Origin of the sequence: Xanthomonas sp. 10-10 (assembly GCF_040182365.1) — a bacterium.
Lineage (GTDB): Bacteria > Pseudomonadota > Gammaproteobacteria > Xanthomonadales > Xanthomonadaceae > Xanthomonas > Xanthomonas arboricola_F.
In genome coordinates this window covers 2,472,790-2,588,132 of the sequence record NZ_CP144460.1, presented here as the reverse complement: position 1 = coordinate 2,588,132, position 115,343 = coordinate 2,472,790, and the positions used below count along the sequence as shown (strand labels likewise).

The 115,343-nt window shown below is 64.1% G+C and carries 93 protein-coding genes, 3 pseudogenes and 1 riboswitch (2 of these 97 only partly in view); of the genes and pseudogenes, 57 read left to right on the top strand and 39 right to left on the bottom strand.

Annotation, left to right across the window (positions count from 1 at the left end; genetic code table 11):
• Nucleotides 1–2,809, bottom strand: the start of a protein-coding gene (locus VZ068_RS10895; RefSeq protein WP_349655332.1) for an autotransporter-associated beta strand repeat-containing protein. Its footprint begins 7,391 nt before the window's first position; the window shows 2,809 of its 10,200 coding nt (coding positions 1–2,809); its start codon is at nt 2,807–2,809; the stop codon falls past the left edge of the window.
• 710 nt (nt 2,810–3,519) lie between these two features.
• Between VZ068_RS10895 and VZ068_RS10890 the strand changes: the two genes are divergently transcribed.
• Nucleotides 3,520–5,331: an EAL domain-containing protein gene (locus VZ068_RS10890; protein WP_349657688.1), complete on the top strand. Its 1,812-nt coding sequence runs from the start codon at nt 3,520–3,522 to the stop codon at nt 5,329–5,331.
• A gap of 115 nt (nt 5,332–5,446) precedes the next feature.
• Here the strand turns inward: VZ068_RS10890 and VZ068_RS10885 are convergent, their stop codons facing one another.
• The 10 genes and pseudogenes from VZ068_RS10885 to VZ068_RS10840 form a co-directional block, all read right to left on the bottom strand.
• Complete coding sequence (locus tag VZ068_RS10885) at nt 5,447–6,367, bottom strand: M14 family metallocarboxypeptidase (protein ID WP_259167967.1); 921 nt, start codon at nt 6,365–6,367, stop codon at nt 5,447–5,449.
• A gap of 276 nt (nt 6,368–6,643) precedes the next feature.
• The gene (locus VZ068_RS10880) at nt 6,644–6,946 is read right to left on the bottom strand and encodes a hypothetical protein (protein WP_349657616.1); all 303 of its coding nucleotides are present in this window, start codon (nt 6,944–6,946) and stop codon (nt 6,644–6,646) included.
• 198 nt (nt 6,947–7,144) lie between these two features.
• Nucleotides 7,145–7,402: a KGG domain-containing protein gene (locus VZ068_RS10875; RefSeq protein ID WP_005990975.1), complete on the bottom strand. Its 258-nt coding sequence runs from the start codon at nt 7,400–7,402 to the stop codon at nt 7,145–7,147.
• Between the two features lie 619 nt (nt 7,403–8,021).
• Complete coding sequence (gene cobA, locus VZ068_RS10870) at nt 8,022–8,768, bottom strand: uroporphyrinogen-III C-methyltransferase (RefSeq protein WP_349657687.1); 747 nt, start codon at nt 8,766–8,768, stop codon at nt 8,022–8,024.
• A 68-nt stretch (nt 8,769–8,836) separates the two neighbouring features.
• A pseudogene (locus VZ068_RS10865) lies at nt 8,837–11,632 on the bottom strand (molybdopterin-dependent oxidoreductase); the annotation flags it as partial.
• Nucleotides 11,629–11,994, bottom strand: coding sequence for a nitrite reductase small subunit NirD (gene nirD, locus VZ068_RS10860; protein ID WP_349657615.1), 366 nt, complete (start codon nt 11,992–11,994; stop codon nt 11,629–11,631). The pseudogene VZ068_RS10865 and the gene nirD, both read right to left, overlap by 4 nt.
• Nucleotides 11,991–14,408, bottom strand: coding sequence for a nitrite reductase large subunit NirB (gene nirB / locus VZ068_RS10855; RefSeq protein WP_349657686.1), 2,418 nt, complete (start codon nt 14,406–14,408; stop codon nt 11,991–11,993). The genes nirD and nirB overlap by 4 nt, the downstream gene beginning before the upstream one ends.
• A 58-nt stretch (nt 14,409–14,466) precedes the next feature.
• The gene (locus VZ068_RS10850) at nt 14,467–15,636 is read right to left on the bottom strand and encodes a nitrate/nitrite transporter (protein ID WP_259152447.1); all 1,170 of its coding nucleotides are present in this window, start codon (nt 15,634–15,636) and stop codon (nt 14,467–14,469) included.
• Between the two features lie 894 nt (nt 15,637–16,530).
• A complete protein-coding gene (locus VZ068_RS10845; protein WP_349657614.1) occupies nt 16,531–17,601 on the bottom strand; it encodes a CmpA/NrtA family ABC transporter substrate-binding protein in 1,071 nt (356 codons plus the stop codon).
• Nucleotides 17,602–17,605: 4 nt separating this feature from the next.
• Nucleotides 17,606–18,178 (bottom strand): ANTAR domain-containing protein, encoded by a 573-nt coding sequence (locus tag VZ068_RS10840; RefSeq protein WP_046964062.1) that lies wholly within the window; start codon nt 18,176–18,178, stop codon nt 17,606–17,608.
• A gap of 83 nt (nt 18,179–18,261) precedes the next feature.
• Between VZ068_RS10840 and VZ068_RS10835 the strand changes: the two genes are divergently transcribed.
• A complete protein-coding gene (locus VZ068_RS10835; protein ID WP_349657613.1) occupies nt 18,262–19,266 on the top strand; it encodes an NAD(P)-dependent oxidoreductase in 1,005 nt (334 codons plus the stop codon).
• A gap of 263 nt (nt 19,267–19,529) precedes the next feature.
• On the opposite strand, the gene VZ068_RS10830 is transcribed toward VZ068_RS10835, so the two are convergent.
• The 3 genes from VZ068_RS10830 to VZ068_RS10820 are packed head-to-tail and all read right to left on the bottom strand — an operon-like array spanning nt 19,530 to nt 21,733.
• Nucleotides 19,530–19,892, bottom strand: a complete 363-nt coding sequence (locus VZ068_RS10830; RefSeq protein WP_349657612.1) for a hypothetical protein — start codon at nt 19,890–19,892, stop codon at nt 19,530–19,532.
• On the bottom strand, nt 19,876–20,445 hold the full coding sequence (locus tag VZ068_RS10825; RefSeq protein WP_349657611.1) for a molybdenum cofactor guanylyltransferase: 570 nt from the start codon (nt 20,443–20,445) through the stop codon (nt 19,876–19,878). Before VZ068_RS10825 ends, VZ068_RS10830 begins: the two co-directional genes overlap by 17 nt.
• A 34-nt stretch (nt 20,446–20,479) precedes the next feature.
• A complete protein-coding gene (locus VZ068_RS10820; RefSeq protein ID WP_349657610.1) occupies nt 20,480–21,733 on the bottom strand; it encodes a molybdopterin molybdotransferase MoeA in 1,254 nt (417 codons plus the stop codon).
• Nucleotides 21,734–21,753: 20 nt separating this feature from the next.
• Here VZ068_RS10820 and VZ068_RS10815 point away from each other — a divergent pair, with 20 nt between their 5' ends.
• The gene (locus VZ068_RS10815) at nt 21,754–22,281 is read left to right on the top strand and encodes a hypothetical protein (protein ID WP_349657609.1); all 528 of its coding nucleotides are present in this window, start codon (nt 21,754–21,756) and stop codon (nt 22,279–22,281) included.
• A gap of 179 nt (nt 22,282–22,460) precedes the next feature.
• Here VZ068_RS10815 and xth read toward each other — a convergent pair whose 3' ends face one another.
• From xth to VZ068_RS10800, 3 genes and pseudogenes are all read right to left on the bottom strand, one after another.
• On the bottom strand, nt 22,461–23,477 hold the full coding sequence (xth, locus tag VZ068_RS10810; protein ID WP_349657685.1) for an exodeoxyribonuclease III: 1,017 nt from the start codon (nt 23,475–23,477) through the stop codon (nt 22,461–22,463).
• 349 nt (nt 23,478–23,826) lie between these two features.
• The gene (locus VZ068_RS10805) at nt 23,827–24,042 is read right to left on the bottom strand and encodes a hypothetical protein (protein ID WP_259167984.1); all 216 of its coding nucleotides are present in this window, start codon (nt 24,040–24,042) and stop codon (nt 23,827–23,829) included.
• Between the two features lie 634 nt (nt 24,043–24,676).
• Nucleotides 24,677–25,623 (bottom strand): annotated as a pseudogene (locus tag VZ068_RS10800) (IS5 family transposase).
• Between the two features lie 444 nt (nt 25,624–26,067).
• Here VZ068_RS10800 and VZ068_RS10795 point away from each other — a divergent pair.
• Nucleotides 26,068–26,445 carry a hypothetical protein gene (locus tag VZ068_RS10795; protein WP_349657608.1) on the top strand — a complete coding sequence of 126 codons (378 nt, stop codon included), beginning with the start codon at nt 26,068–26,070 and terminating at the stop codon, nt 26,443–26,445.
• 189 nt (nt 26,446–26,634) lie between these two features.
• Here VZ068_RS10795 and VZ068_RS10790 read toward each other — a convergent pair.
• Nucleotides 26,635–27,540 (bottom strand): annotated as a pseudogene (locus tag VZ068_RS10790) (IS5 family transposase).
• A gap of 190 nt (nt 27,541–27,730) precedes the next feature.
• Here VZ068_RS10790 and moeB point away from each other — a divergent pair.
• Nucleotides 27,731–28,873, top strand: a complete 1,143-nt coding sequence (gene moeB, locus VZ068_RS10785) for a molybdopterin-synthase adenylyltransferase MoeB (protein WP_349657607.1) — start codon at nt 27,731–27,733, stop codon at nt 28,871–28,873.
• 276 nt (nt 28,874–29,149) lie between these two features.
• Here moeB and glp read toward each other — a convergent pair whose 3' ends face one another.
• The 8 genes from glp to ndk all read right to left on the bottom strand — a co-directional run bounded on the left by glp (nt 29,150) and on the right by ndk (nt 37,181).
• Nucleotides 29,150–30,370 (bottom strand): gephyrin-like molybdotransferase Glp, encoded by a 1,221-nt coding sequence (gene glp, locus VZ068_RS10780; RefSeq protein ID WP_259167988.1) that lies wholly within the window; start codon nt 30,368–30,370, stop codon nt 29,150–29,152.
• Between the two features lie 180 nt (nt 30,371–30,550).
• Nucleotides 30,551–31,948: a ribosome biogenesis GTPase Der gene (der, locus tag VZ068_RS10775; RefSeq protein ID WP_349657606.1), complete on the bottom strand. Its 1,398-nt coding sequence runs from the start codon at nt 31,946–31,948 to the stop codon at nt 30,551–30,553.
• Nucleotides 31,949–31,958: 10 nt separating this feature from the next.
• Entirely contained in the window at nt 31,959–33,176 is a 1,218-nt protein-coding gene (bamB, locus tag VZ068_RS10770) for an outer membrane protein assembly factor BamB (RefSeq protein ID WP_259149450.1), read from the bottom strand.
• Nucleotides 33,176–33,814 carry a tetratricopeptide repeat protein gene (locus tag VZ068_RS10765; RefSeq protein WP_259167989.1) on the bottom strand — a complete coding sequence of 213 codons (639 nt, stop codon included), beginning with the start codon at nt 33,812–33,814 and terminating at the stop codon, nt 33,176–33,178. Before VZ068_RS10765 ends, bamB begins: the two co-directional genes overlap by 1 nt.
• Before the next feature lie 70 nt (nt 33,815–33,884).
• A complete protein-coding gene (locus tag VZ068_RS10760; RefSeq protein ID WP_259149452.1) occupies nt 33,885–34,742 on the bottom strand; it encodes a helix-turn-helix domain-containing protein in 858 nt (285 codons plus the stop codon).
• Nucleotides 34,739–35,521, bottom strand: a complete 783-nt coding sequence (locus tag VZ068_RS10755; protein ID WP_259168154.1) for a tetratricopeptide repeat protein — start codon at nt 35,519–35,521, stop codon at nt 34,739–34,741. The genes VZ068_RS10760 and VZ068_RS10755 overlap by 4 nt, the downstream gene beginning before the upstream one ends.
• Before the next feature lie 10 nt (nt 35,522–35,531).
• Nucleotides 35,532–36,725: a 23S rRNA (adenine(2503)-C(2))-methyltransferase RlmN gene (rlmN, locus tag VZ068_RS10750; protein ID WP_349657684.1), complete on the bottom strand. Its 1,194-nt coding sequence runs from the start codon at nt 36,723–36,725 to the stop codon at nt 35,532–35,534.
• A gap of 30 nt (nt 36,726–36,755) precedes the next feature.
• Nucleotides 36,756–37,181, bottom strand: a complete 426-nt coding sequence (gene ndk, locus VZ068_RS10745) for a nucleoside-diphosphate kinase (protein ID WP_002812972.1) — start codon at nt 37,179–37,181, stop codon at nt 36,756–36,758.
• Between the two features lie 218 nt (nt 37,182–37,399).
• Here ndk and VZ068_RS10740 point away from each other — a divergent pair, with 218 nt between their 5' ends.
• The 3 genes from VZ068_RS10740 (at nt 37,400) to VZ068_RS10730 (ending at nt 41,792) form a co-directional block, all read left to right on the top strand.
• Entirely contained in the window at nt 37,400–38,032 is a 633-nt protein-coding gene (locus VZ068_RS10740) for a TetR family transcriptional regulator (protein WP_349657605.1), read from the top strand.
• A gap of 25 nt (nt 38,033–38,057) precedes the next feature.
• The gene (locus VZ068_RS10735) at nt 38,058–40,430 is read left to right on the top strand and encodes a 3-hydroxyacyl-CoA dehydrogenase/enoyl-CoA hydratase family protein (protein ID WP_349657604.1); all 2,373 of its coding nucleotides are present in this window, start codon (nt 38,058–38,060) and stop codon (nt 40,428–40,430) included.
• A gap of 156 nt (nt 40,431–40,586) precedes the next feature.
• On the top strand, nt 40,587–41,792 hold the full coding sequence (locus VZ068_RS10730; RefSeq protein WP_011037142.1) for an acetyl-CoA C-acyltransferase: 1,206 nt from the start codon (nt 40,587–40,589) through the stop codon (nt 41,790–41,792).
• Nucleotides 41,793–42,120: 328 nt separating this feature from the next.
• Here the strand turns inward: VZ068_RS10730 and crcB are convergent, their stop codons facing one another.
• The 5 genes from crcB to VZ068_RS10705 all read right to left on the bottom strand — a co-directional run bounded on the left by crcB (nt 42,121) and on the right by VZ068_RS10705 (nt 49,614).
• Nucleotides 42,121–42,522, bottom strand: a complete 402-nt coding sequence (gene crcB / locus VZ068_RS10725) for a fluoride efflux transporter CrcB (protein ID WP_259167997.1) — start codon at nt 42,520–42,522, stop codon at nt 42,121–42,123.
• A gap of 109 nt (nt 42,523–42,631) precedes the next feature.
• Nucleotides 42,632–42,700, bottom strand: a riboswitch (Fluoride riboswitch).
• Between the two features lie 2 nt (nt 42,701–42,702).
• Nucleotides 42,703–43,992 carry a replication-associated recombination protein A gene (locus VZ068_RS10720; RefSeq protein ID WP_349657683.1) on the bottom strand — a complete coding sequence of 430 codons (1,290 nt, stop codon included), beginning with the start codon at nt 43,990–43,992 and terminating at the stop codon, nt 42,703–42,705.
• A 326-nt stretch (nt 43,993–44,318) separates the two neighbouring features.
• On the bottom strand, nt 44,319–44,990 hold the full coding sequence (lolA, locus tag VZ068_RS10715; protein WP_349657603.1) for an outer membrane lipoprotein chaperone LolA: 672 nt from the start codon (nt 44,988–44,990) through the stop codon (nt 44,319–44,321).
• Nucleotides 44,991–45,047: 57 nt separating this feature from the next.
• Nucleotides 45,048–46,970, bottom strand: coding sequence for a DUF3857 and transglutaminase domain-containing protein (locus VZ068_RS10710; RefSeq protein ID WP_259168004.1), 1,923 nt, complete (start codon nt 46,968–46,970; stop codon nt 45,048–45,050).
• Between the two features lie 289 nt (nt 46,971–47,259).
• Nucleotides 47,260–49,614 carry a DNA translocase FtsK gene (locus tag VZ068_RS10705; protein ID WP_046964042.1) on the bottom strand — a complete coding sequence of 785 codons (2,355 nt, stop codon included), beginning with the start codon at nt 49,612–49,614 and terminating at the stop codon, nt 47,260–47,262.
• Between the two features lie 283 nt (nt 49,615–49,897).
• On the opposite strand from VZ068_RS10705, the gene trxB reads away from it, so the two are divergent.
• The 4 genes from trxB (at nt 49,898) to infA (ending at nt 53,131) form a co-directional block, all read left to right on the top strand.
• The gene (gene trxB / locus VZ068_RS10700) at nt 49,898–50,866 is read left to right on the top strand and encodes a thioredoxin-disulfide reductase (RefSeq protein ID WP_349657602.1); all 969 of its coding nucleotides are present in this window, start codon (nt 49,898–49,900) and stop codon (nt 50,864–50,866) included.
• A gap of 57 nt (nt 50,867–50,923) precedes the next feature.
• Nucleotides 50,924–52,042 (top strand): GNAT family N-acetyltransferase, encoded by a 1,119-nt coding sequence (locus VZ068_RS10695; protein ID WP_349657601.1) that lies wholly within the window; start codon nt 50,924–50,926, stop codon nt 52,040–52,042.
• A gap of 40 nt (nt 52,043–52,082) precedes the next feature.
• Nucleotides 52,083–52,832, top strand: a complete 750-nt coding sequence (gene aat, locus VZ068_RS10690) for a leucyl/phenylalanyl-tRNA--protein transferase (RefSeq protein ID WP_349657600.1) — start codon at nt 52,083–52,085, stop codon at nt 52,830–52,832.
• An 80-nt stretch (nt 52,833–52,912) separates the two neighbouring features.
• Nucleotides 52,913–53,131: a translation initiation factor IF-1 gene (gene infA / locus VZ068_RS10685; protein ID WP_002813418.1), complete on the top strand. Its 219-nt coding sequence runs from the start codon at nt 52,913–52,915 to the stop codon at nt 53,129–53,131.
• A gap of 406 nt (nt 53,132–53,537) precedes the next feature.
• Here the strand turns inward: infA and clpA are convergent, their stop codons facing one another.
• Together clpA and clpS are read right to left on the bottom strand one after the other, a co-directional pair.
• A complete protein-coding gene (gene clpA / locus VZ068_RS10680; protein ID WP_349657599.1) occupies nt 53,538–55,820 on the bottom strand; it encodes an ATP-dependent Clp protease ATP-binding subunit ClpA in 2,283 nt (760 codons plus the stop codon).
• 142 nt (nt 55,821–55,962) lie between these two features.
• Entirely contained in the window at nt 55,963–56,283 is a 321-nt protein-coding gene (clpS, locus tag VZ068_RS10675; RefSeq protein WP_104582664.1) for an ATP-dependent Clp protease adapter ClpS, read from the bottom strand.
• Between the two features lie 251 nt (nt 56,284–56,534).
• Between clpS and VZ068_RS10670 the strand changes: the two genes are divergently transcribed.
• From VZ068_RS10670 to VZ068_RS10645, 6 genes are all read left to right on the top strand, one after another.
• Nucleotides 56,535–56,993 carry an NUDIX hydrolase gene (locus VZ068_RS10670; protein WP_349657598.1) on the top strand — a complete coding sequence of 153 codons (459 nt, stop codon included), beginning with the start codon at nt 56,535–56,537 and terminating at the stop codon, nt 56,991–56,993.
• Nucleotides 56,990–58,126: a tRNA 2-thiouridine(34) synthase MnmA gene (mnmA, locus tag VZ068_RS10665; protein ID WP_349657597.1), complete on the top strand. Its 1,137-nt coding sequence runs from the start codon at nt 56,990–56,992 to the stop codon at nt 58,124–58,126. The genes VZ068_RS10670 and mnmA overlap by 4 nt, the downstream gene beginning before the upstream one ends.
• A complete protein-coding gene (gene hflD / locus VZ068_RS10660) occupies nt 58,126–58,740 on the top strand; it encodes a high frequency lysogenization protein HflD (protein ID WP_259149907.1) in 615 nt (204 codons plus the stop codon). Before mnmA ends, hflD begins: the two co-directional genes overlap by 1 nt.
• Before the next feature lie 145 nt (nt 58,741–58,885).
• Entirely contained in the window at nt 58,886–60,076 is a 1,191-nt protein-coding gene (locus tag VZ068_RS10655) for a methyl-accepting chemotaxis protein (RefSeq protein ID WP_046964050.1), read from the top strand.
• A gap of 86 nt (nt 60,077–60,162) precedes the next feature.
• Entirely contained in the window at nt 60,163–60,450 is a 288-nt protein-coding gene (locus VZ068_RS10650; RefSeq protein WP_259168017.1) for a hypothetical protein, read from the top strand.
• A 276-nt stretch (nt 60,451–60,726) separates the two neighbouring features.
• On the top strand, nt 60,727–61,410 hold the full coding sequence (locus tag VZ068_RS10645; protein WP_349657596.1) for a hypothetical protein: 684 nt from the start codon (nt 60,727–60,729) through the stop codon (nt 61,408–61,410).
• A gap of 473 nt (nt 61,411–61,883) precedes the next feature.
• Here VZ068_RS10645 and VZ068_RS10640 read toward each other — a convergent pair whose 3' ends face one another.
• Nucleotides 61,884–64,670: an EAL domain-containing protein gene (locus tag VZ068_RS10640; protein ID WP_349657595.1), complete on the bottom strand. Its 2,787-nt coding sequence runs from the start codon at nt 64,668–64,670 to the stop codon at nt 61,884–61,886.
• Between the two features lie 119 nt (nt 64,671–64,789).
• On the opposite strand from VZ068_RS10640, the gene VZ068_RS10635 reads away from it, so the two are divergent.
• Together VZ068_RS10635 and VZ068_RS10630 are read left to right on the top strand one after the other, a co-directional pair.
• A complete protein-coding gene (locus tag VZ068_RS10635) occupies nt 64,790–66,922 on the top strand; it encodes a PAS domain S-box protein (RefSeq protein WP_259168025.1) in 2,133 nt (710 codons plus the stop codon).
• A gap of 3 nt (nt 66,923–66,925) precedes the next feature.
• A complete protein-coding gene (locus VZ068_RS10630; RefSeq protein ID WP_046964054.1) occupies nt 66,926–68,647 on the top strand; it encodes an EAL domain-containing protein in 1,722 nt (573 codons plus the stop codon).
• Between the two features lie 229 nt (nt 68,648–68,876).
• Here the strand turns inward: VZ068_RS10630 and VZ068_RS10625 are convergent, their stop codons facing one another.
• From VZ068_RS10625 to flgA, 4 genes are all read right to left on the bottom strand, one after another.
• A complete protein-coding gene (locus VZ068_RS10625) occupies nt 68,877–70,103 on the bottom strand; it encodes an ATP-binding protein (protein ID WP_349657594.1) in 1,227 nt (408 codons plus the stop codon).
• A gap of 300 nt (nt 70,104–70,403) precedes the next feature.
• Nucleotides 70,404–70,736, bottom strand: a complete 333-nt coding sequence (locus VZ068_RS10620) for a flagellar protein FlgN (RefSeq protein ID WP_259168027.1) — start codon at nt 70,734–70,736, stop codon at nt 70,404–70,406.
• 15 nt (nt 70,737–70,751) lie between these two features.
• Nucleotides 70,752–71,063: a flagellar biosynthesis anti-sigma factor FlgM gene (gene flgM / locus VZ068_RS10615; protein ID WP_349657593.1), complete on the bottom strand. Its 312-nt coding sequence runs from the start codon at nt 71,061–71,063 to the stop codon at nt 70,752–70,754.
• A 66-nt stretch (nt 71,064–71,129) separates the two neighbouring features.
• Nucleotides 71,130–71,774 carry a flagellar basal body P-ring formation chaperone FlgA gene (gene flgA, locus VZ068_RS10610; protein WP_039403905.1) on the bottom strand — a complete coding sequence of 215 codons (645 nt, stop codon included), beginning with the start codon at nt 71,772–71,774 and terminating at the stop codon, nt 71,130–71,132.
• Between the two features lie 304 nt (nt 71,775–72,078).
• Here flgA and VZ068_RS10605 point away from each other — a divergent pair, with 304 nt between their 5' ends.
• From VZ068_RS10605 to VZ068_RS10455, 31 genes are all read left to right on the top strand, one after another.
• A complete protein-coding gene (locus VZ068_RS10605) occupies nt 72,079–73,023 on the top strand; it encodes a chemotaxis protein CheV (protein ID WP_003482947.1) in 945 nt (314 codons plus the stop codon).
• A 331-nt stretch (nt 73,024–73,354) separates the two neighbouring features.
• Entirely contained in the window at nt 73,355–73,756 is a 402-nt protein-coding gene (flgB, locus tag VZ068_RS10600; protein ID WP_259149919.1) for a flagellar basal body rod protein FlgB, read from the top strand.
• A 3-nt stretch (nt 73,757–73,759) separates the two neighbouring features.
• The gene (gene flgC, locus VZ068_RS10595) at nt 73,760–74,167 is read left to right on the top strand and encodes a flagellar basal body rod protein FlgC (protein WP_005914451.1); all 408 of its coding nucleotides are present in this window, start codon (nt 73,760–73,762) and stop codon (nt 74,165–74,167) included.
• A 37-nt stretch (nt 74,168–74,204) separates the two neighbouring features.
• Nucleotides 74,205–74,876 carry a flagellar hook capping FlgD N-terminal domain-containing protein gene (locus tag VZ068_RS10590; RefSeq protein WP_259149937.1) on the top strand — a complete coding sequence of 224 codons (672 nt, stop codon included), beginning with the start codon at nt 74,205–74,207 and terminating at the stop codon, nt 74,874–74,876.
• Between the two features lie 31 nt (nt 74,877–74,907).
• Nucleotides 74,908–76,131: a flagellar hook protein FlgE gene (gene flgE / locus VZ068_RS10585; RefSeq protein WP_259149938.1), complete on the top strand. Its 1,224-nt coding sequence runs from the start codon at nt 74,908–74,910 to the stop codon at nt 76,129–76,131.
• 178 nt (nt 76,132–76,309) lie between these two features.
• Nucleotides 76,310–77,065 (top strand): flagellar basal-body rod protein FlgF, encoded by a 756-nt coding sequence (flgF, locus tag VZ068_RS10580; protein WP_005914448.1) that lies wholly within the window; start codon nt 76,310–76,312, stop codon nt 77,063–77,065.
• Between the two features lie 918 nt (nt 77,066–77,983).
• On the top strand, nt 77,984–78,769 hold the full coding sequence (gene flgG / locus VZ068_RS10575; RefSeq protein WP_006452262.1) for a flagellar basal-body rod protein FlgG: 786 nt from the start codon (nt 77,984–77,986) through the stop codon (nt 78,767–78,769).
• Nucleotides 78,770–78,807: 38 nt separating this feature from the next.
• Nucleotides 78,808–79,500, top strand: a complete 693-nt coding sequence (gene flgH / locus VZ068_RS10570; protein WP_259149944.1) for a flagellar basal body L-ring protein FlgH — start codon at nt 78,808–78,810, stop codon at nt 79,498–79,500.
• A 10-nt stretch (nt 79,501–79,510) separates the two neighbouring features.
• The gene (locus tag VZ068_RS10565; protein ID WP_349657592.1) at nt 79,511–80,629 is read left to right on the top strand and encodes a flagellar basal body P-ring protein FlgI; all 1,119 of its coding nucleotides are present in this window, start codon (nt 79,511–79,513) and stop codon (nt 80,627–80,629) included.
• A 1-nt stretch (nt 80,630) separates the two neighbouring features.
• Nucleotides 80,631–81,809 carry a flagellar assembly peptidoglycan hydrolase FlgJ gene (locus tag VZ068_RS10560; protein ID WP_349657591.1) on the top strand — a complete coding sequence of 393 codons (1,179 nt, stop codon included), beginning with the start codon at nt 80,631–80,633 and terminating at the stop codon, nt 81,807–81,809.
• An 11-nt stretch (nt 81,810–81,820) separates the two neighbouring features.
• Nucleotides 81,821–83,695 (top strand): flagellar hook-associated protein FlgK, encoded by a 1,875-nt coding sequence (gene flgK / locus VZ068_RS10555; protein ID WP_349657590.1) that lies wholly within the window; start codon nt 81,821–81,823, stop codon nt 83,693–83,695.
• Nucleotides 83,695–84,900 (top strand): flagellar hook-associated protein FlgL, encoded by a 1,206-nt coding sequence (gene flgL / locus VZ068_RS10550; protein WP_349657589.1) that lies wholly within the window; start codon nt 83,695–83,697, stop codon nt 84,898–84,900. Before flgK ends, flgL begins: the two co-directional genes overlap by 1 nt.
• A gap of 318 nt (nt 84,901–85,218) precedes the next feature.
• Nucleotides 85,219–86,418 carry a flagellin gene (locus VZ068_RS10545; protein WP_349657588.1) on the top strand — a complete coding sequence of 400 codons (1,200 nt, stop codon included), beginning with the start codon at nt 85,219–85,221 and terminating at the stop codon, nt 86,416–86,418.
• Nucleotides 86,419–86,653: 235 nt separating this feature from the next.
• Nucleotides 86,654–87,979: a flagellar filament capping protein FliD gene (gene fliD, locus VZ068_RS10540; protein ID WP_259149953.1), complete on the top strand. Its 1,326-nt coding sequence runs from the start codon at nt 86,654–86,656 to the stop codon at nt 87,977–87,979.
• A 151-nt stretch (nt 87,980–88,130) separates the two neighbouring features.
• Nucleotides 88,131–88,544 (top strand): flagellar export chaperone FliS, encoded by a 414-nt coding sequence (fliS, locus tag VZ068_RS10535; RefSeq protein ID WP_046964184.1) that lies wholly within the window; start codon nt 88,131–88,133, stop codon nt 88,542–88,544.
• 8 nt (nt 88,545–88,552) lie between these two features.
• Entirely contained in the window at nt 88,553–88,846 is a 294-nt protein-coding gene (locus tag VZ068_RS10530) for a hypothetical protein (RefSeq protein WP_259168038.1), read from the top strand.
• Nucleotides 88,846–89,418 carry a PilZ domain-containing protein gene (locus VZ068_RS10525; RefSeq protein ID WP_259168040.1) on the top strand — a complete coding sequence of 191 codons (573 nt, stop codon included), beginning with the start codon at nt 88,846–88,848 and terminating at the stop codon, nt 89,416–89,418. The genes VZ068_RS10530 and VZ068_RS10525 overlap by 1 nt, the downstream gene beginning before the upstream one ends.
• A 70-nt stretch (nt 89,419–89,488) precedes the next feature.
• On the top strand, nt 89,489–90,121 hold the full coding sequence (locus VZ068_RS10520; RefSeq protein WP_003482986.1) for a response regulator transcription factor: 633 nt from the start codon (nt 89,489–89,491) through the stop codon (nt 90,119–90,121).
• 253 nt (nt 90,122–90,374) lie between these two features.
• Nucleotides 90,375–91,778, top strand: coding sequence for an RNA polymerase factor sigma-54 (gene rpoN / locus VZ068_RS10515; RefSeq protein ID WP_349657587.1), 1,404 nt, complete (start codon nt 90,375–90,377; stop codon nt 91,776–91,778).
• A gap of 8 nt (nt 91,779–91,786) precedes the next feature.
• Complete coding sequence (locus VZ068_RS10510; protein ID WP_005997154.1) at nt 91,787–92,170, top strand: response regulator transcription factor; 384 nt, start codon at nt 91,787–91,789, stop codon at nt 92,168–92,170.
• Complete coding sequence (locus VZ068_RS10505) at nt 92,163–93,647, top strand: sigma-54 dependent transcriptional regulator (RefSeq protein ID WP_259150119.1); 1,485 nt, start codon at nt 92,163–92,165, stop codon at nt 93,645–93,647. Before VZ068_RS10510 ends, VZ068_RS10505 begins: the two co-directional genes overlap by 8 nt.
• A gap of 116 nt (nt 93,648–93,763) precedes the next feature.
• Nucleotides 93,764–94,873 (top strand): DegT/DnrJ/EryC1/StrS family aminotransferase, encoded by a 1,110-nt coding sequence (locus VZ068_RS10500; protein ID WP_259168044.1) that lies wholly within the window; start codon nt 93,764–93,766, stop codon nt 94,871–94,873.
• A gap of 64 nt (nt 94,874–94,937) precedes the next feature.
• Nucleotides 94,938–95,162 (top strand): acyl carrier protein, encoded by a 225-nt coding sequence (locus tag VZ068_RS10495; RefSeq protein ID WP_054319002.1) that lies wholly within the window; start codon nt 94,938–94,940, stop codon nt 95,160–95,162.
• Between the two features lie 5 nt (nt 95,163–95,167).
• A complete protein-coding gene (locus VZ068_RS10490; protein ID WP_349657586.1) occupies nt 95,168–96,208 on the top strand; it encodes a ketoacyl-ACP synthase III in 1,041 nt (346 codons plus the stop codon).
• A 46-nt stretch (nt 96,209–96,254) separates the two neighbouring features.
• Entirely contained in the window at nt 96,255–97,022 is a 768-nt protein-coding gene (locus VZ068_RS10485; RefSeq protein ID WP_349657585.1) for an SDR family oxidoreductase, read from the top strand.
• A gap of 14 nt (nt 97,023–97,036) precedes the next feature.
• Complete coding sequence (locus VZ068_RS10480; RefSeq protein WP_349657584.1) at nt 97,037–97,684, top strand: acetyltransferase; 648 nt, start codon at nt 97,037–97,039, stop codon at nt 97,682–97,684.
• Between the two features lie 40 nt (nt 97,685–97,724).
• The gene (locus VZ068_RS10475) at nt 97,725–98,855 is read left to right on the top strand and encodes an aromatic ring-hydroxylating dioxygenase subunit alpha (protein ID WP_349657583.1); all 1,131 of its coding nucleotides are present in this window, start codon (nt 97,725–97,727) and stop codon (nt 98,853–98,855) included.
• Nucleotides 98,852–99,469 (top strand): acetyltransferase, encoded by a 618-nt coding sequence (locus tag VZ068_RS10470; protein ID WP_349657582.1) that lies wholly within the window; start codon nt 98,852–98,854, stop codon nt 99,467–99,469. The genes VZ068_RS10475 and VZ068_RS10470 overlap by 4 nt, the downstream gene beginning before the upstream one ends.
• Before the next feature lie 503 nt (nt 99,470–99,972).
• Nucleotides 99,973–101,853 carry a class I SAM-dependent methyltransferase gene (locus VZ068_RS10465; protein WP_349657581.1) on the top strand — a complete coding sequence of 627 codons (1,881 nt, stop codon included), beginning with the start codon at nt 99,973–99,975 and terminating at the stop codon, nt 101,851–101,853.
• Nucleotides 101,850–103,670: an FkbM family methyltransferase gene (locus VZ068_RS10460; RefSeq protein WP_349657580.1), complete on the top strand. Its 1,821-nt coding sequence runs from the start codon at nt 101,850–101,852 to the stop codon at nt 103,668–103,670. Before VZ068_RS10465 ends, VZ068_RS10460 begins: the two co-directional genes overlap by 4 nt.
• 310 nt (nt 103,671–103,980) lie before the next feature.
• Nucleotides 103,981–105,095 (top strand): IS3 family transposase gene (locus VZ068_RS10455; RefSeq protein ID WP_184409677.1). Its coding sequence is split into 2 segments (ribosomal slippage): nt 103,981–104,233 and nt 104,233–105,095, totalling 1,116 coding nucleotides; the frame shifts between segments, so codons are not numbered across the junction.
• Nucleotides 105,096–105,309: 214 nt separating this feature from the next.
• On the opposite strand, the gene VZ068_RS10450 is transcribed toward VZ068_RS10455, so the two are convergent.
• Nucleotides 105,310–106,620 (bottom strand): FkbM family methyltransferase, encoded by a 1,311-nt coding sequence (locus tag VZ068_RS10450; protein WP_349657579.1) that lies wholly within the window; start codon nt 106,618–106,620, stop codon nt 105,310–105,312.
• Nucleotides 106,621–107,073: 453 nt separating this feature from the next.
• Between VZ068_RS10450 and VZ068_RS10445 the strand changes: the two genes are divergently transcribed.
• The 6 genes from VZ068_RS10445 to fliI form a co-directional block, all read left to right on the top strand.
• On the top strand, nt 107,074–110,571 hold the full coding sequence (locus VZ068_RS10445) for a glycosyltransferase (RefSeq protein ID WP_349657682.1): 3,498 nt from the start codon (nt 107,074–107,076) through the stop codon (nt 110,569–110,571).
• A 717-nt stretch (nt 110,572–111,288) separates the two neighbouring features.
• Nucleotides 111,289–111,660, top strand: coding sequence for a flagellar hook-basal body complex protein FliE (gene fliE / locus VZ068_RS10440; protein WP_010373676.1), 372 nt, complete (start codon nt 111,289–111,291; stop codon nt 111,658–111,660).
• Nucleotides 111,661–111,673: 13 nt separating this feature from the next.
• Nucleotides 111,674–113,398 carry a flagellar basal-body MS-ring/collar protein FliF gene (gene fliF / locus VZ068_RS10435; protein ID WP_259150162.1) on the top strand — a complete coding sequence of 575 codons (1,725 nt, stop codon included), beginning with the start codon at nt 111,674–111,676 and terminating at the stop codon, nt 113,396–113,398.
• 10 nt (nt 113,399–113,408) lie between these two features.
• Complete coding sequence (gene fliG / locus VZ068_RS10430) at nt 113,409–114,398, top strand: flagellar motor switch protein FliG (RefSeq protein WP_046965535.1); 990 nt, start codon at nt 113,409–113,411, stop codon at nt 114,396–114,398.
• Nucleotides 114,395–115,015: a FliH/SctL family protein gene (locus VZ068_RS10425; RefSeq protein WP_349657578.1), complete on the top strand. Its 621-nt coding sequence runs from the start codon at nt 114,395–114,397 to the stop codon at nt 115,013–115,015. Before fliG ends, VZ068_RS10425 begins: the two co-directional genes overlap by 4 nt.
• Nucleotides 115,012–115,343, top strand: partial view of a flagellar protein export ATPase FliI gene (gene fliI, locus VZ068_RS10420; RefSeq protein ID WP_005997126.1) — the beginning only. It continues 1,045 nt past the right edge of the window; only the first 332 of its 1,377 coding nucleotides appear in the window; it begins with the start codon at nt 115,012–115,014; its stop codon lies beyond the right edge, outside the window. The genes VZ068_RS10425 and fliI overlap by 4 nt, the downstream gene beginning before the upstream one ends.

Sequence of the window (115,343 nt, the reverse complement as noted above, 5' to 3'; positions counted from 1 at the left end):
GGCTTCCGGCACCGCTGATGCCGCCAGTGAGTGTCAGCGCATTGCTGCCGCCGATGCTGACCAAACCTGTCAGCGCGATGGCATTGGAGAGCGTGTTCACCGCGAGATTGTCCAGCGTGGTGCCGGCCGCTGCGGTCAATGCGCCCACACCCAGCGCCGTGTCGCTGCCGACCACAAGCTTGCCCGCATTCAGCGAGGTGCCGCCGGTGTACAGATTGTTGCCGCTGAGGGTCAGATCGCCGCTACCGGTCTTGACCAGGCTGCCGGCACCGCTGATACCGCCGCCCAGCGTCAGCGCCTGCGCGCCGTTGAGCGTCAACGCACTGCTATTCAATGCGATGGCGTTGGTCAGCGAGGTAGGCGTCGTGCCCTGCAGGTTGGCGTTGCCGGCGAGGCTGAGTGCGCCGCTGCCGAGCGCCCCGTTGTTGGTCACCTGCAAGGTACCGCCGGCAAGCGTGGTGCCACCGCTGTAAGTGTTCAACCCGCCCAGCGTGAGCGTGCCGGTGCCGAGCTTGCTCAACGCACCGGTGCCGCTGATCGAACCACTCAAGTTCAGGGCAGTGCCATTGCTGGCCACGCCCAGATTGCCGGTGAGCGCAATCGCATTGCCCAATGTCGCCGCAGTGCCTGCATCGAGCACGCCGCCGCTGGCGGTCAAGGTGCCGGTGCCCAGTGCGGCGTTGGAGCCGACCACCAGGCGCCCGTTGTTCAACGTGGTGCCACCGGTATAGCCGTTGGTACCGGTCAAGGTGAGATCGCCGGCACCGCTCTTGATCAGGCTGCCGCTGCCAGTGATGGCGCCACCCAGGGTCAGTGCCTGCGCGCCCGTCCACGTCAACGGTCCGACAAGATCGACCGCGTTGTTCACCGCCAGCGATGCGCTGGTGCTGAGACTGGCGTTGTCGGTAACACGCAACACCCCGGTGCCCAGCGCCGAGCTATTGCCCAGTTGCAGCGTGCCTGCTGTCAGCGTCGTTGTGCCTGAATAGGTGTTTGTTCCGCCAAGCGCAAGCGTGCCGAAGCCCGTCTTGGTGATGCCGCCGGTTCCTGCAAGTGCACCGGTCAAGCTGAGTGCACCGCCACTTGTACCCAGGCTCAGCGTGGTATTGAGTGCAAACGCATTGTTCAAGGTCAACGGTGCGGTGGTGTCCAGCGACCCGCCTGCCGCAGTGACGGTACCGGTTCCGAGCGCGCCGGAGGTTTCCAGCACCGTGGTGCCCGCGCTCAGCGTGGTGCCGCCGGAGTAGGTATTGGCGCCGCCAAGCGTGAGCGTGCCCGTGCCGGTCTTGTTGAGCGCACCGGCTCCGCTGACAACACCGCCCAGCCGCACGGTATTGGTCCCGCCAATGCCAAGGTTGTTGTTCAACACAAAAGCGTTGGTCAAGTCGAGTGCGGCACCGGCCAGCAGGCTCCCGCCGGAGGCGGTGACGGTCCCGGTTCCCAATGCAGCGTTATTGCCTGCGGTCAGCGTGCCTGCGCCCAGATTGACGCCGCCGCTGAAGGTATTGCTGCCGGTGAGGTTCAATCCGCCGGTACCGGCCTTGGTGAGTGCGCCCGTCCCTGTCAGCGTGCTGCCGATCGTCAGCGCATTGGTGCCCTGCACGGTCAAACCGCCCGCCGCAAGCGCAATGCCACCGGCCGGAGCCAGCGTCAGCCCGGCAGCTGTGGCTTCGAGCGTGCCGCCGTTGGACGCGATCGTCGTGCCCAATTGTGCGGGCGTCGCAAATTGCAGCACACCTCCATTGAGCGCGCTGCTGCCAAAGTTGCTCGCGCCGCTCAAGGCCCAGGTGCCGCTATTGACACGCAGGCTGCCGAAATTGATGTACTGATCGGTGCTTGCCGTGCCGACGCCGGTCACGCCGCTGCCGGTTCCGGTGGCTGAATTTTGCAGGATCAGCGTGTTGGTTCCTCCCGCACCGCCATCCACCACGCCGGTGCGGGCAAAGCTCAGCAAGCCGCCTGGGCCAAGCAATTCCAGTCCGAGTCCGCCAGCGCTGTTGATGCTCCCGCCCGTGACTGCGGTGAAGGTATTGCTACTGTTGGAACCCATCGACACGCTGCCGTTGATGGTGCCGGAGTTGACGAAACTGTTGCCGGTGGCCGAACTCTGAAAACCGACCCGTCCCTCGATGGTGCCGGTGTTGACCGCATTGACGGTGCCACCGCCACTGACGGCGATCACTGGCGTGTCGGCACCCAGTAGCGAGAGGTTGAGCAGCGAGCGGCTGGTGATCGTGCCGGCATTATTGATCTGCACGACGCCATTGCTGGCAGAGGTCATTCCCAATGCCATTCCATCGAGATTGAGCAGGTTGGCGCCCAGCAACCCGCCAGTACCGTAGATGGTGCCGCCGACAAGATTATTGGCAACCACCGAGGTCGAGCTTGCATTGCCCATGCTGACGCCGGTACTCAATACCGACAGCAGGCCAAGCACAGATGGATCGATGGTGCCGCTGTTGTTGAGCGTGGCATTGGTGCCGCTGAGCGCGATGGCGGTACCACCCAGCAAGCCTGCGGTCATCTGTGTGCCGGAAGCCACGTTGACGGTCAGATTATTTGCGCCACTGGAAAACGCATTACTGGTGACCGGCAGACCGCTGCAGGTGACGGTCGCGCCGGCGGCAGGCAGTGCGGGCGTGCATGCACCCCAGGCCAATGCGGGAGCGGCGGCCCCCACCGCCAGAACCACCAGACTCGGCAACGCCCGACGCGTCGCGCCGGGCTTACGTCGACGCCGCACCAGCTCATGCGTCACGACCCAGTTGCCGATGGCTGCGTTCCAGACCAGCGCAAATGCACGATTCATTCCGATTCCCCTGATTGACCGCAATAGATCAGCGCACACGGATATGCACGCCTTCGAAAGACGGAGGTGGATATGGCAATCCGATGGATTTAGAGCGTGACCCGCTTCAGATGGGCCACTTAAGGATGAGGGTGATTAATACCAATCCCTGGTAAATGCGTTGCCAAATTAATAGGCGAATCAACTTGATCAAACTGTGCTGAGTATCACTAACCATAAACACATCCATTACACGGCCATAAACTGTCGACCTGTTTACTAGCGCCCGCTTCAGACGAAAATGCGAGCGTCACGGGACGCAACCCGCAAGACCTTCTAGCGGGCACTACGGGTAAATCCTCTATCTGTCGCCGCATGCAGGCGCTGATTGATTTGTCGAGCCCGCAGCATCACGCGAACCGATACGTGCCGAATTGCGTGACAGCTAATCGAACCCTATAAGCGGGCACGACAAGTTTATTCCGTGCTGCAAAAAAATGTGATGAGCGCAACCGGATTGCCTGAGCCCGCTTGGATCGATAAAACCAATTAACGGTCGACGCCGGGCGGTGCAATGCGATATTTGTATAAGCCAAGGCTTGAGGCGAGACGCGCGGCGCTTAACAATTAGTGTGGTGTGCTGCTCGCAGACGCGACCGCTTGCGATGGCAGCATGCTCCCGCTCGTCACTCGTCGATGACTTCGATTTGTTTCTAGTAGCCATGCAGTGTGTGATCTTCAACACGGAACCTGACGACATGACGCTTGCTTCGGGAGACAAATCACCGGAACGCCAGTTCGACTGGTCCGGCGTGCCGATCGATCTCGGCGGGATGGAGCCGCTCGAACAGATCGCTCGCCTGCTCTGCCATGCGCTGGTCGCACCGGCAGCGGCACTGACCATTACCGAAGCCGGCCGCATGCGTGTGCTCGCATCGCGCGGCATCAGCACCCATCAGGTCGAGCAAGCCATCGCGCTGTGTCAGCGTGCCCCCGCCGCCTCCAACGGGGTGACGGAGTTGATCGAACATCCCGCGCTTGAGCCGATTCAACTCGGCGACTCCGCTTTCCCCGGACTGCCTGCACGCTTTATCGCCTGCGTCCCGGTCGGTGCGCCGCAAGCGGGCATCACAGGCACACTGTGCGTGATCGACACGCGCGAGCGCCGCCTTGCCAGCCAGGAACACCAGCAGCTGCTGATGTTTGCCAATGTGGCCGCTGCGCAGCTGGAGTTGCAGTTCGGCGCGGGCCGGCGTGAACCACATAGCGGCCTGCTCAATGCGCGTCAGCTGCAATCGGACCTGGATGCCCTGGCCTTCGGCAGCCACAGCGTGCCGACCATCGCGGCCTTCATCGAGGTCTACGACACCCAGGCGGCCAACGAGGCACGCCAGGCGCTGGGCATGCAGCCGCTGGAAGAGCTGATCCGTCATGCCAGCTACGTGCTGACACGCGCCCTGCGTGGCAAGGCCACCGTCTATCACGTCGCCCCGATGCGCTTTGCTTTTTTTCTGCTGAACTCAGCGCCCGACGAGATGGAAGACCTGTTGCTGGATTTGCGCGACATGCTGCACAAGCCGGTGGATGCCGCCGGTGTGCCGATGTCGCTGACGTTCCATGCCGGTGTGGTGCGCTTCGCACCGCAACAACCGGACACCAACGATGTGATGCGCAAGGGGCTGGTCTCGCTGGGCGATGCCATCAGCAACAATGCGGTGATGTGCTGGTACAGCGCATCGCAGGACGACGCGATCCAGCGCTCGTATCGGCTGGCGCTGGACGCGGAAAAGGCGCTGGACGCTGGCGATTTCCGGCTGGTGTTCCAGCCACGCATCGACCTGCAGGATCTGTCGGTGATCGGATTCGAAGCGCTGCTGCGCTGGCGGCATGCCAGCCTGGGCCCGATCGGCCCGGACGAGTTCATTCCATTGTTCGAAAAGACCGCGCTGATGTGCACGGTCACCAACTGGGTGATCGAAAGCGCATTGCTGCAACTGGCGCAATGGCGATCGCAAGGCCTGGATTTTTCCATCTCGATCAATCTGTCCTCGCGCGATTTCGGCAACATCAACCTGGCCGCCGATGTGATCAATCGTTGCAAGGACCTGGCCATCCCCACCAGCCGAATCGAGCTGGAAATCACCGAAGGCCGCTGGTTGCGCAGCAATGTCGAGGCCATTCCGCGGCTGCGCGCATTACGCGACGCTGGCGTCAGCGTGGCCATCGACGATTTCGGTACCGGCTACAGCAATTTCGGCTACCTCACCGAACTGCCTGTCAATGTGCTCAAGCTGGATCGCTCGCTGGTCACCGGCATCGCCAGCAAGGCAGGCATGCAGATGCGCGCAGAAGCGGTGGTGCGCCTGGCCAGCGCGCTGGGCTATCGCACCGTTGCCGAGGGCATCGAGCATGCCGACGAGATTGCGTTGCTGCGAAGCTGGGGCTGCGATGAGGCCCAGGGGTATCTGTTGTCCAAGCCGATTGAGGCGCAACTGGTTGCGACCTATGTGCAGGACGCCACCGCGCAGCGACGCCTGCCCTGAAGCAATGCCGCGTGGTTGCGCCAGTCCTTTGCCTGCAGGGACCGCCTGCCCGCATGCGGCACCAGGCGGCTCGAGCGCGTCGCGAGCACGCGATCGAGCAGCAGCCTGCGTCGTTTCACGCTTGTGAGAGCGCGTAATCCAGTGCCGCACAAATCGCCGCGACCTGCGCGGCATTGCACTGCTGCGGCGTTGCGCGTGGGCTGTCCGGATACACCTCGGTGGTGGTGCGATAGCGCGCATCGGTGATGCCGGCGCACAGGCCCAGGCGTCGTACCGGGTAATTGATCACGCCATGGCCGGTCACCGGCGCACCGATGATCTGCCCCTGCGCATCGGCCGGTGCGATATGGGTGACCCGCTCCACTGCCGCGATCACCGCCTGTTGAAACGCCGCTTGCGGGTCTTGACTATCGCCCACCAGATAGAACCCGTCCGGAATGCTGCCAGGCACGAACGGCACGCCATCGCGCGCCGCCAACGCAGGACGGAACTCGCTTTCATCGCTGTCCGTGGTTTCGTGCAGGTCGATATGCACCAGCATGTTGCCCGCCGTTGCGGCGACCAGTTGCATCAGGGCCGCCGACTCTGCGGCTGGGCTGTTGGCACGAAATGAGCGGTTCGGATCGACCGCCTCGGCATTCCAGCGCTGGATACGCTCATAGCCCCACGGATTGACGCACGGTGCAACCAGCAGGTTGATCCTGCCCGCATAATCGGCAGCACGTTGCTGCAAAAACAGCAGCGCGCCCTGCACGCCACTGGTTTCGTACCCATGCACGCCGCCGGTCACCAATGCGCACGGCAGCGTGCTGTCCCATACGGCACTGCGCAATGCCAGCAGCGGGTACTGCGCGGGGCCTGCTTCGATGGTGCCGTAGTGCACGCATTGGTAGCGCTCATCCACGGCCTCGATGAGCCGTACCACCTCCGATGCGTAACTGCGCTGCACTGACTGACGCGCGCGCCATGCACTGCGTTCGCCATCGCCCCACGGCTGGCCAGGCGTACCGATCGGGTAATCGAGATGCGTCGTCATGATCCACTTGCGTTGCCAAAGAACGTTCAAGGGTAAGCGCTTGCCGCGCAGAAGCAAAAAACCTTGCAGCGCGGTCATTCATGGGGCTGACCGTACCGCACCCGCGGTTTGCTGCTTGGCAAGGTGACAGGGTGGCGTCGCGAATCGGGCAGCCTTCGATCCCCTGGGGCAGATGCGCCGCCCGCCAGCGCACCACGGCGGCTCCCGCTGAAGAATCTGCTTGCAGACATGAATTATCTCGACATCCGCCCTCCTGGCCGCGCCCGACAATGCGGTCTACGTGCCGATCTCCAGGTGATCGAACAGGCGGCTCGCCATCGCGCGTTCGACGATGGCCTTGGAGGTGGTCGCCTCACCCTTGGCCTGGCCGCACGCGGCCATCCTGCCCCCGATGTCCTGGCTGTCGTCGATAGCAGGATATTTCAGCGCCAGCGTCACCGCATGGCAGGGTTTGCGAGGTCTGCAAATTCTGCCGACGCTGCAACGCTCAACAGCGGAAGCCGGAAAATTCGCCCTGCAATCGATAGTGAGAGCAGCAAAAGCTGCAAAAATTTCCGAAGCGTTAGCAATGCGTTGCACATCAATCGGTTAGGGCCGCACTGATGAACAGGACGCCGTAATGGCCGTCACCGAGGTCATCCGGTTGCAATCGATTGTTTGTGCGGGCGCGCATCTGAGCGGCTTGCGCCTTAAAAAACAGCAGGCCCTGCGCTCTGCAGCGCAGGGCCTGCGCCCCCTGAATCACCGACGGCACGCGGTTGCGCGCCGTGCCGTTGATTACGCGGATTCTTCCTGCGGCTTGGCCTGCTTGGATCGCCCGCCCTTGCTGCCGATACGCGACATATGATCACGGTCGCGGCTCACTGCCTGGCCGCCTTTCCGACCTGCTTCCCGTGCCTCGTCGCTAGTGAATTCGTGCGCGTTACCACTGGCGTGCGCAGCCTTGCCACCGCTGCTGGCCAGCACGCGACGCTTCTCCGGGTCCAATGCGGCGAAGCCGCGCCGGCTACGAGTACTGTTCTGTCCGTCTTCCACTGTGCCTCCTCTCGATGCATCGGGTACGTCATTCGGTGAGGAGCTCAACGCAACATTCGTGCCAACCCGCAAATACAGCAAAAATGGTGGCAAACGAGCACATGCAGGAAAAAACCGCTGCGCTCGCTGCGCAAATCTTGCACACCTTGCCTGGCAAAGAAGGGCTCAACGCATCGCGAAACGGTTAGCGCTACCAATGACGGCGCAGTTGCTGCCGACGGCTATCCTGGCGCTCAGATGGCATGCACGCCTGCGTGTTGGGGAACGGCATCATCTACGGGACGCACGTTGCGAAGCGACGCGCCCCGTACTGTGCCCTGCCCTATCGGATGGTGGACGCAGGCGCGAGATGGGCTGGCAGCCTGCAGCGCTCCTGCTGCAGGCGGAGCGTGCGCAGGATCGTCCTTAGAGCATCGTAGGTGCCGGCGTCATGCGCCCGCACGCGGCTGTGGCACGGATGCGATACGTCTGCACACTGTGCGACTGATCGACCAGCGATCAAGCCCGCACACGTCCCGCATCGGGTCAAGCCTGTTGCAACACACTCGCTCGCGCCGTCACGCGCGTCTGATCAGCTCATGCCACGCCGCACGATCCCGGGCGGCATGGCGAGGTACGCTTACCCTGCCGCCTGCTGCTGCACCGCACCGAAGCGGTCGTCGCAGGCCAGCGATGCTTCGGACAATGCATCGCCCACCAACAGCAAGGTGGGCAGACCTGGTAGCAGCGCTGCCGCAGTAGTTCCCAGCTCGCCCAGCGTGGTCAGCCTGCGCTGCTGCTCCGGTCGCGTGGCCGCCTGCACGATGGCGGCCGGCGTGCTGGCCGGAAGATGCAGTAGCAGCGCCGTGGCCAACGCGTCTGCGCGGCGCAACCCCATGTAGATGCCCAGCGTTGTACCGCTGGCCGCCAGCGCCCCCCAGTTCGGCTCACCATGGTCGTGCGTGTGCGCGGTGACGAAGGTGATGCCGTGGCAGTGGCTGCGGTGGGTCAGTGACACTTCCAGCGATGCTGCGGCAGCGAACGCAGCGCTCACGCCATTGATCACCTGCACGCCCACGCCGGCGCGGCGCAGGAAGTCGATCTCTTCGCCCGCGCGGCCGAACAACAACGCATCGCCGCCCTTGACCCGCACCACGCGCAACCCCTGCAACGCGTAACGCCGCATCAACCGGCAGATGAACTCCTGCGGCGTGGAACGACAACCACCGCGTTTGCCGACGCGGATCACGCGCGCCTGCGGTGCCAGCTCGACGATGTCGGGGTTGGCCAGGTCGTCCAGCAGCAGCACCTGCGCCACTGATAGCGCCTTCACCGCCTTGATGGTGAGCAGTTCCAGATCGCCAGGGCCGGCAGACAACAACACCACATCACGCGCGCAGGACGGTCCGACTGACATGAGAGATCTCGCAATGTAGGGATGGGTGGGGTGCACCAGGCCAGCCGCGGTTGGCGACACAGCCGGGTCAGTTGCGGAACGCAGGAGCCGCAGACGGTGCCGCAGCCCAGGCGTTGCTTGAGCTGTGCGACGTCGGCACCGTCGTCGATGGCTGCGTGGATCGCGGCGGCCGAGACCTGCATGCAGGTGCACACGATCGGGTCGCTGGGCGCGGCGCGCGTCTGGGCGAACACCGCCAGCCGCGCCCCCGGCCAGGGCTTGCCGGCCAATGCCACCGTCAGCAGCGATTGATTGGCATCGCTGGGTTGTGCGGCGGTCAGGAGCAGGCCATCGATATGGCTGTGGCCGTCCTGCATGCGCCAACCGACGCGCCGCATCAATCCACGGCGCAGGTCGCGGTACTCCAATACGTCGGCACCAGCGGGCAATTGCAGCGCGGCAACCAGGCGATCGATCCACGCGGCATCGGGCGCGCGCGCGCAGGCGGCGTGCAGTACCGCCCACTGCCCGGCGTTATCGGTCAATGGCTCGGCATGCAGGCGCAGGCTCGCATAGCCGCACTCGCGCAGCAGCGGTTGCAGTGACTGCTGCAAGGCCAGCGCATCGCCGCGCCGTGCCGCCAGCAGGTGCCAGCCAAACACCGCCTTGTCCACACGCACGGCCGCGTGCTTGAGCTCGGGCTGGTGCGAGCGCGCATCCACCGCCGGCGTGCTGACTTCGTTGATGCCGCCGCTGGACAGCGTCTGTCCGCTCCAGTGCATCGCGGCAAAAACGGTGCCCGAGCGCAGTTCCTCCGACAGTTCCAACGGCAGCACCAGTCCACCGCGCTTGCTGGCGACCTGCACCAACTCGCCGGCCACCAGCCCGCGGCGCGCGGCATCGTCCGGGTGCATGCGCAACGAGGGTTCCGGGCTGTGCGAATAGGCCGCAGCCACGCGCCCGGTGCGCGACATGCCATGCCACTGGTCGCGCAGGCGACCGGTGAGCAGGCGCATCGGAAAGCGCGCCGAGGTGGCCTCGGCCACTTTGCGATACGGCGTTGCATGAAACCGCGCACGGCCATCGGCCGTGGCGAACACCCCATCGGTGTAGCGACGCGCCTGCCCTTGCGTGGCGCCTGCAGGGAACGGCCATTGCTGCGGGCCATTGTCCAACACCGCGTAATCCAGCCCTCCGATGTCCAGATCGCGCCCTATCGTCAACCCACGATGCTCGTCGAAGACCTGTGCTGTGCTGTCGAACGCGAACAGGCCGGCGCCGGTAGCCGGTGCCAGCCGCGCCTCCAGTCGACGGGCGACTTCATTGGCAATCCACCAATCGGCACGCGCCTGCCCGGGCGCTTCCACCGCCTTGCGCACACGGGTGACGCGGCGTTCGGAATTGGTCACCGTGCCGTCCTTCTCGCCCCAGCTGGCCGCCGGCAGCAAGACGTCGGCATAGGGCACGGTGTCGGTGCCGGAGAAGGCATCCTGCACGATCACCAGTTCGGCCTGTTCCAGTGCGGCGCGAATACCCGCCACGTCCGGCATCGAGTGCACGGGGTTGGTGCAGACGATCCACACCGCCTTCAGGCTGCCGGCGCGCAGCCGCTCGAACAACTCCACCGCCGGCGCGCCGGGGTTGGGCGAGATGCGCCCCGCCGGCACGCCCCACAGCCGTTCCAGCTCGGCACGATGGTCCGCATTGCCGATCTCGCGGTGCGCCGCCAGCATCGTCGCCATGCCGCCCACCTCCCTCCCGCCCATCGCATTGGGTTGGCCGGTCAGCGAAAACGGCCCTGCGCCGGGCTTGCCGATCTGTCCGGTGGCCAGATGCAGATTGATCAACGCAAGATTCTTGTCGGTGCCGTGCGCCGACTGATTCAGGCCCATGCAATACAGCGACAGCGCTGCCGGGCTGCGCCCGAACCACTCGGCCGCCTGCACCAGGTCCTCGTGCGAGATTCCGCAGATCTCGGCGCTCATGCGCGGGGTGTACTCGCGCAGCATTCGCTTGAGGGCATCGAACTCCTGCGTGTTTGCCGCAACGAAGCGCGCATCCACCAGACCCTCCCAGATCAGGTGATGCAGCATGCCGTTGAACAGGGCGACGTCGGTGCCGGGTTCGATTGCAAGGTGCAGGTCGGCCATGGCCGCGGTATCGGTGCGCCGCGGGTCAATCACGATCCAGCGAATGTCCGGGTTGCGTGCACGCGCGTCTTCCAGCCGGCGAAACAGCACCGGATGCGCGTATGCCATGTTGCTGCCGGCAAACAGCACGGTGTGCGCCAGCTCCAGATCTTCATAGCAGGTCGGCGGGCCATCGGCGCCGAGCGCCAGCTTGTAACCGGTGACCGCGCTGGACATGCACAGGCGCGAATTGGTGTCGATGTTGTTGGTACCGATCAGCCCCTTGGCCAGCTTGTTGAAGACGTAATAGTCCTCGGTGAGCAGCTGCCCGGACAGATAGAACGCCACCGCATCGGGGCCATGTTCCTGGATGATGGCGGCCAGCTTGCTGCTGACATGCTGCAGCGCCTGATCCCAGCTCACCGGCGCACGCGACGCCTGCCGATGCCGGCGCAACTCCGGCGCAAGAACGCGCCCCTGCGTGCTTGCGACGGTCTGCGGCAACGCCAGACCCTTGCTGCACAGACGGCCGTAATTTGCAGGATGCAGCGGGTCGCCTTCGATGCCGACGATGCGTTCGCCATCGACATCGTGCGTGCTGTGAATCAGCACGCCGCAACCCACACCGCAATAACAGCAGGTCGAGCGCGTGATGCGATGCATCGGCCCTGCCGTCGGTGGCTGCGCCGCGTTGGCTGGCGACGGTGGCTGCAGGCCTTCGCTCATGTTGCCGGCTCGGTCACGGCATCGTCCTGCTCTACCGGCTGCAGGACGATCCACACCGCCTCGGCCTCCACCTTGATCGGATAGCGCGGCGCGCAGCCCACGTCGGGCGCGCAGGCCTGCCCGCTCTGCAAGCCGATCGCCCAGCCATGCAGGGGGCAGGTCACGGTGTCGCCAGCCACGATGCCCTGGGACAACGGCCCACCCTTGTGCGGGCAACGGTCGCGTAGTGCAAACACCTGATCGCTGGCAGTGCGAAAGATGGCGATCGCCGGCAGTCCATCGACCTTCAGCACGCGTGCGCCCAGCACCGGCAGGTCCTGCAGCGCGCACACGCGCACCCATGCGTGATTGGGCATGCTCATTCCTCCACCGTTGCCGCAGGCGCCGCGATACGCAGCGGTTGGTATTCCTGACGCCGCTCGCCGGCGATGCGTGCCTTCCACGGGTCGACCAGGCCTTCCAGCGAATACAGCAGGCGCTCGTACAACGCACGTCGGTTGGCCGCGTCATCCACCACCTGTGCGCGGATGTAATCCAGCCCCACCCGTGCGATGTAGTGCACGGTGCGATCCAGGTAATACGCCTGCTCGCGATACAGCTGCAGGAACGCACCGGTGTATTCGCGCACTTCCTCGGCGGTGCTCACCTTGACCAGGAAGCGGGCCACCTCGGTCTTGATGCCGCCATTGCCACCGACATGCAGCTCCCACCCCGAGTCCACAGCGATGATGCCGACATCCTTGATGCCGGATTCGGCGCAGTTGCGCGGGCAGCCGGATACCGCCAGCTTCACCTTGTGCGGGCTCCACATATTGGCCAGCATGGTTTCCAGGTCGATGCCCATCTGCGTGCTGTTCTGGGTGCCGAAACGGCAGAACTCGCTGCCCACGCAGGTCTTCACCGTGCGGATCGACTTGCCGTAGGCGTGGCCGGAGGGCATGCCCAGATCGCGCCACACATCCACCAGGTCTTCCTTCCGGACCCCGAGCAGATCGATGCGCTGGCCACCGGTCACCTTGACCATCGGCACGGCGTACTTGTCGGCGACATCGGCAATGCGGCGCAGCTCGCCGGCATTGGTCACCCCGCCCTTCATCTGCGGAATCACCGAGAAGGTGCCGTCCTTCTGGATGTTGGCGTGCGCACGCTCGTTGATGAAGCGCGACTGCGGATCGTCGATGGCCTCGTGCGGCCAGCTCGACAACATGTAGTAGTTGATCGCCGGCCGGCAGGTCGCGCAACCATTGGGCGTGCGCCATTCCATGAAGGCGTAGGCCTGTGCATGGGTCAGCAACCTGTGCTCGCGAATGGCGCGTCGCACCTCGCCATGGCTCAGATCGGTGCAGGCGCAGACGGCCTTGGTTTTCGGCGTTTCCTGGAAGTTGGAGCCCAGGCAGTTCATCAGGATCTGCTCGACCAGCCCCGTGCACGAGCCGCAGGAACTGGCCGCCTTGGTGTGCTTCTTCACCTCATCGACGGTGAACAGCCCCTGCTCGCTGATGGCTTTGACAATCGTGCCCTTGCACACGCCGTTGCAGCCGCAGACCTCGTCGCTGTCGGCCATCGCACTGGCGCGGTCCTGCCCGCCGGTACCGGCATCGCCGAGTGCGCTCTCGCCGAAGATCAACTGGTCGCGCTGCGCCTGGATCGGCGTGCCGTCCTTGAGCAGCTTGAAGTACCAGCCGCCATCGCTGGTGTCGCCGTACAGGCAGGCGCCGACCAGCACATCGTCGCGGATCACCAGCTTCTTGTAGACCCCGCCGGCCGGATCGGACAGCACGATCTCCTCGCAGCCATCGCCGCCCATGAAATCGCCGGCCGAAAACAGGTCGATCCCGGTGACCTTGAGCTTGGTCGAGGCCACCGAACCGCGGTAGATGCCGATGCCGAACTGCGCCAGGTGATTCGCGCACACCTTGGCCTGCTCGAACAACGGTGCCACCAGGCCGTACGCAATGCCACGGTGGTTTGCGCACTCGCCCACTGCGTACACGCGCGGATCGAAGCTCTGCAGACTGTCGTTGACCACGATGCCGCGCGAGCAATGGATGCCGGCGTCTTCGGCCAGGCGGGTGTTCGGGCGGATGCCCGCTGCCATCACCACCAGATCGGCCGGGATCTCGCTGCCATCGGCGAACTTCACGCCAATCACCTCGCCCTGCGCATTGCCCAGCAAGGCACTGGTCGCGGTACTCAGCCTGAACTCCAGCCCGCGCGCGCGCAGTGCCTGCTGCAGCAGATTGCCGGCCACCGGGTCGAGCTGGCGCTCCAGCAACCACCCGGCCAGATGCACCACGGTCACGTCCATGCCGCGTACCTTCAGGCCGTTGGCTGCTTCCAGGCCAAGCAGGCCGCCACCGATCACCACCGCGTGCTGCCTGGTGCGCGCGGTATCGATCATGGTGCGGGTATCCTGGATATCGCGGTACCCGATCACGCCTTTCAATTCATTGCCGGGAATTGGCAACACGAACGGTACCGAGCCGGTGGCGATCAACAGCCGGTCGTACTCGGCTTCGGTACCATCGGCGGCAATCACGCGGCGACGCACGCGGTCGATGCGCGTGACTTCCTTGTTCAAGTGCAGATGGATGCCGTTGTCGCGGTACCACTGCAACGGGTTGAGCACGATGTCGTCGAACTCCTGCTCGCCGGCCAGCACCGGCGACAGCAGGATGCGGTTGTAGTTGGGATGCGGCTCGGCGCCGAACACGGTGATGTGGTACATGCCCGGCATCAGCTTGAGCAGTTCCTCCACGGTGCGGATGCCGGCCATGCCATTGCCAATGACGACGAGTCTGGGTTGCTTCATTGCCTGGATTCCTGTCGACATGTCAGACGCGCGCCGCGCCGGCGGCGGACCATTCGCTGCGCCACTGGGTCTTGACGCCCGCCAGCAGGCCCCAGCCGCCAAGCGCGAATGCAGCGAACAACCACATGCCCAACGCATAGCTGCCGGTGTGCTGCTTGAGTACGCCCAACCCGGCCGCAAGCGCGAAGCCACCGATGCCGCCGGCCATGCCGATCAAGCCGGTCATCACCCCGATATCCTGGCCGAAGCGCTGCGGCACCAGCTGGAACACCGCACCATTGCCGGCGCCCAGGCACAACAACGTCAACACGAACAACGCCAGCGTGATGGTGGCGCCGCCGGCACCGAACCCGGCAATGCCTACCAGCGTGGCCACCAGCAGATACACTGCCAGCAAGGCACGCGTGCCGCCTACACGGTCGGCAATCACGCCACCCAACGGGCGCATCACCGAGCCAGCCAGCACGCAGGCCGCCGTGGCCCAGCCCGCGGTACGCGCGTCGAAATCGAACTGGTCGTGGAAGTAACCCGGCAACGCGCTGGCAAAGCCAGAAAAGCCGCCGAAGGTAATCGCGTAAAAGAACATGAAGCGCCACGCGTCGCGGTTACCCACCAGCACGCGGCCGTAGTCGGACCACTGCTTGCGTGCGACCGGTGTCGGTGCCTCCTTGGCGATCGACGCAAACACGATCAGCGTCAGCACCAACGGAATGCACGCCAGCCCGAACACGTTTTGATAGCCGAAAGCGGCGGCCAGCATCGGAGCGAACAACGCCGCCAGCACCGTGCCGGAATTGCCTGCACCGGCGATGCCCATCGCGGTGCCCTGATGCTCGGGTGGATACCAGCGCGACGCCAGCGGCAATGCCACCGCAAATGAAGCGCCGGCGATACCGAGCAGCACGCCCAGCAGCAGCGCCTGCCCCATGCTGTGCACGCCCAGTTGCCAGGCACCGAACAGCGCAGCGATCACTGCGAGCTGCGCGACCACGCCGGCGCGCTTGGCGCCGATGCGATCGGCAAACATGCCCAGCACCAGACGCAACACCGCCCCGCACAGGATCGGCACGGCCACCATCAAGGCGCGCTGCTGCGTGTCCAATCCCAGCGCTTGCGCAATCGGTACCTGCAACGGCCCGAGCAGATACCACACCATGAAGCTCAGATCGAAATACAGGAAGGAAGCGAACAAGGTGGGCGTGTGCCCGGATCGCCAGAACGAGCGCTGCATAGAGACCTCTTCGAATGCGATGGTCAAAAAAAAACGGCGCCCCTCCGGTAAACCGGAAGGACGCCGTTGTCCTGGATGCGTGCGGATCGCCGTTGATCCGCTGCATCGTGTTCGTGTTGTTGCAGGTACGCCGTTGTGCCCGCACGGAATCACTACGCAATCAGCGTGCCAACTTACTCACCTGAGCATCACGACCATACAAGTCATTGAAAAATAGCGTTTTGGATGCAGTGCGTCCGACTTCACGACAGCCTATCGACACGCCGGTGCGACCCACAATTCCCGTCTTTCGTGCAGCCTTGCACCAACAGCGTGCACCCCGTATCGCAGGCTCTGTCACTTGGCATGACTAACAGCGCCCAACAAAGCTACCGCACGGCTGTGCTCGGAAGCCTCATCTAGGACGCGTGCATACCGATCAAATATCTAGGTCAAAAGCCGTGTTAGTCGAGCGCGCGGTGCCCTCGCCGCTTGCGGGACACGCCGTGAATCCGTCCGTGGAGGCTCGGTGGCGGCATCCAAGCCGCCACACGGTCCCGCAAGCGGCGAGGACACCGCACCAGGAAGTTTGCAGGCTGTTTTATTGAAAACTCTGCACACCGAGCATTTCGACACGTCCTTGCCCGCCCACCGTCGCGGGCCTTACGCGGCATGGATGCCGCGTAAGCGCCTACAGGGACGTACTTGCGGCGTGTCCTGCGATGGTGGGCGGGCAAGGACCCTGCGGCCGAGCCGCAGACCACATGCCTCGCGCCGTTGCCGTTGCCTTGGCTTCTGTCCGCAAGATCCAATGCATCCAATCTCATCCAACGCACCCCAGCCTGACTTGCCGCCTGATGCGCTCGGCACCCGGGCTCAGGGCGTATCGAACAACCGATTGCTGCGGTGGTCGCCCTCGGGGGAAACCAGGCCCACGCGCGCGGCAGCGCGCCGATAGTTGTCCAGTCGATGGATGTCGCGCAGCCGCGCGATGTCGTCTTCCTGGATGTCATGCCAACCCCAGCGCTGGAACTGGGTCAGGAACCACTCGCCGTCCGACAGCCACGGCATGTTGACCGCGCCATCGCCATGGAAGGCCAGCGCTGTCACATCCTTCGCATGTGCCTCGACTTCGACATCGGCATCCAGGCAAGCGGCCAGATACGCGGCCGATACCCCGATATGCTGTGGCTCGGCCAGCCACTGCGCACATTGCGCGCGATTGGCCGGGTCCGCATCCAGCCAGCGGCAGGCATCCAGTACGCAGGCGGTCAGGCGTTCGGTCAACTCGGGTTGCAGCGCGGCGAATTCGCGCCGGCAGGCCAGCACCTTTTCCGGATGGCCAGCCCACAGCTCGCCACTGCGGATTACCCGGCGACCGCTGCCCTGCGCCTGCGCAACCGCAGCCCACGGCTCGCCGGAGCAATAGCCGTCGACCAGGCCGCTGGCCAGGGCGTCCGGCATCTGCGGCGGCGGGATGCTGAGCACCTCCACGTCGCGCATCGGATCCACGCCGCGCGCGGACAGCCAGTAATAGAGCCACAGCGCATGCGTGCCGGTCGGGAAGGTCTGCGCAAACACGGCGCGGCGGCCCAGGCTGGCCAGCGCCTGCGGCAAGCTCTGCCCCTCTTCCAGGGCCTGCGCAAGCGCAGGCGCCAGCGTGATCGCCTGGCCGTTGTGATTGAGCGTCATCAGCAACGCCATCGGGCATTGCGGCCCGGCAATGCCCAGATCGATGGCATATACCAGGCTCGCGAGCGCATGCGCCGCCTCCACCTCGCCCGCCAGCAGACGGTCACGCACGCCGGCCCAGGAGGCCTGCCGTTGCAGGTCCAGTTGCAGGCCGTGCTTACGATCCAGGCCCAGCCGCTGTGCGGCAATCAGCGGCGCGCAATCGATCAGCGGCATGTAGGCCACGCGCAATACGGGAAGTTCGGCTTGGCTCATCTGTTCATCCCAACAACTCGGCCATGGCCACGATGCGTCGCGCCACTTCGGCCAGCTTGACACCCTGCTTCATCGCCTGCTGACGCAGCGCGGCGTACGCCTCAGCCTCGCTGAGGCCACGTTTTTGCATCAGCAGACCCTTGGCGCGGTCGATCTGCTTGCGGTCCTGCAATGCCTGCTGCACATCGTCCAGGCGCTTGCGCATGCTGCTCTCGTGCGCAAACCGGGCCAGCGCCACCTGCACGATCGGCGCCAGCCGCGCCGGTGCCAGGCCGTCCACCACGTACGCGGTAACGCCAGCCCCCACCGCAGCATGGATCAAGGCATCGTCGCCATCGCCGGAAAACATCACCACCGGGCGCGGTGCATGGGTATGCAGCATCGATAACTGCTCCAGCGTATCGCGCGAAGGCGAATCCACGTCGATCACCACCACGTCCGGCTGCTGGCTCTGCACCGCATGCAGCAACGCACTCACCGATGCCACATCGTCGAGCACCGTGTAACCGGCACGCGTCAATGCCTGGCGCAGTTCGCCAATGGGCTTTTCGGTATCGTTGACCAGCAAGACACGCATTGGCGGCGGCGGGGCGTGTGGACGTGGGCCGATGGTGCCATGCAACATGCCGTCGGTGCGAGTCATCTTTCGGAGTGAGCCTGATGCCGTTGTTCCCGTTGTTCGCAAACCTGCAGGGGCGCGCCGTGTTGGTGATCGGCGGTGGCGAGGTTGCCACGCGCAAGGTGCTCGCGCTGCTCAAGGCGGGCGCGCAGATTCGCCTGTATGCGCGCGCGCTCTCGCCCGAGCTTGCGGAACTGATGCACGCCGGGCGCTTCGAGCAGCTGGGCGGGGAGTTCGATCCGGCCTGGATCGACACGGTCTGGCTGGTGGTGGCGGCCACCGACGACACCGATCTGAACCAGCGCGTTGCTGCAGCGGCGGGCGCGCGCCAGCGGCTGGTCAACGTGGTGGACGATGCCGAGCTGTCGACGTATCAGGTGCCGGCGATCGTGGATCGCGACCCGCTGGTCATCGCCATTTCGTCGGCCGGTGCGGCGCCGATGCTGGCGCGCCGCCTGCGCGAGCGGCTCGAGCGCGAGCTGGATGCGTCGGTCGGCCGCTTCGCCGGTCTGTTCGCGAGCCACCGCGAACGGATCCGCAGCCAGTTCCCCGATATGAACCGGCGCAGGCGCTGGTTCGATCGCGTGATCGATGGGCAGGTGCCATTGCTGCTGCAAGCCGGCGACGATGCCGCAGCCGAAGCGGCCTTCAATGCGGCACTGGACGATGCCGGCACCGTGCCGGCGCGTGGCAGCGTGCAACTGGTCGGTACCGGGCCCGGCGATCCGGGCCTGCTGACCTTGAAGGCGTTGCGTGCGATGAACCTGGCCGATGTGCTGCTCGTTGACGCCGAGGTCCCGGAGGCGATCCTGGAACTGGCACGCCGCGACGCCTCACGGCGCGCATTGCCGCCCGAGCCCCAGGCACAACAAGCGCTGCTGCTGGAACTGGCGCGCGAAGGCTTGCACGTGGTCGCGCTGCGCAGCGGCACCGGCTACTGCGCTGGGGCAACGGCACCGATCGAAGCCGCACTGCAGGCACACGGATTGGCCTGCGAGCGCGTGCCGGGGATTTGCACCGAACGCTGCAACCAGGTCACTCCGTGATTAAAAACGGCTGACAGAAACGAGCACGCAGCCACCAGCGGTCACGGTGGGTGCTAGGAGTGCGCATGCGTGACACATGCACTCCGCTGCCTGAGGGTCATCCACCCTCGCCCGACGATTGCGCACTACGTCTCTTGACGCCCTGACGCGCAAACGCACTGCGGCCGTATTGGGACTGCGCAGATCGCATGAAGGGCCTCATGCCTTCCATCGCTGTGCAGCCAGTCACGCGCATTCGGCGGGTGCGCGTCCAACAGCTCGGCTCACTCCTTCGGGAACCGCTTGCGCGCACTGTCGCGCACATCGATATCGAAGGTCACGTGCAACGCCATCTGTTCTGCATGCCCGGCGCCCACATCGAAGCTGAAGCGCAACCCATCGCGGCTCGGGAGCTGGCGGGCGTGTTCTTCCAGCGCGTCGCGCGGCACCAGCAATTGCCAATGGTCGGTGGCGCAATTGCACGCAGCGTGACCGCCGGTCAGGCTCACGCTATGCCGCACCAGTCGCGCGCCCTGCCCGCTTGGCAGGCGGCTGAGATTGTCGACGCTGTGCCCGGCCAGCAAAGCGGCCAGTTCGGCCTCGTCGATACGGAACCGCACCTGCTGGCCTTCAATCTGGATTTTCATGGATGAGCTGGCTCCACTGCTCGGGCGTATTGCAATTGACGAACGCGGCGCGTTCGCTATCGATGACAGCGATGCGATGGCACTGCAGTGAACGCTGCAAGGCGCGCAGCGAGCGTGACGATGCCTCGCCTACCATCAACGTCGATAAGGCCTCACGCACGGTCGCGTCGATGCACAGACGCATCGGCAACATCTGTTCGTCGAAGGCGACACAGCGCTGCTGTGCGGGCGCCAGCAACCGCGCTATCAACTGGGTAGACAGCAGCGGCATATCCACCGGCACCACCACCAGCGTGGTCAGGTCGGCAACCTGGCCGACCACGCTGACCAGCCCGCCGAGCGGGCCCAGATCCGGCTGCGTGTCGGCGATGCCGTCATAGCCCGGGCGCTGGCCACTGAGCAAGACGTCCTGCGCGCCCGCATCGCGCAGCACCGCCTGCATGTGCGCAATCAATGGCCGCCCGCGCCAAAGCAGCATGGCCTTGTCCTGCCCCATCCGCGACGAGCGCCCGCCGGCCAGCACCACGCCGGTCCACGGAGATGCCGCGCTCATGCAGCGCACACGCCGGTGTGGTGCGCGTACCGGCTCATGCGATCAACACCGGAGCTGCCGGTTGCAGATGGCCCAACCCGAACACCTCTGCCGTCATGCATGGCGCAGCTGCGTCCTGCTGCGGCTCCAGCACCGCCCACACATTGGCCTGCAGTAACGGCGCTACCCGGAACGATTCCTGCTGCGGCAGGATCTGCACGCATAGCGCGCCCAGCGCGTTGCAATACAGGCGCGCACGCAGATGTTGGCGCCAGATCGGCCGTGCCTGCATCGGCGTCTCCAGGGCCACGCGCAGGCCGCGCTCGGCCGGCATCCCCAATAATGCGCGCAAGGCAGGTTCGACAAAAAACCGCAGCCCAGCCGCGCTTGCCATGGGATTGCCCGGCAGGCCCACATACAACACGCCGTCGGCAAACCGCGCCAGCAGCACCGGCTTGCCCGGTCGTACGGCGACCTTGTGAAACAGCAGGCGCGCTGCATGCCGCACCAGTGCATCGGGCACAAAGTCATAGCGCCCGCGCGACACCGCACCCGTACTCAAGATCACATCGGCGCCAGCCTCGCGCGCCTGTGCGAGTGCGGCATCGAACCCTGCATCGTCGTCGCCCACCTGGCCTTGCCACACCAACACCGCGCCTGCCGCCTGCACCTGGCTGCGCAGATAGCTGCTGGTGCCATCACGGATCTGGCCGGGCTGCAGCGGCTGCGCAGGGTCGCTGATCAACTCGCGGCCCGTCGCGATCAGCGCAACCCGCGGCCGCCGCACTACCTGGACCTGCGCGCAGCCCAAGCCGGCCAGCACCATCGAATGCGCACCACGCAAGACCGTCCCCGCCTCGATCACCACATCCTGCAGGCGCACATCTTCCCCGCGGCGGCGGATGTGCTGCCCCGCACGTACATCGGCACGCATGCGGATACGGCTGGGTCGTGCGTTGTGATGCGCAAGCACATCCACCTGCTCGATCGGCACCACCGCATCGGCGCCCGCAGGTACCCCGGCGCCAGTCATGATCTCCCATGCCGCGCCCAGCTCGGCTGCTGCCGCATCCGTCCCTGCTGCGATGGTGCCAACCACCGCATGCTCGCTGCCTGCTGCCACACCCAAGCCATGTGTGGCGATGGCAAACCCATCCATGGCGCTGTTATCGAACGGCGGCAGCTCGGCCGGGCTCGACAACGCCTGCGCAAGCACACGGCCTTCGGCTTGAGCGCTATCGACCCATTCGCTGGCCAGCGTGGCGACCTGCTGGTGCACGATGGCAAGTGCTTCGGCGTAGCTGATCATGAGCAATGCACTGCCGACCGATGAATGACCTGGCTAGGATACCGGCCTGCAGCGCAGCCGGTACAGCGCCGCGCGTCGCGTCATCGCAACGCCGTGTGGCCTGGGCGCACAACCACGGTCTCCCCGTCTACGCGACCTGGCTTGCCCCTGCTCGAAGACGCTGCCCACAGCGCACGCCGCAACTGCAATTGCAGTCCTCAACCATTGTGATGCATGGGCTTATTCGACCGCTTGAGCCGCCAGCCAACGCCATCCTGATCGGCCAGATCCACCAGATCCACAAGCAACGAAGATGCGATGAAACCCACGGCGTGTCGCGCCGGCTGTTCATCCACAAAAGCAGCGCAGCGCTGCCGTGCTGTGGCTATCGGGTTGGCAATGCCATGTCTATCGTCAGCAATCACTGGCTGTGTGCTGCAGCAGATCACATCCAGTGGGCGAGACGCCATGGGCCAAGAAGCGCCTGGCGGCGCATTCAAGCATCGAGCGCAAATGCGCATGTCGATTCAAGGATCACCATCCTCGTAGGTCGCAGTCTTGGAGTGTGACCGTCGCTCTGCGAAACGGCACCATGCCCAATGGTTGACGTGCGGGACACGACACCTCGCCAGCCATGTCTGCTGACGTGCTTGCGCGGTGCTGCCATTTGCTTATCTCGCAGCTTTTTTCTTGATCGTGACTACATTGCACCATTCCCGAAGTCACCCCGCAAATCAGTTCGTCGCTGCTATGTTTTCCCACCCTTCCTTGGGCTTTGCGTGGCCACTTGCTTGCCAGCCTTCTCAGGCTTGGCGACTGGCGCAACTGCCGCATCTTTTTTCTTCCCAGCATGCCTCGAAGTGACTGTCGCCGCCTTCTTGGCGACTGCCTTGCGGGCAGGCGCTTTCTTCGTCGCCCCCCGTTTGCGCACCGGCGATGCAGCGCCACGATCTTCGATCGCCTCCACCGCGGTGTCCGGTACACGCACGTTGATCCAGGTGGGCGCGTGATCGCTGGCCTTTTCCAAAGCTCGCACCCACTTGTCCACGCCCGCGTCCTGCAAGCCGGGCGCCAGTGCGCGATTGAGCAGTAAATGGTCGATCCGCAAGCCGCGGTCGCGTGCGAAATGCTGGCGAAAATAATCCCAGAACGTATAGATTGGCGCATCGCCATGCAGGGTCAGCAGGCTATCGGTCCACCCCTGCTCCATCAATGTCTGAAACGCCTGTCGGCTTTCCGGTTGCAGCAAGGCATCCTTGCGCCAACCCTTGGGGTCGTAGATGTCCGCATCGGTCGGCACCACATTGAAATCGCCGATCAAGGCCACCGGATGCGGCAAGTCTACCAGTGTCTTGGCATGTCGGATCAGACGCTGAAACCAGGCGAGCTTGTAATCGAATTTCGGACCCGGCTGCGGATTGCCATTGGGTAGATACAGACACCCGACCACCACCCCGTGGATCGCTGCCTCAAGATAGCGGCTCTGTGTGTCGCTCGGGTCCCACGGCAGGCCACGACGAATCTCGACAGGGTCGGCGCCGCGTGCCAGCAAGGCCACGCCATTCCATGCGCGCTGCCCCTGCCAGATCACCCCATAGCCGGCATCACGAATCGCCTGCTCCGGAAACGCCTCTTGCGTGGCCTTCAGCTCCTGCAAACCCACAATATCCGGCTGCTCGCGCCCGAGCCACTCCAACAAATGCGGCAATCGGCTGCCGATTCCGTTGATGTTGAACGTGGCGATCTTGCGTGTGACGCTTGCCATGGGATAACAGCTCGCTACGCACTTGGTGAAGCCGCAGCATGGCGGCCGCTGCATGAAGCCGATGCTCAAGACATGTGAAGCCGCAGCATAGACAGGTGCGCGCCTGTGCGTTGATGACGGCGTTCGATCACGGCAGGTACGCTGGCGAATCGCGGGATTGCACTGCTCCGCCAGCTAACCCAGGTGGCAGGCCGCCGTTCGGCGCTGCAGGCGCACCCGCAACACGGCCAGCGCCCGACATCGCGCCATCATGCCGAACCGGAAGACGCACATCGCGCACAGAAAGCCGGATGAAGATGGAGCCATGGACGCTGCTGCTGTTGGTTGATCGACAACAACACCTGCGACATCATGCCCCGGGATCTGCCGGCCCCAGCTGATTGGCGACCAGGATTTCATCGATCCGCTTGACGATTTGCGCCGCCTCTTCCGGCGACTGCGCAGCGGCACTGATTTTTTCGGTACGGGCATGGAACACGTCCCAGAAATCATCCGGATGCTGGCTGCGGATCTCAGGTAATTGTTCTGCCAATTGTTTCAGTTGCGCATCGATGTCGTGGGTCATCAAGATCTCCTTCTTTGATCGAAAGCGGTTGTCACGTATCGAGAGCATGATCAGACAAGCCCGGACGGCGTCAACGTCGATGCGATGACGCATCTCTCAGCTAGCGGTTGCACCGCCTGACGCATCCCAACCGCATTGCCACGCCTCCACGCTACCGCTGCCTCGGTGAGCCTGATGACAAATGCTCCATGCCAGGTCGCACGCAAACGGAACCAAGGGTGCAAGGACGTTGCGGCAAGGCAATGCCGCCTGACATCGCCCCAGCCAGGAAGGCGCTTAGTTGTTGATCGAAACTCACCGCTGTTTGGTCGCCTCGGAAGGAGCGCTGCTTTCTTGTTGGGCTCGCCATTGAGTGCGGCATCCAGCCACTGCGTGAGTCTGGATGACCTGCTCGACACCAGCACCGGAGCGTCGAAGCTCCCCTTCCCTTTGTCTGCGCATCAATTGCGAGCCACACGTGCGTGGGCCATGCGGCGGTCACTCGCCAAGGAATGGTCTGATCAATGAGACCTGAGGACGCGGGACGTGCATTTCACCAAGGAGCTGCGTTTGGATCGTCAAAATTTGCAGCATTTTCGGCGCGATCCGGACCTCATCTCCCGACTACAGGCGCACGCTCCCCCGGGGACAGTAACTACTTTCGCTTCATCCACAGGTTTGACAGCGCAAACAATGTCAGCAACTGCGCCGTGTTCTTGGCCAAGCCGCAATAGCGCACCTTTGGTGTAGCCGAACTGGCGCTTGGTCACGCGAAACGGATGTTCCACCTTTGCACGCACACTGGCTTTGAAGTGTTCCCAACGTTCTTCCCGAGCACGCTCGCGTTTGTTGCCAATGGCTTGCATAGTCGAGCGTTTAGCGGCAATGAAAGATGCAGCCTCGCAGGTCTGCAGTTCTTCCCGTTTGTCTGCACCAGTGTAGCCGCTGTCGTCAAACACACTGTCTTCCTTACCGTGCAGGAGCGCATGCGTCACCGTGACATCGGCGACATTGGTCACTGTGCAATGGACGTGGTGCACCAACCCGGAGAACTCATCCACGCCGATGTGCGCCTTCATCGCGAAATACCACTGATTGCCCTTCCTGGTTTGATGCATTTCAGGGTCGCACGCATGATCGGCGTTCTTGGTCGAGCTGGGGCGCAGCGATCAGCATTGCATCGACGATCGTGCCCGACCATAGGCTCTGCCCCTTGCGCGCCAGATGCGCGTTGACGGCCTCCAGCATCTGCGCGGCAAGGCCATGGGTTTCCAGTAGACGGCGAAAGTTGAGAATCGTGGTCGCGTCAGGAATATTGTCCAAGCCACCGAGCTGGGCAAAACGCCGCAAGGTCGGGATCTCGTGCAACGCTTCTTCCATCGCCGGATCGCTCAACGCATACCAGTGCTGCAGCAGATGCATCCGCAACATCGTCGCCAGGTAGGGCTGCCGACCCAGCCGCGCCGACATCGGATAGTGCGGCGCGACCAGACCGAGCAATTGCTGCCACGGAACCACCTACTCCATCTCGGCTAGGAAGATCTCGCGGCGGGTCTGCTTACGCTTGCCCAAGCCCTCAGCGTCACCGAACGTCAGTTGCATGCATCACTCCTCAACGTGAATGGATAGTGTCGCGTATCTGCGATGCGTTGTTCAGAGGTTCCCTAGGTCTCGTTGATCAGAGCATCCCTAAACATAATTAGCAATTATTCATGCGGCTGTATCCCGATTGAAATCAAGACTTCTACTGATGGGAGATTGGTAAATTTTCAAGACATAGGGGATAAGCGCGTCATGCAAGCATCATGTGTTTGATGGAGCTGTCACGCTGATCGTTCAGGCTCTGAAACCTTTGATGCCTGCCATCTAGCTGCGTTGACTTGGGCTGGCCACGAAAACTAGACTCCGCTTCACGGGGAAGGCCCATCGGGGCCAAGCGCAAGGAAGCCATGAATCTGAGTCACAGGGGCACCAACACCGGATACCGTCTCGGCCTACGCGCGTGCGCGAAGCGGTCGTCTTTGTCTCTGAGCTGAGCCCATCATCATGGACGGCGTCACTATCGGTTTGGCCGTGGGCGGCATCTCTGCACTGCTAGGCCTATATCAGCACGGGTATATTGCACGCCACAGGTTATCAACCGAATCGTTCGACAGTCCGGTGCGCTGGCAGCGCTGGACCAACCGATACCTGATCTTCAGTCTGCATTTCTTTCTGGCGTTCTTCCTAACACCAGTACTGATTAATTTTATGGACATGGATGCAACAGCGATTCCTGTTCGATTCCGCATACCTGCATATTTGATCGCTTGCATGCCATTGGCACTGCTGTTCTTTCATTTCGACCTGTGGTTTATGCGCCGGTGCGATCAAACCAAACGCGATGCACGAGAACGTGCACAACAGTATTTGAGCAGGCTGTAGTACTCCATTCCAGCACCACCACCGCTGAGGCCATGATTCGATGGCTTCTGATCAAACACAGCCCATAACGCCTAGGGATGCTCTGATCAACGAGACCTAAGAACGCGGGATATGGCATTTTTCCGAAGAGTCGCGTGCGGATCCTCGGATTTTGCGCCATTTCCTGCGTGTTCCGAGGAAATCCCCGGATTACAGGCGCACGCTCCCCACAGCAGGCAGTAGCTGCTTTTGCTTTAGCCACAGGTTCGTCAGCGCAAACAGGGTCAGCACCTGCGCCGTATTCTTAGCCAGGCCGCGATAGCGCACCTTGACGTAGCCAAACTGGCGCTTGATCACCCGGAACGGATGCTCCACCTTCGCCCGCAGGCTGGCCTTGGCGTGCTCCCAACGCTTGGTCCACTTCATTTCGCGCGTGTTCTTGATCTGCTTCAGCTTCGAGGGCGTCTCCGCAATCAGGTAGCACAGATTGCGCTTGCTGGCCATCTCCTCGCGTTTTTCCAGTCAAGTGTAGCCGCTGTCACCGCACACCGTGTCTTCCTTCCCGTGCAGCAGCTTGTGCGCCTGCGTGATGTCCGCCGCGTTGGCCGCCGTGCATTCCACGTGGTGCACCAGGCCGGAGTGATCATCCACCCCGATGTGCGCCTTCATCCCGAAATAGTATTGATTACCTTTCTTGGTCTGGTGCATCTGAGAATCACGTGCGCCGTCCTGATTATTGGTCGAACTGGGTGCGGCAATGATCGTGGCGTCCACGATCGTCCCGCCGCACAGGCTCTGGCCTTTGCGCGACAGATGCGCATTGACCCGGTTCAACAGCTTGCGCGCCAGATCGTGCGTCTCCAGCAGCCGGCGGAAATTGAGGATCGTGGTCTCGTCCGGCACATCATCCAGCCCGCCGATCTTGGCGAAACGGCGCATCGACACCGTGTCGTACAAGGCTTCTTCCGCCCCCCCCCCCGACGTCGGATAGTGCGGCTCGATCAGCGCCAACACGTCCCTCCAAGGCACCACCTGATCCATCTCGGCCAGGAACACCTCGCGCCGCGTCTGCTTGCGCTTGCCGTTGTGCTCGGCGTCGCCGAAAGACAGTTGCATCGTCGGCATCCCTTTGGGCTCAGTGAGATTGTCGCAGGATCAGAGGGAGTCGTTCAGAGCTTCCCAAGGTAGCGTCGCAGGATGCGCTTGGTGGCAGCACGTCAAGGGCCGGAGGATCGGCCTGCGCGCGTCCAATTCCGCAGCAGGCCATTACGCATCAAAACAGCGCTGTTTGCGCGACAATAGCGTCATGAGCAGCCATGACATCTCTCCCGCCGATGCGCGTGCACGCGCCGTGCAAGGCGCACTGCTGATCGATATCCGGCAACTGCATGAGCGCGCCGGTGGCCAGGCCGAGGGCGCGTTGGCGATTGCCCAACACGATCTGGAAACCGCGCCCACGCAGCATCTGCCCGACCACGCACGCGAAATCCTGTTGATCTGCCAGAGCGGCAAACGCTCCGCGCATACAGCCGAAACATTGCGTGCGCAGGGATACACCCAGGTTGCATCGGTGGTGGGCGGCACCACCGCATGGATGAGCGACGGCCTGCCGCTGGTGCGCCCCAGCCTGCCGGCGGACGAGCAGGATTTCCTTGAGCGCTATTCGCGGCATTTGCGCTTGCCCCAGGTCGGTGTGCAAGGCCAGCAGCGGCTGGCAGCTGCGCGCGTGCTGCTGGTCGGCGCCGGCGGGCTTGGCTCGCCGGCCGCATTCTATCTGGCTGCCGCAGGCGTCGGCCACCTGCGTCTGGCCGACGACGATGTCGTCGACCGCAGCAACCTGCAGCGTCAGATCCTGCATACCGAAGACAGCCTAGGTACCGCCAAGGTCGACTCGGCGGCGCAGCGCATCGGCGCGCTCAATCCGCGCGTGCACGTCGAGGCGGTACAGACACGCGTCAGCGCCGACAACGTGGAAGCGTTGCTGCAAGATGTGGATGTCGTGGTCGATGGTGCCGATAACTTTGCCGCGCGCTACCTGCTCAACGATGCCTGCGTCAAACTCGGCAAGCCGCTGGTGTACGGGGCGGTGCAACAGTTCGAAGGTCAGGTGAGCGTATTCGATGCCGGTCGCAACCGCGGGCATGCGCCCTGCTACCGCTGCCTGTTCCCCGAACCGCCGCCGCCGGAATTTGCACCCAGCTGCGCGGACGCCGGCGTGCTCGGCGTGCTGCCCGGGGTGATCGGGCTATTGCAGGCCACCGAAGCGCTCAAGTTGCTGCTTGGCATCGGCGACAGCCTGAGCGGCCGCCTGCTCAGCTTCGATGCGCTATCGATGCGATTCCGCGAGATCCGCCTGCCGCCCGATCCGCATTGCCCGTTGTGCGCGCCGGGTATCGCATTCCCCGGGTATGCGGACTACGCGTCCTTTTGCGGCAGCGCAGTCGGTTGAGCGCATCTGCCGAGGTGGCGTTGCAGATGCGCAACGCGTGATCGGCGCACACATCGTGTCGGTGACGCATGTGCGAGCACGGCTCACCCTGCCCGAGCAAGCCGGAAAGCTGGCCGATGGAGCGGATCCGTCAGCCGCGTTGTCGCACCACACCAGGCTCGTTAGCGCCTGAAGCCGAGTCGCTAGGCATTAGCAGCGCCGCTCGCAGCACCACTCGCAGCACCGCAACGCGCGGCCTGGCACCCCGGGCTAGACCCGTTTCGCCTCGCTGCAGGGCTACAACGCGTACGGAATCACTTGCACGATCTCGCCTGCCTCGAAGCGACGCGCCTGTTCCGGCAGGACGATCAGCGCATTGCTGTCGGCCGCCCCACGCAGCAGATGCGACGCGTCGCCTCGATGCGGCTGCGCGCTCAAGCGCCCGTCAACGCCGCACTCAAGCCGGCCGCGCAAAAATTCCAGACGCTCGTGGCGCTTTTCCCAGGCACTTGCCAGCGCCGCGTGCCACACCGGACGCGGCTCGCTGCGCCCCTGTAGCCCGTCCAGCAACGGCACACCGTAGGCGATCAACGTCGCCAGGACAGACACCGGGTTGCCCGGCAGGCCCAATACCAGGCAGCGCCCGATCTGCCCCAACACCGCCGGCATGCCCGGGCGCATGCGCACACGCCAGAAATGGATCCGCCCCAGTTCCTGGATCAGGCGCGGCAGGTAATCCTTTTCCCCAGCCGATACGCCGCCGCAGGTGATCACCACATCGAAGGCCGCCGCCGCATCTTCCAGCATGGTGCGGATGCGCTGCGGATCGTCCGGCAAGGTCGGCCATGCGGTCGGCGCATAGCCCAGCGCCCGCAGCTGCGCCATCAGCATGTCGCGGTTGCTGTTGTAGATCTGGCCGGGGCCGAGCGGCATGCCAGGCTCCACCAATTCATCGCCGGTCGCCAGCACCGCGATGGTCGGTCGCGGCGCGACCGCCAGCCGCGAGACGCCCAGCGCCGCCGCCAGCCCGATGCGGGCCGGGGTCAGCACCTGCCCGGTCTGGATCACCAGATCGCCGGCACGCACGTCGCTACCGGCCAGCCGCACCGCCGTGCCCGGTGCAGGCGTCGTGCGGAAGCGCACCACGCCATCGCGCTCGTCGGCATCTTCCTTCGGAATGACAGTATCGGCGCCATCCGGCAGCGGCGCGCCGGTGGTGATGCGCAGGCATTGCCCCGCGCTCAGCGTGCCGGTCCAACGTTCGCCGGCGAATTGTTCGCCGACCAGTTGCAACGACGCATCGCCGCCAGCGATATCGACATGCCGCAACGCAAAGCCGTCCATTGCGCTGTTGGTGAATGGCGGCAGGGCGAGCGGCGCGATCAGGTCGGCAGCGCAAATCCGCCCATCGGCACGCGCGGTGGCGATGTTCTCATCGGGCGGGCGGCTGTTGGCTGCAACGGCCTGCAGAATCTGCAGCGCCTGCGCATACGCAATACGGGAGGGATAGTCGGTCATGTCGCGCAGGATACCAGTGCGACACGACGACTTAGAGCGGCTGGCAAAACGACCATGCAGTCGTCCGAAGCACGTGACTTTCGCGTGCGCAGCTGTTGAAACATTCGATCAGGGCCGGCCGAACGCGTACCAACCCTGTGTCCACCTGGCGAAAGCTCGCCAGGCGTGATCAGACCCCGCCTACTTGCCCTTGACGTGCTTCATCAACCGCCGTTTGCGCGCCACCTGCCGTTCGGTGAGCGTGTTCTTCTTGCCCTCGTACGGATTGGCGCCTTCGCGGAAGATGAAGCGTACCGGCGTGCCGACCAGCTTGAAGCGCTTGCGGAAGAAGTTCTCCAGATAGCGCTTGTACGACTCCGGCAGCACCTTCAGGCGCGTGCCGTGCACGATGAAGGTCGGCGGGTTTGCGCCACCCGGATGCACGTAGCGCAGCTTGGAAACGTGGCCGCGGATGCTCGGCGGCGGATTGGTCTCGTAGGCGATTTCCAGCGCCTGGTTGACTTCGCTGGTGCTGAACTCGTGCGTGGCCGACGCGTGTGCGCGATGGATCGCCTGGAACAGCTCGCGCATGCCCGAGCCGTGCAGCGCAGAAATCCGCACCGCCTCGGCCCAGCTGACGAAGCCCAGCTTGCGCGACAGCAGGTCTTCGGCCTGCGCACGCTGGTAGTCGCTCTGCCCATCCCACTTGTTGATCGCCACCACCAGGGCGCGGCCGGCATCCAGAATCGCGCCGAGAATCGTCGCGTCCTGATCGGTCACACCTTCGGTCGCGTCCAGCATCAGCACCGCGACCTGGCATTGCTCGATCGCCTGCAGCGTCTTGAACGCACTGAATTTCTCGACGGCCTCTTCCACCTTGCCGCGGCGGCGCAGGCCGGCGGTGTCGATCAGGCGGTACTGACGATTATCGCGCTCCAGGTCCACCGCGATCGAATCGCGGGTGGTGCCCGGCACTTCGGAAGCGATCATACGCTCCTCGCCGAGCAGGCGATTGACCAGCGTCGACTTGCCCACGTTCGGGCGGCCCACGAAGGCGATCCGCACACGCGCCGGGTCGTTGTCCAGCAACTCGCCGGACCCTTCCTCCGGGAGCCGTGCACCGACTTCCTCAAGCAGTTCATCGATACCCTGCCGATGCGCAGCAGACAGCGCCACCACATCGGAGAAGCCGTAGCGCGCAAATTCCGAGCGCACGGTCTCTTCGTCGGTGCCGTCGATCTTGTTGATGACCAGCACGGTCGGCCGCGCCAGCTTGCGCAACCAGGCCAGGATCTCGTCATCCAGCGAAGACGCGCCTTCGCGGCCATCGACCACGAACAACACCAGATCCGCTTCGCCAGCGGCTGAACGCGCCTGACGCGCGGTGGCGCCGGCCAGGCCTTCCTCGTCGCCGGCGATACCACCGGTATCGACAACGATGAAGGGTTGCTGCTCGTCCAGACGGCAGACGCCGTAGTTACGGTCGCGGGTGACGCCGGGCTGGTCGTGGACCAGCGCGTCACGGGTGCGCGTCAGCGCATTGAAGATGGTGGACTTGCCGACATTGGGCCGTCCAACCAGGGCGACCAGGGGCAGCATCGCAAGGTCCTTATTGTGCCAACCGGAAGGCGGTGAGATCGCCGTCGGTGTTTTGTACCAGCAGAATGCCATCGACGACCACCGGCTGCGCCAGCAGCGTGTCGCGTCCAGCGCGAGCGCGCGCGGCCAGTGCACCGTCGCTGAGTTTCAGCCAGTGCAGGTAGCCTTTGTAATCGCCAACCACGGCGTAATCGCCCTGGATGGCCACACCGGTCAGCGAGCGACGCGCCAAGGCAGCCTGCGACCACATCGCCGCGCCGCTGCTCTTGTCCAGGCCCCACACCGAACCGGCGTTGTCGGACACCACCACCACGGCCGACGACACACCAACGCCACCGGCGCCGCCGTGATCGCGCGTCCACAACGGACGTCCGCTCGGGCCTTCCAGCGCGAGGGTTTCGTTCTTGAAGCTGGTGGCGTACAGGGTGGTGCCATCCAGTACCGGCGCGCCGTCCACGTCGGACATGCGCTCCAGCTCGGTGCGACCTTCCGGCACGCCGATCGCCTGTTCCCACAACGGGCGGCCATCCTGCAGCGCCAGCGCACTCAAGGTGCCGCTGTCGTTACCGACAAACACCACGCCCGGGCCGGTCACGATCGGCGCATTGCCGCGCACCGACAGGGTCGGGCCTTCTTCGGCATGGAACCAGCGACGCTCGCCGGTCGCCGCATCGAAGGCACTGACGCGGCCGTCGTTGCTACGCACCAGCACCAGGTTCTGTGCAATGGCGGGCGCGGCGATCACTTCGTTGGGCACCTTGGCGCGCCACTTCTCGGTGCCGTCGGCCTGGTTCAACGCAATCACGTCGCCAGACAGCGTCCCGATCACCACCAGGCCTTCGCCGACGCCGGGACCACCGGACAGGCGCTGCTTGAACTTGCGGTCGTTACGCTCTTCTTTCTTGGGCTTGTATTCCCACACGCGCTTGCCGGTCTGCAGATCCAGCGCCTGCACGCCGCCGGTGATCGCTGCGGCATAGACCTTGCCATCGGCGACGGCCGGACGCTGACGCACGCCGATGTGTCCTTCACCCTTGCCGATGCCGGTGGACCAGATCTTGTCGACCTTGACCGATGGCTCGAACTTGACCAGCTCGGCAGGTTCCTGCGCCTTCTTGGCAGCAGCATCCTTACCAGCAAACCAGCCCTTGACCGTGCTGCAACCGGCCAACGACATGCCCATCAGGGCGATCAACGCAATGCGCTTGTACATGGTGTCCTGCTTCATCAAATCTGCTCCGCCGGATCGGGCACTTTGCCGCCCACATCCATCAGCTTGGTTTCCAGCAACCGGCGCTGCGGCGAGGCCACATCGACCGTGGTCAATGCCTTGGCGTACAACGCACGCGCTTCATCGGTCTTGCCCTGAACGACCAGCGCATCGGCGCGGATCTCCAGGCTGGCGTGATCCTGCGCGTCGGCCAGCAGCTTGATCGCCTCATCCGGCTTGCCGCTCTCGGTCAGCACGCGCGCCAGACGCTGTTGCACGATGTGCTTGAGCTCGCCTTCTGCAGGCACGTCGCGCAGCGTCTTGATCGCTTCGGCGTGCTTGCCCGCATCGACCTGCGCCTTGGCAAGACGTAACGCAGCCAGCTCGGCATAGATGCCGCCTTTGCCGTCGTCGAGCGCCACGATGTCCTTGGCCGCCTTGTCTAGGTCCTTGGCCTGGATCGACTTCACCACCGCTTCGTACCGCGCGTTGGCTTCCACCAATTCGGTGTTGGTGCGCTTCTGCCACCACTGCCAGCCCAGGATCAGGGCCAGTCCGAGCAGGACGCCGCCCACCAGTCCCGCGCCATTCTTTCTCAACCAGGAACGAACGCGTTCGCCTTGTTCGTGTTCGTCCAGCAGATCGTCGATCGCCATGCGTACTCTCGCTCCGTCATCCCGGAGGCGCGGAACATCAAAAGGGGAAAATGAAAAACCGCAGTCCGCTTCACTCGGAAGCAGGTACCACGGAGCCGTCGGAGGATACCGCAAAACGGGCCACGTTAGCGCGCTGGAACGGTTTCACATCGACGATACTGCCGCCTTGCTGAACCTCTACCGCCGACGCATTGCCCAGTACGATGCGGCCCACCTGCCCCGGCGAATAGCTGCGATGCTCGCCGGCGCGGATCAGTGCTTTTTCCACTGCACTGCCATCCGGTGCCAGGATCTGCACCCAGCTGTCGCCGCTGAAACTCAGCGACAGGTGTTTGCCGGCGTCCGCCACTGCCGGTGCCGCCTCGGCCTCAGGCGTCGCACGCGGCACAGGCGTCATCGATGCGATGTACGGTGCCGGCTGCTCGCGCGGCGCGGCCGGCGGCGCTGCAGGGTTGGCGGGAGCACTGGTCTTCGCTGCGACCGGCATGCTGTCCAGCGACACCGTACTCGGCCCCTTGCCATCCAGATGCGAGCGTGTCGCATACCAGACCGGCACAGCGAACACGCCGGTGATGACGACATACATCGCCTTGCGTGCGGTGCTTTCGAGAATGCGGCGCGCACGCGGGGTATGGGTGTGGCTGACCAGCTTCACCGGTTCGATCGGCGCGATGCTGGCCTGTTGCAGCGACGGCTCCAGATCCACCTGCAACAGCCGCGCATAACTGCGCAACTGACCGCGAACGAAGACCGGCGCGCCCAGGCGCTGCCAGTCTTCCTGCTCAAGCGATCGCACCACGTGCGCCGGCATGCGTAGCTTGCCAGCGACATCGTCCACACTCAGACCTGCTGCTTCGCGCGCCTCGCGCAACTGCGGCCCGCAGCCCTTTTCCTGCTCGAAAGGGTTCGGATTGGAATCACTGATCACAATGCATTGGCCCCGGGGTTAGCGGTCGCTGCGTCAGGAAATTCCTTGACCAACCGCTGTTGGTAACGGCTGGCAGCTACCTTGTCGCCTAGCCCTTGCTCAATCTGAATGGCGAGTTGTAACACGGAAGCCGTTACCGGTGCAGCCGCAAGCCGGCGTTCGATAAAGGCACGTGCTTCGAAATACGTTTTCTGGCCAACCTCGTAACGCGCCATCGATTCCAGTGCATAGGCGTTGGAGGGCTCGAGCTCCAGCGCCTTGCGCAGATCACGTAAGGCACGCTCGCGCTGACCAGCCTGCAGTGCGCATCCACCGGCATTGGCGAGTGCCGGTGCCGGCGCATAACTTGAATCCTGCAGAGCGCGATCAAACCAGCCAAGCGATTCTCCCGCCTGGCCATTTGCGCACAGCCACGCCCCATAGTTATTGAGCACATCACCGCGCTGCGGCGCCAATTCGGCAGTACGGCGGTAGGTTTCTCCAGCAGCGGGGCTACCCTGGCCCTGCTGGATCACGCCAAGAAACATCAAGGCATCGATCGAGTTGGGCGTCTTTTTCAACACATCGCGCACCAACTGCTCAGCGGCAGCGTAATCGCCGCTTTGCAGACGGTTGTTGGCGAGGCCCAGCTTCTGCTCCAACGCAAGCCGGTCGCGCGTGGCCGAACTGTCGCGAAAATCGTAGGTGGGCGCAACCTGCTCCACGCTTCTGATCTTGCCCGGCTTGGCATTGCGACCACCGCAGCCGGCCGCGCACAGCGCGATCGCCACGGCGGCCATTAACGCGAGTTCACGCTGCCGCATCTCGATCGGCCTGCCCTTCCAATGTGCGGCGGAATTCCGCCTGGCGACGGGTACGGTCCATGACCTGCCCCTTGAGCTGCCCGCATGCCGCATCGATGTCGTCGCCCCGCGTACGGCGAACCATCGTCAGCACCTGCGCGTCGAGCAGAATCTTCTGGAATGCGCGGATCTCCGTCTCTCCGGAACGCTCGTAGCGCGTGCCGGGGAAGGGATTGAACGGAATCAGGTTGACCTTGCCGGCATCCTTGGACTGCACCGCATTGTCGAACTGACGCATCAATCTGGCCAGCTGGCGTGCGTGCTCCGGCTGGTCGTTGATGCCCTTCATCAAGGTGTATTCGAAGGTCACCGAGTCGCGCTTTTTGCTGCCACGCAGGTAGCGCGCGCAGGATTTCATCAACTCGGCGATCGGGTACTTCTTGTTCAGCGGCACCAGGCTCTCGCGCAGCGTGTCATTGGCGGCGTGCAACGAGACCGCCAGCGAGACATCGCTTTCGGTGGAAAGCCGGTCGATCATCGGCACCAGGCCGGAGGTCGACAGCGTCACCCGCTTGCTGGCCAGGCCGTAGCCCAGATCGTCGCGCATCACGCTCATCGCGCGCACGACGTTGTCGAAATTCATCAACGGCTCGCCCATGCCCATCATCACCACATTGGTGAGGCGGCGTTGCTGGTGCGGCACGTTGCCCAGATGGCGCGCAGCAACCCATACCTGCCCGATGATTTCGGCGGTGGTGAGGTTGCGATTGAAGCCCTGGGTGGCGGTCGAACAGAACGTGCAGTTCAACCCGCAACCGACCTGGGACGACACGCACAGCGTGCCGCGGCCCTTGTCGGGGATGTAGACCGTTTCGATGGCGTTCTTGCCGTCGGTGCCCATGGCCAGCAGCCATTTGTGGGTACCGTCGGTGGACGGCTTGTCGAACACGACATTGGGAACCAGCACCTCGGCATGCTGGTGCAACTTCGCACGCAACGCCTTGCCGAGGTCGGTCATCTGGTCGAAATCGGTGACGTAGCGGTGGTGAATCCACTTCATCACCTGATGGGCACGGTAGCGTGCTTCGCCGAGCGTGTCGGCGAAGAAGCGCTCCAGTCCCTCGCGATCGAGGTCGAGCAGGTTCTGCTTGCGCAGTTCCGGGGTACGGACAGGAACGTCCTGCAACACGGAGGGGATCACGACCTCATTCACGATTCGACTCTCTCGGCCTCAGCGCGAGACCACTTCTGTTGCGGCGAAGAAATAGGCGACTTCATTGGCAGCGTTCTCAACCGAATCCGAGCCGTGGGCGGCATTGGCATCGATCGAGTCGGCGAAGTCGGCACGGATGGTGCCCGGCGCAGCGTCCTTGGGATTGGTCGCGCCCAGCAGGTCGCGATGCGCGGCAACGGCGTTCTCGCCTTCCAGCGCCTGGATCATCACTGGGCCGGAGATCATGAATTCGACCAGCGCATTGAAGAACGGACGCTCGCGGTGGACGGCATAGAAGCCTTCGGCTTCCCGGCGCGACAGCTGCTTGTATTTGGCGGCCACCACTTTCAGGCCAGCCTTCTCGAAGCGGCTGTAGATTTCGCCGATGACGTTCTTAGCGACGGCATCAGGCTTGATGATGGACAGGGTGCGCTCCAGCGCCATTGGGAATTCTCCGTTGGGCGGGCCACTGAAGGCCCGAGGTTATCATGAAAAAAACCCGCGTCAAAACGCGGGCTTAGGCTTCTTTGCGATGGTCAATTCTATCTCGTCGCCCGCATGTTTGCACACCGCCCCCTGAATCGTGCTGCATTGCCGCATGACCTGCCCGCAACCGAGCCCGTAGACTCAAACAATCGTTTGATTGAGTTCGACCCCAGCGCATGCCCAAGCCCGCCCACTTCTCCACCAAGGACCGCATTCTCGGCGCGGCCGAGGAGCTGTTCGCCCAGCATGGGTTTGCCGGCACTTCGCTGCGGCAGCTGACCACCCAGGCCGACGTCAACATCGCCGCGGTCAACTACCACTTCGGCTCCAAGGAAAACCTGGTCAACGAGGTGTTCCGCCGTCGCATGGACGAAATGACCGCCGCGCGACTGCAACAGCTGGAGGCGGCGAAAAAATCCCAGCCCGGCGAGCTCACCGCGGTGCTGGCCGCATTCGTCGAGCCGGCCCTGGCGATGGCGCAGGACCGCCAGAACGGCGGCGCCTTCGTGCGTGTGATCGCCCGGGCCTATGCGGAAAAGAACGACAACCTGCGCAAGTTCCTGTCCGACCATTACGGCCATGTCCTGCGCGAATTCGGCAAGGCCATTGCCGGTTGCGTGCCGGGCCTGAGCAAGGAAGAGCTGTACTGGCGGCTGGACTTTCTGGCCGGTGCGCTCACCTACGCGATGGCCGATTTCGGGCTGATCAAGCGCCCGGCAGGGGTCAGCGAGGCCGACCACCGTGCGCGGGCCGCGCGCGAACTCATTCGTTTCGCGGAACCCGGTTTCCGCACTCATTCCACACCGTAAACGTTCCACCAAGAGGCTAATTGCTATGTCCAATCCGTTGCTAGTTCGTCGCGCCGCCGTGCTCGGTGCCGGCGTCATGGGCGCGCAGATCGCCGCGCACCTCACCAATGCCGGCGTCGACACCGTGCTGTTCGACCTACCTGCCAAGGAAGGTCCCGCCGACGGCATCGTGCTCAAGGCCATCGCCAATCTCGGCAAACTCAGCCCCGCCCCGCTCGCCAGCAAGGCGCTGGCCGAGGCGATCACCCCGGCCAACTACGAGAGCGGCCTGGAACAGCTGCGCGACTGCGACCTGATCATCGAGGCGATCGCCGAGCGCATGGACTGGAAGCAGGACCTGTACAAGAAGATCGCCCCGTTCGTGTCCGAGCATGCGGTGCTGGCGTCCAACACCTCGGGCCTGGGCATCAACAAGCTCTCCGACGTGCTGCCGGAGCAGTTGCGCCATCGCTTCTGCGGCGTGCATTTCTTCAACCCGCCGCGCTACATGCACCTGGCCGAGCTGATCCCGGCCAAGGGCACCGACAAGGCCGTGCTCGAAGGACTGGAGAGTTTCCTGGTCACCACGCTGGGCAAGGGCGTGGTGTATGCGAAGGACACCCCGAACTTCATCGGCAACCGCATCGGCGTGTTCTCGATCCTGTCCACCATCCATCACACCCAGCAATTCGGCCTGGGTTTTGATGAAGTGGATGGCCTGACCGGCCCGCTGGTCGGCCGCCCGAAGTCGGCGACCTACCGCACCTCCGACGTGGTCGGCCTGGACACCATGGCGCACGTGATCAAGACCATGGGCGACACCCTGCCCGACGATCCTTGGCACCAGTATTTCAAGTCGCCGAAGTGGCTGGACGCGCTGATCGCCAAGGGGGCGCTGGGCCAGAAGGTCGGCGCCGGCATCTTCCGCAAGGTGGGCAAGGACATCGTGGTGCTGGACCTGGAAAAGCAGGATTACCGCGCCGCCGATCGCACTGCCGCACCCGAGGTGGTGGAGATCCTCAAGATCAAGAACCCGGCCGAAAAGTTCGCCAAGCTGCGCGAAAGCCAGCACCCGCAGGCGCAGTTCCTGTGGGCCACGTTCCGCGACCTGTTCCACTACAGCGCTTATCACCTGGCCGATATCGCCGAGACCGCGCGCGATGTGGACCTGGCGATCCGCTGGGGCTACGGCTGGTCGCTCGGCCCGTTCGAGACCTGGCAGGCCGCCGGCTGGAAGCAGGTGGCGCAGTGGATTGCCGAAGACATCTCCAACGGCAAGAGCATGAGCAGCGCACCGTTGCCGAACTGGGTCTTCGACGGTCGCGACGGCGTGCATGGTGCCGAAGGCTCCTACAGCCCTGCGCGCGACGCCAAGCTGCCGCGTTCGGCGCTGCCGGTGTACAAGCGCCAGCGCTTCCCCGATCCGCTGCTGGGCGAGCAGTTCTCGCCGGGCGAGACGGTGTTCGAAAACGACGGCGTGCGCATGTGGCATGACGGCGACGACATCGCCGTGGTCAGCTTCAAGACCAAGATGAACACCGTGTCCGACCATGTTCTCAATGGTCTGCAGGAAGTGGTGGGTCGTGCGGAGAAGGACTTCGCCGGCCTGGTGATCTGGCAGCAGAAGGAGCCCTTCTCCGCCGGTGCCGATCTGGCCGGTGCGCTGGGTCTGCTGCAGGCCGGCAAGGTCGATGCGTTCGAAGCGCTGGTCGCCAACTTCCAGGCCACCAGCCAGCGCATCAAGTATGCGCAGGTGCCGGTGATTTCGGCCGTGCGCGGGCTGGCGCTGGGTGGCGGTTGCGAGTTCCAGATGCATAGCGCCAAGACCGTGGCCTCGCTGGAAAGCTATATCGGCCTGGTCGAAGCCGGCGTCGGCCTGCTGCCGGCCGGTGGTGGCCTGAAGGAGATCGCGGCGCGTGCCTCGGTGGCGGCAGGTCCGGGCGGCGATGTGTTCGCCGAGCTGAAGAAGACCTTCGAAACCGTCGCGATGGCCAAGGTCTCCAACTCGGCGGTCAACGCCCAGGAGCTGGGCCTGCTGCGCACCACCGACAAGATCGTCTTCAACAGCTACGAGGCACTGCACATCGCCAAGGCCGAAGCGCGCGCACTGGCCGAAGGCGGCTACCGCGCGCCGTTGCCGGCACGCCGCATCCAGGTCGCCGGCGACGTCGGCATCGCCACCTTCAAGATGCTGCTGGTCAACATGCTGGAAGGCCGTTTCATCAGCGAATACGACTACGAAATCGCCACCCGCATCGCCACGGTGATGTGCGGCGGCGAGGTCGATCGCGGCGCGCTGGTGGACGAAGAATGGCTGCTCAAGCTGGAGCGCAAGCACTTTGTCGAACTGGCCCAGCAGGAAAAGACCCAGGCGCGGATTGGGCACATGCTCAAGACGGGTAAGCCGTTGCGGAACTGAGAATCGGGAGTGGGGAATCGGGAATAGGTAAAAGCCCAACCGACTCCCCGCTTCTCCCCATTAATTCTGCCGGGTGATGAAGATGGTGAACTCAGGCGAATCCGCACTTGCGATTCCCGATTCCCCATTCTCGATTCCCGGCTATCGGAGATAGCCATGAGCAAGCAGATTCAAGAAGCCTACATCGTTGCCGCCACCCGTACCCCGGTCGGCAAGGCGCCGAAGGGCGTGTTCCGCAACACCCGTCCCGACGACATGCTGGCGCACGTGCTGCGCGCGGTGGTCGCGCAGGCGCCGGGCATCGATCTGTCGCGCATCGACGACGCCATCATCGGCTGCGCGATGCCGGAGGGCGAGCAAGGCATGAACGTGGCGCGCATCGGCGTGCTGCTCGCCGGCCTGCCCAACACCGTCGCCGGCCAGACCATCAATCGCTTCTGTTCGTCCGGCATCCAGGCCGTGGCGATGGCCGCCGACCAGATCCGCCTGGGCAATGCCGACCTCATGCTGGCCGGCGGTACCGAGTCGATGTCGATGGTGCCGATGATGGGCAACAAGGTCGCCATGTCGCCGAGCGTATTCGCCGACGACCATGTGGCCATTGCCTATGGCATGGGCATCACCGCCGAGAAAGTGGCCGAGGAGTGGAAGGTCTCGCGCGAGGATCAGGATGCGTTTGCGCTGGCCTCGCACCAGAAGGCCATCGCGGCGATCGCGGCGGGCGAGTTCCGCGACGAGATCACCCCGTACGAGATCCATTCGCACCAGCCCGACCTCGCCGGCAATGTCATTGCACTGCGCAAGCGGCTGGTCGACACCGATGAAGGCCCGCGTCCGGACAGTTCCCTGGAAGGCCTGGCCAAGCTGCGCCCGGTGTTCCGTAACGGGCAGTTCGGCGGCAGCGTCACCGCAGGCAATTCCTCGCAGATGAGCGATGGCGCCGGAGCGGTACTGCTGGCCTCCGAGCAGGCGATCAAGGATTACGGCTTGACCCCGCTGGCGCGTTTTGTCAGCTTCTCGGTCGCCGGCGTGCGCCCGGAAGTGATGGGTATCGGCCCGATCGCCGCAATTCCCAAGGCGCTCAAGCAGGCCGGCCTGACCAAGGACCAACTCGACTGGATCGAGCTCAACGAAGCCTTCGCCGCGCAGGCCTTGGCGGTGATCCGCGACAGCGAACTGGACCCGTCCAAGGTCAATCCGCTGGGCGGCGCGATTGCACTGGGCCATCCGCTGGGCGCGACCGGCGCGATCCGTGCCGCCACCCTGGTGCACGGCCTGCGTCGCCGTCAGCAGAAGTACGGCATGGTCACCATGTGCATCGGCACCGGCATGGGCGCGGCAGGCATCATCGAAGCGTTGTAAGCACGGGTTCGACGAGATCGGCCAAGGTGCCGATCTCGCGAACGCGATCAGCAGTGACCGAAGGCGTGCGCAAGCACGCCTTCTTTATGGCCGCAACCCGTCATCGGCCGGAGCTGCGCTGCGAGCGGAATCACTTGCACCAGTCGACATCTCCGGTGGGTGCGCCGATCGCGCCTTGTTGCGCTCTGTTTTAGCGACCGCAACGCTCGGCTGCATCATGGGAACCGCCGCGCCCGCAGTGCCGCACACCCCGAGATAACCGCCGCATGCAATGCGCCACCCGGAAGCCTTCGCCGGCAAACTTCAGCGCCTACAACAAGGCCGATGCCTAGCGCGTCACCAGCCACTGGCCTGTCCGCGCACCCGCAAACACCAGCACCAGCCCGGCCACCAGCGTCATTGCCAGATACACGCCGATCATCGTGGACCGATCGGTGCGCGCAAACACCAGGCACTCCATCATCAGCGATGAAAACGTGGTCAGCCCGCCGATCACGCCGACGATCAACAGGGCCCGCAGCGGCCAGCTCGATGGTCCGCGCGCATCCAGCCAGACCAGCAGTACGCCGGCGACGAACGAGCCGAGCAGATTCACCGCCAGCGTTCCCCACGGAAAACCGGTACCGAAGCGCTGCAACAACGACGCGCCAATGGCAAAACGCAAACCGGAACCCAGTGCACCGCCAGTCATCGCCAGCAACAGCTGTTGCCACCACACCGGTGCATTCATGCGTGCACCCCGCTATCGGGGAGAGTCTTCGGAGAAATAGCGTGCCACATCGGCGTCATCCATCCTGAGTCAAGAAGCGATGCCGGGGCACAGGCCTGCCGCCCCGGCGGGGGTGGCAGGCATCATCAGCGCGCAGAGTGCGCGCGGTTCAAGGAGGAATGCCATCTCCTGTGCGGGCGATTATGCCGTGGGCTTGCCGGCCTTGTCAGCCCGCGCCTGCGCACGTGCCTCGCGCAGCCGATCCAGCTTTTCTTTCAGCTTGATCTCCAGCCCGCGCGGCACCGGGTTGTAGTACACCCGCTCGCCCATCGCATCCGGAAACCCGGTCTGGTCCAGCGCGATGCCGCCTTCGGCATCGTGGTCGTATTGATAGTCCTGCCCATAGCCGAGCGTCTTCATCAGCTTGGTCGGTGCATTGCGCAGATGCAGCGGCACCTCTTGCGTGCCGGTCGCGCGCACCTCGGCCTTGGCCTGATTGAAGGCCGCGTAGCCGGCATTGGATTTTGCGGTGCTGGCCAGGTACAGCACCAGTTGTGCGAACGCCAGCTCGCCTTCCGGGCTACCGAGGCGCTCGTAAATATCCCAGGCCTCCAGCGCCATGCTCTGCGCGCGCGGGTCGGCCAGACCGATGTCCTCGATCGCCATGCGGGTCAGACGCCGCGCCAGATACGCCGGGTCGCAACCGCCGTCGAGCATGCGGGTGAGCCAGTACAGCGCCGCATCCGGATTGGAGCTGCGTACCGATTTATGCAGCGCCGAGATCTGATCGTAGAACTGCTCGCCGTTCTTGTCGAAACGGCGGGTGCGGTCGGCCAGCACCTGCAGCAGCGTCTGCGGCGTGATTTCCCCGCCCTCGCCGCCCGCCAGTTCGGCGGCGATCTCCAGCAGGGTCAACGCGCGCCGTACATCACCGTCGGCCGCACTGGCGATTTCCAGCAACGACGCGCCGCTGACCTGGATCGTCTCCTGCCCCAACCCGCGCTCGGGGTCGTGCAAGGCCCGCTGCAGCGCTTCGACGATGTCCTGCGGCGACACCGATTCCAACACGTGCACGCGGCAGCGCGACAGCAAGGCCGAGTTCAATTCGAACGACGGGTTTTCCGTGGTCGCACCGACGAACAGGATGGTGCCGCGTTCGATATGCGGCAAAAACGCATCCTGCTGCGCCTTGTTGAAGCGATGCACCTCGTCGACGAACAACACGGTGCGACGGCCGCTGGCGAACCGCTGCGCGGCCTCGGCCAGCACCTGGCGCACATCGGGCAGCCCCGACAACACTGCGGAAATCGCCTTGAATTCGGCATCCGCGTAGTGCGCCAGCAGCAACGCGAGCGTGGTCTTGCCGCATCCCGGCGGACCCCACAGGATCATCGAATGCACGCGACCGGATTCCACCGCGCGACGCAGCGCACTGTCGGGCGTCAACAGGCGCTTCTGGCCGACCATTTCGTCCAGCGTCCGCGGACGCATGCGCTCTGCGAGCGGGCGCAGATGGTCCGCGTCCACGCTAAGCAGATCGGCGGTGCTGTCGATGGTGGATCTGGTTCGTGCCACAGCTCATTCTATCGCGGCGGGGCGTTATCGCATTGCAGCGATGTGGTGTTGCGCGGACGCGACAGGACTCTCACGGTCGGAGAGGCGTTCGCGGCACTGATGCACGTTGGCGACCGCATCCGGAGCACGACAGGCGCCGCGCAGACGCCTTCGCGCAGGAAGGCGCGACATCCGCGGGCAAAGCGCAAGGGGCTAGGAGCGGCAGCCTGACAATGCGGAGTCAGTGCCCCGCAACTACAGGGTTACTGCGCGTCGCCCACCACATCCACACCCTTGGCCGGGGTGTAACGGAAAGTGTCGGCCGCAAACGCGGGGTTGCGCTTCCAGCCACTGAAACTGATCGCAGTGCGTTGACCTACCGCATCGACCACTTCCATTTTGGCCAGGCCATCCTTGCCGAAGCCCAGCGACGCCATCTGGAAGCTGGCCTCGGTGTCGACCTTCGGCGTCAGCGACAGCCACTGCAGGCCATCACGCGGGGCCGCTTCTTCGCTGACATCGTATTGCTTGTCCAGCCGCGCGGGGTCGATCAATGCCACCAGCGGGCTGTTCTGCTCTTCGTTGCCCTGTGCACGCACCGTGACCTGCTCCAGGTCGGGATCGAAGACCCACACTTTCTTGCCATCGGCCACGATCAGTTGCTTGTAAGGCTTGGCGTATTCCCAGCGGAACTGGCGCGGCTGCGACAGTGCCACCCGCCCGCTCGAACGCTCCTTGACCCGTCCGTTGGCATCGGTGACCTGCTGGTTGAACTGCCCATCCAGGCCCTTCAGGCCACGGGTGAACGTGTCCAGTTCCTGGCGCGCACCGGCAAACGCGGTGCCGGCGAACAGGGCGGTGGCGAGGACGGCATAGCGGAGCTGACGATGCATCGCGGTTTTCCAGGAAGGAGTACGCCAATTCTGAAGCTTCATAGATGAATGGGCGAGCGCTATCGGACGGCCGCGTTCATGCAGCGGCAGCTGCCTGGCTCAGTGCGCGGTCTGCACCTTGGACAGATCGCCGTAGACGATCTGCCCGCGGAAGCCGCGTCGCACCTGCTGATACAACTCGCGAAACGCACGGTAATCCTGTGGCTGGCACAAGGCCTGCGGCCCGTGCACCGCCGCACGTTGCAGACGATGGACCGCAGTGACCGTCTGTCCCTGGCGCGACCAGTCCACCGCGTACTCGCCGGCGGCATTGCGAAAGGTGCTGCTGCGCGGGATGGCGATGATCGGCACCGTGTCGGGGAAGGTCACCACGTAGGTTTCCTCGCGCACGCTGTCGTTGCAGTAGAACGGGGTCAGGTTGTCTTCGGCCGAGGTGGTGGTGTAGATCCCGCGCGTCGACTCGGCGCCCGGCATGTCCGGCAAGGTCATACCGCCGACCACCGAAAAATCCACCGCATCGTTGGCCAGGAAGCTGTAGCGATAGTTGAACGGCGCCTCCAGATCCAGCGGATCGCCCTGAATCAGCAGATCCCCGGTGCCAACGAAGCCGGACTGGGCAATGATCGATTCCTCGATGCGGTTGCGGTTCTGCGCATTGAGTTGCACGAACATCGCGCGCAACCCCACTTCGCCGGTCTGGCCGCTGTCCAGCGTCGTCATGCCCTGCAAGCCGCCCTGCGGCGTGAAGCGGTATTCGGTACGGGCAACGTATCGGTTGACCTTGCGATCGTTGGGCGGGGTCTGGGTGACCTTACCGTCGCGTGTATGCACGACAGGCGCGCCGAGATCGCTGGCCGGCAGCTGGCCGAAGCGCGCGTACGGGTTGGTCGAATCGACGTAGAGATCGAAGGCCGGGATATAGGTGATGGCGTGATTGAAGCGCCCCAGCACCGGGATTGCCGGCAGCGTCGGACCGCCTTCCGCGCCGATCAGCACCGGTGTGCTGGCGATGCCCTTGGCCGCCAGCAAGGCTTCCAGGATCACGGTGTGGTCCTTGCAGTCGCCGTAGTGGTTGGCCAGGATGCTGTCGGCACTGTTGGGCTCCAGACCGCCGTTGCCCAGGTACACCGCCACGTAGCGGATATTGCGCGCCACCCACGCATACAACGCAGCAGCCTGCGCGCGCGGCTCATCGATACCGCGGGTCACCTCGTCGGCCAGCGACTGGATCGCCGGCGTCACCGCGGCGGCGCGTCCGCCCTTGACGTGATAGGCCAGGCCCATCTGCGACCAGCTGTCGAAGGTGCTGGCCATCAGCGTGGGGCTGAACTCCCAGGTCGCCGCACTCCAGTTCTGGTTCTTCATCGGCGTGGAGCGCTGGTAGCGCCATTCCCAGCGCGCCTGATCGCCACGCACCACCGGCTTGGTGCTGCCCTGCAGACCACGCGCGGACAGATGCATCGGCAGCGACCTGGGCGCGACCAATGTCACCACCGCATCGTCGTACTGCGCGAAGACGCTGAAGGTTTCCCACAGGCTGAAGTAACCGGGGAAGTACGGCGTGTTCTGCGCACGTCGCACCCGATAGACGATGCGCGCACCCGGCGCCAGGTTCGGGAACACCACGACCTTGACCTTGCGGTCGGCATACATCGCTGCCGAGGCGCTGGAATAGCTTTCCTGGGTGTAGATCTTGTCGGCCGCCACGTCCTGACGCAGTCCTTCGGCGGTGACGGTATACGCCTCCAGCACCTCCAGCGTCTCCATCTTTTCGCTGTAGCTCAGCCGCACCTGGCTGAACTGCTCCACTGCCGACTTGGTCTTGAGCAGGATCTCGTATTCGTCGGTTTCCACACTGCTGGCATCGGCGCGCACTTCGTAGTCGGCGCGATAGCGCACGAAGCTGTAGTTGGTATCGGCCTGGGTGCGCGCCGCCGCGGCAGGCGCGGGGCGCTGCTGCGCCTGGGCAAGCAGCGGAGCGCAGATCAACAGCACGAGCAGCAACAAGGGACGACGCAGCATGGGTCTCGATCACGACGGGCCGGAGCGGCACTTGTCCGCTAGGGTAGCCGGTGTGCCCGGCAATGACAGGATCGGCTTCCAACAATGCGGCATCGGTGCGTACGGCAGCGCTGGTTGCGGCGATTTGAACAATGCAGATGCGGCATGCGGCGTCCCGCACTGGCAGGCCTGGCGGGTCAAGCACGATCACGCGGGCGCCCTGCGCAAGTGGAGCCCCTGCCCGCCGAGTTCCCAATGCGCCGCGTTCCAACGCAGCGCGCCGCACCGCGCAGCGACGTCACCACTACGCTTACTTCGGCGGTGGCGGCGCCAACACGGTGCGATCTCCGTTGTGCTCGGGCTGGCTGACCACCCCGGCCGCTTCCATTGCCTCGATCAGGCGCGCGGCGCGGTTGTAGCCGATCTTCAGGCGACGCTGCACACCGGAAATCGATGCGCGCCGGGTTTCGGTGACGATGCGCAGCGCCTCGTCGTACAGCGGGTCGGACTCGTCCCCGCCGCCACCACTGCTCTCCGGCAAGCCGGTTGCGCCCACCACGGTGCCATCGCCCATGGTCTGCACTTCGTCCAGCACGCCTTCCACGTACGACACCGGCCCGCTGGCCTTCAGATGCTCGACCACCCGGTGCACTTCCTCGTCGCTGACGAATGCACCGTGCACACGGTCCGGCAGCGCCGTGCCCGGCGGCAGATACAGCATGTCGCCATTGCCCAGCAGGGCCTCGGCGCCGGACTGGTCCAGGATGGTGCGCGAGTCGATCTTGGAGCTGACCTGGAAGGCCACGCGGGTCGGGATATTGGCCTTGATCAGGCCGGTGATCACGTCAACCGACGGGCGCTGCGTGGCCAGGATCAAGTGGATGCCGGCCGCACGCGCCTTCTGCGCCAGACGCGCAATCAGCTCTTCGACCTTCTTGCCGACGATCATCATCATGTCGGCGAATTCGTCGATGAAGATCACGATGAACGGCAGCGTCTCCAGCGGCCGCGGCGCCTCGCCCAGTTCCGGGTTCGGCTTGAACAGCGGGTCCATCATCGGCTGACCGGCATCGATGGCGTCCTTGACCTTCTTGTTGAAGCCGGCCAGGTTGCGCACCCCCACCGCACTCATCAGCTTGTAGCGGCGTTCCATTTCGGCCACGCACCAGCGCAGGCCGTTGGCGGCCTCCTTCATGTCGGTGACCACCGGCGCCAGCAGATGCGGGATGCCCTGGTAGACGCTCAGTTCGAGCATCTTCGGGTCGATCATCAGCATCCGCAGCTCCTTGTGCGAAGCCTTGAACAGCAGGCTCAGCACCATCGCATTGACCGCCACCGACTTGCCCGAGCCGGTGGTACCGGCCACCAGCAGATGCGGCATGCGCGCCAGATCGGCCACGGTCGGACGTCCGGCGATATCCTTGCCCAACGCAAGCGTCAGCGGGCTGGCCGACTTGTCGTATTCCTTGGAACGCAGCAGCTCGGACAGGAAGATCATCTCGCGGGTGACGTTGGGGATTTCCAAGCCGACCACCGACTTGCCCGGAATCACGTCGACCACGCGCACCGACTTGACCGACAGCCCGCGCGCAATGTCCTTGTCCAGCGAGCTGATCTGGCTGACCTTGATGCCCGGCGCCGGCTCGATCTCGAAGCGGGTGATCACCGGGCCCGGATAGGCCCCGACCACCTGCGCCTCGATGCGGAAATCCTTGAGCTTGAACTCGATCTGCCGCGACAGCGTCTCCAGCGTCTCTTCCGAATAACCCTTGGCCTGCGGCTTGGGGTCGTCCAGCAGGGCCAGCGGCGGCAGGTCCGAACCATCGGTGCTCACGCCCTGGAACATCGGAATCTGCGTATCGCGCTTGGCGCGCTCGCTCTTTTCCACCACCGGTGCCGGCGGCGGTTCGATCTTGACCGGCTCACGCTTGGCCTGCTTGACCGCATCGACCTTGCGCACTTCCTCGCGCTCTTCGCGCATCACGCGGGTCTGCTGCCACTCGGTCGCCTGGTGGGTCTTGCGCTGCATCAACGGGCCCAGCGCCAGCACCCACTTGCCGATGCGCTCCATCACCGCAAACCACGACAACCCGGTCGCCAGCGTGATCGAAACCAGCAACAGCACCACCACGAACAGATTGGCGCCCAACGCCCCAAAGCCCGAGCTGAGCGAGCCGCTGACCAGCTTGCCGAGAATGCCGCCAGCCTCCGCCACCTCGCCCTGGAACAGGCGCAGGTGCAAAAAGCCGGTCGAAGAGATCAAAAAGCCCACCATGCCGACCAACCGCAGCGCCGGCCCGAGATCGCTCTGGCTCTGCTCCTCGCGCTCGCCGATCAGTGCGATCCAGGCCACTGCGCCCAGGATCACCGGCAGCAGGAAGGCTACGTAACCGAACAGCTGCAGCAACACATCCGCCGCCATCGCGCCGAATCTGCCGCCCATGTTGTGGATCGGCGCGACCAGATTGCCGGTGCGCGACCAGCCAGGATCGGTCGCCGAGTAGGTGAACAGGCTGGCCAGCAGATACAGCAGCAACGGCGCCACCGCGATCAATGCCAGGTCGCGCCAGAGCTTTTGCCGACGCGGATTGTCCGCCACCGCCGTCTTGCGCGACGACGATTTGCCCTCTGCGGGCTTGCTGCGTTCGGGAACCTGCTTTGCCACCTGTAGCCAGACCTTAGAAAAATGCTGTTAGTGGTTGATAATAAACGACTGAGGCCACGGTTTCAGCAGTTGAATGAGCGCCGGTTGCCAGCATGCCCGGCGGCCAACGAAAAACGCCGCACAAGGCGGCGTCGAGCATGCGTTGCGGGCGGACCATGCCATCTGCGGTTCAAGCAGTTCCATCGCGCCGCCTTGATTCACCGGGTGGGGACCGCCACTCTATGCCGCCACGGGGGCGCTCTAATGAGCGCCGTCCCTACCAATTCCTAGATCGCGAGTATACATGAGCGCCTCATCTGCCAGTCCCGCCAAGCATTCCCGCCTGCTGATCCTGGGCTCCGGCCCGGCCGGCTGGACCGCCGCGGTCTACGCCGCCCGCGCCAACCTCAAGCCGGTGGTGATCACCGGCCTACAGCAAGGCGGCCAGCTGATGACCACCACCGAGGTGGACAATTGGCCGGGCGATCCCCACGGCCTGATGGGCCCGGACCTGATGAATCGCATGCAGGCGCACGCCGAGCGCTTCGAGACCGAGGTGATCTTCGACCACATCCATACCGCCGATCTGTCGCAGCGCCCGTTCCGGCTGACCGGCGATGGCGCCGAGTACACCTGCGACGCGCTGATCATCGCCACTGGCGCCACCGCCAAGTATCTGGGCATCCCCAGCGAGGAAGCCTTCAAGGGCCGCGGCGTGTCTGCCTGCGCCACCTGCGACGGGTTCTTCTACAAGGACCAGGACGTGGTGGTGGTCGGTGGCGGAAACACCGCGGTCGAAGAGGCGCTGTACCTGTCCAACATCGCCCGCAAGGTCTACCTGGTGCACCGCCGCGACACCCTGCGCGCGGAAAAGATCATGCAGGACAAGCTGTTCGCCAAGGTCGCCGCCGGCAAGATCGAAACCGTCTGGCACCACGCCATCGAGGAAGTACTGGGCAACGATGCCGGCGTGACCGGCGTGCGGGTCAAGTCCACCGTCGACGGCAGCACCCGCGACATCGACGCGCACGGCTTCTTCGTCGCCATCGGCCACCACCCCAATACGCAACTGTTCGACGGCCAGCTGGCCATGAACAACGGCTACCTGGAAATCCGCTCCGGCCTGAACGGCGCAGCGACCGAGACCTCGGTGGCCGGCGTATTCGCGGCCGGCGACGTCGCCGACCAGCACTACCGCCAGGCCATCACCTCGGCCGGCTTCGGCTGCATGGCCGCGCTGGATGCCGAGCGTTACCTCGACAAGAGCGCCTGAGATGGCCGTTGACCGCCGGCCGCGCCGCGCGGACAGCAGCACCAGCGGACCGCGCGCATGAGCGTGACAGCCCGCTGGTGCCGCCGGCTGGAAGAGCTTCAGGCCGGCGCCTGGGACGCGCTGCACGACGGCAGCCACCCCTTCGTCAGCGCTGCATTTCTGCAAGGCCTGGAACGCGAAGGCTGCCTGCGCCCGGACTGGGGCTGGAATCCGCTGCATCTGACCCTGTGGCAGGGCGACACGCTGGTCGCTGCGGCTCCGGGGTATCTGAAGAACAATTCGCACGGCGAGTTCGTGTTCGATCACGCCTGGGCACACGCGTACGCGCGTTACGGGCAGGAGTATTTTCCCAAGTGGCTGTGCGGGGTGCCCTACTCGCCGGTGACCGGCCCGCGCCTGCTCGGCGCGCCTAGATGGCGCGGATACCTGTTGGCCGCGATGCGCGAGCTGGTGGAGCGCAGCAGCCTGTCCTCGGCGCACGTGAATTTTCATCTGGCCGATGAAGATGCCGCATTCGATGCCGATTGGCTGGAACGCAACGACCTGCAATACCACTGGCACAACACCAGCGGCTGGCGCGATTTCGAAAGTTTTCTGGCGGCGATGGACCACAAGCGCCGCAAGAACATCCGCCAGGAACGGGCCAAGGTGCAGCGGGCCGGTATCCGCATGCGCGTGGTGCATGGCGACGACGCCAGCCAGGACGACCTGGCCGCGATGTACGGCTTCTATCTGAAGACCTTCAACGAGTACGGCAATTCGCCCGCGCTGACGCCGCAGTTCCTGCAGCACCTGGCAACGGCCATGCCGCGCCAGCTGGTGATGTTCCTGGCCGATCTCGATGGCCGCCCGATCGCCGGCGCGCTGTGCCTGCGCGGCCACGACACCCTGTACGGGCGTTACTGGGGCGGCGACGCCCTGCCCGGCCTGCACTTCGAAACTTGCTACTACCAGGGCCTGGAGTATTGCCTGCGCGAGGGCCTGGCCCGCTTCGAGCCCGGCGCGCAGGGCGAGCACAAGATCGCACGCGGCTTTCTGCCGACACTGGTCCGCAGCCGCCACTGGATCGCCGACCCCGGTTTCCGCGAACCGCTGGCGCAGTGGTGCGCCGACGAGCGCGAGGCCGTGGCCAGGCATGCGATAGAACTGGCAGACCACAGCCCGTTTCGCGACTGACCGATGTGCCACGCGCACGCGGCACCGCTAGACTCAGCTCATGTCGCGCGCCCTGCCCCACCTGCTGTCACCTGACCCTGCCAGTCCGTTCCCCCCGGTCGAACGGGCCTTGCGCGAGCCCGATGGCCTGCTCGCCATCGGCGGCGACCTGCAGCCGCAACGCCTGCTCACCGCGTATGCGCACGGCATCTTCCCCTGGTTTTCGGACGGACAACCCATCCTGTGGTGGAGCCCCGACCCGCGCATGGTCTTTCGCAGCGATGGCGTGCGCCTGTCGTCGCGCTTCAAGCGACAGTTGCGCAATTGCCGCTGGACACTGCGTGCCGATACCGCATTTGAACAGGTCATTGCCGCCTGTGCGTCCAGTCCGCGTCCCGGACAGGACGGCACCTGGATTACCGAGCAGATGCAGGCTGCATATGTCGATCTGCACCATCGCGGCCACGCGCATTCACTGGAAGTGTTCGATGGCACGCGCCTGGTCGGCGGCATCTACGGCGTGGCGGTCGGCCGGATGTTCTTCGGGGAAAGCATGTTCAGCGCGGAAAGCGGCGGCTCTAAAGTCGCACTCGCCGCCCTGGCCGCCGACCTGCATGCGCGCGGATGGCCGCTGATCGATGCGCAGGTGGAAAACCCGCACCTGCTCAGCCTGGGTGCGCACCACATGCCACGCCCGGAGTTTCTGCAGCACGTGCGGCGCCAGGTTGGCCTGGCGGAACCGGCCGGCAGCTGGTCCGAACGCTACGGCGAACGGTCCGTCACGGCGCTGGGTGAAGCCCGCTTAACATAAAATTTGCACCACGGGGAGATGGGGCGTAAAATGCCGTCCCTTACGGCCCTTCCGGGCCAGCTTTGATTGCACAGGATTACATGTCGAAAGACGACTCCATTGAATTCGAAGGCAGCGTCAGCGAGACGCTTCCCAACACCACGTTCCGGGTCAAGCTGGAAAACGGGCATGAGATCATCGCCCATATCTCCGGCCGTATGCGCAAGAACTACATCCGCATCCTGACCGGCGACCGGGTCAAAGTTGAGATGACTCCCTACGACCTGACCAAGGGTCGTATTACCTACCGCATGAAGTAAGCGGTTCTGGTGTGAGACGCAAGGCGGTCATTGGCCGCTTTTTGTCGTGCCCGCGATTTGGTGAGGGGCGTGTGTCTTAGCCAAGCGTGGGCAAACGCGTTGCATATTCCCTGGTCAAATGCGATCGGTGAGCTGCTGACGGATGTCCGATCGCTGGCCGACCTCAAACCGCGCACTCGGGCACCACCCTTCGAACGCATCGCTTGAGCAGATGGCAGTGCCTGCTTGTCCCGCGCCCCGTCTATCCTGCGTCGCCAGATCTGGTTGCAGAACCCGGGTGTTGCACTGAGCGAGTTCGGGCAATCAGGCGGTCACTCGCCGTTGGCACGACATCGCACCGTCCGGGCATAAAAAAAGCCGCTCATCCGAGCGGCTTTTCTGGAACTCATCGAACCTGCTACGGCGATCAGTCGACAGTTGCCGGCAACAAGCGCTCCGGTTCCGGATGCGCTTCCACCACCAGCTCGCCGTCCTTGACGTCGATATTGACCCGGCCGCCTTCCACCAGCTTGCCGAACAGCAGCTCGTCGGCCAGCGGACGCTTGATCTTCTCCTGGATCACCCGCGACATCGGGCGCGCGCCCATCAACGGGTCGAAACCGTGCTGGGCCAGCCAATCGCGCGCGGTCGGGGTCGCCGACAGCGAGACGTGCTTTTCCTGCAGCAGCATTTCCAGCTCAATGATGAACTTGTCCACCACGCGCAGGATGTGGTCGAAGCCCAACGGCTGGAACTGCACGATCGCGTCCAGACGGTTGCGGAACTCCGGCGTGAAGCCGCGGCGGATCGACTCCATCGCGTCGGTGGAATGATCCTGCTTGGTAAAGCCGATCGACCGCCGCGACGCCTGCGTGGCACCGGCGTTGGTGGTCATCACCAGGATCACGTTCTTGAAGTTGGCTTCGCGCCCGTTGGTGTCGGTGAGGATGCCGCGATCCATGACCTGCAACAGGATGTTGAAGATGTCCGGGTGCGCCTTTTCAACCTCGTCCAGCAACAGCACGCAGTGTGGCGTTTTGACGATCTTCTCGGTCAGCAAGCCGCCCTGGTCGAAGCCGACGTAGCCCGGAGGCGCGCCGATCAGGCGACTGATCGAATGCGCTTCCATGTACTCGGACATGTCGAAACGCACCAGCTCGATGCCCAACTGCAGCGCGAGCTGCTTGGTCACCTCGGTCTTGCCGACACCGGTGGGGCCGGCAAACAGGAAGTTGCCGATCGGCTTTTCCGGATTGGCCAGGCCAGAACGCGCCAGCTTGATCGAACCGGCCAGGGTTTCGATGGCCGGGTTCTGGCCGAAGATCACCATCTTGAGGTTGCGCTCCAGATGCTGCAGCACGTCCTTGTCGGTCGCACTGACCTGCTTGGCCGGAATGCGCGCCATCTTGGCCACGATGGTTTCGATCTCCTCGATGTCGATCAGCTCCTTGCGCACGCCATCGGGCAGCAGACGCTGACGCGCGCCGGCCTCGTCCATCACATCGATGGCCTTGTCCGGCAACAGGCGGTCGCCGATATGCTTGACCGACAGGTCCACCGCAGCCTGCAACGCGTCGTCGGCATAGATCACGCCATGGTGCGCTTCGTACTTGGGCTTGAGGCCCTGCAGGATCTCGAAGGTTTCGCCGACAGTCGGCTCGACGATGTCGATCTTCTGGAAGCGACGCGCCAATGCACGGTCTTTTTCGAAGATGCCGCGGTATTCCTGGAACGTGGTCGAGCCGATGCAGCGCAGCTCGCCGGATGCCAGTGCCGGCTTGATCAGGTTGGAAGCGTCCATGGTGCCGCCCGAGGCCGAGCCGGCGCCGATGATGGTGTGGATCTCATCGATGAACAGCACCGCGTTGGGCACCTTCTTCAACGCGGTCAGTACGCCCTTGAGGCGCTTTTCGAAGTCGCCGCGGTACTTGGTGCCGGCGACCAGCGCGCCCAGGTCCAACGAGAAGATCACCGCATCGGCGAGCACTTCCGGCACGTCGTTGTCGACGATGCGCTTGGCCAGACCCTCGGCGATCGCGGTCTTGCCCACGCCGGCCTCGCCCACGTACAGCGGGTTGTTCTTGCGGCGACGGCACAGGACCTGGATGGTCCGCTCGATCTCATCGGCGCGGCCGACCAGCGGGTCGATCTTGCCGTTGCGCGCCTGCTCGTTGAGGTTGGTGGCGTACTCGGCCAGCGCGTCGCCTTTGGCCTCGCCCTCCCCGCCCTCGCTCTTGGGCTCGCCGTCGGAGGCGGACGGCTGCTCACCGTCTTCGCCCAGCTTGGCGATGCCGTGGGACAGGTAATTGACGATGTCCAGGCGGGTGATGTCCTGCTGATTCAGGAAATACACCGCGTGCGAGTCTTTTTCGCCAAAGATCGCGACCAGCACGTTGGCACCGGTGACTTCCTTCTTGCCCGAGGACTGCACGTGGTAGACCGCACGCTGCAGCACACGCTGGAACCCCAGAGTGGGCTGGGTGTCGCGGCCATCGTCTTCGGCCAGGCGTGAGACCGAGGCCTCGATTGCCTGTTCCAGGTCGTTGTGCAGCCGTAACTGGTCCGCCCCGCAGGCCTTGAGCACGGCTTGCGCAGAAGGGTTGTCCAGCAGCGAGAGCAGCAGGTGCTCGACGGTCATGAACTCATGACGCGCCTCGCGTGCTCGCTTGTAGCACTGGCCGATTGTTTGCTCTAGGTCTTTGCTGAACATTGGTAACTCCGAACGGCTGTTGCCAACAATATGCGGCTTTTGTCGGGATTTTCCACAACCCTATCGGATAGGCATGTTCAGACGGCGTTAGCACGTGATCGCAGCCACACTGTTGCGCTGCTGGAACGACCTCCAGGCTCGCTCAGGCCTGTTCCATCGTGCACAGCAGCGGGTGCTGGTTCATGCGCGAAAATTCGTTGACCTGCGCCACCTTGGACTCGGCCACTTCGCGGCTGTAGACCCCGCAGACCCCGCGCCCGCGGGTATGGACATGCAGCATGACCTGGGTGGCCCGCTCCAGATCGAGGTTGAAAAACTGCTGCAGCACGGTCACCACGAAGTCCATCGGGGTGTAGTCGTCGTTCAGCAGCAGCACCTGGTAACGCGGCGGTGGCGCCACTTCAGGCTTGCTGGCTTCGACCGTGAGGCCATGATCGTGTTCGTGAGAGGTCTTCCGAGGCATCCAGCCATTATACGGTTCATCGCCGCACGCATTGGACGATTTGCGCCGCGGCCCGCACAATTTGTCTCCGATATCCCCGGCTGGCCCTTGATGACCGATACCCCGACCGCGCTGCGACTGGCGCCGTCTTCCGCAGCATCCCGGCATGCCTGCGCGCCCCTGTCCGCACCACGCGGCCGTGCGGGTCGCCTCGGCACCGATGCGGTGACCGGCGCAATGGCCGGCCCCGCGCCCGCCCAGGAGCACGACCGATGAGCACTTCCGAACAGCGCTGGCACCCGGATGTCACCGTGGCCACCGTGGTGGTGCGCGATGGGCGCTTGCTGCAGGTTGAAGAGACCATCGCAGGCAGGCTGTTGCTGAACCAGCCTGCAGGCCACCTGGAGCCGAACGAAAGCCTGCTGGACGCGGCGGTGCGCGAGACCCTGGAAGAGACCGGCTGGGACGTGCGGCTGACCCACTTCATCGGCACCTACCAGTGGGTGGCACCAAGCGGCCAGTGCTTCCTGCGCTTCGCGTTCGTTGGCGAGGCGGTGACCCATCACCCGGAGCGCAGCCTGGATACCGGCGTGGTGCGTGCGCTGTGGATGACCCCGGATGAGTTGCGCGAGGCGACCGATCGGCTGCGCAGTCCATTGGTGTGGGAAGTGGTGGCCGACTTCCTGGCCGGGCAGCGTCACCCGCTGGCCTTGGTGCGGCACGTCGCATGAGTACGCCGCGCATCGTGGTGGGCGTCTCGGGCGGCGTGGATTCGTCGGTGGCGGCGTGGAAACTGGCGCAGCAAGGCGAGCCGATCGCCGGGTTGTTCATGCAGAACTGGGCCGACGACGGCAGTGGCGATTGCCGCGCCGAAGACGACCGGCGCGATGCGGTGGCGGTCTGCGGGGTGCTGGGTATCCCGTTCCACTTTCGCGATTTTTCCGGCGAATACTGGAGCGGCGTATTCGAGCATTTCCTGGCCGAATACGCGGCCGGGCGCACGCCGAACCCGGACGTGCTGTGCAACCGCGAGGTCAAGTTCAAGCACTTTCTGGATGCGGCCCAGGCGCTGGGCGCCGAGCGCATCGCCACCGGCCACTATGCGCAGGTGGCGCATCGCGGCGGTCGCTGGCGCCTGCTGCGCGGTGCCGACCGCGGCAAGGACCAGAGCTATTTCCTGCATCAACTGGGGCAGACCCAGCTGGCTGCCACCTTGTTCCCGATCGGTGATCTGGAAAAGAGCACGTTGCGCCGCATCGCCCAGGACGCTGGCCTGCCAACCCACGCCAAGAAGGATTCCACCGGGATCTGCTTTATCGGCGAGCGCGACTTCCGCGAATTTCTGGGGCGCTACCTGCCCGCCCGCAGCGGCGAGATCCGCGACCCGCAGGGGCAACGCATCGCCGACCATCCGGGGGTGTTCTATTTCACCCTGGGTCAGCGCGAAGGCCTGAACATCGGCGGCGTGCGTGGCCGGGCGGCAGCGCCCTGGTACGTGGTCGGCAAGGATGTGGCCAGCAACGTGCTGTACGTGGACCAGGACCGCGACAGCCCTTTGCTGCAATCGTGCTGGCTGCAATCCGAGCAGGCTCACTGGGTGACCGGTGCACCGCCTGCGCGCCGCTTCAGCTGCACTGCGCAGACCCGCTATCGGCAGCCGGACGAGCCGTGCACGGTGGATGTGCAGGACGACGGCAGCGTGCAGGTACGCTTCGAGCGGCCGCAGCGGGCGGTGACGCCCGGGCAATCGCTGGTGTTGTACGACGGCGAGGAATGCCTGGGCGGTGCGGTCATTGCCGCCACCGATGCGCCGCTGGAGCGCCAGCTGGCGGGATCTTCTTTTCCTCTTGAGGGTGTGGCTTGATGAGTTCTTCCATGGATCACCGTGTGCTGGCGCTTGCCGGCGTCGCACAGGCCTTGCAGCAGGTGCGGCGGATTGCCGAGACCGGCCATTCGGAAGCGGCGACGGTGCGCACCGCCATGGACAGCGTGTTCCGGGTGGATGCGGCATCGCCGGAGGCCGTGTACGGCTCGGCAGCGGCGGTAGCGCCCGGTCTGCGCCTGTTGCACAACTACTTCCGCAACCAGGCGCAGGACGATGTGCTGCCGCGCCTGGCGCTGGCAGTGCTGCAACTGGAGCGCCGTTTCGTACGCGACACCACGACCGTCTCCACGGTGTCCGGCGGCATCGCGTCCGCCGCCCGCCAGGCGCAGAACCTGAACGATAGCGCTCATCCGGATGTGCTCAGTGCGCTGGGCGGGCTGTACGCCCAGACCATCAGCCATCTGCGCCCCAAGGTCATGGTGCAGGGCAACCCGCATTACCTCGGCCAGGCAGGGGTGGTCGCTGAAATCCGTGCATTGTTGCTGGCAGCGGTGCGTTCGGCGGTGCTGTGGCGGCAGATGGGGGGCAGCCTGTGGGATTTCCTGTTTGCCAAACGCGCGATGAGCGAAGCGGTGGACCGCGCGCTGCGCTGAGCGGCAAACCAGGCGGTTTGAGGCGCCCGCAACAGGCGGTAGCGCTCGCCGATCGCAAGCGCATGGGCAGGACGATATGGTGATCGTCGCTAAAGACCACGGGGGTAGTGCCGATACAGCAACCGTGACTCTGCCGAGAACGCCCATGTATTCACGTCCACTCATCCGTCTAGCCGCTCCTTTGGCTCTGACCTTGCTGTTTCCCTTCGCTGTCGGATTCGACTGGCCCGCCTCGGTGCGCTGGGCAATCCTGGCGACCATGACCCTTAGTTGGTTGGTTTTCGCTGCCTGGGTGACGTATTCCCAGTTCCGGCGCAACCCGGACCAGACCCGCATCCTGCGCGAGCAGGACCAGCTGCTCAACGAACTGCGTACGTTCGTCAGCAACGAAGTCGACGGTTCGCGCTCGGAAGTCGAGCGTGCCCGCGAACTGATCCGCCAGGCCGTGTCCGGTCTTGGTGGCAGCTTCGAAGCGATGAACCGCAAGTCGCGCCAGCAGAGCCAGGCACTGGCCCGCATCGTCGACCGCGCAGGCGACGATGGCAGTGCCGGCGTCGACGTCGCCCGCTTCGCCCAGCACGCCAGCTCCCGCATGGAGCAATTGGTGGAAGCGCTGGAACAGGTGAGCGGCCAGAGCACCAACACCGTCCATCACATCGATGAGATGGCCCAGCACCTGGATGGCATCTTCGCGTTGCTGGAAGACGTCAAGTCGATCGCCGACCAGACCAACCTGCTGGCGTTGAACGCCGCCATCGAAGCAGCACGTGCCGGCGAAGCCGGTCGCGGCTTCGCGGTGGTGGCCGACGAGGTGCGCAACCTGTCCGAACGCTCCACCACCTTCAACGAACAGATCCGCAAGCTGGCCCACAGCTCCAAGGAATCGATCGCCAAGGTGCGTGAAACGGTCTCGCAGCTGGCCTCGCGTCACATGGACCGCTCCCGCGAGGCGCGCCATGAATCGGCCGCCATGCTGGAGAACGTCGCCCAGATCAACGCCTCGTTGGGCGATGGCATGCGCGAAATCTCCGAGTGCGCTCGGTCCATCGACGGCAGCGTGGCCGAAGCGGTCCGCGCCCTGCAGTTCGAAGACATTGCCACGCAGACCTTGAGCGGGATCCACACCCACCTCGATCGCCTCACCGCGATCAACCGCGAGGCGGTGGCACTGCAGGAACTGCTGCATCGCAATGGAGGCGTCTACGACAGCGACCTGGTTGCGTCGCTGGCCAAGGTGTCCAGCCGTCTGCGCGACATGCGTGTGGAGTGGGAACGCCCGCCACACAAGCCGGTCGCACAGCAGGGCATGGGTGCCGGCACGGTCGAGTTGTTCTAAGACCGATGTCTCCCCGCGGCTTCTGATCCCGACATTCCCCGGCCTTCCGGGGATTTGTCGTTCCGTAACGACCCGGTGTTCCGCTTATGACGCTTCTTGCCCCCACCACCGATGCCGACCCCACTGCCGCACTGCAGGCAGCAGCCTTGGCCACCGCCCATGCCCAGCGCATCGCACAGAGCGAAGCGGCCAGACCGGTGCTGCGGCGGGTACGGTTGCCGGCCGCACTGGAACGGCTGGAACTAGCCGCACGCGAGGAAGTCAAGGCGCTGATCAACCCGCGCCGCGATTGCAGCGAAGACGACCTGCTGTTTGCGACCGTGGCCTGGGACCTCGGCCTGGACGGCGCCGCCGTCGGTGCGTCGGCCCGCTGACCCCGTCAACGGCTGGGCGTGCCTCGGCAGGCGCCCCGCCGTGTTGTTGGACTGCCCGATCTCAGGTGCCTGAGCCGTCCGCTTCCTTCGCTCCTCCCGGCATCGCTGATGCCGTGCGTACGCGCTCCTTGCCCCCCTGCCCGGCCGAGACTCGCTCACACCGGCTGTGGTTTGTCAGGCCTGGCCAAGGCCTCTACCATCCATCTCACTTCCTGAGCCCGTCACCAAGTCGGGCGATCAGCATTGCTGTCTTCTTCGGATTGAGCACTGGATGCCATGAAAGCCGGTCGCCTGGCGTTGTTCGCGGCAGCACTTTCTCACTCGGCCAATGCGGCAGATGACAAGGTGTATCTTGAATTTCTCTGGGATGCCCGGCCACCTCATTCGATTGCCCGCCAGCAAACCATCCAGTTTTTGACCGATGGTCAGCACACTCACCAGGTGTGTGTCGCGACCAATCTCGCCGACACCGATGTAGGTGGGTTGGTAGTGAAGGCGTTCGATGCCTCCGGGCAGGAAGTGTCGAACCACCATTACCCCGACTACCGGGGCGTTAAGCGCTGCTACGGTGCCGATCTGGGCCAGGGAGGCAAGCCTGGCCTGTGGACGTTTCGCGCAAGCACGGGAGATGGGCGCACCGGGGAAGAGACGTTGCAGGTCCATGCCAGGCTGGCAGACTCGCCACTGTCGAACGATCCGGGAACACCGTATGTGGTTGGCCGCCCGAACCATGACACAGCGATCCCGCCTGCCGAGTGGCATGGCCGCCTTGTCTGGGAAATGCAGGTCAATCCACAAGGCACGGTGACCGCGGTGACCGTGGTGACAGCAGAAGGCGTTGGCTTGAAACTTCGCAGCCGTGCGATCGCAGCCGGCTATCTGTCCCTTTTCTTCCCTGATGAACGGCGAGAGCGCACGCCGCTGCTCTGGAGGCGCGAGCTGTCGTTCGAACCGGAATAAGGCCGGCACGACGCCGGTCGATCACGCTACATCGGTCGATGCGTATCGCGTGACACGGGTACGCTGGCAGTCATGCATGCACTGAACAACAGCCCTCGTTCTTCGTGGCGCTATCGAGCCATGCTGGATCCGTTCGGAGGATGTTCCAACCGCTTCCGGGGAGATCCATAACATCTTGCACCGACCCATCAGGCGATGCGTCTGGACCGGGTTGTGTCCCTGTCCAGCAACGACAACATCGAGGTGTCTACACGATGCCAGTGTCGCCTGTGACGAGCAAGCGCGATCCGCGCCGCTTGCGCTGCACGTGCTGCACATCAGGTCGGGTTCTGCGCCAGATCGCCGGCAACAGGCAGGCAGCAAACCTGTCACCTGTCACCTGTCACCATACCGCAGCGCAGCGGGACGGAGCCGATCAGATAACTGGTGATACTGCGCGGCGCCACATATGCGGTGCCAGCATCGCCAACCGCTTAGCTGGCAATCACCAGCCGTGCGCCCAGCCGCATGCCGGCTTCGGCCTCGCGCAGCCACTGCGCCATGTCGCGTGGCGACAAGGGGCGCGAGTAGAAGTAGCCCTGGATCTCGTCGCAGCCCTGCTGGCGTAGCAAAGCATCTTCCTGCACGGTCTCCACGCCTTCGGCGACGACCTGCATGCCCAACGCATGGCCCAGATGCACGATGGCCTGGGTGACCTCGGCGGTGTTGGCATCGTCGAGCATGCCTTGCACGAAGCTGCGGTCGATCTTCAGGCGCTGCACCGGGAAGCGGTTGAGGTAATGCAGGTTCGAAAAGCCGGTACCGAAGTCGTCCACCGCCAGCAGCACGCCATTCTGCTCGAACAATTCGAAGCAACGGCGCAGCGAATCCGAATCGCGAATCAGCGCGGATTCGGTCAATTCCAGCTCCAGCCGCGATGGCGGCCAGCTGTTGTCGCGGCAGATTTCCAGCACGCGCTCGGCAAAGCCGCGTTCGCGCAACTGCACGGCCGAGACGTTGACGGCGATGCGGCTGAAATTGAGGCCGGCGCGGTCCCAGACCACCGCCTGGCGGCAGGCTTCGCCGATCACCCACTCGCCCAGACGCACGATCTCGCCGCACTCTTCGGCGATCGGGATGAATTCGACCGGACTGCAGGGACCATGGCCAGGACGATTCCAGCGCATCAGCGCTTCGATCGCCGGCGACGCATCGCCCACGGTATTGACCAGCGGCTGGTAGACCAGCGTGAACTCTTCGCGCTCGAGCGCGCCCTGCAGCGCATGCTCGAGCTCCAGCCGGCGCTGCGCACGCAGCAGCACGTCCTGGCTGTAGTAATGGAAGGTGTTGCGACCGGATTCCTTGGCCGCATACATCGCCGCATCGGCGGCGCGCAGCAGGCTGTCGAAATCCGACAGGCCTTCTCCCTGCAGCGCAATGCCGATGCTGGCACCGAGCTTGAGAGTGACGTGGTCCTTGCGGAGCGGCTCGCCCAGCGCGCTGATCAACTTGCGCGCGACATGGCCGGCGTCCTCCGGCTCGGAGAGATCGCGCAGCAGTACGATGAATTCGTCGTCGCTGAAGCGGCCGAACAGATCGCTGTTGCGCAGATGCTGATGCAGGCGCGCCGACGCGAGCTTGAGCAGATTGTCGCCGGTGGCATGGCCGAACGAGTCGTTGATGCTCTTGAAACCGTCCAGATCGATCAGCAGCATGGCCAGCACCTGGCCGCGCTCGTGCGCCTCGCGAATGGCGTTCTCTGCCTGCTCGCGCAGCAGGAAGCGGTTCGGCAGTCCGGTCAGGCGGTCGTAGTGCGCCAGCAGCTCGATGCGTTCGTTGGCTTCGCGCTCGCGGGTGACATCACGGAACAAGGCGACGAATCGTGGCGGCAGGCCTTCACGACGGTCCAGTTCGATCAGCACCTGCACCCAGATGCGTTGACCGGAGTTGCGGTAGAAGCACAGCTCCAGCTGCTCGGGCAGGCCGCCATCGGAGATGCGCAGCAGCGCCGCTTCGAAAGCGTCGCGCGAATCCTGGGTGTACAGCGCAAGCGCCTGCTCCAGGGTGATGTTTTCCTTGCGCAGGCCGTGGATGCGGTAGCACTCCTCGGTCCACTGCATGCGGCGGGTGTCGACCTCGATTTCGCAGCCGCCGATCTTGCCCAACGCGGACACGCGATTGAGCAACTCGGTGCGCCAGCGGATCAGCGCATCGGTCTGCCGCTGCTCGGTGACGTTCTGCAACTGGCCCAGCACACGCACCATGCTGCCGTCGCCATCGAACACCGGCTGCGCCCAGACCCGCAGATGATGCGGATTGACGCCGAGCAGGCCATTGACCTCCAGCTCGAAATGCACCGGCAGGCCTTCGTGCTTGATCTTGCGCCAGGCACCGCGCAGTTGCGCGACCGAGGGCCGGGCAAGCAGGCGCAGCAGATCGCGAATCCCACTCAAACGCAGTTGGGTCATGCCGAGCTGCTGCAGGAAATCCTGCGAGATCCACAGGTTGTCCTTCAGCGAATCCCAGCTCCAGCTACCCATGCTGGCGATGCGCTGGGCCTCTTCGAGCTGGGCCTGCTGCTCGCGCAGCTGCTGCTCGAGTAATTTGTGGTGATGCACGTCGGTATGGGTGCCGACCATGCGCAGCGGGCGGCCATCGGCGGTGCGCGAGACCACGCGGCCGCGATCGAGGATCCAGCGCCATTGGCCGTCGTGCTGGCGCAGCCGGAACTCGGCAACGTAGGTATCGGTACGCCCGTCCAGATGCGCCTGGACCGCGGCGCTGACCTGCGCGTGGTCGTCGGGATGAATCAGCCCGGACAACGCGGTGAGATTGTTCGGCAGGGGCTGCTCGGAATAACCGAGCATGCGGGTCCAACGTTCGGAGCGGTACACCACGTCGGCCGGGATATCCCAGTCCCACAACCCGTGGTCGGCGCTGTCCAGGCCCATTTCCCAGCGGCTGGTGCCATCGGCGCCCACCGGCTCGGGAATGCTCAGGGTGAAGGCCATGATCTGGCCATGTTCGTCGCAGACCGCACGCAGCCAGCCTTCCAGCCGTCCGCCCCCGGCTCCAGGCAACACGCAGGCCGCCATGCCGCCGTTTTCGGCCACCTGGACGCGGCTGCTCTCCAGCACTTCGGCATACGCACCAAGGGTTGCCGGCAGCCCCAGGGACTGCGCAACGCGATTGGCCGCCAGGGGCTGGCCATGCGCATCCAACAACACCACCGCTGAGGTCAGCGGGTGCTGCAGCATGCTTGCAATGACGCCTGAGTCCACTCTGGAACACTCCGAAGGATCGTCCCCGGCCTCGGGGTCGCAATGGATAACGGCCGCCCGACGGATTAGTTGAGGCGGGTGTTTGGGGCGCGACCGAACCGGGATCAGTTACGGCTACTATGTCCGCATCGCCAGCTCCAGAGGTCGTCCGCGGACCCATGCACCAACCTGTCGCAGCGCCCGCGTTCTCGTCGCCTCCGGTGTCCCGACTTCGCCTGGCCGAACGCCTGCAGCAAGGCCTGTGGACGCTGACCGGGCTGTACCTGTTGATCGGCGTGGTGTGGCTGCTGCTGGGCAACCGACTGCTGAACCTGGCTGGTGCGGCGGTACCGGAGCGCTGGTCCGACGCCAGCTTCCTGCTGGTGTCGAGCATCGTGATCCACCTGGTGCTGCGGCGCTTCATGACCTTGATCGTGGAAGAGCATGCGCAATTGGCGCAGTCCGAGGCCCTGCTGCAGGCCAAGTTCCTGGCCCTGCCCAGCCCGGCCTTCATCTACGACCTGGCCACCCTGCGCATCCTCGACGCCAATCCGGCGGCGCTGGAATTCTTCGGCTGGGAGCGCGACGAATTCCTGCAGCAGACGCTGCAGGCGATCTGGCCCAACGCCGATGGTGCGCGTCTGGAAGACATCATTGCGCAGATCCGCGGCAAGGGCGATGCCACCTGCGTGTTGAACGAAGATCTGCTGACCCGCGGCGGGCTGCGGCATGTCGAGGTGCGCAGCAATCAGCTGCATCTGGCCAGCGGCCCTGCCCGCCTGGTGGTGACAGTGGACCGCAGCGAAGAGCGACAGGCGCAGCATCTGCGCGACGAAGCGCTGGAGCGGCTGGAAGAAGCGCAAGGCATCGCGCGGTTGGGCTCATGGCAGCTTGATCGCACCACCGGCCTCGGCCGTTATTCGTCGGCGGTCTACCGCATCCTGGGGCGCAGCGTGCCGATGCATCGCCGCGAACATCGGCTGGAAGAGCTGCTGACCGCGTCCGACACCGCCACCCAGACGCGCATCGAACGCATGATCGAAGACATGTGCACCGGCGGCGAGGTACAGATCGATGTGCTGCTGCCGCTCACCGGCGGCGATTCGCAACCGCGCACCGTGCATCTTCGCGCAGAGAGCGTGACCCTGCCCAGCGGCGCGCGGCATGTGCACGGCACCTTGCAGGATGTCAGCGAACGCGAACAGTCGCGGCGTCTGCTGCGCGAACGCGAAGAACAGTTCCGCGAGTTGGTGCGGGTGCTGCCGGACGGCGTGCTGATCCTCGCCGACGAGCACGTGATGTACGCCAATGCCGCCGGCTCGATCCAGTTCGGCTTCCAGGGCGAAACCATCCTGGGCGAGCCCCTGCAGACGCTGGTCGGCGATTCCGACCTGTCGGTGGTGCGCGAGTATCTGCGCGCCGGCAGCGATCGCAATGAGCCGGTGTCCAGTGCGCGGGCGATGCGCCGTCGCGATGGCAGCACGTTCTATGCGGGCTTGTCGGCCGGCGATATCCGCTATGGCGGGCGCAGCTGCAAGCTGCTGGTGGTGCGCGACCTGAGCGAGCCCGAGCGCATACGCGACGCGCTGGCCGAGAGCAACGCGGAGCTGCAGGCCATGGCCAAGCGCCTGTTCTCGCTGCAGGAAGACGAACGCCGCGCGATCTCGCGCGATCTGCACGACGATATCGGCCAGGCGATCACGGCGATGAAGCTGTCCGCGCACGCCGCGCTGGACGAACCGGATCCCGACGCGCGCCGCGAAGACCTGCTGGAAGTGGTGTCGCTGGCCGACAGCACCGTGACCAAGCTGCGCAACCTGTCGATGCTGCTGCGTCCGCCGCAACTGGACGCGCTGGGGCTGGAAGCGGCGTTGCGCTGGCAGGCGTCGATGCTGTTCCGCGCCTCGCACGTGCGCCTGGAACTGGACATCCAGGCGCTCGACGTCCGCCCGGGCAACGAGATCGAGCAGGCCTGCTTCCGGATTGCGCAGGAAAGCCTGACCAACGCCTTGCGGCATGCATGCGCGGGCGAGGTTCGCATGAGCCTGCAATCGATCGACAGCGAGAGTTTCCGCCTGGAAGTCAGCGACGACGGCGATGGCTTCGAGCCGGAAGGCCCGCGCGGGCTTGGACTGATCGTGATGCGTGAGCGCGCGCAAACCGTCGGCGGCGTGCTCGCGATAGACTCTGCACCCGGAGCAGGCACGCGCGTGACGTTGCGCCTGCCCTATCACCCGGCCGGCGAGTCCGTCCACGAAGATGGTGGACGTTGAGTCATGTGGAGCCCCGTAATCCCGCCCGGATTGGAAATCGTCAAACCGACACGCCTGGGCGCGGGCAATCCCGAATTGCTGCATCTGGTCGACGCGGCCGCGTCCGGCGGCCAGCCGTTGATGATCTTCCATGTCGATATCGACCACTTTGCCTCGATCAACGAGAACATGAGTGGCGAGGTCGGCGATCAGGCGCTGACGCTGGCCGCGCGCCGATTGCAGGAATTTCTTGGCACGCGCGGCAAGCTGTGGCGGCACGGCAGCGACGAGATGATCATCGTGGCGGTGCGCCGCGACGACACCCCGTTGCCGGAGGATTTTGCCGAAGAGATTCGCCAGCAGCTGGAATTGCCGCTGTCGGTGCTGCCGTACACCTTGTTCATGACCGGCAAGGTCGGCATCAGCCTGTGTCCGGAACACTCGACCTCGCTCTCGATCCTGCTCGACTACGCCGAGGAAGCCAGCTACCAGGCCGCGCGCGAAGGCGGCAACACGGTGCGCCTGTACACGCGCAATTCTGCGACCAACGCGCATAGCGAAAGCATCATTGCGCGGCAGATCGTCGATGCGATCCCGCATGGCGAGCTGCGCCTGCGCTATCAACCGCTGGTCAGCGCGCGCGACGGCCGCATCGTCGGCATGGAGGCGCTGCTGCGTTGGCAATCGCCCACCCTGGGCATGCTGGTGCCGGAGCGCTTCATGCGCACCGCCGAGCGCCTGGGCGTGATCGTGCAGATCGGCGAATGGGTGCTGCAGAACGCAGTGCGTCAGGCGCGTCTGTGGCGCGATCAGGGCTTCGACGATTTCAGCATCGCGGTCAATGTCTCCACGCTGCAGCTGTTGCGGCCGGGCTTCTTCAACGAAGTGATGGCGATGCTGCAGACCGCCGGCGTGCCGGCGCAGTTCGTGACCCTGGAGATCAACGAAAGCGCGTTGACCAACAACGTCAATTTCGTCCACGAGACGATGGCCAACCTGCGCAATGAAGGCATCAGCCTGAGCCTGGACAACTTCGGCACCGGCGATTCCAGCCTGAGCGCCCTGGTGCGTTACCCGGTGGACCGGCTGAAGATCGACCGCAGCTTCATCAAGAGCGCGCCGGCCGGCAGCCGCGAGGCGGCGATCGCGCGCGCCATCATCGCGATGGGCCATCAGCTGGGCATGACGGTCATTGCCAATGGCGTGGAATCGCAGGCGCAGCTGGGGTTTTTGCGCCGCAACGATTGCGACATCTTCCAGGGCTATCTGTTCGGCGAGCCGATGTCGGCCGAGTCCGCCGGCATGGCCTTGCGTCGGCGTTATCTGCGCCCGGAATCGTTTGCCGAAAGCCGCCCCGACCGCACCCTGCTGCTGCTGGACGACGAAGAGAACGTGCTGCGCTCGCTGGTGCGCCTGTTCCGCCGCGACGGCTACCGCATCCTGGCCGCCGGCAACGTACGTGATGCCTTCGACCTGCTGGCCACCAACGACGTGCAGGTGATCCTGTCGGACCAGCGCATGAGCGACATGAGCGGCACCGAGTTCCTGGGCCGGGTCAAGATGCTCTACCCAGACACCGTACGCCTGGTGCTGTCCGGCTATACGGATCTGGCCACGGTGACCGAGGCGATCAACCGCGGCGCGATCTACCGCTTCCTGACCAAGCCCTGGAACGACGACGAACTGCGCGAGCATATTCGCCAGGCGTTCCGTACCCATGACGAATTGCGGAATGGCCGGGAATAGGGAATCGGGAGTGGGGAATCGGGAGAGCAGAAGACGGCTTCGGCGAGCTTTGCGCTACTGCTTTGCGCAAGCCATCTTCCTGTAATGACAGTCAAGGTTGGCAGGTCACCACATAGCTCCCGCTAACAATGCAAGCGCGTCAGCACTTTCGTTGCAGGAATCAAAAAGAGCGAAGCAATCCGCTCTTACGATTCCCCATTCTCTATTCCCGATTCCCAGCGCGCCAGCGCTACTTCGGCTGCCGGATCGGCAGCACGATGCGGAAGCTGGCGCCCTGCCCTGGCACGCTTTCCACGTCGATGCGGCCGTGGTGTTTGTTGATGATGCCGTAGGAGATCGACAGGCCCAGGCCGGTGCCGCTGCCGACCGGCTTGGTGGTGAAGAATGGGTCGAAGATACGCTGCAGCAGATCCGGAGCGATACCGGCGCCGCTGTCCTGGAACTGGATCCAGACGTTTTCGGCCTCGTCGCGCCCGGTGGTGACGGTGATCGTGCCGCGCTCGACGATCGCCTGGCCGGCGTTGAGCAGCATGTTCATGTAGACCTGGTTGAGCTCGGACGGCAGGCATTCCACCAGCGGCAGCTCGGCGTAATTGCGCTCCAGGGTCACCTTGTACTTGAGCTCGTTCCAGATGATGTTGATCGTGGATTCCAGGCCTGCGTGCAGGTCGACCATCTTCCACGACTCGGAACGGTCCGAGTACGAGAAGTCCTTGAGGTCGCGCACGATGCGGGTCACCCGCTCGATGCCTTCGCGCGATTCGGCCATCAACTGCGGCAGATCGCGGCTGATGAAGTCGATGTCGGCGCGGTTGCGGATTTCGTCGATTTCCGGAATCAAGGCCTTCGGGTCCGGCGCCTGCAGCGCGCGCTCGTAGGCTTCAATCAGCGTGAACAGGCTGCGCAGGTATTCCTGCAGGCTGCCCAGATTGGAGTGGACGTAACCGATCGGGTTGTTGATCTCGTGCGCCACGCCGGCGGCCAGCTGGCCGATGGAGGCCATCTTTTCCGACTGCAGCAGCTTGTCCTGCGCCCCGTTCAAGCGCATATAGGCCTGGCGCAGTTCGGCATGGCGCTGTTGCAGCTCGCGCTCGTAATCCTGCTGACCTTCGATGTTGTGGAACAACGCGAGGAAGTGGCCGACGCCCTGCTCTTCGTTGTAATACAGGTGCGCGATGACCACGCGGTCGGCCACCGGCAGACTGCCGGTCCAACTGCCCTTGCTGCGTGCCTGATTCAGCGCATCCGATGGCAAGACCTGCGAGATCCGCTCGCCCAGGTTGCGATCGTCGGCGGGGTCTTCCTTGCACAGGCTTTGACGCGCGACGGCGTTGGCCAGGATCAGCTGCCCATCGGCGCGGAACAGCAACACGCCTTCAAGCATCTGGTCGCCGAATGCGCGCAGGATGGTCGAAGACGGCAACAACGATTGGTTGAGAAAAAACTTGACGGTCACGGGACAGGGCGGCAGCAAGGACGCCTCAATATACGCCCAACCCTGGGGCGGCCGTATCGCCGCTTGGTCTTAGGGCCGTCGCTGAAACGACTTCATGCACGACCGGAGGGCGCGGCCGGTGATCTGCAGTGGCGCGCGTGCGTGATCTCACGGCGGTCACTCCACGCCGTTCTTCTCTGTCGGTACTGCAACGTCGGCCAGCCGGCCTTGTCGACGGCAGCAACGCCGCATCGCCTTCTGGCAGCGCATCGATCTGCGCGCAGCACCCACGGTGCGTACGCCCGACGCAGGATGGCTGGATCAGGCCACTGCCAGCGAACGTCCGCCGCGCAGCACGTTGGATTGGCCCTTGGCATCGTACGAGGGCGCGCTTTCGGTACGCCCCAGGTGCCGCAATGCCCAGTTCACCTCGCGGCGGCGGCGTGCCAGCAGCGCGCCATTGGCACGGTTGGCTTCGGCCAGCTCACGCAGGCGGTCTTCTTGGCCTTCGGGCATTGCCGCTTCAAGCGCGCGCAGCGCCGACAGTTTGTCCTGCGTGTGCCGCATCAACCCATCGATGTCGTTCTCGAGTAATGCCTGGCGCTCGCCGGCCAGCGCATCGCTGAGACGTTGCAGGAACTCGTTCACGTTCATCCTTTAAGTCGGGAATCAACCCGCCAGTTGCTGATTCAGATCCATCATGCGGCTGGCGATGGCATCCGGATTGATGGAGTAGCTGCCGTTCTGCAACGCATCCTTCACCGCCTGGACGCGACCGGTGTCGATCGCCGAGGACTGCGAAAGCTCGCGCTGCAGGTTCTGCAGGTTGGTCGCCTCGCCGGTCAGCTTGACGCTGTCGGTGGGCGGGGTTGCGGCAACCGGGGACGCGCGATCTTCGCCGGCCGAAGCGATCTTGCTGCTCGTGGACGCGGTACGAAGGGTGGCAGCGGTCGGTAGATTGCCTTCGATTTTCTGGGTCATGTCAGGAACTCCTCTACAGGTCGTAGGGGATAACGGCACCCAGAAAAAAAACTTTATAGAAAATTTTTACCTGGAGACCACAACGGTTCCGCTCGCTTCAACAATCCCCTGCACCACCCGGCGCGACGAGGAATTTTCGACGGAAACGCGCTCGTTTTCGCCGGCATCGGAGAGTGCGCGACCGCTCATGCGCACCTCCAGACCGCCATTTCGCGAGACCAGCGGGACGGTGTCGCCGCGCCGGACCAGCCGCTGCGTCACCAGATCGTTGGCCGAGAGCAGCGAGCCGGCCGGCAGGATGCGGCGAGCGGACTTGCCCACTGCGGCCACCGGATCGGCAAGTACCGCGCCGACAATGCGGGCGGCGTCACGCTTCTCGATACTGATATCGGCCAGCGAGATGGTTTCTCCAGCGCTGATGCCGCGACGCAGCACCAGCACATCCTGGTTGCGGCGCACCTTCAACGGCACGAACAGGCGCCAACCGGCCGGCTGCGGGCAGGCCACCTCCACCGTATTGGTACCGGTGGGCTGGGCCTGCAATGCGATCGGACAGGCCGGCATGCGCAGCCCCGGATCGAGCGTGGCCTCGGCTTCGGCGTCCGGGCCGACGGTGGCCAGCGCCGCAGCGCGGATGGAATCGACAGACTGATAGCTCTGGGCCCAGGCCGGAGCGGCAGCCAACAAGATGACAAGCAGGAGCAGGCGCATGGGACCAGATCCGGAGGAAGACGGAACAGACACTGCAAGCGGCGTGCCTGTTTTCGAATAGGGAATCGGGAATGGGGAATCGGTTAGGGTGGCTGAGAAGTGGTCGGCCTTCGTTGCTGCCGTGCGATTTTTACTAGGTGAAAGCTATCAGCAGGCAAATTCACTGCCCTTCGCCTCGGGCTTGCTGCGGAAAGCCCATCCCTCGCTTTTACGATTCCCCATTCCCGACTCTCCATTCCCGAGAGCACCCCCGACCAGCCACAAAGCCCTCAAGTTTCCAGGCGGCGCTGTCGATATCTGCCCCATGACCCACGATCTGCTCAACCGCATCGACCAGCGCACCCGACTGGCTGGCCACAACCGACTGGCGCTGCTGCTGTTCCGGCTGGGCGGACGCCAGCTTTTTGGCGTCAACGTCTTCAAGGTCCAGGAAGTGCTGCGCCGGCCCGAGCTGTTCCAGGTGCCCGGCCTGCCCACCGAGTTCGCCGGCGTTGCCGACGTACGCGGGCGGTCGGTGCCGGTACTGGATCTGGGCCTGGCCATCGGCCACCCGGAGCGCGATTCGCACTCCGAGAACGGACCGGGCTACCTGGTGGTGGCCGAGTTCAACCGCTCGGTCCAGGGGTTCCTGGTCAGCGGCGTGGAGCGCATCGTCAATATCGCGGTGGAAGATATCCACCCGCCGCCGGAACTTGGCGCCGAAGCCACTTATTTGACGGCGGTGACGCGGTTCCAGGGCGAGCTGATCCAGGTCATCGACGTGGAAAGCGTGCTGGCCGACATCGCCAAGGTCAGCAAGGACGTGCAGCTGGACCCGTCGCTGCAGCTGGTGGCCTACGACCGCCAGTTCCAGGTATTGGTGGTGGACGACTCGCGAGTGGCGCGTCAGCAGATCCGCAGCGTGCTCGACCAGCTGGGCGTGTCGGCAACCTTATTGTCCGACGGCCGCCAGGCGCTGGATCACCTGCTGCAGGTGGCCGCGTCGGGCGAAAACCCGGCCGACCGCTATGCGATGGTGATCTCCGATATTGAAATGCCGGCAATGGACGGCTACACGCTGACGACGGAAATCCGGCGCACGCCGGGCCTGCAAGGCCTGTACGTCCTGCTGCACACCTCCCTGTCGGGCGTGTTCAACAACGCCATGGTCGAACAGGTCGGCGCCAATGCCTTCGTGGCCAAGTACAGCGCCCACGAATTGGCCGATTACGTGCTGGCCCGCCTGAAAGTCGTCGCCGAAGCGGCCTGAGCAAGTTGCTCGGCCGCCGGATCGGCGCCGATCGCAGGACAGCGCGCTGCGCCGGGCTGCAAGCACACCGCCGCGGATAAATTGGGTCGGTGCGTCGACGCGCCCTCGAGGCGGCACCTGCGACGCCAGACCGCGCCTCCGGGAAGGCCGAACCTTCCGGCTTGCCGCGCTTGATTGAAGCAAACTTCGTGGACAGGGCTCCATCGCATCTTCCGGACGGCAAGTTGCCGTTCGTCGGCAGCGCCGATCGTTCTCCGCGTTCTGCGGCCCGCGCCACCTCGATTGGCACAAACATTGCTTCCTCCCTGGCAACACTTCGCGGGAGAGCACCGTGTCCAATCCCTTCTCGTCCTTCCTCGGCGTCCATGGCGACGCGTTGACGCTGCGCGAGCAGCGCATGAAGCTCATTGCCAGCAATCTGAGCAATGTGGACACCCCCGGGTACAAGGCCAAGGATCTCAACTTCGAAGCGGCGCTGAAATCGGCCCAGGGCGTGCAGGACGGCGGCCTGATGCAGGCCACCGACGCTAAGCACTACGAAGTGGGCGGCAGCGCCGGGCTCAATCCGTTCCAGATCACCCGCGAATCCGACCAGCCAAGCCTGGACGGCAATACCGTCGATCCGGATGCAGAACGCGCCGCCTACGGCCGCGCCGCGCTGGAATACCGCGCGTCGCTGAGCTTCCTCGAATCCAAGGTGCGCTCGATGCTCACCGCGATCACGGGCCAATAAGTCATGAGCAATCTTCCCATTTTCGATGTGGCCGGCTCGGCGCTGCATGCGCAGTCGGTCCGCCTGAGCACCATTGCCTCCAACCTGGCCAATGCCGACTCGGTGGCCGGTTCTGCAGAAGCGACCTACAAGCCGATCGAGCCGATTTTCCAGGCCCAGCAGAGCCGCCAGGACCCCAGCCTGACCTCGGTGAACGTCAAGGAAATCACCACCACCAACGCGCCGCCGATCCGTCGCTACGAGCCAGGCCATCCGCTGGCCGATGCCGACGGCTACGTGTTCTCGCCCGACGTGGACCCGGTCTCGCAGATGGTCAACATGATCTCGGCCTCGCGCAACTACCAGGCCGGCGTGGAAATGCTCAATACCGCCAAGGAACTGGCGCTCGCGACTCTCACGATGGGTCGCTGACCCATCCTAGCTGACCTTTACTAACGGACCATTCCAGATGAGCACGATCGGCAGTGACCTCTACGCCAGTCTCGGGCTGAGCACCAGCAGCGCCGCCTCCACGAAAAAGAAGGAGGAGTCCCTGGGCCAGGCCGACTTCCTCAAGTTGATGACCGAGCAGCTGCAACACCAGGACCCGCTCAAACCGATGGAAAACAGCGCGTTCCTGGGCCAGTTGGCGCAGTTCTCCACCGTGCAGGGCATTGGCGACCTCAATACCAAGGTCGGCAACTTCTCCGATTCGATGAACGCCGACCAGGTGCTCAAGGGCGCGGCGCTGGTCGGGCACAACGTGCTGGTGCCCTCCGCGCAGGTCGCCATCGACGCCACCGGCTCGGCCAAGGGCGTGGTCGCGGCGACCTCGGCCGGCACCGTCAACTTCGAAATCACAGATGCCAACGGCGCCTTCGTCAAGCAGCTCAGCGTGCCGGCCAGCGCCGCCGGCGAGGTGTCGTTCGCCTGGGATGGCACCGACGCCAACGGCAACCGCATGGCTGCCGGCAAGTACGGCATTACCGCCACCCAGACCGACACCGCCGGTTCCAAGAGCAAATTGTCCACCTATGTCGATGCACCGGTGGACAGCGTCACGATCGGCTCGGACGGCCTGTATCTCAACCTGACGGGGCTCGGTACGTCCCCGCTCGCCAACGTGCTCCGCGTCAGCTGAGCCGGCAACCGACACTCAAAGGAACTCATCCATGGCTTTCAATACCTCGTTGTCCGGCATCAACGCAGCCAATGCCGATCTGAACGTCACCTCCAACAACATCGCCAACGTCAATACCACCGGTTTCAAGGAATCGCGCGCCGAGTTCGCCGACATGTTCCAGAGCACCAGCTACGGCCTGTCGCGCAATGCGGTTGGGTCGGGCGTGCGGGTCAGCAACGTGGCGCAGCAGTTCTCGCAGGGCAATATCGACCCGACCGGGCGCAGCCTGGACCTGGCCGTCTCCGGCGAGGGCTTCTTCACCGTGACCTCCAACGGCGCCAAGATGTACACCCGCGCCGGCAACTTCCAGACCGATGCCAATGGCTACGTGGTCAATCCGCAGGGTGCGCGCCTGCAGGTGTTCGCGCCCAACCCCAGCGGCAATGGCTTCGACGTGGGCCGCCTGTCGGACCTGCAGTTGCTGACCACCGACAGCCCGCCCAAGTCGACCTCCACGGTCAACCTGGCCTTCACCCTGCCCGGCAATGCCACCGCACCGACGGTGACCCCGTTCAGCCCGGCCGACGACAAGACCTACAGCCATTCCACCGGCGGCATCAACGTCTATGACTCGCTGGGCGTCAGCCACGTGCAGACCTCCTATTTCGTCAAGACCGCCAACCCGAACGAATGGCAGGTGCACAACTACGTGGACGGTGCGGCGGTCGGTGCGCCGACCACGCTGCAGTTCTCCGACACCGGCTCGCTGACCACCCCGGCCAACGGCATCATCACGATGGACCCGTTCACCCCCAGCACCGGTGCCGGCGTGCTGAACATGCGCCTGGACGTCAGCGGCTCCACTCAGTACGGCGAAGCCTTCGCCCTGCGCGACACCCGCCAGGACGGCTATGCCAGCGGCAAGCTCAACGAGATCAGCATCGACACCAGCGGCGTGGTGTTCGCGCGCTATTCCAACGGTGCCGACAAGCCGCTGGGCCAGGTTGCGCTGAGCAGCTTCGTCAACCCGCAGGGCCTGCAGTCGCAGGGCAACAACATGTGGGCCGAAAGCTACACCTCCGGCGCCGCCCGCACCGGTGCGCCAGACACCTCGGACCTGGGCCAGATCGAGTCCGGCTCGCTGGAAGCCTCCACGGTGGACCTGACCGAGCAGCTGGTGAACATGATCGTGGCCCAGCGCAACTTCCAGGCCAACTCGCAGATGATCTCGACCCAGGATCAGGTCACCCAGACGATTATCAATATCCGTTAACGGCTGGGAATGGGGAATCGGGATTAGGGAATCGTAAGAGCCGGCGTCGCGCGTAATCGATGCCGGCCTTGTCCCCAACTCCCCAGTCCCCGCAATCCCGCTTTTGCGATTCCCGATTCCCGATTCCCGATTCCCGATTCTCCATTACCGATTCCCGATTCCCGATTCCCGGTGCCCCATGGACAAAGCTCTCTACGTTGCGATGACCGGTGCCCGTGCCTCCCTGCAGGCACAGAGCACCGTGTCGCACAATCTCGCCAACGTCGATACGGTGGGGTTCAAGGCCGCGTTGGCCAATACCGAGGCGTTCAAGATCCAAGGCAAGGGCTATCCGTCGCGGATCGATGCGTTGCATGTGGACCAGGGCTTCGACCGCAGCCAGGGCCATCAGAAGGTGACCGGCAACCCGCTGGACGTGTCGCTGCAGCAGGACCGCTGGCTGGCGGTGCAGTCGCCCGACGGCAGCGAGGCCTACACCCGCAACGGCGAGTTGGCGCTCACCGCCAATGGCCAGCTGGTCACCGCCAACGGCCACGCGGTGCTGGATGAAGGCGGCAACCCGATGACCATTCCGCCGCACCAGGCGATGGAAATCGGCAGCGACGGCAGCATCTCGATCATTCCGCAGGGCGAAGGGCCGCAGACCATGGCCATCGTCGGCAAGATGAAGGTGGTCGATGCCCCCGCCGACCGGCTGACGCGGCGCCCCGACGGGCTGATGCGCAACACCAGCACCGACCCGGCGCAGGCGTTCGCGGTGGCCACCGGCAAGACCGTCAACAGCGGCATGCTGGAAGGCAGCAACGTGGATGCCGCCGGCGCGCTGGTGGAGATGATCCAGCTGCAGCGGCAGTTTGAAATGCAGGTCAAGATCATCAAGAACGGCGACGACAACGCCCAGTCGGCCAATTCGCTGCTGCGTGTCAGCGGTTAAGCGCGACTGACGCCCACTGCCCTCCCGCCGATTGGTTTTGCAGCTCTGCCGCGCACCTGGATGGCGGCCGCCAGGGGGACGTGGCTCGCGAAGTGACATGTCCTTCGACTCCGACTCCTGCGGTCTCGCAGGCGGTTCGTACGCGGTTGACGCTGACTACCGATGGTTTGTCGGCCAGGTGTGTGAGGTTGGCAATGCTGCTGATCTGGGCCTTCGCTGCAGAGCGCTGGTTTGTGACTTGGTTGCAGGGCCCTTGCCCGCCCACCGTCGCGGGACACGCCGCAAGTACGTCCCTGTAGGCTCTTACGCGGCATCCATGCCGCGTAAGGTCCCGCGACGGTGGGCGGGCAAGGACCAGTCGAGACGGTCGGTCCGCAGGGTGCAAACACTGCCTGACATGGGTTGCTGAGGAACGGCGCCACCCCTCATCTTCTCAATACAAGCCGAGCAATGGACAAGCTTTGAAAGCAACCGGCAAACGCTCTGGTGCGGTGTCCTCGCCGCTTGCAGGACCGTGTGGCGGCATGGATGCCGCCACCGAGCCTACATGGACGTACTTGCGGCGTGTCCCGCGAGCGGTGAGGGCACCGCGCCCTCGACCAACCACCCTGTCGACTGCGTCGCAATGCCAGCCGGCAAATCCCAAGAACCCTTCCGCACGCAGCGCCAAGGGTTTACAGCTCGTCGAACTCCTCGCTGACCGGCGAGCGCTCTGCCGCGCCTGATCTGCGGCGCAGGTTTCCACCGCTTCCGCCTAGCCGCAGCCTATCCGCCCCCCCCTGCCCCGCGCAGGCCGCCGCGCCCGCTCCGCGTGATCCAGCGCACAGCCGGCAAAAATCCGGCGCGGCTTTGGCACGGCACGTGCATATACCCAGCCGTACCCGGAACACATCCCCGGGTCTAACGAGGAATCGGGTCATGAATCAGGCTTTGTGGGTCGCCAAAACCGGACTGGATGCGCAGCAGACGCGCATGTCGGTCATTTCCAACAACCTGGCCAATACCAATACCACCGGCTTCAAGCGCGACCGTGCCGCGTTCGAAGACCTGCTGTATCAACAGGTGCGCGCTCCAGGCGGCTCGACGTCGGCGCAGACGCAGCTGCCGACCGGCCTGCAGCTGGGCACCGGTGTGCGCGTGGTATCCACCTTCAAGGGCTTCGACCAGGGCAGCCAGCAGCAGACCGGCCGCGCGCTCGACGTCATGGTCAACGGGCGCGGCTTCTTCGAAGTGCAAATGCCCGACGGTACCTCGGCCTACACCCGCGACGGCACCTTCCAGATCAACGCGCAGGGCGAAGTGGTCACCAACAGTGGCTACCCGCTGCAGCCGGGCATCCAGGTGCCCGAAGGCGCGCAGTCGCTGACCATCGGCAACGACGGCACCATCAGCGTGACCCTGGCCGGGCAGGCCGCCGCGCAGGAAATCGGTGCGCTGACGCTGACCGACTTCATCAACCCCTCGGGCCTGCAGTCCAAGGGCGAGAACCTGTTCGTCGAAACCACCGCCTCCGGCCCCGCGCAGAACGGCACTCCGGGCCTCAACGGCCTGGGTACCACCGTGCAGGGCGCGCTGGAAGGCAGCAACGTCAATACGGTGGAAGAGCTGGTGAGCATGATCGAGACCCAGCGCGCCTACGAAATGAACGCCAAGGCGATCTCCACCACCGACTCGATGCTCGGTTACTTGAACAACAACGTCTGATCGGCCCGCCGGTCGCTGCCCTCTCAGGAATCCACGCCATGTCACGCCTGCCCTCCCTTTCCTCCCTGTGCCTCGCCATTGCCTGCAGCGCGCTGCTGGGTGGGTGCGTGGCGGCCGGCGATGTACGGCCGTTCGCCGAACTGGCGCCGATCGTGCCGGTGGTCGCGCCGGTGGCGCAGCCCACCGCTGGGGCGATCTACGCCGCCGGCCCGAGCCTGAATCTCTATGGCGATCGTCGTGCACGCGATGTCGGCGATCTGCTGACGGTGAACCTGGTGGAAAGCACCACCGCCTCGTCCACCGCCAATACCAGCGTCAGCAAGGCCGACACGGTCGACATGAGCACGCCAACGCTGCTCGGCGTGCCGCTCACCGTCAACGGCACCGATGTGCTGCGCAACTCCACCAGCGGCGACCGCAGCTTTGCCGGCAAGGGCAACACCGCGCAGAGCAACCGCATGCAGGGCAGCGTCACCGTCACCGTGATGCAGCGCCTGCCCAACGGCAATCTGGTGATCCAGGGGCAGAAGAACCTGCGCCTGACCCAGGGCGACGAACTGGTGCAGGTGCAAGGCATCGTGCGCGCCGCCGACATCGGCCCGGACAACACCGTGCCCTCGAGCAAGGTGGCCGACGCCCGCATCGCCTACGGCGGCCGCGGCGCGATCGCGCAGTCCAATGCGATGGGCTGGCTGAGCCGCTTCTTCAATTCCCGTCTGTCGCCCTACTGAGCCTGCGACCATGAATCTGTCTTCCCTGCCCTTCCGTCTGCTCGCCGCTGCCGTTGCGCTGTGCGCAATTGCCGCGCCGGCCTCGGCCGAACGCATCAAGGATCTTGCCCAGGTCGGCGGCGTGCGCGGCAACGCGCTGGTCGGCTACGGCCTGGTGGTGGGCCTGGATGGCAGCGGCGACCGCACCAGCCAGGCGCCCTTCACCGTGCAGAGCCTGAAGAACCTGCTCGGCGAGCTGGGCGTCAATGTTCCGGCGAACGTCAACCCGCAGCTGAAAAACGTCGCGGCCGTGGCCATCCACGCCGAACTGCCGCCGTTCGCCAAGCCCGGCCAGCCGATCGACATCACCGTGTCCTCGATCGCCAACGCGGTGTCGCTGCGCGGCGGCTCGTTGCTGATGGCACCGCTCAAAGGCGCCGACGGCCAGGTCTATGCGATGGCACAGGGCAACTTGGTGGTCGGTGGCTTCGGCGCGCAGGGCAAGGACGGCTCGCGCGTGTCGGTCAACATTCCCAGCGTCGGTCGCATTCCCAACGGCGCCACCGTCGAGCGCGCACTGCCGGATGTGTTTGCCGGCAGCGGCGAGATTACCCTGAACCTGCACCAGAACGACTTCACCACCGTCTCGCGCATGGTCGCGGCGATCGACAACAGCTTCGGCGCCGGCACCGCGCGTGCGGTGGATGGCGTGACCGTGTCGGTGCGCTCGCCCACCGATCCCGGTGCACGCATCGGTCTGCTGGCGCGCCTGGAAAACGTGGAACTGTCGCCTGGCGACGCGCCGGCCAAGGTGGTGGTCAATGCACGCACCGGCACCGTGGTGATCGGCCAGCTGGTGCGGGTGATGCCGGCCGCCATCGCGCATGGCTCGCTCACCGTGACCATCAGCGAGAACACCAACGTCAGCCAGCCGGGCGCCTTCAGCGGCGGCCGCACGGCGGTGACCCAGCAATCGACGATCACGGCCACCTCCGAGGGTAGCCGCATGTTCAAGTTCGAAGGCGGCACCACGCTCGATCAGATCGTTCGCGCGGTCAACGAAGTGGGCGCGGCTCCCGGCGACCTGGTCGCCATTCTCGAAGCCCTGAAGCAGGCTGGCGCGCTGACGGCGGAGCTGGAGGTGATCTGACATGCGTATCGCAGCCTCGCCCATTGATCTCAACCCGAGCACCAAGGCCGATCCGGCAAAGATCGACAAGGTCTCCCGTCAGCTCGAAGGCCAGTTCGCGCAGATGCTGGTCAAGAGCATGCGCGATGCGAGCTCCGGCGACCCGATGTTTCCGGGTGAAAACCAGATGTTCCGCGAGATGTACGACCAGCAGATGGCCAAGGCGCTGACCGAAGGCAAGGGCCTGGGCCTGTCGGCGATGATCTCCAAGCAGCTGAGCGGCGATACCGGCGGCCCGGCGTTGAACACCTCGCTGAGCACCGCCGACGCCGCCAAGGCCTATTCGCTGGTGGCCGGCAAGCGCGATGCCTCGTTGCCGCTGCCCGCCCGCGATGGCGCCGCCAGCGGCATCGGCGCGACCCTGGGCGCGGCAGCCAAGCTCGGCGCAGGTGCGCTGGGCGGCGTCGGCATGAGCCAGGTGCTGGACATGATCGCCGGTCGCACCGGCAGCAGCGATGCCGGCAGCGACGATGCAGCCGCACTGAGCTGGCCCTCGGCCAACGACCGCTGGAGCGACGTGGCCGCCAGCGATGCCGCCGATGCCAATGCCGCCGTCAACGCGAGCGCGGCCAGCAGCGCTGCGGCCAGCCTGGGCGAGCGCACTCCGGAAGGCTTTGTCGCCAAGATCTGGACGCATGCGCAGAAGGCCGCGCGCGAACTGGGCGTGGACCCGCGTGCGCTGGTCGCGCAGGCCGCGCTGGAAACCGGCTGGGGCCGGCGCGGCATCGGCAACGGCGGCGATTCCAACAACCTGTTCGGCATCAAGGCCACCGGCTGGAACGGCGCCAGGGTCACCACCGGCACCCACGAATACGTCAACGGCGTCAAAACAACCGAAACCGCCGATTTCCGCGCCTATGGCTCGGCCGAGGAGAGCTTTGCCGACTACGTGCGCCTGTTGAAGAACAACAGCCGCTACCAGGGCGCCTTGCAGGCCGGCACCGATATCAGCGGTTTTGCACGCGGCTTGCAACAGGCCGGTTACGCCACCGATCCGGGCTACGCAGCCAAGATCGCGGCGATCGCCAACGGGCCGACCATCGACCGCGCGGTGGCCGCCATCGGCAACGCAGCGGCAGATCTGTCCAACCGTTACGCCAGTACCGCCGAGCCCGCCGGGTTCGGCACCACCCGTCGTTGAGGTAAACGCCCATGTCCATCATGTCCACCGGGACCAGCGCGCTGATCGCCTTCCAACGGGCGTTGTCGACCGTTAGCCATAACGTCGCCAACATCAATACCGAAGGCTACAGCCGCCAGCGGGTGGAATTTGCAACGCGCACGCCCACCGACATGGGCTACGCGTTCGTGGGCAATGGCGCCAAGATCACCGATGTGGGTCGGGTGGCGGATCAGCTGGCCATCTCGCGCCTGCTCGACAGCGGCGGCGAACTCTCGCGCCTGCAGCAGCTGTCCTCGCTGTCCAACCGCGTGGACGCGCTGTATTCCAACACCGCCACCAATGTGGCCGGGCTGTGGTCGAACTTCTTCGACTCCACCAGTGCGGTGTCGTCCAATGCGTCCTCCACCGCCGAGCGCCAGAGCATGCTCGACAGCGGCAATTCGCTGGCGACGCGTTTCAAGCAGCTCAACGGGCAGATGGACAGCCTGAGCAATGAAGTCAACAGCGGATTGACGTCCTCGGTGGACGAAGTCAACCGTTTGACGCAGCAGATCGCCAAGATCAACGGCACCATCGGCAACAGCGCGGCCAACGCGTCGCCGGACATGCTGGACCAGCGCGATGCGCTGGTGAGCAAGCTGGTGGGCTACACCGGCGGCACCGCGGTGATGCAGGACGGCGGCTTCATGAATGTCTTCACCGCCGGTGGCCAGGCGCTGGTGGTGGGAACCACCTCGTCCAAGCTCACCACCGTCGCCGACCCCTACCAGCCGACCAAGCTGCAGGTGGCGATGCAGACCCAGGGACAGAACGTCAGCCTCAGCGCCAGTTCGTTGGGCGGCCAGATCGGCGGCCTGCTGGAATTTCGCAGCAGCGTGCTGGAGCCGACCCAGGCCGAACTGGGCCGCCTTGCGGTGGGCATGGCCAGCACCTTCAACGCCGGTCACGCGCAGGGCATGGACCTGTACGGCGCGATGGGCGGCAACTTCTTCAATATCGGTTCGCCTACCACTGCGGCCAACCCGGGCAACACCGGCACCGCGTCACTGACCGCCAGCTTCAGCAACATGTCGGCGGTGGACGGGCAGAACGTCACGCTCAGCTTCGACGGCACTGCGTGGAAGGCCACCAGCGCCAGCACCGGCGCGGCGGTGCCGATGACCGGCACCGGTACCCCTGCCAACCCGCTGGTGCTCAATGGCGTGAGCATGGTGGTTGGCGGTACACCGGCCAACGGCGACAAATTCCTGCTGCAGCCCACCGCCGGACTGGCCGGCACCCTATCGGTGGCCATCACCGACCCGTCGCGCATTGCCGCGGCCACCCCGGTCAAGGCCACCGCCACCGTCGCCAACCTGGGCTCGGGCAAGATCAGCGACGTCAAGGTCACCAATGCGCAGAACCCGGCGCTGCTGACCCCGTCGTCGGTGGAGTTCATCGACGCCAATCAATACACCATCGACGGTACCGGCCCGTTCGCCTACACCGCCGGCCAGGCCATCAGCGCCAACGGCTGGAGCTTCACGCTGGATGGCGCGCCCAAGGCCGGCGATACGTTCGGCGTGGGCCCGATGGGCGCCGGCTCCAGCGACAACGGCAATGCCAAGTTGCTGGCCAAGATCGACGATGCCAAAGCGCTCAGCGGCGGCACCGTCACGCTCAACGGCGCGCTGTCGGGCCTGACCACGTCGGTGGGCTCGGCGGCGCGCGCGGCCGATTACGCCGCCGACGCGCAGAAGGTCATCAACGACCAGGCGCAGGCCAGCCGCGATTCGATTTCCGGCGTCAACCTCGACGAGGAAGCCGCCAACATGCTCAAGCTGCAGCAGGCCTATCAGGCCGCCGCACAGATGATCTCCACCGCCGACACCATCTTCCAAGCCATCCTGGGCGCCGTACGCTGATGACCGACCGTATCTCCACCAGCATGATGTACAGCCAGTCGATCGCCTCGATGGGCGCCAAGCAGACGCGGCTGAACCAGCTCGAGTCGCAGCTGTCCAGCGGCCAGCGCCTGGTCACCGCCAAGGACGATCCGGTCGCCGCGGGCACCGCAGTGGGCCTGGACCGTGCGCTGGCCGCGATCACGCGTTTCGGCGAGAACGCCAACAACGTGCAGAACCGCCTGGGCCTGCAGGAAAACGCGCTCTCGCAAGCCGGCGACAAAATGGCGCGCGTCACCGAATTGGCGGTGCAGGCCAACAATTCCTCGCTCAGCCCCGACGACCGCAAGGCGATCGCCTCGGAGCTGACCGCGTTGCGCGACAGCATGGTCAGCCTGGCCAACAGCACCGACGGCACCGGGCGCTATCTGTTCGGCGGCACCGCCGATGGCAGCGCGCCGTTCATCAAGAGCAATGGCGGCGTCGTCTACAACGGCGACCAGACCCAGAAGCAGGTCGAAGTGGCACCGGACACCTTTGTCAGCGACACCCTGCCTGGCAGCGAAATCTTCATGCGTATCCGCACCGGCGACGGCACCGTGGACGCGCACCCTTCCAACGCCAATACCGGCACCGGGCTGTTGCTGGATTTCAGCCGCGATGCCAGTACCGGCAGCTGGAACGGCGGCAGCTACAGCGTGCAGTTCACCGCCGCCGACACCTACGAGGTGCGCGACAGCACCAATACGGTGGTCAGCACCGGCACCTATAAGGATGGCGACGACATCACCGCAGCCGGCGTGCGCATGCGCATCAGCGGCGCACCGGCGGTCGGCGACAGCTTCCAGATCGGCGCCTCCACCACCAAGGACGTGTTCTCCACCATCGACGATCTGGTCGGCGCGCTCAACTCCGATACGCTGACCCAGCCGCAGAAGGCGGCGATGATCAATACGCTGCAGACCTCCATGCGCGACATCGCACAGGCTTCGTCGAAGATGATCGATGCGCGCGCCTCCGGCGGCGCGCAGTTGTCGGCCATCGACAACGCCAACTCCTTGCTTGAATCCAACGAAGTCACGCTCAAGACCACCTTGTCGTCGATCCGCGATCTGGACTACGCCTCGGCGATCGGGCAGTACGAACTCGAGAAGGCCTCCCTGCAGGCCGCTCAGACCATTTTTCAGCAGATGCAGTCCTCGTCCTTGTTCAACCTGATCCGCTGATTTGCAGCAGAAAACCTGCGTTTTCTTCGCTCCTGCGCGTGAGCACTTGCGCAGGCGGACGGAGTTTATTTTTCGAACAGTTATACCAACGCTAAAGATTGACGGGGTGCTGCCGAATAAACCAAACCCCTTGATACACAACGCTTACGCATTTCGTCCCGCAGCAGAAAAACAGTAAAAAAATACTGGATTTCGCTAAAGGTTCCCGACGCAACGCCGTTATTCATCTCAGCAGCGGCAACGGCCAACTTGATGGCCCCCCTGCGGAGGCTCCGGGCAAGTCCCCCTTGCCGGAAAAATCGCTTAGGAGAAATCAAAATGGCACAGGTAATCAACACCAACGTAATGTCGCTGAACGCTCAGCGTAACCTCAACACCAGCAGCGCCAGCATGTCGACGAGCATCCAGCGTCTGTCGTCTGGTCTGCGCATCAACAGCGCCAAGGACGACGCCGCAGGTCTGGCGATCTCCGAGCGTTTCACCACGCAGATCCGCGGCCTTGACGTTGCCTCGCGCAACGCCAACGACGGCATCTCGCTGGCCCAGACCGCCGAAGGCGCAATGGTCGAAATCGGCAGCAACCTGCAGCGTATCCGCGAGCTGTCGGTGCAGTCGTCCAACGCCACCAACTCGGCCACCGACCGCGACGCGCTGAACTCGGAAGTCAAGCAGCTCACCGCCGAAATCGACCGCGTTGCCAACCAGACCAACTTCAACGGCACCAAGCTGTTGAACGGCGACTTCTCCGGCGCGCTGTTCCAGGTCGGCGCCGACGCCGGCCAGACCATCGGCATCAACAGCATCGTCGACGCCAATGTCGATTCGCTGGGCAAGGCCAACTTCGCCGCCGCCGTCTCCGGCGCTGGCGTGACCGGCACCGCCACCGCGTCGGGTTCGGTCAGCGGCATCAGCCTGTCGTTCAAGGATGCCAGCGGCGCGGCCAAGAGCGTCACCATCGCCGACGTCAAGGTCGCTTCCGGCGACACCGCTGCCGACGTGAACAAGAAGGTCGCTGCGGCCATCAACGACAAGCTGGACCAGACCGGCATGTACGCCTCGATCAAGACCGACGGTACGGTGCAGATCGAATCGCTGAAGGCTGGCCAGGACTTCACCTCGCTGACCGCCGGTACCTCCAGCGCCACCGGCATCACCGTCGGCGCCGGCATCACCACCGCCTCGGCCGCTTCCGGCTCCACCGCGTCGACCCTGAGCAGCCTGGATATCTCCACGTTCTCCGGCTCGCAGAAGGCCCTGGAAATCGTCGACAAGGCGCTGACAGCGGTCAACTCCTCGCGCGCCGACATGGGTGCGGTGCAGAACCGCTTCACCTCCACCATCGCCAACCTGAGCGCAACCTCGGAAAACCTGTCGGCCTCGCGTAGCCGTATCCGCGACACCGACTACGCCAAGGAAACCGCCGAACTGACCCGCACGCAGATCCTGCAGCAGGCCGGTACCGCGATGCTGGCCCAGGCCAAGTCGGTTCCGCAGAACGTGCTGAGCCTGCTGCAGTAACCTGCCTGAGGCATCAGCAGCGCTTTGCAGCGAATCAAAAGCCCCTCTTCGGAGGGGCTTTTTTGTGGGCGCGGATTTTTTGACGCCGGGCGATTGACGCGGCAGGCACGGAAGTTGCATCAGCGTTGCGGTCAGCCAGACGTATCGGCACCGCTCAAGTCCCCCCGGATGCGGCCGATACCCGTCTGGTAATCCCATGCATCCGCTGTCCGGATGCCCAGACGAGGAATGCAACATGGCATCGGTGATCAGTACGTCCAGCTCCGGGCTGGATATCCCCACCGTGGTGTCCACCCTGGTATCCCGTCAGAAGGATCCGGAGCAGGCGCGCATCAACAAGGCCGGCACCGCAGCGACCACGCAGCTGTCGGCCATCAGCCAGATCAAGAGCAGCATGACCACGCTCAAGTCTGCGCTGGACAAGGTCGTCAGCAGCGCCGATACCAACGCCTACAAGGCCACGGTCCCCACCGATGCCGGCTTTACCGCCACCACCACCAGTTCGGCCGCTCCCGGCAACTACTCGGTGGAAGTGGTCTCGCTGGCCAGCGCGCAAAAGCTCGCCTCCGGCGCGTTCACCGCCGATGCCACCGTCGGCAGCGGCACGCTGACCATTGGCTACGGCGACAAAAGCATCACCGTGGACATCAGCGGCACCGACAAGCTCACCGACATCGCCGCCGCCATCAACAAGGCCGCCGGCGGCAAGGGCGTCACTGCCAGCGTGGTGACCGCCAACGATGGCCAGCACCTAGTGTTCAACGCGGTCGACTCCGGCACCAAGGGCGCATTGACCGTCAGTGCCAGCGACCCCAGCCTGAGCGGGCTCACCTATGGCCCCGGCGTCACCGGCGGGTTGAACCAGACCGTGGCCGCCGCCGATGCGCTGGTGCGCGTGGACGGCTTCGAGCGCACGTCCAGCTCCAACACCATCAGCGACATCGTGCCGGGCGTGGTGCTCAACCTGACCAAGGCCGCCGAAGGCACCAAGGTCAACCTGGGCGTTGCGGCCGACACCAGCGGCCTGAAGGCCAACCTCACCGCCTACGCGGCCGCCTACAACACCGCCAATACCTTGCTGGCCAAGAGCAGCGCCTACGACGCCACCACCAAGACCGCCGCGGCGTTGACAGGCGACTCGCTGGTGCGCAGCCTGCAGCAGCAACTGCGCGGCCAGGTCAGTGGCAACCTTACCGAACTCAAGGCGCTGGGCCTGAACATCGACAAGGATGGCGTGATGAGCTTCGACGGCGGCAAGTTCGACACCGCCATCGCCGCCGACGGCGGCGCCGCTGCCGAGGTGTTCGGCAAGGACAGCAAATACGGCTCGGCCATGACCAAGTTGCTGGACAGCAACGTCAACGCCACCAATGGCACCCTGACCCTGCGTTCGGACAGCTTGAACAAGACCATCAAGGGCTACGAGTCCGACCTGGACGACCTCGACGCGCGCATGACCAAGCTCTCCGATCGCTACACCGCGCAGTTCACCGCGATGGAAACCATGATCAGCAAGCTGCAGAGCAGCACCAGCTCGCTCAGCAGCCTGCTGACAAGCTGATTTCCGTGATGCCAGTCCTCAAGTCGTACGCCGATGTTGCCGATACAAGAAGTACCTATCGTGATGTCGGCCTTGCCTCTTGGCAGGAGCGTTGTCGCAGGAGCACCCCGCTCCGGGACCAGCGAAGGCCAGCCAATTGAGGGAGTCATCCATGTACGGTTCCAATCGTCAGTATGCCGAGCAATACCGCAAGGTCGGCGTGTCCACCAGCGTCACCGAAGCCGACCCGCACAAGCTGGTGTCGCTGTTGTTCGCCGGTGCCTGCCAGCGCATCCGCCTGGCCCAGGCCTGCATGGTGCAGGGCGACCAGGCACGCAAGGGCAAGGCCATCGGCGAAGCCTGCGCGATCGTCGGTCATTTGAACGGCTCGCTCGATCACGAAGCCGGTGGCGAAATCGCTGGTAACCTGTCGGCCCTGTACGACTACGTCATGCAGCGCCTGACCGCTGCCAACCTGCACAACGACGAGACCGCGTTGACCGAAGCGCTGGATCTGCTCAGCGAAATCGATTCGGCGTGGAACTCCATTCCCCTCGAACAACGCGGCCTCGCTGCGGTTTCCTGAGTCCAGCCATGCACAGCGCGCAAAGCCTCCAAGCCGAAATCGCCGACCTCCGCCTTGCCATGGCGCAAGAGGATTTCGAGGCGATGCCGTTCCTGCTCGACAGCCACGACCTGCACTTGCGCGAGTATGCGCAGCACGCGGATCTGAGCCAGGACCGCGACGCGCTGCAGACCTTGCAGACGATGCAGCAGGATTTGATGCGGATGATGCTCGAACGCCGCCGCAAGCTCCTGGATCTGATCCGCGCCCAGCGCACCTCCTCGTCGGCCAGCCGCGCCTACGCCCGGGTCGGACGGATCTGATGACCGCGCTCGGCACACTCGCGCCCTCCGCCGATGCCGAGCTGTTTGCCGACACGCTCAGTTGCGAACTGCGTCTGCCGGCCGGCTTCCGCGCCGGTGCCGATGCCGATGCGGGCTCGCACAGTGCCGCAGAGACGCTGCTGCGCAGCCTGGGCCAGGTCGAAGACCTGCGTAGCGATGAGAGCAGCGAAGACCGTGGCGAACTGCCGCTGCTGGTGCAGCGGATGGATGCCAAGCTCGATCTGATGCTCGCGCTGATCGGCCGCCTGGTGCGCCAGGGCGACAGCGGCCTGATCCAGACCATGGTGCATTGGTCGGTCCGCGGGATCCGCCTGAATTGCGCAACCAGCCACGTGCCGGGCACGACCGGCAGCGTCTGCCTGCAACCGTCCGACTGGCTTCCTGAATTGGTACAGCTTCCCGCCGAGGTACTGGCCAGCGCAGGCGATGGTCACGATCAGTGGCTTTGGCTGCGGTTCGCGCCACTCTCACCCGGGTTGCAGGAGGCTCTGGAACGTCATCTGTTTCGTCTGCATCGCCGTCAGATCGCCGACGCCCGCCGCCAGCGCTGATCCCGATGGTTGGCGCCGGGCGCCGGGTCGGCTAAGGTGCCCCATACCGAAAAAAGGTCTCTTCTGCGCCGTGCGAGTCATCATCGTCGACGATCACACCCTTGTCCGTGCAGGCCTGTCCAGGCTGCTGCAAACCTTTGCCGGCATCGATGTCGTCGGTGAGGCCAGCAACGCGCAACAAGCCCTGGACATGACATCCCTGCATCGCCCGGATCTGGTGCTGATGGACCTGTCCCTGCCTGGCCGTAGCGGTCTGGACGCCATGACCGACGTGCTGCGCGCCGCACCACGCACCCATGTGGTGATGATGTCGATGCACGACGACCCGGTGCATGTGCGCGATGCGCTCGATCGTGGCGCGGTCGGTTTCGTGGTCAAGGACGCTGCGCCGCTGGAGCTGGAACTGGCGCTGCGCGCTGCCGCTGCCGGCCAGGTGTTCCTGAGCCCGCAGATCTCGTCCAAGATGATTGCGCCGATGCTGGGCCGCGAAAAACCAGTGGGTATTGCGGCGCTGTCGCCGCGCCAGCGCGAGATCCTGCGCGAGATCGGTCGCGGCCAGAGCAACAAGGAAATTGCCGCCGACCTGGGCATCAGCGTCAAGACGGTGGAGACCCATCGCGCGCGCATGATGGAGTCGCTGGGCTGCCGTCGCGCCAACGACCTGGTCCTGCTGGCCGCCAAGCATCACAACGAACTGGTCTGAGCGATTGCAGCCGCAATCGCCGTATCGGTGGCTCGAAGGACCCGGCGCGGCCCGCACAGGGCTGCCGCAACGAAAACAGTGACGGAATTCCGTCAGGCACGCTTGAGCTCGCCCATCCTGTCAGGGGATTCCCGACACACTGTCAGGAAAATCATGAGCCACCTCACCTGACTCCCTGATTAGAAACCCGTCGCTTTGTCCTGCAAGATGCGTTCCATCGCTGCTGCATGCAGCGCCCTTCGGAAGCGCTTCCATGAAGACGACCATTTCCGCCCAGCTTGGCCAGCAACTGCACCTCACCCCGCAGCTGCTGCAGTCGATCCGTCTGTTGCAACTGGACGGCATGCAGTTGGAACTGGAAATCCGTCGCGCCCTGGAAACCAATCCGTTGCTGGAGTTGGAAGAGCTGGCCGATAACGGGGACGAGGCCGCCACCAACGACGATGGCGCCAGCGATGTCGCCGCCTTCGACGAGCTGCCGGAAAGCACGATGTGGGACGTGCAGAGCAGTAGCTGGAACGACGGCGACGACGACCGCATGCAGCGCGTGGCCGCCGGCGAGTCCACCGACCCGCATGTGCGCATCCTGCGCGAACTGGCGCTGGACCTGGACGAGGCCGCATTGGGGGCCGCCGCGTTCTGGTTGGAGCAGACCGACGATGCCGGGTATCTGACCGAGGCACTGTCGACGCTGCAGCAGCTCGGCGCCACGCGCCTGGGTATGACTGTCGAGGCAGTGGAAGCGAGCCGCCACCGCCTGTTGCACGGCGACCCGGCGGGCCTGGCCGCCTGCGACCTGCGCGAATGCCTGCAAGCCCAGTTGAGCGCCCTGCCCGGCCGCGTGCCGGCCCGTCATCTGGCCGCGCGCATCCTGGCCGGCGATCTGGATCTGCTGGCCAGCCACGACTACGCGCTGCTGGCGCGTGCGCACGATGCCGAAGTGGACGATGCGCGCGAAGCGGTGCGGCTGATCCTGTCGCTGCAGCCGCGTCCGGGCGACGACCTGCTGCAGGAAAGCAACGCCAGCGTGATTCCGGATGTGCTCGCCTGGCATGCCGATGGCAGCTGGCGCGTGGCGTTGAACCCGGCCACCACCCATCGCGTCAGCATCAACCCTGTGCACGAACGCGCGCTGGCAGAGGCCGGCGATGCCGCACAGCCGCTGCGCGACATGTTGCAGGAAGCGCGCTGGCTGACCCGCGGCCTGTCGATGCGCTACGAAACCCTGCTGCGCGCCACGCGTGCAATCGTCGAACGCCAGGCCGCCTTCCTGGCGCGCGGCGAAGAAGCGATGGCACCGCTGACCCTGAAGGAAATCGCCGACGAGATCGGCATGCACGAATCCACCATTTCGCGCATCACCACCGGCAAATACCTGCAAACCCCGCGTGGCACCTTCGAACTCAAGCATTTCTTCGCCGTGCGGCTCGAAGGCGCCAGTGTCTCCGGCCAGGCGGTCAAGGCCATGGTGCGTCGCTTGATCGAGAGCGAGCCGGCGGGTCGCCCGCTGGCCGACGAAGCCATCGCCGGCCTGTTGTCGCGTCAGGGCGTTAATATTGCGCGCCGGACCGTGGCCAAGTACCGCGAACAACTGGACATCGCCCCGGCCCGCGAGCGCCGCCGTAACAACAAACCGCTGCTTGCGCGAGCGGGATAAGGACTACTATGAGCAAACTCACCGTGCTGCTGGTCGACGACCACGAGGGCTTCATCAACGCTGCGATGCGTCATTTTCGCAAAGTGGAGTGGCTCAACATCGTGGGCAGTGCCGCCAATGGACTGGAAGCGATCGAGCGCTCTGAGTCGCTGCGCCCCAATGTCGTGTTGATGGATCTGGCCATGCCCGAGATGGGCGGCCTGCAGGCCACGCGTCTGATCAAGACACAGGACGATCCGCCGTATATTGTCATCGCGAGCCACTTCGACGATGCCGAGCATCGTGAACACGCTCTTCGCGCGGGTGCTGACAATTTTGTCAGCAAGCTGTCCTATATCCAGGAAGTCATGCCAATCCTGGAGGGCCTGACGGAAGGAGCCAGGAATGAGTGAGTCCCGCATTCTGTTGATCGACAGTGACGCCGTGCGCGCCGAGCGCACCGTCTCGCTGCTCGAGTTCATGGACTTCAATCCCCGCTGGGTCACCGACGGCGCCGACATCAATCCTGGCCGTCACCGCCACGATGAGTGGATGGCGGTGATGGTGGGCTCGGCGCAGGACGCCGCGCAGGCCGACAAATTCTTCGACTGGCTGGCCGATGCCAAGCTGCCGCCGCCGGTACTGTTGATGGAAGGCAGCCCGACCACGTTTGCGCAGACCCATGGCCTGCACGAAGCCAATGTCTGGGCGCTGGACACGCCGCTGCGCCACGCGCAGCTGGAAGCGCTGCTGCGCCGCGCAAGCCTCAAGCGCCTGGATGCCGAGCACCAGGCCGGCGTGCAACAGGACACCGGGCCGACCGGCAACAGCGAGGCGGTCACCCGCCTGCGCCGGCTGATCGACCAGGTGGCAGCGTTCGACACCACGGTGCTGGTGCTGGGCGAATCGGGCACCGGCAAGGAGGTCGTCGCGCGCGCCATCCACCAGCACTCGCCCCGCCGTGATGGGCCGTTCGTGGCGATCAACTGCGGCGCGATCCCGCCGGACCTGCTGGAAAGCGAACTGTTCGGCCACGAAAAAGGCGCCTTCACCGGTGCGCTGACCACCCGCAAGGGCCGCTTCGAAATGGCCGAGGGCGGTACCCTGCTGCTCGACGAAATCGGCGACATGAGCCTGCCGATGCAGGTGAAGTTGCTGCGCGTGCTGCAGGAGCGCAGTTTCGAGCGTGTTGGCGGCGGCCAGACCATCCGCTGCAATGTGCGCGTGATCGCCGCCACCCACCGCAATCTGGAAACCCGCATCAGCGACGGGCAGTTCCGTGAGGACCTGTTCTATCGCCTCAACGTGTTCCCGATCGAAATGCCGGCGTTGCGCGAGCGCGTCGACGATCTTGCCAGCCTGGTGCAGACGATCGCCGGCCAGCTGGCGCGTACCGGTCGCGGCGAAGTGCGCTTTGCCGATGAGGCGCTGCAGGCGCTGCGCAGCTACGACTGGCCGGGCAACGTGCGCGAACTGACCAACCTGGTGGAGCGCCTGGCGGTGTTGCATCCGGGTGGGTTGGTGCGCGTACAGGACCTTCCGGCGCGCTATCGCGGCGACTTCGCATCGTCCATTCCGGTCGAGTTGCCGCCGGAGCCGGCCCTGGTGGCGGCGCCTGCCGACGTCAACGCCTTGCCTAGCAATGTGGTGACGCTGCAACCCAAGACCGCCGACGCCGAACCGGTCTCTGCTGCCAGCCTGCCCGACGATGGCATCGACCTGCGTGGCCATATGGCCAACATCGAGCTGGCCCTCATCAACGAGGCGCTGGAACGCACCCAGGGGGTGGTTGCGCATGCAGCCCAGTTACTCGGCCTGCGCCGCACCACGCTGGTGGAGAAGCTGCGCAAGTACGGCATCGACCGCGAGCAGACCGAGCTGGCGAACTGAGCCGGCCACCGCTCCGCCAGCGCCCGCTGGCATAGCGCTTGCTTCAACAGGATCACTCCGTCCGCAACCGCCGGTTGCGGCGGAACCCCGACATCCACCGTCCCAGCGAGGCATTGATGCCCATCCCCGTCACCAGTCCGCTGCTGCCGCCGCTGGAAGACTTTCTGCCGTACCTGGAACGGATCTGGACCAGTCGCATCGTCAGCAACGGGGGGGAGATGCACCGTGCGCTCGAGCAGGCGCTGTGCGACTACCTGGGAGTGCCGCATCTGGCCCTGCTGACCAACGGCACTACCGCGTTGATCACCGCCCTGCAGGCGCTGCGCATCACCGGCGAAGTCATCACCACCCCCTACTCCTTCGTGGCCACGGCGCACTCGTTGCTGTGGAAGAGCATCACTCCGGTATTCGTGGATATCGACCCGGTGACGCTCAACATGGACCCGTCCAAGATCGAGGCGGCCATCACCCCGCAGACCACCGCCATCATGCCGGTGCATTGCTATGGCACCGCGTGCGATACCACTGCCATCACCCGCATCGCCGACATCTACAACCTCAAGGTGATCTACGACGCAGCGCATGCGTTTGGCGTGCGCGATGCCGGCGGATCGATCCTGCGCCACGGCGACCTGAGCGTGTTGAGCTTTCATGCCACCAAGGTATTCAACACCTTCGAGGGCGGCGCCATCGTGTGCCCGGACGAAAGAACCTACCAACGCATCGGGCATCTGAAGAATTTCGGCTTCGTCGACGAAACCACGGTGGTGGCACCGGGCATCAACGGCAAAATGAACGAAATCAGCGCGGCATTCGGCCTGTTGCAGCTCAAGCATATCGACGAGGCCATTGCGCAGCGCCGCGCCATCGACGCGCAATACCGGCAACGATTGAGCGAGGTGCGTGGCATCCGCTGCGTCGCAGCACCGCAGCATTCCAGCGCCAATCATGCGTATTTTCCGATCCTGGTGCAGGACGACTACCCGCTGGCGCGCGATGCGCTGTACCAATTGATGCGCGAGCACGGCATCCTGGCACGACGGTATTTCTATCCGTTGATCAGCGACTTCCCGATGTATCGCGCCCTGCCCTCGTCGGCACCGGCGCGGCTGCCGGTAGCGCGCTCGGTGGCCGCCCAAGTATTGTGCCTGCCGATCTTTCCCGGTTTGACCAGCGAACAGGTCGATACCATTGCCGACCTGATCGCCGGCGCAAAGGCAACATGATCGCACCACGCTGAACCTGCATTTCAGACTCCCATCTCTTCAACAGGCAACCAGGCGAGCTCGCATGACCCAGGCAACATTTATCGAGAACTTCCTCTCCGCCACCGACTTCCAGGAGCCGGTGGAGGTCACACTGGACACCGTGCTACTGGAATTGCCGGAGTGGGACTCGCTGGCAGCGCTGGGTGTGATCGTCATGTTCGACATGGAATACAGCAAGACCATCACCGGCGAAGATCTCACTGCAGCCGTCACCGTCGGCGATCTCTACAAACTGACCGAGGCGTAAGTACCATGCCGACCTCCACGCTGCACAACGTCCGCTTTGCCGGCATGGCGACCTGCGTGCCGAAGCGGGTCGTGTCCAATCTCACCGACTGCCGGCCGCAGATCCGCTCCGAGCGCGAGCGCCTGGTGCGCAACATCGGCATCGAGACGCGCCGCATGGCTTCGGAGTGGCAGTGTTTCTCCGACATGGCCTTCGATGCGACCGAAGTGCTGCTTGAGAAGCTGCAGTGGAAGCGCGAGGAGATCGATGCGCTGATCGTGGTGACCCAGTCGCCGGATTATCCGATCCCGGCCACCGCCATCATCCTGCAGGATCGACTGGGGCTGTCGCATGCCACGGTCGCCTTCGACGTTAACCTGGGCTGTTCGGCCTACCCGTTCGGCATCAACCTGCTGGGCTCGATGATCGCCGCCGGCGGCGTCAAGAAGGGCCTGCTGCTGGTCGGCGACCGCAGCGCCAATCTGGAAGACCCGATCTTTTCCGATTCCGGCACCGCCACTGCGTTGGAGTTCAGAGCCGACGCGCCGCCGATGCATTTCGACCTCAACAGCGATGGCAGTGGCTATCGCGCGATCATCCTGCCGGTAGGCGGACACCGCGAACCGGTCGGCATACAGCACCTTGTACCCTACCGCGAGGAAGCAGATGGCCAGTGGAAGCGCGGTGTGGATCTGCAACTCGATGGCGTGGCCGTGCTGAGTTTCTCCACCCAGCGCATCCCGCCGGCAGTGCAGAAACTGCTCGACTACACCGGCGTGGCCAAGGAGGACATCGATTACTTCGTGTTCCACCAGGCCAACCGCATGATCAACGAAACCATCCGCAAAAAGCTCGGCCTGCCGGTGGAGAAGGTGCCTTCCACGCTGCGCGACTTCGGCAATACCAGCGGCGCTTCGCTGCCGGTGACCATGACCGCACGCATCAACAAGGAACTGGAATCCGGCCCCAAGCGCGTGCTGCTGTGTGGCTTCGGCATCGGTCTGTCGTGGGGCACCTGCATATTGGACATCAACGATGCGGTGTTTCCTGATTTGATCGAAACCTGAGCTCGGAATTTGTGCTTTTTTCAAAACAACCAGACAACGACAAAACGTGAACGATCAAGTTCCTTTCAATCCCTTCAGCCTGACCGGCAAGCGCGTTCTGGTGAGCGGTGCCAGTTCGGGGCTGGGTAAAGCGATTGCGTTAAGTTGCGCACGTATGGGCAGCGAGCTGATCGTTACCGGACGCGACGCGCAGCGTCTGGAAGCGACGTTGAGCGAGCTGCAAGCCATTTCGGAACTGCCGCACCAGGCCGTGCTCGCCGATCTGACCGTTGCATCCGAGCGCGATGCGCTGGTGGCGGCATTGAGTGCATCACTGCAAGGCGTGGTGCATAGCGCAGGCATCTCGCGGCTGTGTCCGGCACGCATGGTCACCGAAGCGCACCTGCGCGAGGTGCAGTCGACCAATGTCGATGCGCCGGTGCTGCTTACCCAGGCCCTCCTAAAGCGCAATCTGATTGCTGCCGACGGCGCGATTCTGTTCATTGCATCCATCGCCGCGCATATCGGTGTTGCTGGGGTCGGCGCGTACTCTGCTTCCAAGGCGGCGCTGATCGCATATTCGCGTTGTCTTGCGATGGAAGTCATCAAGCGCCGCATCCGCGTCAATTGCCTCTCACCTGCGTTGGTCGATACACCGTTATTGGATGCCACCGCGCAAGTCGTCGGCTCGCTGGAAGCAGAACGCGACAACTATCCGTTGGGCTTCGGGCAACCTGACGACGTGGCCAACGCTGCTATTTTCCTGCTGTCGGGCGCTAGCCGTTGGATCACCGGCACCAGCCTGGTGATGGACGGCGGATTGACCATCAGCTGAGTAAGGAACTGATCATGAAACGTGTTGTCATCGTGGGCGCTGGCGGACTAGGGCGACAAGTGCTTGCACAGCTGCAGGTGGATTACAGCCACGGGATCGATTGGATCATTGCCGGTTTTCTCGACGAACGCGGCGCTGACGCCGTCTCGCCGGCGCTGTATTACCCCTGGCTTGGCGATCCACAGAGCTTCGTCCCGGCGTCCGATCTGATTTTTGTCGCCGCCGTCGGCGACCCCGCGATGCGGGAACGGCAGGTCGCGCCGCTGTTGGCGAAAGGTGCGCAGTTCATTTCAGTGCGCACGCGCTGCACACTTGGCGCGCGCACGATCTACGGCCCTACCTACTTCGGTTACGACGTGAATTGCGGCGTGGACTGCCGCATCGGCGGATATGGTTTCATAGACCAGGACACCTTGATCGGGCACGATGTCATCATTGGAGACTATGTGCATATCGGGCCACGCTCCGTGCTGGCCGGCAACGTCACCGTCGGCAACGGTGCGGTGATCAATACTGGAGCGTTGATCGCACGCGGCATCACCATTGGGGAAGGTGCTGTGGTCGGCATGGGCTCGGTGGTGTTCAACGATGTGCCTGCTGGCCAGACCGTAATCGGCAACCCGGCTCGCTCGATTTTCAACAAGCCGCGAGCGCAGGCATGAATCCGCCGATGCTGCCGGTTGCCGCGACATGGTGGCCTGCATGACCCGCCACGCGTTGGACCCGCAGCACTACACCAGCGTTGAGACCTTTGCACTGGAGCGCGAACGGATCTTTGGCCGGCTATGGAACTTCGCCGGCTTCAGCTCGATGGTACGCGAGCGCAACCAGTTCTTCACTCGAACGATCGCTGGCGTACCGGTGCTGGTGCAACGCACGACGGCCGGCATCCGCGCCTTCGTCAATCAATGCCCGCACAGGCTCTCCGCGATCCAGACCAGCAATACGGGCCAACGACCGATGGTATGTCCTTACCACGCTTGGTCGTTCGGCCCCGAGGGCGAACTGCGCGCCATACCGAATCAGGACCTGTTCCGATTCGACGACGAAGAACGTGCACGCATCTGTTTGCACAAGCTGCATGTCGAGGAAGTGGGCCAACTGCTGTTCGTCAACCTGTCCGAACGCCCCATCGCGCTGCAGGAGCAGTTTTCCGAGGCGTATCTGGCCCAATTGCGCGACGCGTCCTCGCACCTGGACACGCAGGTCATCCACAGCCGCCACCGAGTCCGCTACAACTGGAAGCTCAACATGGAGAACGTTAAGGACTACAACCATGTTCCGTTCGTGCATCCAAAAACGTTCCTTCCGGCGATGACCACATCTGTGAAATCGACTGGCGCATCCAGTGATGAGCCATCGATGGTGAAGGAACTACTACGACAGGCCCGAGCGCCGGCGCTGAGCGCACTTAGTTATCCGACCAGGGCACCGTTGCAGGAGTACACGTCCTGGTTTCGTGAACTTTGCAACACCTACGGAAGCGCACAGATTTACTACAATTGGTTTATCTACCCCAACGTGAACTTTTGCAGCGTACGTGGCGAGCATTTTTTGCTGCAGCAATACGAGCCAGTCGCGCCAGGTGAAACCGACTACCACCTATGGATGATGACGGCTCGGCGCAAGGAGCAACGCACAAATTTCACTGCCTTGCTGAGCAGCTTGATTCGCGTTGAACGCACTGTAATTGCGGAAGACACTGTGGTGTTGGAGACACTGCAAAGTGGGATCGGCCCACAATCACGACAGTTTATACATGGTGATTACGAAGAACATCTGGTCAAACAGCATCTTTGGTACCGCACGCATGTGCTGGGAGAGCAACAGTGACCTTACGCGTCGTTGCAGGGCATGGACGAGCGCTCGAAGAGGCCTTTGAACTTGCAGAACAGCTTCTGCCCGGGTGTGTGCGTATTGCGTTGCCTAGTGCCGATGCCCACAACTTCGACCGTGACCTGCTCTGCAGCGCGTACAGCCCTGAAGAGGTCGAGGTGTTTGTGGCGCTCGACGAGCGTGCGGTCAATTTCGCACGTCAGAAACTGATCGCAGATGTCAGGCTGGCCGGGTATCGCACCTACAACCTGGTGTCGCCAAGCGCCATCGTCGAAAACAGCGTGCGCTTGATGGGTAATGTCTTTGTCGGCGCCGGCTGCAATATTGCCAAGGGGTGTGTCGTTGGCATGGGCAGCTGGCTGGATCGGCAAGTCATTCTGGACCATGACGTCAGGCTTGGAACCTGCGTGAGCCTGCGCGCAGGCGTCATCCTGGCCGATCATGTGCATATAGGATCAGGCTCCACGCTTGGAGCCGGTAGTTTCGCCGCCCCGGGGAGCAAGGTCGGCAAGAACTGCGAGTGGTTGCTTGGCGCAAAGCTGCCGCCGACATTGCCCGACCGCTCGTTTTTTGACGCACTGATGCCGGACGGCGCACACATATTGCGGTAGCAAATGACACGTCGACTGTATTTTTTCACGATCGCGCGCCGGCATGAAGGCGAACAGAAGGAGCAATGGCATCGGTTTGATTGACCGCGATTTCGCACTCGATCGTGGTGAGTGCGTGATCACCCTGAAGATTGACCCCATCCCGCCAGACCACTCAGCTCGGTACAAGTTCGCGCCCCAGTCGCTCAACGGTCTGCTTGGACAAAGTTCTGGACACCGATACATTCTGCTGTCGCTACGCTGCACCGGCCGGGTTGGAGCTAACCATCGCCAAGCTGCCAACGCCTGATACGGCAGGCATGTGACACTGCTGTTTGCTTGAGATGCAGAGCCCCGGCCATCCATACTCGTCTCACGTCGCACGCCTCTGCAGCGGCCCGACCAACAGGCATGCAAGTTGCATCCGCTCTGCGGTCAGCACCGGCATCCTGCCTATCGCCTCTTTTTCGTTTACGGTTTGCAGCGCGGCTTTGCGGCGGATCGCCAACACTGGACTACCACGGATGAAGACAACAATTGTCCTGCTGCCAGATTTGCTCAGGCAGGCGCGCGCCTTTCCAGAAGGCTTCTTTGATTTGATCCGCGAACCGATCCGTCAAGGATGCGGCATCGATATCGGCACCGTTCCACGGGCTTCGGCGCCAAGCAAGAGAGGTGATGGTTTCGATCTCGCCAGATTTCAGCAACTGGCACTGGGAGACGTCGGCACCTGGTCCTCCAGCTATCACCAGATCAACGAGCAGGCCAATGCCTATCTGCTGCAGCACCTGCTTGGCGCTGATCTGCTTCTGTCCTTCGAAATGCCGCCTTGGCTGATCGCGTTATGTCATCAGCAGCGCATCACCTTTATCGACATCCGTGTTTCGCCGCTTCGTTTTGGGCGCGACCTCTACATCGCTCTGCAATGCAACGATTCAGTACTGGCAGAACGCATCGCCGCGCACACCGTCCTGGACGAAGAGCTACGCCTTGAGGCGGCAGTGCTGGCTGCCAATATCCGCATGCATCAAAAGCGGATGGAGGACGAGCGTGGCTACACCTTCACCGATCTGGGTGGAGCGATGCTGTTTATCGGCCAAGCGCCCTACGATGCGTCCTTGCTGGCTGAAGACGGACGCTCGCTGCGCTGCGAGGATTTTGCCGAGCGGCTGCAGCAGTTGTGCGCGTCGCGACGCCTGCTCTACAAGCCGCATCCTTTTGCCGGTGATTTCGCGCAGCAAGAGCGTGCCACGTTAGAGCGCATCACCGGGCAGCGTGCGGTGATCAGCTCGCAGAATGCTTACCAGATCCTGAGCGCGCAGGACGACGTCGAATTGATCGGTATCTCGTCGGGATTGCTTCAGGAGGCAACTTGGTTCGACAAGGTGGTGCATACATTGTTCAAGCCCTTCGTGCCCCTTGCCGCCTCTGAGGCAGATACGCAGGCGTATCAGCAGATCCATTTTAAGTCTTTCCTGTCTCCCGGATTCTGGCATCAGGTGCTAGCCCCCGAGTGTGAACCGCCACGACTGAGCGAGCTACCGACACTGATTCATCACCATGCACGAGAAACGCTGGATCAATGGTGGGATTATTCCAAAGTACTGACCTGGGAACGTGCGCTTGCTCACGAGACGGTCGCGCGCAACGGCTTGGCGCGGTTGCATGAGCGTGTCGAAGTGCTGGAACGGGCACTCCCTGCGATATCGTCATGCCAAGCTCTGCCACCCTCGAACCTGAAGTTAAACAGCACACCGCCAGATGATGCACAGTGGCAGGCGTGCCTGCACGCCATCCAGCAGCAGATCGCTGCCGAGCCGCTGCAGTTCGGCCGTGGCCAGCTCTATCAAGGACACGAGGGTTGGCAACTCTCGGGGCAGCGGCCGACGTTGCGGCGCCTTGCCGAATACCGAGTGGACAGCTGGTTGCCCGAACAGGCCAGCGTGTTGGATATCGGTTGCAATATCGGAATGTTCGGGCTGGCACTGGCGCCGGTGATACGTAGCTACCACGGAATAGACCATACCCAAGCGCTGATCGACATCGCGCGCCGCCTCGCTGCGGCATGCCGCGTCGACAACTGCCAATTCGAATGCAGCGGCTTTGCAGAGTTCATGGTTGACGACCGGCGCCGATACGATGTGGTCTTCTCCTTTGCAGTGCATGTGTGGATCGGCATACCCATTGCGCAGTACGCGAAGGTGCTACATGGATTACTGGCGCCGGGCGGGCGACTTATCCTGGAAAGCAACAACTTGGCCACCAACGACAAGGACTTCTTCGCCAATATCGAGCACGTGCTGGCTGCAGGGTTCCAAGTCCATTCGCGTGGGCTGCTCAAGGACGACGGCATCATCGAACGCGCGTTCTACGTATTCGACAGGATTGAGGAACCAGCGGCATGATGGCTTATCAGGCAGGACGTTGCGACGACACGCTCAGCGCGTACGCGCACGCGCACGCTGCGATGTTGTTGCTAAAACAGGGGTTGGTAGGCCGCGCACAGAGACGGCTAACGCAAGCGATTGCGCTGGAGCCGGAGAATCCCCAGTGGCACCTGGAACTTGCACGCGTTCTGCGCGATGCCGCCCCACAAGAGGCCGCAGACAGTTATGTCACTGCACACCGGCTCGGCAGCAACAATGCGCCGCTTGAGGCAGCTTGCCTGTTGCAGCCACAGAGTGTGGAACAAGTAGCACCGCTGACGCTGTGGACGTCGGACCGCCTGGATATCGCGGCAAAACTGCAGTTTGCGCAGCACTATCTAGGCCATTCGTCAGCCAAAACAATCGATGCCGTCGGCATCTACCGTCAACACATCCAGCAGCGCACCGCAGGCCGGGAGCCCGACGCGTTAGGCAAATGCTGCGTGGCCGATTACGAACTCGCATTCGCCAAGCTGATCGAGGACATGCGCGAACGTGGCTTCCAGGATCATTGTGCAATTCCGCTCGACGGCGACGGGCGACTACTCAACGGCGCACATCGCCTCGCTGCCGCTCTCGCGCTAGGCCTGAGCACGGTTGCGGTCGTGCGCCTTCCACCACAGTGGCGGGCGGTCGATTGGAGCATGAGCTGGTTCCTCCACAATGGCTTTGCACCCCAGCAGATCAATGCGCTCTTGAGCACCTGGTTACAGTGGCACGCGCAGACAGGACGTTTTGTAGTGATCGAACACCACGCAGACGAACAGGCCATGAAGCTGACGCTAGCGCTCGCCCAGCAATTCGGCTGCGTGGCCTGGCGCGAAGTGCCAGCATCGCTATGCACCGCGCTGTCCGGCACCATCGTAGCACCGGCAGCATTGCGCTACATACTGCTGGAAGCAGAGGATCAGGCATTGCAGACGTTTGTTGCGCAACACAACAATGCCTATCCCGCACTGCGTTGCCAAGCCCTGCCCGCGCAAGCCAACACGCGAGCGGCGGACTTGGTGTTAGACGAAGAAAACCTTGCGTTAGCACACGGTAGTCTATTACCGGCAGATGCGTCCAAGGGCACTCTTGGCCAATGGATTGGCTATAGGCAAGTGCCGATGCAGTGCACCGCCGCCACGGCTTCCGGCTTCATGAAATGGCGCAACCTGCAACTGCTTGAAACGGTGCACACCATCATCGATGTCGGCGTTGCCGAGGGCACGCCAGATCTGTATCGCAACCTAAGCCCGGCCCACGTGATCTTCATCGAGCCGGTCACGCTGTTCGCTGCGCAGGTGGAGACTCTACGTCAGCAGTTCCCCAGCAGTCAGTATCTGCAGATCGGTTTGTCAGACCGCAAAGAACAGACAGTTATAAACTATCGCGAAGACGCACCGGTGCTCAGCTCGCTGCTGGAAAGCAGCTCGCTACGCGACACCGGCGCCGAACGCATCATCCGCCTGCCGGTGGAATTGCATCGCCTGGATGATGTCTTCGCACAGTTGCACGAAACCGACCGCACTACTTTGTTGAAGATCGATACAGAGGGCTACGAACTGCAGATCCTGCGGGGCGCGGTCGAGTCGTTGCGCAAGATGACCTATGTCATGCTGGAGCTGTCGGTGATCGAGCGTTTCCACGGCTCTTACACTTGTCAGGAATTGGTCTCTTTCATGCAACAGCAAGGGTTCCAGTTGCATACCTGCCTTTCCGCCAGCGTCGATGCACAAGGTTACTGCCGCGTGGTGGATGCAGTCTTCATCAATACCGTTGCGTCGCAACGTACGCTTGTCGCAAATGTTTGATGTACATTGGATCTTGTCAATTGCTCCCTCTCCTGGACATGCGGTGCGTACAGTTTCTGATTGTCTCTCGGGAGCCCGGCAAGCCCCGAAAGTCCGGTGAAAGCCCCTGCTCCAACGGTGCCCACTACATCCGTTGGCTCAACTGCGCCAGCCGATGACGCACGTCGATCTGCTTCTCCGCTTGCGAACGGAACAACCTGTCAGCAGGCGTCTGCTCTGCTGCAGGACGGCGTGGGCGCGTAAGCTCCCCCGATCGGCAGACACCGCATAAGTAGATCTTTCTGGCATCGTTCCCAAGTCAGGAGGTTCCATGCGCACATCGAAGTTCACCGAGACACAGATCATCGCCACGCTCAAGCAGGCTGACGCAGGCGTTCCAGTCAAAGACATCTGTCGCCAAGTCGGCATCAGCACGGCGACCTATTACCAGTGGAAGAGCAAGTACGGCGGCTTGGAGGCGTCCGAGCTGCTGCGGGTCAAGGAGCTCGAGTCCGAGAACGCCAAGCTCAAACGGATGTACGCCGAGTTGGCGCTCGACAACGCGGCAATGAAGGACCTGATCGCAAAAAAACTCTAGGGCCGGCGCGTAAGCGCGAGGCGGTGCGGTTCCTTATCGAGGTCCACGCGCGGCCGTTGCGCCGGTCCTGTGCATGCGTCGGGCTGTCGCGTGCCGCCTGGTACGCACCGCCTCTGGACTGGACGGTGCGCGATGCCGAGCTGATTGCCGAGATCGCGCGTTACGTTGAAGCGCACCCCAGTCGTGGCTTCTGGAAGTGCAGCGACTACCTTCGCAAGCAGCAACCAGGCTGGAATCCCAAACGCATCTATCGCGTTTACAAGGCCATGAAGCTCAACCTACGCCGCGCTGCAAAGCGTCGCCTTCCCAAGCGTGAGCGGGTGCCGCTCTACGTGCCGAGGCTGCCAGACACGGTCTGGTCGGTCGACTTCATGAGCGATGCGCTGGCATGCGGACGACGCTTTCGCACCTTCAACGTGGTGGATGACTTCAATCGCGAGGCGCTGCACATCGAGGTTGACACCTCGATCAACTCGCAACGGCTTGTGCGTGTGTTCGAGCAGATCAAACGCGATCATGGCTTGCCGCAGGTGGTGCGCTCGGACAACGGCCCCGAGTTCCTGGGCGAAGCGTTCACCAGCTGGCTCAAGACGAATGGCGTCGCACTGCAGTACATCCAGCCGGGAAAGCCAAATCAGAATGCCTTCATTGAGCGCTTCAATCGCACGTTCCGCGAGGAAGTGCTCGACCTGAATTTCTTCGCCTGCCTCGACGATGTGCGCGAAGCCGCCCACTGGTGGATGATCGACTACAACGAAGCAAGATCCCATGATTCGCTCGGCGGAATGACCCCGGTCGAGTACCGCAACAAGCACGCCGAAAGCTCTACTTTTGAAGTGCCTGCTTGACGGGGGAGCTTACGGGCGCATGGGAGCACATTGCTAAAAACCAGCGTCGTTGCATAACTGGAAGTTGTGCCACGCCTGTATCGCCGACAATGCTTTGCAGTGATTGACTGACCAAGGATTTTAGGGGGCGCCTCCCACTTAACAGTGTTGTGAATCGGGGGGGTGAGGTCGCCCAGCCAAGAAATTTATTGCGAGCCAGAGCTCTAAACAAGCCTCAGAAACAATATAACACCATTGCATCAGGACATAGCCGATTATGCTGGCGAAAGCCAAGCCTGTAATCCATATCCGTTTCAGCAATAAATTCAGTCAATGTCATCAAGTCTTCAGGCTTATGATAAAGAGAAAGAGCTATCTTCGGTCGATTCTTCTCAATCGTTTGTCTTGCACCATGGAGCGCCTTGAGTTCAGAGCCCTCTATTTCTAGCTTAATGAATGTTGCCGATCTGTCAGTAGCATCGTCAATAGTCGTGACAGGAACGGTTATCGAAACATTATCTTCAAGCGACCTCTCATATATATGACCAACGATGTTGGATTCCACTAGATGAGCAGACTGGGGTTGAACAGGCCCAGAGGCTTCAAAGTTCGGAACAATCTGCCCCGGATTAAATCTAAGGGTCGTATTAATATCCCACAACCCTTTTTCATGGAGGACAATAGAGGCAGCCAGAGGCTTGAGATACTGATCTTGCAGCAAATTAAGCCGCGACCGAATTAACTGATTATTGCTGGCGGATGGTTCAAAAGAATGAATTTGCTTGAACTGACCTTTACATGCCCGCAAGAAACCCTCAATAGTATCCCCATTAAAAGCACCACCATCCACATATACTTCCCGATCATTAAAATCAAAAAATTGGCGGTTAGTGGAGTAAGAATTTAACCCAAACTTCTTCTTATCGTGACCTACTGCACACGCCTCGAGATAAAATGGATTCAAAGTTAATCGGTACAATAGTATGCATAGCCAAGTGGTGCGCGAGTAGTCATCAACCAGTTGATCCGCCGCTCCCACAAGGCGATCGACATTTTTTATTACGGAGTTAAAAAATTCGTAACCATACCAAAAGAATCGACCGGTCTCGCCACTGCGGTCAACCTTGCAACACTCCAGTAAATGTAGAAATTGCAACGGAAGCAGCGCGGGCAAACCCCACTGAGCGGCTACTTTACTGAAGTGCTGAAAGCCTGCCCCGCACGGAGCCAGAATACAAGAAACCACGCCACTCTGACCAGCCGCCAATGCGACCCATGCATCAGAGCTAATTACGGGGATTCCAAATATATGACTTTGGTTTTCGCAAAGAAAATCGTCGACGATAGCAATGACATTAGCAGACTTCGCCAAAACGCGAATTTCAGATCGACAACCTGAGCCACAAACTATAAATTCTTTATTTTCAAGAAAGCTTTTTGGCGACTCATTAAACCAGACAGGAAACATTCCGTTTGGCTTCACAAGCAAATCTCGAAGCTCAAAAATCTCTCTTGTCAGTTGCTGATGAGAAAAGAATGGATACATGCGATTTAAGATGGGTTAATTTGAATCGAAAAATATCACAAATATTCTTCAACGTCAAAAAATCCATGCAGGTACATTTATTTCAAAAGCCCTACCGAGCCCAATCCACTTAAATCGCCACGAAAAATTATTTGATTCAAGGCATTCAGCGCGCAATACACACCTTTCTATGGACTCGGCTAGATGACTGCTGCCATAAGCTCTGGCCGGCCGACCTTGCTGGTGCTTCCAGTGCGGACAGAATACGCGATGACAGCTTGACAATGTCCGTAGGCCCAATGCGCTATCAGTGGAGGAGCAGTTGGATCTGTGAAGATACCCCGCACCAGTCGGCCACATCCGGCATATATTTTGCATGCAAGATGAATTCGGTTCGCCGATTCCGCTCAGATATCAGTCCCTAACAAACATGGTCGATCCTGCATGAGTTCTCCAGCCTTGGTCAGCATCGTCATGCCGACCTACAAGCCAGGCTACTTCGCGCAAGCGCTGGACAGCGTGCTGGCGCAGACCTACATGGCGTTGGAGCTCGTGATCTGCGACGACAATGCCGATGGCGCCATCGAGGCGTTGCTGGCGTCCAGGCTGGCGGGCGCGCCGTTCACGATCCGCTACCATCGCAATCCGACCCGGCTCGGCGAGCTGGGCAGTACGCTTAAGGGTATCGGCCTGGCCCAGGGTGAGTACGTCAAGTTCCTGCACGACGACGATGTGCTAGAGCCCGATTGCATTGCGCAGCTGGTGGAAGCGATCGAGCGCAATCCCGGCACGGCGATGGCATCCTCGCGCCGGTTGCGCATCGACGACGACGGTGCGCCGTTGCCGGACATCTTGGCTACCTGCTTTCCGTTCGCCGACGACGTGCTGATCGACGGGCCGGAGCTGGTGTCGTTCCTGGCCGATCACGCCATCAACTTCATCGGCGAGCCGAGCTGTGTGCTTGCACGACGCGCTGACCTGCTGGCGCTGGGCAATGCGCTGATGATGTTGAACGGCAAGCCGATCCACTGGGTTGGCGACCTGGCGATCTACGTCAAGCTGCTGCGCCATGGCAACCTGGCGTTTCTGGCCAGGCCGCTCACGCACTTCCGCGTGTCCAGCGCGCAGTTCAGCCAGGCCGGCCGCGATCAGGTCGGGGTCGGCGACCAGGGCCACGAAGACCTGCGCCAGGGCATCCGCCAGCTCGGCTGGCGACGCGAGACCGGCGACAACCGCCAAGTGCGGGTCGCCCCGCTCAGCCCGCACAAGGCGCGCGTGTTCAAGTCGGTGGATCTGGTCAATGCGCTGATGCGCAGCGCCGGCATGGCCGAACAGGTGTCGCCGGCCACCTGGCTGGGCGTGCGCCACCCCAGCGATGTGCAGCGCGCGTTGATCGATGCGCGCCTACAGGCGCATGCCGGCGGGCCGCGCATTGCGGTGATGCTGATCGACCGCGACGGGGATGCCGCAGCAGTGGCCGCAACCCTGGCCAGCATCGATGCGTTGGCCTGCTTTCGCAATCGGCAGACCTGGGTGGTCAGCAGTGCACCGCACCAGGTGGCCGCCCGAGGCGAGCATGGCGTGCTGATTGGCGATGCGGGTCTGGTGGCCGCACTCAACCAGGCCATCGCAGGGCAGCAGGATGTCGATTGGGTGCTGCTGGTGGATGCCGGCAGCCTCTTTACCGTCAGCGGCCTGACGATGCTGGCGCTGGGCATGATCGGGCTGCCCGAGCAGTGCCAGGCTGTCTATGCGGATGAAGTGGTTGCACTGGACACCGCGCAGCTTGGGCTGGCGCTGCGGCCGGCGCTGTATCTGGATGTGCTGCTGAGCGCGCCGTCCACACTGTCGCGGCACTGGCTGTTCCGCCGCAGCAGTCTGGTGGCCGACGGCGGTTTTCCGGCAGACCTTGGGCAGGCCTTCGAACTCGGCTATCAGCTTGGCCTGGTCGAGCGTTACGGCCTGGCCTGTGTGCAGCACATCGCCGAGCCATTGTTGGTGGCCGCAGCCCAAACACTGCAATCCGATGCGGACGAGCAACGTGCCATCGCCCGCCACCTGGCCGCGCGCGGGTATGCGGATGCACGCGTGCACAGCGCCGGCCCTGGTCGGCATGCGGTGGATTACCAGCATGCCCAGCAGCCGCTGGTCAGCATCCTGGTGCTGGTCGATGGCCGGTTGCCGCAGGTGCAGCGCTGCCTGGAAAGCATCCTGGCCAACACCGCCTACCCGCATTACGAGGTGCTGCTGCTGGACCGCGACAGCACCGCCCCGGACCTGCGCGATTGGTTGGCTGGCATCGATGCGCTGGGCCTGCAGCAGATCCGCGTGCTGCGCTTTGCTGCCGAGCCTGCGCGCGAAGCGGTCTGCAATGCCGCCGCCGGGCATACACGTGGGGATATGTTGCTGTGGCTGTCGGCCGGCGCTGCGGTGATGAAGGCCGATTGGCTGGAGCAGCTGCTCAATCATGCGCTGCGGCCGGAGGTGGGCGCGGTTGCCGGCAAGTTGCTGCGCGGCGACGGCACCGTGCATCACGCCGGTCTGCTGCTGGGCCTGGGGGCACCGGCGGCGCGCGCGTTCGAAGGCCATGCGTTCGACGAATCCGGTTATCTGCAGCGCCTGCAGCTGGACCAGAACTACACCGCCTTGAGCGGCGAATGCCTGATGCTGCCGCGCCAGCTGTTTATCGACGCAGGCGGTTTTGCGCTGGAGCCGGCACTGGCGCAGTGGAGCGATGTCGACCTGTGCCTGCGCCTGCACCAGGCCGGCTACCTGAATGTGTTCGCGGCGCGGGCGCAGCTGTTGATCGATCCACCGGAGCAGATGCCCGCCACTGCGCTGGACGAAGAAGCGATGTACGCGCGTTGGCTTCCGGTGATGGCCAACGACCCGGCCTACAACCCGGGCTTCTCGCTGGATCCCGACGCAGGCTTCCAACTGGCCGACCCGCGCGCCAGCTGGCGGCCGTTGCAATCGTGGCGGCCGCTGCCGAGCGTGATCGCACTGCCGGCCGATATCGAAGGCTGCGGACACTATCGGGTGATCCAGCCACTGCGCGCCCTGCGCGAGGCCGGCCTGGCCGAAGGCGTGCTGTTCAACGGCTACCTGGAGATTGCCGAACTGGCGCGTCAGGATCCCGACGCGGTGATCCTGCAACGCCAGGTGGGCGAGGCGCGGCTGGAGGCGATGCGGCGGATGAAGGCGCTGTCGCGCGCGTTCAAGGTCTACGAGCTGGACGATTACCTGCCCAACCTGCCGCTGAAGAATGCCCACCGCGCGCAGATGCCCAAGGACATTCTCAAGACCGTGCGGCGCGGGCTGGGCATGGTGGACCGCTTCGTGGTCTCCACGCCGGCGCTGGCCGACGCGTTTGCCGGGCTGCATAGCGATATTCGCGTGGCGGAAAACCGCTTGCCGCCACATTGGTGGGAACATCTGCCCGCGCGGGCCGAACGCCAGGGTGGCAAGCCGCGGATTGGCTGGGCTGGCGGCGCCAGCCATACCGGCGACCTGGAGCTGATTGCCGACGTGGTGAAGGAGCTCGCCGGCGAGGTGGACTGGGTGTTCATGGGGATGTACCCGTTCGCGCTGCGCCAGCATATTCACCATTTCCAGCCGGGCGTGCCGATCAATCAGTACCCGGCGGCGCTGGCGGCGCTGGACCTGGATCTGGCACTGGCGCCGGTGGAGCAGAACCTGTTCAACGAGTGCAAGAGCAATCTGCGCCTGCTGGAGTACGGTGCCTGCGGCTATCCGGTGATCGCCAGCGACGTGCGCTGCTATCAGGGCACCCTGCCGGTGACCCTGGTGAAGAACCGTTATCGCGACTGGATCGGCGCGATCCGCGAACATCTGGCCGACCTGGATGCGGCGCGCGCCAAGGGTGCGGCCTTGCGCGAGGCAGTGAGACGCGACTGGATGTTGAGCGGCAGCCATCTGGACAGCTGGCGAGCGGCCTGGTTGCCGGACTAGCGCGGGGACGCTGCTTCAGCGTTTTCCGGCTGGCGGTAGAACGGGTGTCTGGCCGCGTGTGAATTGACGGTGCTGCCCTCATCCGGCGCTGCGCGCCACCTTCTCCCGCTGGCGGGAGAAGGGAAAACCTTCGCTGCGCGTGATCTGTCAGTGCATTGCAGCTGATAACCACCGACTGCCTTCCCCCCGCCTGCCGGGGAAGGGAAAGCATTGGCTGTGCGTGATCTGTCGGTGCACTGCTGCTGACCATCACCGGCTTCCTTCCCCCGCTTGCGGGGGAAGGTGCCCGAAGGGCGGATGGGGGCATGCGACCACACGCCAGTCTGCGCGTTGCCATGCATGCAGCGGCGTGGCAATTGACGGTGCCGCCCTCATCCGGCGCTGCGCGCCACCTTCTCCCGCTGGCGGGAGAAGGGAAAGCATTGGCTGTGCGTGTTCTGTCGGTGCACTGCAGCTGACCATCTCCAACTCCCTTCTCCCGCTTGCGGGGGAAGGGAAAACCTTGGCTGCGAGTGATCTGTCAGTCCACTGCAACTGACCATCACCGACTCCCTTCCCCCGCGTGCGGGGGAAGGTGCCCGAAGGGCGGATGGGGGGCGGTATCGCTGCGACGCGCTCGCGACAGGGCGCGGCAGGAACGTGCCCGCGCCGGAATCCCGGCACGATTTCGGCACGCCGCTTGCATTGGTGTGGATGCCTCCCTGGCTGACCGCACCCATGAGCGACTCCGTTACCTCGATTCTTTCGCAGATCCGCAGCTACCAGACGCAGATGGGCCAAGGCCCGATGGGTGCGGTGGGCGATGCGGCGCGCGGCAATCAGATCCAGGGACTGGCTGGCGCACAGGGAACGCCGGCCACCCAGGCGCCGAGCTTCAGCGAGACCTTGCGCGGCGCCATCGGCGGCGTCAACGAGGCCCAGCAGAAGGCCGGCGCGCTCTCCAAGGCGTTTGAAATGGGCGACCCCAGTGCCGATCTGGCCCGGGTCATGGTCGCCTCCCAGCAATCCCAGGTGGCCTTCCGCGCCACCGTGGAAGTCCGCAACCGTCTCGTCCAGGCTTACCAGGACGTCATGAACATGCCGCTGTAAAGGTTGACGACACATGGCTCTCGCGATCAGCAAAGAAAACATGAACCAAAACGCCGAAAAGGCGGGCCAGTGGTTCGACCGTGTCCGCAGCCTGCAGATCACCCGCAAGCTGACCATGATGGCGATGATCGCCCTGGCGGTGGGTGCAGGCCTGGCGGTGTTCTTCTGGTCGCAGCAGCCCGGCTACCAGTCGCTGTACACCGGCCTGGATGACAAGGGCAATGCCGAGGCCGCCGACCTGCTGCGCACCGCGCAGATCCCGTACAAGATCGACCAGAACACCGGCGCCATCTCGGTTCCGCAGGACCGCCTGTACGACGCGCGCCTGAAGCTGGCCGGCTCCGGCCTGACCGGCAAGGAAACCGGCGGCGGGTTCGAGTTGATGGAAAAGGACCCGGGTTTCGGGGTCAGCCAGTTCGTGGAAAACGCCCGCTACCAGCACGCGCTGGAAACCGAACTCTCGCGCACCATCAGCACCCTGCGCCCGGTGCGCGAGGCACGCGTGCATCTGGCCATCCCCAAGCCCAGCGCGTTCACCCGTCAGCGCGAAGTGGCCAGCGCCTCGGTGGTGCTGGAGCTGCGCGGCGGCCAGGGCCTGGAGCGCAACCAGGTCGATGCCATCGTCAATCTGGTGGCGTCCAGCATTCCGGACATGACCCCCGAACGCGTCACCGTGGTCGACCAGAGCGGCCGCATGCTCTCCATCGCCGATCCCAACAGCGATGCCGCCCAGCATGCCGCCCAGTTCGAGCAGGTGCGTCGCCAGGAAAGCTCCTACAACCAGCGCATCCGCGAGCTGCTCGAGCCGATGACCGGCCCGGGCCGGGTCAACCCGGAAGTCAGCGTGGACATGGACTTCTCGGTGGTCGAAGAAGCCCGCGAACTCTACAACGGCGAGCCGGCCAAGCTGCGCAGCGAGCAGGTCAGCGACACCAGCACCAGCGCCACCGGCCCGCAGGGTCCTCCGGGCGCCACCAGCAACAGTCCCGGCCAGCCGCCGGCTGCGGCCGTCGCCGGCGCACCGGGCACCCCGGCCGCCGCCAACGGCCAGGCCGCGGCTCCTGCCGCGCCGACCGAGACTTCCAAGAGCGCCACCCGCAATTACGAATTGGACCGAACCTTGCAACACACCCGTCAGCCGGCCGGCCGCATCAAGCGGGTGTCGGTGGCGGTGCTGCTGGACAACGTCCCGCGCCCCGGTGCCAAGGGCAAGATGGTCGAGCAGCCGCTGACGGCCGCCGAGCTCACCCGTATCGAGGGCCTGGTCAAGCAGGCGGTGGGGTTCGACGCGGCACGTGGCGACACGGTGTCGGTGATGAATGCCCCGTTCGTGCGGGAAGCGGTTGCGGGCGAGGAAGGCCCCAAGTGGTGGGAAGACCCGCGCGTGCAGAACGGTCTGCGCCTGCTGGTCGGTGCGGTGGTGGTGCTGGCGCTGCTGTTCGGCGTGGTGCGCCCCACCCTGCGCCAGCTCACCGGCGTGACCGCGGTCAAGGAAAAGCAGCGCAATGGCGGCAACGATGGCACTCCGCAGAGCGCCGATGTGCGGATGGTCGACGACGAGGAGTCGCTGTTGCCCCACATGGGCGAGGACACCGCCAGCATCGGGCAGGAACGCAAGACCCCGATCGCCCTGCCGGATGCCTACGAAGAGCGCATGCGCGTCGCACGCGAAGCAGTCAAAGCCGATTCAAAACGTGTCGCACAAGTCGTGAAGGGATGGGTCGCCAGTGAAGCCTGATACACCACCGATGACCGGCGTACAACGCGCTGCCGTGCTGTTGCTGTCGCTTGGCGAAAGCGACGCCGCCGAAGTGCTCAAGCACATGGACCCCAAGGAGGTGCAGAAGATCGGCATCGCCATGGCCACCATGACCGGCATCTCGCGCGACCAGGTCGAGAAGGTCATGGACGAGTTCAACGGCGAACTGGCCGGCAAGACCTCGCTGGGCGTGGGCGCCGACGACTACATCCGCAACGTGCTGATCCAGGCGCTGGGTGCCGACAAGGCCGGCGGCCTGATCGACCGCATCCTGCTCGGCCGCAACACCACCGGCCTGGACACCCTGAAGTGGATGGACCCGCGTGCGGTGGCCGACCTGGTGCGCAACGAGCACCCGCAGATCATCGCCATCGTCATGGCGCATCTTGACAGCGATCAGGCGGCCGAGTCGCTGAAGAACCTGCCCGAGCGCACCCGCGCCGACGTGCTGCTGCGCATCGCCACCCTGGACGGCATCCCGCCCAACGCGCTGAGCGAGCTCAACGACATCATGGAGCGTCAATTTGCCGGCAACCAGAACCTGAAGTCGTCCAACGTGGGCGGCATCAAGGTGGCGGCCAACATCCTCAACTTCCTGGACACCGGCGCCGACCAGGGCGTGCTGGGCGAGATCAGCAAGATCGACGCCGACCTGGCCACCAAGATCCAGGACCTGATGTTCGTGTTCGACAACCTGGTGGACCTGGACGATCGTGGCCTGCAGACGCTGCTGCGCGAAGTCTCCGGCGAGCGCCTGGGCCTGGCGCTGCGCGGCGCCGACACCAAGGTGCGCGAGAAGATCACCCGCAACATGTCCCAGCGCGCTGCCGAGATCCTGATCGAAGACATGGAAGCGCGCGGCCCGGTGCGCCTGGCCGACGTGGAAGCGGCGCAGAAGGAAATCCTCACCATCGTCCGCCGCCTGGCTGACGAAGGCGCCATCAGCCTCGGCGGCGCCGGTGCGGAGGCCATGGTATGAACGACGTGGTCACCCGCTGGCTGGCCCCCGACCTGCACATGGCCCTGGCCGCGCCGGAACCGGAGTTCGACGAACCGGCCGCGTACGAGCCGGTGCTGCGCCCGCCGACCCTGGAAGAGATCCAGGCCATCGAAGACGCCGCCCAGCAGGAAGGCTTTGCTCGCGGCCATGCCGAGGGCTTTGCCCAGGGCCAGTCCGAAGTGCGCCGGTTGACCGCGCAGATCGACGGCATCCTGGACAACTTCACCCGTCCGCTGGCGCGGCTGGAAAACGAGGTGGTCGGCGCGCTTGGCGAATTGGCCGTGCGCATCGCCGGCCAGTTGGTCGGGCGTGCCTACCAGGTCGAACCGCAGCTGCTGGCCGACCTGGTGGGCGAGGCCGTGGATGCGGTCGGCGGCGCCGGCCGCGAAGTCGAAGTGCGACTGCACCCGGACGATATCACCGCGCTGCTGCCGCATCTGGCGCCCAGCAGCACCACCCGCGTGGCCCCGGATCTGAGCCTGAGCCGCGGCGACCTGCGCGTGCACGCCGAGAGCGTGCGCGTGGACGGCACCTTGGACGCGCGCCTGCGGGCCGCCCTGGAGACAGTCATGCGCAAATCCGGAGCGGGCCTGTGAGCGCCCTGTTCGGTGCCACCCCGGCCGATTGGCTGGATGCACGCAACCTGCGCCTGGCCACCCGGCTGGGCACGCTTGGCCTGGAGCCCACCGCCGGACGCACCCTGATCCGCGAAGGCATCCTGCGCCGCGCGGTCGGCCTGACCCTGGAGGCGACCGGCTGCGAAGCGCCGATGGGCGCCACCTGCAAGGTCGAAGTCGACGGCGGCTGGGTGGATGCCGAAGTGGTCGGCTTTGCCGGCGAACGTACCTACCTGATGCCCAGCGCCGAACTGCACGGGCTGCTGCCCAACGCCCGCGTGGTGCCCTCGCGCCGCCGTGGCGGCGT

Excerpts from the sequence above, each read along its gene's own strand:
- VZ068_RS10500 (WP_259168044.1), top strand. The coding sequence starts at position 93,764 with ATGCCCATCCCCGTCACCAGTCCGCTGCTGCCGCCGCTGGAAGACTTT.
- nirB (WP_349657686.1), bottom strand. The coding sequence starts at position 14,408 with ATGGCCGGCATCCGCACCGTGGAGGAACTGCTCAAGCTGATGCCGGGC.
- flgL (WP_349657589.1), top strand. The coding sequence starts at position 83,695 with ATGACCGACCGTATCTCCACCAGCATGATGTACAGCCAGTCGATCGCC.
- flgF (WP_005914448.1), top strand. The coding sequence starts at position 76,310 with ATGGACAAAGCTCTCTACGTTGCGATGACCGGTGCCCGTGCCTCCCTG.
- glp (WP_259167988.1), bottom strand. The coding sequence starts at position 30,370 with ATGACCGACTATCCCTCCCGTATTGCGTATGCGCAGGCGCTGCAGATT.
- VZ068_RS10505 (WP_259150119.1), top strand. The coding sequence starts at position 92,163 with ATGAGTGAGTCCCGCATTCTGTTGATCGACAGTGACGCCGTGCGCGCC.
- fliF (WP_259150162.1), top strand. The coding sequence starts at position 111,674 with ATGGCTCTCGCGATCAGCAAAGAAAACATGAACCAAAACGCCGAAAAG.
- VZ068_RS10755 (WP_259168154.1), bottom strand. The coding sequence starts at position 35,521 with ATGGCCGCCGTGGCGATCGCGCTGTGCGCGGCCGGCTGCGGTGGTCGC.
- VZ068_RS10845 (WP_349657614.1), bottom strand. The coding sequence starts at position 17,601 with ATGAGCCAAGCCGAACTTCCCGTATTGCGCGTGGCCTACATGCCGCTG.
- VZ068_RS10735 (WP_349657604.1), top strand. The coding sequence starts at position 38,058 with ATGTCCAATCCGTTGCTAGTTCGTCGCGCCGCCGTGCTCGGTGCCGGC.
- VZ068_RS10465 (WP_349657581.1), top strand. The coding sequence starts at position 99,973 with ATGAAGACAACAATTGTCCTGCTGCCAGATTTGCTCAGGCAGGCGCGC.
- VZ068_RS10650 (WP_259168017.1), top strand. The coding sequence starts at position 60,163 with ATGACGCTTCTTGCCCCCACCACCGATGCCGACCCCACTGCCGCACTG.
- VZ068_RS10510 (WP_005997154.1), top strand. The coding sequence starts at position 91,787 with ATGAGCAAACTCACCGTGCTGCTGGTCGACGACCACGAGGGCTTCATC.
- flgA (WP_039403905.1), bottom strand. The coding sequence starts at position 71,774 with ATGCGCCTGCTCCTGCTTGTCATCTTGTTGGCTGCCGCTCCGGCCTGG.
- flgM (WP_349657593.1), bottom strand. The coding sequence starts at position 71,063 with ATGACCCAGAAAATCGAAGGCAATCTACCGACCGCTGCCACCCTTCGT.
- der (WP_349657606.1), bottom strand. The coding sequence starts at position 31,948 with ATGCTGCCCCTGGTCGCCCTGGTTGGACGGCCCAATGTCGGCAAGTCC.
- flgE (WP_259149938.1), top strand. The coding sequence starts at position 74,908 with ATGGCTTTCAATACCTCGTTGTCCGGCATCAACGCAGCCAATGCCGAT.
- mnmA (WP_349657597.1), top strand. The coding sequence starts at position 56,990 with ATGAGTACGCCGCGCATCGTGGTGGGCGTCTCGGGCGGCGTGGATTCG.
- VZ068_RS10425 (WP_349657578.1), top strand. The coding sequence starts at position 114,395 with ATGAACGACGTGGTCACCCGCTGGCTGGCCCCCGACCTGCACATGGCC.
- VZ068_RS10605 (WP_003482947.1), top strand. The coding sequence starts at position 72,079 with ATGACCCACGATCTGCTCAACCGCATCGACCAGCGCACCCGACTGGCT.
- VZ068_RS10545 (WP_349657588.1), top strand. The coding sequence starts at position 85,219 with ATGGCACAGGTAATCAACACCAACGTAATGTCGCTGAACGCTCAGCGT.
- VZ068_RS10620 (WP_259168027.1), bottom strand. The coding sequence starts at position 70,736 with ATGAACGTGAACGAGTTCCTGCAACGTCTCAGCGATGCGCTGGCCGGC.
- hflD (WP_259149907.1), top strand. The coding sequence starts at position 58,126 with ATGAGTTCTTCCATGGATCACCGTGTGCTGGCGCTTGCCGGCGTCGCA.
- rpoN (WP_349657587.1), top strand. The coding sequence starts at position 90,375 with ATGAAGACGACCATTTCCGCCCAGCTTGGCCAGCAACTGCACCTCACC.
- infA (WP_002813418.1), top strand. The coding sequence starts at position 52,913 with ATGTCGAAAGACGACTCCATTGAATTCGAAGGCAGCGTCAGCGAGACG.
- flgH (WP_259149944.1), top strand. The coding sequence starts at position 78,808 with ATGTCACGCCTGCCCTCCCTTTCCTCCCTGTGCCTCGCCATTGCCTGC.
- bamB (WP_259149450.1), bottom strand. The coding sequence starts at position 33,176 with ATGAAGCAGGACACCATGTACAAGCGCATTGCGTTGATCGCCCTGATG.
- clpA (WP_349657599.1), bottom strand. The coding sequence starts at position 55,820 with ATGTTCAGCAAAGACCTAGAGCAAACAATCGGCCAGTGCTACAAGCGA.
- VZ068_RS10645 (WP_349657596.1), top strand. The coding sequence starts at position 60,727 with ATGAAAGCCGGTCGCCTGGCGTTGTTCGCGGCAGCACTTTCTCACTCG.
- VZ068_RS10460 (WP_349657580.1), top strand. The coding sequence starts at position 101,850 with ATGATGGCTTATCAGGCAGGACGTTGCGACGACACGCTCAGCGCGTAC.
- fliS (WP_046964184.1), top strand. The coding sequence starts at position 88,131 with ATGTACGGTTCCAATCGTCAGTATGCCGAGCAATACCGCAAGGTCGGC.
- VZ068_RS10490 (WP_349657586.1), top strand. The coding sequence starts at position 95,168 with ATGCCGACCTCCACGCTGCACAACGTCCGCTTTGCCGGCATGGCGACC.
- flgC (WP_005914451.1), top strand. The coding sequence starts at position 73,760 with ATGAGCAATCTTCCCATTTTCGATGTGGCCGGCTCGGCGCTGCATGCG.
- VZ068_RS10475 (WP_349657583.1), top strand. The coding sequence starts at position 97,725 with ATGACCCGCCACGCGTTGGACCCGCAGCACTACACCAGCGTTGAGACC.
- VZ068_RS10525 (WP_259168040.1), top strand. The coding sequence starts at position 88,846 with ATGACCGCGCTCGGCACACTCGCGCCCTCCGCCGATGCCGAGCTGTTT.
- fliE (WP_010373676.1), top strand. The coding sequence starts at position 111,289 with ATGAGCGACTCCGTTACCTCGATTCTTTCGCAGATCCGCAGCTACCAG.
- VZ068_RS10630 (WP_046964054.1), top strand. The coding sequence starts at position 66,926 with ATGTGGAGCCCCGTAATCCCGCCCGGATTGGAAATCGTCAAACCGACA.
- VZ068_RS10450 (WP_349657579.1), bottom strand. The coding sequence starts at position 106,620 with ATGTATCCATTCTTTTCTCATCAGCAACTGACAAGAGAGATTTTTGAG.
- VZ068_RS10560 (WP_349657591.1), top strand. The coding sequence starts at position 80,631 with ATGCGTATCGCAGCCTCGCCCATTGATCTCAACCCGAGCACCAAGGCC.
- VZ068_RS10830 (WP_349657612.1), bottom strand. The coding sequence starts at position 19,892 with ATGAAAATCCAGATTGAAGGCCAGCAGGTGCGGTTCCGTATCGACGAG.
- VZ068_RS10710 (WP_259168004.1), bottom strand. The coding sequence starts at position 46,970 with ATGCTGCGTCGTCCCTTGTTGCTGCTCGTGCTGTTGATCTGCGCTCCG.
- VZ068_RS10730 (WP_011037142.1), top strand. The coding sequence starts at position 40,587 with ATGAGCAAGCAGATTCAAGAAGCCTACATCGTTGCCGCCACCCGTACC.
- aat (WP_349657600.1), top strand. The coding sequence starts at position 52,083 with ATGTCGCGCGCCCTGCCCCACCTGCTGTCACCTGACCCTGCCAGTCCG.
- flgG (WP_006452262.1), top strand. The coding sequence starts at position 77,984 with ATGAATCAGGCTTTGTGGGTCGCCAAAACCGGACTGGATGCGCAGCAG.
- VZ068_RS10445 (WP_349657682.1), top strand. The coding sequence starts at position 107,074 with ATGCCGACCTACAAGCCAGGCTACTTCGCGCAAGCGCTGGACAGCGTG.
- VZ068_RS10765 (WP_259167989.1), bottom strand. The coding sequence starts at position 33,814 with ATGGCGATCGACGATCTGCTGGACGAACACGAACAAGGCGAACGCGTT.
- VZ068_RS10635 (WP_259168025.1), top strand. The coding sequence starts at position 64,790 with ATGTCCGCATCGCCAGCTCCAGAGGTCGTCCGCGGACCCATGCACCAA.
- clpS (WP_104582664.1), bottom strand. The coding sequence starts at position 56,283 with ATGCCTCGGAAGACCTCTCACGAACACGATCATGGCCTCACGGTCGAA.
- VZ068_RS10565 (WP_349657592.1), top strand. The coding sequence starts at position 79,511 with ATGAATCTGTCTTCCCTGCCCTTCCGTCTGCTCGCCGCTGCCGTTGCG.
- VZ068_RS10695 (WP_349657601.1), top strand. The coding sequence starts at position 50,924 with ATGAGCGTGACAGCCCGCTGGTGCCGCCGGCTGGAAGAGCTTCAGGCC.
- VZ068_RS10820 (WP_349657610.1), bottom strand. The coding sequence starts at position 21,733 with ATGATCAGCTACGCCGAAGCACTTGCCATCGTGCACCAGCAGGTCGCC.
- VZ068_RS10825 (WP_349657611.1), bottom strand. The coding sequence starts at position 20,445 with ATGAGCGCGGCATCTCCGTGGACCGGCGTGGTGCTGGCCGGCGGGCGC.
- crcB (WP_259167997.1), bottom strand. The coding sequence starts at position 42,522 with ATGAATGCACCGGTGTGGTGGCAACAGCTGTTGCTGGCGATGACTGGC.
- VZ068_RS10815 (WP_349657609.1), top strand. The coding sequence starts at position 21,754 with ATGAATGACCTGGCTAGGATACCGGCCTGCAGCGCAGCCGGTACAGCG.
- flgK (WP_349657590.1), top strand. The coding sequence starts at position 81,821 with ATGTCCATCATGTCCACCGGGACCAGCGCGCTGATCGCCTTCCAACGG.
- xth (WP_349657685.1), bottom strand. The coding sequence starts at position 23,477 with ATGGCAAGCGTCACACGCAAGATCGCCACGTTCAACATCAACGGAATC.
- VZ068_RS10835 (WP_349657613.1), top strand. The coding sequence starts at position 18,262 with ATGCCGTTGTTCCCGTTGTTCGCAAACCTGCAGGGGCGCGCCGTGTTG.
- VZ068_RS10480 (WP_349657584.1), top strand. The coding sequence starts at position 97,037 with ATGAAACGTGTTGTCATCGTGGGCGCTGGCGGACTAGGGCGACAAGTG.
- fliG (WP_046965535.1), top strand. The coding sequence starts at position 113,409 with ATGACCGGCGTACAACGCGCTGCCGTGCTGTTGCTGTCGCTTGGCGAA.
- VZ068_RS10885 (WP_259167967.1), bottom strand. The coding sequence starts at position 6,367 with ATGACGACGCATCTCGATTACCCGATCGGTACGCCTGGCCAGCCGTGG.
- VZ068_RS10720 (WP_349657683.1), bottom strand. The coding sequence starts at position 43,992 with ATGCGTCCGCGGACGCTGGACGAAATGGTCGGCCAGAAGCGCCTGTTG.
- VZ068_RS10670 (WP_349657598.1), top strand. The coding sequence starts at position 56,535 with ATGAGCACTTCCGAACAGCGCTGGCACCCGGATGTCACCGTGGCCACC.
- VZ068_RS10590 (WP_259149937.1), top strand. The coding sequence starts at position 74,205 with ATGAGCACGATCGGCAGTGACCTCTACGCCAGTCTCGGGCTGAGCACC.
- VZ068_RS10740 (WP_349657605.1), top strand. The coding sequence starts at position 37,400 with ATGCCCAAGCCCGCCCACTTCTCCACCAAGGACCGCATTCTCGGCGCG.
- VZ068_RS10495 (WP_054319002.1), top strand. The coding sequence starts at position 94,938 with ATGACCCAGGCAACATTTATCGAGAACTTCCTCTCCGCCACCGACTTC.
- VZ068_RS10655 (WP_046964050.1), top strand. The coding sequence starts at position 58,886 with ATGTATTCACGTCCACTCATCCGTCTAGCCGCTCCTTTGGCTCTGACC.
- fliD (WP_259149953.1), top strand. The coding sequence starts at position 86,654 with ATGGCATCGGTGATCAGTACGTCCAGCTCCGGGCTGGATATCCCCACC.
- moeB (WP_349657607.1), top strand. The coding sequence starts at position 27,731 with ATGAGCAGCCATGACATCTCTCCCGCCGATGCGCGTGCACGCGCCGTG.
- VZ068_RS10530 (WP_259168038.1), top strand. The coding sequence starts at position 88,553 with ATGCACAGCGCGCAAAGCCTCCAAGCCGAAATCGCCGACCTCCGCCTT.
- lolA (WP_349657603.1), bottom strand. The coding sequence starts at position 44,990 with ATGAAGCTTCAGAATTGGCGTACTCCTTCCTGGAAAACCGCGATGCAT.
- trxB (WP_349657602.1), top strand. The coding sequence starts at position 49,898 with ATGAGCGCCTCATCTGCCAGTCCCGCCAAGCATTCCCGCCTGCTGATC.
- nirD (WP_349657615.1), bottom strand. The coding sequence starts at position 11,994 with ATGAGCATGCCCAATCACGCATGGGTGCGCGTGTGCGCGCTGCAGGAC.
- ndk (WP_002812972.1), bottom strand. The coding sequence starts at position 37,181 with ATGGCGCTGGAGCGCACCCTGTCCATCATCAAGCCTGATGCCGTCGCT.
- VZ068_RS10795 (WP_349657608.1), top strand. The coding sequence starts at position 26,068 with ATGGACGGCGTCACTATCGGTTTGGCCGTGGGCGGCATCTCTGCACTG.
- VZ068_RS10805 (WP_259167984.1), bottom strand. The coding sequence starts at position 24,042 with ATGACCCACGACATCGATGCGCAACTGAAACAATTGGCAGAACAATTA.
- VZ068_RS10840 (WP_046964062.1), bottom strand. The coding sequence starts at position 18,178 with ATGCGTGTCTTGCTGGTCAACGATACCGAAAAGCCCATTGGCGAACTG.